The organism is Streptomyces sp. ME19-01-6, assembly GCF_033793745.1.
Classification (GTDB): Bacteria; Actinomycetota; Actinomycetes; order Streptomycetales; family Streptomycetaceae; genus Streptomyces.
In genome coordinates this window covers 53,109-166,968 of the sequence record NZ_JARAXF010000017.1, presented here as the reverse complement: position 1 = coordinate 166,968, position 113,860 = coordinate 53,109, and the positions used below count along the sequence as shown (strand labels likewise).

The 113,860-nt window shown below is 71.0% G+C and carries 99 protein-coding genes and 7 pseudogenes; 62 read left to right on the top strand and 44 right to left on the bottom strand.

The window, feature by feature from the left end; translation table 11 throughout:
• Nucleotides 1–68: 68 nt before the first annotated feature.
• Complete coding sequence (locus PV419_RS31580; protein WP_319694763.1) at nucleotides 69–1,850, bottom strand: PucR family transcriptional regulator; 1,782 nt, start codon at nucleotides 1,848–1,850, stop codon at nucleotides 69–71.
• Nucleotides 1,851–2,097: 247 nt separating this feature from the next.
• On the opposite strand from PV419_RS31580, the gene PV419_RS31575 reads away from it, so the two are divergent.
• From PV419_RS31575 to PV419_RS53435, 5 genes are all read left to right on the top strand, one after another.
• Complete coding sequence (locus PV419_RS31575; RefSeq protein WP_319694762.1) at nucleotides 2,098–3,012, top strand: xanthine dehydrogenase family protein subunit M; 915 nt, start codon at nucleotides 2,098–2,100, stop codon at nucleotides 3,010–3,012.
• Nucleotides 3,003–3,536, top strand: a complete 534-nt coding sequence (locus PV419_RS31570) for a (2Fe-2S)-binding protein (protein WP_319694760.1) — start codon at nucleotides 3,003–3,005, stop codon at nucleotides 3,534–3,536. Before PV419_RS31575 ends, PV419_RS31570 begins: the two co-directional genes overlap by 10 nt.
• Nucleotides 3,537–3,539: 3 nt before the next feature.
• Nucleotides 3,540–5,936, top strand: a complete 2,397-nt coding sequence (gene pucD / locus PV419_RS31565) for a xanthine dehydrogenase subunit D (protein WP_319694758.1) — start codon at nucleotides 3,540–3,542, stop codon at nucleotides 5,934–5,936.
• 19 nt (nucleotides 5,937–5,955) lie between these two features.
• The gene (locus tag PV419_RS31560; RefSeq protein WP_319694756.1) at nucleotides 5,956–7,128 is read left to right on the top strand and encodes an XdhC/CoxI family protein; all 1,173 of its coding nucleotides are present in this window, start codon (nucleotides 5,956–5,958) and stop codon (nucleotides 7,126–7,128) included.
• Between the two features lie 123 nt (nucleotides 7,129–7,251).
• A complete protein-coding gene (locus tag PV419_RS53435; protein WP_415925412.1) occupies nucleotides 7,252–8,952 on the top strand; it encodes a glycoside hydrolase family 6 protein in 1,701 nt (566 codons plus the stop codon).
• A 169-nt stretch (nucleotides 8,953–9,121) separates the two neighbouring features.
• Here the strand turns inward: PV419_RS53435 and PV419_RS31545 are convergent, their stop codons facing one another.
• From PV419_RS31545 to PV419_RS31525, 5 genes are all read right to left on the bottom strand, one after another.
• Nucleotides 9,122–11,212, bottom strand: a complete 2,091-nt coding sequence (locus PV419_RS31545) for a glycogen debranching N-terminal domain-containing protein (RefSeq protein WP_319694755.1) — start codon at nucleotides 11,210–11,212, stop codon at nucleotides 9,122–9,124.
• A gap of 179 nt (nucleotides 11,213–11,391) precedes the next feature.
• Nucleotides 11,392–13,008: a glycoside hydrolase family 13 protein gene (locus PV419_RS31540; RefSeq protein ID WP_319694754.1), complete on the bottom strand. Its 1,617-nt coding sequence runs from the start codon at nucleotides 13,006–13,008 to the stop codon at nucleotides 11,392–11,394.
• A 52-nt stretch (nucleotides 13,009–13,060) separates the two neighbouring features.
• Nucleotides 13,061–13,894, bottom strand: coding sequence for a carbohydrate ABC transporter permease (locus tag PV419_RS31535; protein WP_319694752.1), 834 nt, complete (start codon nucleotides 13,892–13,894; stop codon nucleotides 13,061–13,063).
• A complete protein-coding gene (locus tag PV419_RS31530) occupies nucleotides 13,891–14,946 on the bottom strand; it encodes a sugar ABC transporter permease (RefSeq protein WP_319694750.1) in 1,056 nt (351 codons plus the stop codon). The genes PV419_RS31535 and PV419_RS31530 overlap by 4 nt, the downstream gene beginning before the upstream one ends.
• A 14-nt stretch (nucleotides 14,947–14,960) precedes the next feature.
• Nucleotides 14,961–16,259, bottom strand: coding sequence for an ABC transporter substrate-binding protein (locus tag PV419_RS31525; RefSeq protein ID WP_319694748.1), 1,299 nt, complete (start codon nucleotides 16,257–16,259; stop codon nucleotides 14,961–14,963).
• A 377-nt stretch (nucleotides 16,260–16,636) separates the two neighbouring features.
• Between PV419_RS31525 and PV419_RS31520 the strand changes: the two genes are divergently transcribed.
• On the top strand, nucleotides 16,637–17,719 hold the full coding sequence (locus PV419_RS31520) for a LacI family DNA-binding transcriptional regulator (protein ID WP_319694746.1): 1,083 nt from the start codon (nucleotides 16,637–16,639) through the stop codon (nucleotides 17,717–17,719).
• A gap of 63 nt (nucleotides 17,720–17,782) precedes the next feature.
• Here PV419_RS31520 and PV419_RS31515 read toward each other — a convergent pair whose 3' ends face one another.
• Nucleotides 17,783–17,914, bottom strand: coding sequence for a hypothetical protein (locus PV419_RS31515; RefSeq protein WP_319694744.1), 132 nt, complete (start codon nucleotides 17,912–17,914; stop codon nucleotides 17,783–17,785).
• A gap of 184 nt (nucleotides 17,915–18,098) precedes the next feature.
• On the bottom strand, nucleotides 18,099–18,944 hold the full coding sequence (locus tag PV419_RS31510; RefSeq protein WP_319694741.1) for an SDR family oxidoreductase: 846 nt from the start codon (nucleotides 18,942–18,944) through the stop codon (nucleotides 18,099–18,101).
• A 64-nt stretch (nucleotides 18,945–19,008) separates the two neighbouring features.
• On the opposite strand from PV419_RS31510, the gene PV419_RS31505 reads away from it, so the two are divergent.
• Nucleotides 19,009–19,344 carry a winged helix-turn-helix transcriptional regulator gene (locus tag PV419_RS31505; RefSeq protein ID WP_175436770.1) on the top strand — a complete coding sequence of 112 codons (336 nt, stop codon included), beginning with the start codon at nucleotides 19,009–19,011 and terminating at the stop codon, nucleotides 19,342–19,344.
• Between the two features lie 55 nt (nucleotides 19,345–19,399).
• On the opposite strand, the gene PV419_RS31500 is transcribed toward PV419_RS31505, so the two are convergent.
• On the bottom strand, nucleotides 19,400–20,281 hold the full coding sequence (locus PV419_RS31500; protein WP_319694737.1) for an SPL family radical SAM protein: 882 nt from the start codon (nucleotides 20,279–20,281) through the stop codon (nucleotides 19,400–19,402).
• 286 nt (nucleotides 20,282–20,567) lie between these two features.
• On the opposite strand from PV419_RS31500, the gene PV419_RS31495 reads away from it, so the two are divergent.
• The 4 genes from PV419_RS31495 to PV419_RS31480 all read left to right on the top strand — a co-directional run bounded on the left by PV419_RS31495 (nucleotide 20,568) and on the right by PV419_RS31480 (nucleotide 22,746).
• Nucleotides 20,568–20,948 carry a VOC family protein gene (locus tag PV419_RS31495; RefSeq protein ID WP_319694735.1) on the top strand — a complete coding sequence of 127 codons (381 nt, stop codon included), beginning with the start codon at nucleotides 20,568–20,570 and terminating at the stop codon, nucleotides 20,946–20,948.
• Nucleotides 20,949–21,031: 83 nt separating this feature from the next.
• The gene (locus tag PV419_RS31490; RefSeq protein ID WP_319694733.1) at nucleotides 21,032–21,814 is read left to right on the top strand and encodes an MBL fold metallo-hydrolase; all 783 of its coding nucleotides are present in this window, start codon (nucleotides 21,032–21,034) and stop codon (nucleotides 21,812–21,814) included.
• A 37-nt stretch (nucleotides 21,815–21,851) separates the two neighbouring features.
• Nucleotides 21,852–22,247, top strand: coding sequence for a nuclear transport factor 2 family protein (locus PV419_RS31485; RefSeq protein ID WP_319694731.1), 396 nt, complete (start codon nucleotides 21,852–21,854; stop codon nucleotides 22,245–22,247).
• Between the two features lie 73 nt (nucleotides 22,248–22,320).
• Nucleotides 22,321–22,746: a PPOX class F420-dependent oxidoreductase gene (locus tag PV419_RS31480; protein ID WP_319694729.1), complete on the top strand. Its 426-nt coding sequence runs from the start codon at nucleotides 22,321–22,323 to the stop codon at nucleotides 22,744–22,746.
• Between the two features lie 88 nt (nucleotides 22,747–22,834).
• On the opposite strand, the gene PV419_RS31475 is transcribed toward PV419_RS31480, so the two are convergent.
• Complete coding sequence (locus PV419_RS31475; RefSeq protein ID WP_319694727.1) at nucleotides 22,835–23,350, bottom strand: MarR family transcriptional regulator; 516 nt, start codon at nucleotides 23,348–23,350, stop codon at nucleotides 22,835–22,837.
• A gap of 176 nt (nucleotides 23,351–23,526) precedes the next feature.
• Between PV419_RS31475 and PV419_RS31470 the strand changes: the two genes are divergently transcribed.
• Nucleotides 23,527–24,051, top strand: a complete 525-nt coding sequence (locus PV419_RS31470) for a CGNR zinc finger domain-containing protein (protein ID WP_319694726.1) — start codon at nucleotides 23,527–23,529, stop codon at nucleotides 24,049–24,051.
• A gap of 30 nt (nucleotides 24,052–24,081) precedes the next feature.
• Here the strand turns inward: PV419_RS31470 and PV419_RS31465 are convergent, their stop codons facing one another.
• From PV419_RS31465 to PV419_RS31420, 10 genes are all read right to left on the bottom strand, one after another.
• Nucleotides 24,082–24,999, bottom strand: a complete 918-nt coding sequence (locus tag PV419_RS31465; protein WP_319694724.1) for an AEC family transporter — start codon at nucleotides 24,997–24,999, stop codon at nucleotides 24,082–24,084.
• A complete protein-coding gene (locus PV419_RS31460; RefSeq protein ID WP_319694723.1) occupies nucleotides 24,996–26,150 on the bottom strand; it encodes a pyridoxal phosphate-dependent aminotransferase in 1,155 nt (384 codons plus the stop codon). Before PV419_RS31460 ends, PV419_RS31465 begins: the two co-directional genes overlap by 4 nt.
• A gap of 478 nt (nucleotides 26,151–26,628) precedes the next feature.
• A complete protein-coding gene (locus PV419_RS31455) occupies nucleotides 26,629–27,471 on the bottom strand; it encodes an ATP-dependent DNA ligase (protein ID WP_319694721.1) in 843 nt (280 codons plus the stop codon).
• A gap of 62 nt (nucleotides 27,472–27,533) precedes the next feature.
• Nucleotides 27,534–27,941: a hypothetical protein gene (locus PV419_RS31450; RefSeq protein WP_067426434.1), complete on the bottom strand. Its 408-nt coding sequence runs from the start codon at nucleotides 27,939–27,941 to the stop codon at nucleotides 27,534–27,536.
• Nucleotides 27,938–30,022 carry a hypothetical protein gene (locus tag PV419_RS31445; protein WP_319694716.1) on the bottom strand — a complete coding sequence of 695 codons (2,085 nt, stop codon included), beginning with the start codon at nucleotides 30,020–30,022 and terminating at the stop codon, nucleotides 27,938–27,940. Before PV419_RS31445 ends, PV419_RS31450 begins: the two co-directional genes overlap by 4 nt.
• The gene (locus tag PV419_RS31440; RefSeq protein ID WP_319694715.1) at nucleotides 30,019–30,585 is read right to left on the bottom strand and encodes a hypothetical protein; all 567 of its coding nucleotides are present in this window, start codon (nucleotides 30,583–30,585) and stop codon (nucleotides 30,019–30,021) included. The genes PV419_RS31445 and PV419_RS31440 overlap by 4 nt, the downstream gene beginning before the upstream one ends.
• A complete protein-coding gene (locus tag PV419_RS31435; protein ID WP_319694713.1) occupies nucleotides 30,537–31,832 on the bottom strand; it encodes a hypothetical protein in 1,296 nt (431 codons plus the stop codon). The genes PV419_RS31440 and PV419_RS31435 overlap by 49 nt, the downstream gene beginning before the upstream one ends.
• Nucleotides 31,829–33,271 carry a site-specific integrase gene (locus tag PV419_RS31430; RefSeq protein WP_319694711.1) on the bottom strand — a complete coding sequence of 481 codons (1,443 nt, stop codon included), beginning with the start codon at nucleotides 33,269–33,271 and terminating at the stop codon, nucleotides 31,829–31,831. Before PV419_RS31430 ends, PV419_RS31435 begins: the two co-directional genes overlap by 4 nt.
• The gene (locus tag PV419_RS31425) at nucleotides 33,268–34,140 is read right to left on the bottom strand and encodes an ABC transporter permease (RefSeq protein WP_319694709.1); all 873 of its coding nucleotides are present in this window, start codon (nucleotides 34,138–34,140) and stop codon (nucleotides 33,268–33,270) included. Before PV419_RS31425 ends, PV419_RS31430 begins: the two co-directional genes overlap by 4 nt.
• Nucleotides 34,137–35,090, bottom strand: coding sequence for an ABC transporter ATP-binding protein (locus PV419_RS31420; protein ID WP_319694707.1), 954 nt, complete (start codon nucleotides 35,088–35,090; stop codon nucleotides 34,137–34,139). Before PV419_RS31420 ends, PV419_RS31425 begins: the two co-directional genes overlap by 4 nt.
• A 178-nt stretch (nucleotides 35,091–35,268) precedes the next feature.
• On the opposite strand from PV419_RS31420, the gene PV419_RS31415 reads away from it, so the two are divergent.
• From PV419_RS31415 to PV419_RS31400, 4 genes and pseudogenes are all read left to right on the top strand, one after another.
• The gene (locus PV419_RS31415) at nucleotides 35,269–36,474 is read left to right on the top strand and encodes a sensor histidine kinase (protein WP_319694706.1); all 1,206 of its coding nucleotides are present in this window, start codon (nucleotides 35,269–35,271) and stop codon (nucleotides 36,472–36,474) included.
• A gap of 5 nt (nucleotides 36,475–36,479) precedes the next feature.
• Nucleotides 36,480–37,130: a response regulator transcription factor gene (locus PV419_RS31410; RefSeq protein WP_319694864.1), complete on the top strand. Its 651-nt coding sequence runs from the start codon at nucleotides 36,480–36,482 to the stop codon at nucleotides 37,128–37,130.
• 116 nt (nucleotides 37,131–37,246) lie between these two features.
• Nucleotides 37,247–37,819, top strand: coding sequence for a hypothetical protein (locus PV419_RS31405; RefSeq protein WP_319694705.1), 573 nt, complete (start codon nucleotides 37,247–37,249; stop codon nucleotides 37,817–37,819).
• 43 nt (nucleotides 37,820–37,862) lie between these two features.
• Nucleotides 37,863–38,300: pseudogene (locus PV419_RS31400) on the top strand (dipeptidase); the annotation flags it as partial.
• 94 nt (nucleotides 38,301–38,394) lie between these two features.
• On the opposite strand, the gene PV419_RS31395 reads toward PV419_RS31400, so the two are convergent.
• Both PV419_RS31395 and PV419_RS31390 read right to left on the bottom strand, forming a co-directional pair.
• Entirely contained in the window at nucleotides 38,395–39,282 is an 888-nt protein-coding gene (locus PV419_RS31395) for a phosphatidylinositol-specific phospholipase C (protein ID WP_319694703.1), read from the bottom strand.
• Nucleotides 39,283–39,474: 192 nt separating this feature from the next.
• On the bottom strand, nucleotides 39,475–40,389 hold the full coding sequence (locus PV419_RS31390) for an SGNH/GDSL hydrolase family protein (protein WP_319694701.1): 915 nt from the start codon (nucleotides 40,387–40,389) through the stop codon (nucleotides 39,475–39,477).
• A 151-nt stretch (nucleotides 40,390–40,540) separates the two neighbouring features.
• Here PV419_RS31390 and PV419_RS31385 point away from each other — a divergent pair, with 151 nt between their 5' ends.
• Complete coding sequence (locus PV419_RS31385; RefSeq protein WP_319694699.1) at nucleotides 40,541–41,656, top strand: winged helix DNA-binding domain-containing protein; 1,116 nt, start codon at nucleotides 40,541–40,543, stop codon at nucleotides 41,654–41,656.
• Between the two features lie 537 nt (nucleotides 41,657–42,193).
• Here the strand turns inward: PV419_RS31385 and PV419_RS31380 are convergent.
• Both PV419_RS31380 and PV419_RS31375 read right to left on the bottom strand, forming a co-directional pair.
• A complete protein-coding gene (locus tag PV419_RS31380; RefSeq protein ID WP_319694698.1) occupies nucleotides 42,194–43,387 on the bottom strand; it encodes a magnesium and cobalt transport protein CorA in 1,194 nt (397 codons plus the stop codon).
• Between the two features lie 278 nt (nucleotides 43,388–43,665).
• Nucleotides 43,666–44,508 carry a response regulator transcription factor gene (locus PV419_RS31375; RefSeq protein WP_415925411.1) on the bottom strand — a complete coding sequence of 281 codons (843 nt, stop codon included), beginning with the start codon at nucleotides 44,506–44,508 and terminating at the stop codon, nucleotides 43,666–43,668.
• Between the two features lie 100 nt (nucleotides 44,509–44,608).
• Between PV419_RS31375 and PV419_RS31370 the strand changes: the two genes are divergently transcribed.
• The 3 genes from PV419_RS31370 to PV419_RS31360 all read left to right on the top strand — a co-directional run bounded on the left by PV419_RS31370 (nucleotide 44,609) and on the right by PV419_RS31360 (nucleotide 50,131).
• Nucleotides 44,609–46,315, top strand: coding sequence for an AMP-binding protein (locus PV419_RS31370; protein ID WP_319694696.1), 1,707 nt, complete (start codon nucleotides 44,609–44,611; stop codon nucleotides 46,313–46,315).
• Between the two features lie 37 nt (nucleotides 46,316–46,352).
• Nucleotides 46,353–48,101, top strand: coding sequence for an AMP-binding protein (locus tag PV419_RS31365; RefSeq protein WP_319694695.1), 1,749 nt, complete (start codon nucleotides 46,353–46,355; stop codon nucleotides 48,099–48,101).
• Nucleotides 48,102–48,265: 164 nt separating this feature from the next.
• Entirely contained in the window at nucleotides 48,266–50,131 is a 1,866-nt protein-coding gene (locus PV419_RS31360) for a hypothetical protein (protein ID WP_319694693.1), read from the top strand.
• A 3-nt stretch (nucleotides 50,132–50,134) separates the two neighbouring features.
• Here PV419_RS31360 and PV419_RS31355 read toward each other — a convergent pair whose 3' ends face one another.
• The gene (locus PV419_RS31355) at nucleotides 50,135–51,097 is read right to left on the bottom strand and encodes an alpha/beta hydrolase (RefSeq protein ID WP_319694691.1); all 963 of its coding nucleotides are present in this window, start codon (nucleotides 51,095–51,097) and stop codon (nucleotides 50,135–50,137) included.
• A 161-nt stretch (nucleotides 51,098–51,258) separates the two neighbouring features.
• On the bottom strand, nucleotides 51,259–51,996 hold the full coding sequence (locus PV419_RS31350) for a hypothetical protein (protein ID WP_319694690.1): 738 nt from the start codon (nucleotides 51,994–51,996) through the stop codon (nucleotides 51,259–51,261).
• A gap of 213 nt (nucleotides 51,997–52,209) precedes the next feature.
• Here PV419_RS31350 and PV419_RS31345 point away from each other — a divergent pair, with 213 nt between their 5' ends.
• On the top strand, nucleotides 52,210–52,491 hold the full coding sequence (locus tag PV419_RS31345; RefSeq protein ID WP_319694688.1) for a hypothetical protein: 282 nt from the start codon (nucleotides 52,210–52,212) through the stop codon (nucleotides 52,489–52,491).
• Nucleotides 52,488–52,886 (top strand): helix-turn-helix domain-containing protein, encoded by a 399-nt coding sequence (locus PV419_RS31340; protein ID WP_319694686.1) that lies wholly within the window; start codon nucleotides 52,488–52,490, stop codon nucleotides 52,884–52,886. Before PV419_RS31345 ends, PV419_RS31340 begins: the two co-directional genes overlap by 4 nt.
• A gap of 28 nt (nucleotides 52,887–52,914) precedes the next feature.
• Here PV419_RS31340 and PV419_RS31335 read toward each other — a convergent pair whose 3' ends face one another.
• A complete protein-coding gene (locus tag PV419_RS31335) occupies nucleotides 52,915–53,712 on the bottom strand; it encodes an SDR family oxidoreductase (RefSeq protein ID WP_319694684.1) in 798 nt (265 codons plus the stop codon).
• A 149-nt stretch (nucleotides 53,713–53,861) separates the two neighbouring features.
• Here PV419_RS31335 and uraD point away from each other — a divergent pair, with 149 nt between their 5' ends.
• Genes uraD through PV419_RS31315 form a run of 4 tightly spaced genes read left to right on the top strand, consistent with a single transcriptional unit; the run spans nucleotide 53,862 to nucleotide 57,085 of the window.
• Nucleotides 53,862–54,398, top strand: a complete 537-nt coding sequence (uraD, locus tag PV419_RS31330; RefSeq protein ID WP_319694683.1) for a 2-oxo-4-hydroxy-4-carboxy-5-ureidoimidazoline decarboxylase — start codon at nucleotides 53,862–53,864, stop codon at nucleotides 54,396–54,398.
• A complete protein-coding gene (gene uraH, locus PV419_RS31325; protein WP_319694681.1) occupies nucleotides 54,398–54,805 on the top strand; it encodes a hydroxyisourate hydrolase in 408 nt (135 codons plus the stop codon). The genes uraD and uraH overlap by 1 nt, the downstream gene beginning before the upstream one ends.
• Nucleotides 54,806–54,810: 5 nt before the next feature.
• Nucleotides 54,811–55,698 carry a factor-independent urate hydroxylase gene (pucL, locus tag PV419_RS31320; RefSeq protein ID WP_319694680.1) on the top strand — a complete coding sequence of 296 codons (888 nt, stop codon included), beginning with the start codon at nucleotides 54,811–54,813 and terminating at the stop codon, nucleotides 55,696–55,698.
• Between the two features lie 16 nt (nucleotides 55,699–55,714).
• On the top strand, nucleotides 55,715–57,085 hold the full coding sequence (locus PV419_RS31315; protein ID WP_319694679.1) for an 8-oxoguanine deaminase: 1,371 nt from the start codon (nucleotides 55,715–55,717) through the stop codon (nucleotides 57,083–57,085).
• Nucleotides 57,086–57,111: 26 nt separating this feature from the next.
• On the opposite strand, the gene PV419_RS31310 is transcribed toward PV419_RS31315, so the two are convergent.
• Nucleotides 57,112–58,305: a L,D-transpeptidase gene (locus PV419_RS31310; RefSeq protein WP_319694677.1), complete on the bottom strand. Its 1,194-nt coding sequence runs from the start codon at nucleotides 58,303–58,305 to the stop codon at nucleotides 57,112–57,114.
• A gap of 204 nt (nucleotides 58,306–58,509) precedes the next feature.
• Between PV419_RS31310 and PV419_RS31305 the strand changes: the two genes are divergently transcribed.
• The 6 genes from PV419_RS31305 to PV419_RS31280 all read left to right on the top strand — a co-directional run bounded on the left by PV419_RS31305 (nucleotide 58,510) and on the right by PV419_RS31280 (nucleotide 65,789).
• Entirely contained in the window at nucleotides 58,510–59,646 is a 1,137-nt protein-coding gene (locus PV419_RS31305; protein WP_319694676.1) for a hypothetical protein, read from the top strand.
• A 240-nt stretch (nucleotides 59,647–59,886) separates the two neighbouring features.
• Nucleotides 59,887–61,071, top strand: a complete 1,185-nt coding sequence (locus PV419_RS31300) for a lipid II:glycine glycyltransferase FemX (protein ID WP_319694674.1) — start codon at nucleotides 59,887–59,889, stop codon at nucleotides 61,069–61,071.
• Complete coding sequence (gene murJ, locus PV419_RS31295) at nucleotides 61,068–63,005, top strand: murein biosynthesis integral membrane protein MurJ (protein ID WP_319694672.1); 1,938 nt, start codon at nucleotides 61,068–61,070, stop codon at nucleotides 63,003–63,005. The genes PV419_RS31300 and murJ overlap by 4 nt, the downstream gene beginning before the upstream one ends.
• 75 nt (nucleotides 63,006–63,080) lie before the next feature.
• Nucleotides 63,081–63,761, top strand: coding sequence for a response regulator transcription factor (locus tag PV419_RS31290; RefSeq protein ID WP_319694670.1), 681 nt, complete (start codon nucleotides 63,081–63,083; stop codon nucleotides 63,759–63,761).
• A 7-nt stretch (nucleotides 63,762–63,768) separates the two neighbouring features.
• Entirely contained in the window at nucleotides 63,769–65,274 is a 1,506-nt protein-coding gene (locus PV419_RS31285; RefSeq protein WP_319694668.1) for a HAMP domain-containing sensor histidine kinase, read from the top strand.
• Nucleotides 65,271–65,789, top strand: coding sequence for a hypothetical protein (locus tag PV419_RS31280; RefSeq protein ID WP_319694666.1), 519 nt, complete (start codon nucleotides 65,271–65,273; stop codon nucleotides 65,787–65,789). The genes PV419_RS31285 and PV419_RS31280 overlap by 4 nt, the downstream gene beginning before the upstream one ends.
• 64 nt (nucleotides 65,790–65,853) lie before the next feature.
• Here PV419_RS31280 and aceB read toward each other — a convergent pair whose 3' ends face one another.
• A complete protein-coding gene (gene aceB / locus PV419_RS31275; protein ID WP_319694664.1) occupies nucleotides 65,854–67,470 on the bottom strand; it encodes a malate synthase A in 1,617 nt (538 codons plus the stop codon).
• A gap of 121 nt (nucleotides 67,471–67,591) precedes the next feature.
• Entirely contained in the window at nucleotides 67,592–68,206 is a 615-nt protein-coding gene (locus PV419_RS31270) for a nucleotidyltransferase family protein (RefSeq protein WP_319694662.1), read from the bottom strand.
• A gap of 201 nt (nucleotides 68,207–68,407) precedes the next feature.
• Here PV419_RS31270 and PV419_RS31265 point away from each other — a divergent pair, with 201 nt between their 5' ends.
• Nucleotides 68,408–68,788 (top strand): DUF5955 family protein, encoded by a 381-nt coding sequence (locus tag PV419_RS31265; protein ID WP_415925410.1) that lies wholly within the window; start codon nucleotides 68,408–68,410, stop codon nucleotides 68,786–68,788.
• 173 nt (nucleotides 68,789–68,961) lie between these two features.
• Here PV419_RS31265 and PV419_RS31260 read toward each other — a convergent pair whose 3' ends face one another.
• Nucleotides 68,962–69,747 carry an IclR family transcriptional regulator gene (locus PV419_RS31260; protein ID WP_319694659.1) on the bottom strand — a complete coding sequence of 262 codons (786 nt, stop codon included), beginning with the start codon at nucleotides 69,745–69,747 and terminating at the stop codon, nucleotides 68,962–68,964.
• Nucleotides 69,748–70,106: 359 nt separating this feature from the next.
• On the opposite strand from PV419_RS31260, the gene allB reads away from it, so the two are divergent.
• Both allB and alc read left to right on the top strand, forming a co-directional pair.
• Nucleotides 70,107–71,429 (top strand): allantoinase AllB, encoded by a 1,323-nt coding sequence (gene allB / locus PV419_RS31255; RefSeq protein ID WP_415925415.1) that lies wholly within the window; start codon nucleotides 70,107–70,109, stop codon nucleotides 71,427–71,429.
• Nucleotides 71,426–72,580: an allantoicase gene (alc, locus tag PV419_RS31250; protein ID WP_319694656.1), complete on the top strand. Its 1,155-nt coding sequence runs from the start codon at nucleotides 71,426–71,428 to the stop codon at nucleotides 72,578–72,580. The genes allB and alc overlap by 4 nt, the downstream gene beginning before the upstream one ends.
• On the opposite strand, the gene PV419_RS31245 is transcribed toward alc, so the two are convergent.
• Entirely contained in the window at nucleotides 72,571–74,676 is a 2,106-nt protein-coding gene (locus PV419_RS31245) for an NACHT domain-containing protein (RefSeq protein WP_319694654.1), read from the bottom strand. The two genes, alc and PV419_RS31245, sit on opposite strands and share 10 nt — an antisense overlap.
• Nucleotides 74,677–74,833: 157 nt before the next feature.
• Nucleotides 74,834–75,508, bottom strand: a complete 675-nt coding sequence (locus PV419_RS31240) for a hypothetical protein (RefSeq protein WP_319694653.1) — start codon at nucleotides 75,506–75,508, stop codon at nucleotides 74,834–74,836.
• Nucleotides 75,509–75,985: 477 nt separating this feature from the next.
• Here PV419_RS31240 and PV419_RS31235 point away from each other — a divergent pair, with 477 nt between their 5' ends.
• Entirely contained in the window at nucleotides 75,986–77,191 is a 1,206-nt protein-coding gene (locus tag PV419_RS31235) for an NAD(P)/FAD-dependent oxidoreductase (RefSeq protein ID WP_319694652.1), read from the top strand.
• A 26-nt stretch (nucleotides 77,192–77,217) separates the two neighbouring features.
• Nucleotides 77,218–78,105 carry an RNA polymerase sigma-70 factor gene (locus tag PV419_RS31230; protein WP_319694860.1) on the top strand — a complete coding sequence of 296 codons (888 nt, stop codon included), beginning with the start codon at nucleotides 77,218–77,220 and terminating at the stop codon, nucleotides 78,103–78,105.
• Here the strand turns inward: PV419_RS31230 and PV419_RS31225 are convergent.
• The gene (locus tag PV419_RS31225; protein WP_319694651.1) at nucleotides 78,084–78,992 is read right to left on the bottom strand and encodes a maleylpyruvate isomerase family mycothiol-dependent enzyme; all 909 of its coding nucleotides are present in this window, start codon (nucleotides 78,990–78,992) and stop codon (nucleotides 78,084–78,086) included. The two genes, PV419_RS31230 and PV419_RS31225, sit on opposite strands and share 22 nt — an antisense overlap.
• A 112-nt stretch (nucleotides 78,993–79,104) precedes the next feature.
• On the opposite strand from PV419_RS31225, the pseudogene PV419_RS31220 reads away from it, so the two are divergent.
• The 3 genes and pseudogenes from PV419_RS31220 to PV419_RS31210 form a co-directional block, all read left to right on the top strand.
• Nucleotides 79,105–79,596: pseudogene (locus PV419_RS31220) on the top strand (AIM24 family protein); the annotation flags it as partial.
• 182 nt (nucleotides 79,597–79,778) lie between these two features.
• Nucleotides 79,779–81,407 carry an IS200/IS605 family accessory protein TnpB-related protein gene (locus PV419_RS31215; RefSeq protein WP_319694858.1) on the top strand — a complete coding sequence of 543 codons (1,629 nt, stop codon included), beginning with the start codon at nucleotides 79,779–79,781 and terminating at the stop codon, nucleotides 81,405–81,407.
• Nucleotides 81,408–81,767: pseudogene (locus PV419_RS31210) on the top strand (AIM24 family protein); the annotation flags it as partial. It lies immediately after the preceding gene.
• Between the two features lie 20 nt (nucleotides 81,768–81,787).
• On the opposite strand, the gene PV419_RS31205 reads toward PV419_RS31210, so the two are convergent.
• On the bottom strand, nucleotides 81,788–82,009 hold the full coding sequence (locus PV419_RS31205) for a DUF6126 family protein (protein ID WP_319694650.1): 222 nt from the start codon (nucleotides 82,007–82,009) through the stop codon (nucleotides 81,788–81,790).
• On the bottom strand, nucleotides 82,006–82,647 hold the full coding sequence (locus PV419_RS31200; protein ID WP_319694649.1) for an XRE family transcriptional regulator: 642 nt from the start codon (nucleotides 82,645–82,647) through the stop codon (nucleotides 82,006–82,008). Before PV419_RS31200 ends, PV419_RS31205 begins: the two co-directional genes overlap by 4 nt.
• 187 nt (nucleotides 82,648–82,834) lie before the next feature.
• On the opposite strand from PV419_RS31200, the gene PV419_RS31195 reads away from it, so the two are divergent.
• The 4 genes from PV419_RS31195 (at nucleotide 82,835) to PV419_RS31180 (ending at nucleotide 86,298) form a co-directional block, all read left to right on the top strand.
• Nucleotides 82,835–83,263 (top strand): ribonuclease, encoded by a 429-nt coding sequence (locus PV419_RS31195; RefSeq protein WP_319694648.1) that lies wholly within the window; start codon nucleotides 82,835–82,837, stop codon nucleotides 83,261–83,263.
• A gap of 219 nt (nucleotides 83,264–83,482) precedes the next feature.
• Nucleotides 83,483–84,448 carry a sugar kinase gene (locus tag PV419_RS31190; protein ID WP_319694647.1) on the top strand — a complete coding sequence of 322 codons (966 nt, stop codon included), beginning with the start codon at nucleotides 83,483–83,485 and terminating at the stop codon, nucleotides 84,446–84,448.
• Nucleotides 84,449–84,658: 210 nt separating this feature from the next.
• Complete coding sequence (locus tag PV419_RS31185; protein ID WP_319694646.1) at nucleotides 84,659–85,297, top strand: bifunctional 4-hydroxy-2-oxoglutarate aldolase/2-dehydro-3-deoxy-phosphogluconate aldolase; 639 nt, start codon at nucleotides 84,659–84,661, stop codon at nucleotides 85,295–85,297.
• A 170-nt stretch (nucleotides 85,298–85,467) separates the two neighbouring features.
• The gene (locus PV419_RS31180; protein ID WP_319694645.1) at nucleotides 85,468–86,298 is read left to right on the top strand and encodes a transporter substrate-binding domain-containing protein; all 831 of its coding nucleotides are present in this window, start codon (nucleotides 85,468–85,470) and stop codon (nucleotides 86,296–86,298) included.
• A gap of 61 nt (nucleotides 86,299–86,359) precedes the next feature.
• Here PV419_RS31180 and PV419_RS31175 read toward each other — a convergent pair.
• Both PV419_RS31175 and PV419_RS31170 read right to left on the bottom strand, forming a co-directional pair.
• Nucleotides 86,360–86,470, bottom strand: a pseudogene (locus PV419_RS31175) (RNA-guided endonuclease TnpB family protein); the annotation flags it as partial.
• A 344-nt stretch (nucleotides 86,471–86,814) separates the two neighbouring features.
• Complete coding sequence (locus tag PV419_RS31170) at nucleotides 86,815–88,767, bottom strand: cellulase family glycosylhydrolase (protein ID WP_319694644.1); 1,953 nt, start codon at nucleotides 88,765–88,767, stop codon at nucleotides 86,815–86,817.
• A gap of 398 nt (nucleotides 88,768–89,165) precedes the next feature.
• Between PV419_RS31170 and PV419_RS31165 the strand changes: the two genes are divergently transcribed.
• The 13 genes from PV419_RS31165 (at nucleotide 89,166) to PV419_RS31105 (ending at nucleotide 103,402) form a co-directional block, all read left to right on the top strand.
• Nucleotides 89,166–90,851 (top strand): ABC transporter substrate-binding protein, encoded by a 1,686-nt coding sequence (locus PV419_RS31165; RefSeq protein WP_319694643.1) that lies wholly within the window; start codon nucleotides 89,166–89,168, stop codon nucleotides 90,849–90,851.
• Nucleotides 90,852–90,863: 12 nt separating this feature from the next.
• Complete coding sequence (locus PV419_RS31160) at nucleotides 90,864–91,847, top strand: ABC transporter permease (protein WP_319694641.1); 984 nt, start codon at nucleotides 90,864–90,866, stop codon at nucleotides 91,845–91,847.
• Nucleotides 91,844–92,758, top strand: coding sequence for an ABC transporter permease (locus PV419_RS31155; RefSeq protein WP_319694640.1), 915 nt, complete (start codon nucleotides 91,844–91,846; stop codon nucleotides 92,756–92,758). Before PV419_RS31160 ends, PV419_RS31155 begins: the two co-directional genes overlap by 4 nt.
• Entirely contained in the window at nucleotides 92,755–93,822 is a 1,068-nt protein-coding gene (locus tag PV419_RS31150) for an ABC transporter ATP-binding protein (protein ID WP_319694638.1), read from the top strand. Before PV419_RS31155 ends, PV419_RS31150 begins: the two co-directional genes overlap by 4 nt.
• On the top strand, nucleotides 93,819–94,853 hold the full coding sequence (locus PV419_RS31145; RefSeq protein WP_319694637.1) for an ABC transporter ATP-binding protein: 1,035 nt from the start codon (nucleotides 93,819–93,821) through the stop codon (nucleotides 94,851–94,853). The genes PV419_RS31150 and PV419_RS31145 overlap by 4 nt, the downstream gene beginning before the upstream one ends.
• Nucleotides 94,854–94,932: 79 nt before the next feature.
• Nucleotides 94,933–95,700, top strand: a complete 768-nt coding sequence (locus tag PV419_RS31140) for a GntR family transcriptional regulator (RefSeq protein ID WP_319694856.1) — start codon at nucleotides 94,933–94,935, stop codon at nucleotides 95,698–95,700.
• Nucleotides 95,701–95,893: 193 nt separating this feature from the next.
• Nucleotides 95,894–96,883, top strand: coding sequence for a sugar ABC transporter substrate-binding protein (locus PV419_RS31135; protein ID WP_319694635.1), 990 nt, complete (start codon nucleotides 95,894–95,896; stop codon nucleotides 96,881–96,883).
• Complete coding sequence (locus tag PV419_RS31130) at nucleotides 96,880–97,923, top strand: ABC transporter permease (protein WP_319694634.1); 1,044 nt, start codon at nucleotides 96,880–96,882, stop codon at nucleotides 97,921–97,923. The genes PV419_RS31135 and PV419_RS31130 overlap by 4 nt, the downstream gene beginning before the upstream one ends.
• Nucleotides 97,920–98,759 (top strand): ATP-binding cassette domain-containing protein, encoded by an 840-nt coding sequence (locus PV419_RS31125; RefSeq protein WP_319694632.1) that lies wholly within the window; start codon nucleotides 97,920–97,922, stop codon nucleotides 98,757–98,759. The genes PV419_RS31130 and PV419_RS31125 overlap by 4 nt, the downstream gene beginning before the upstream one ends.
• Before the next feature lie 249 nt (nucleotides 98,760–99,008).
• Nucleotides 99,009–100,157, top strand: coding sequence for an ROK family glucokinase (locus PV419_RS31120; RefSeq protein ID WP_319694630.1), 1,149 nt, complete (start codon nucleotides 99,009–99,011; stop codon nucleotides 100,155–100,157).
• Nucleotides 100,154–100,813 carry a hypothetical protein gene (locus tag PV419_RS31115; RefSeq protein ID WP_319694629.1) on the top strand — a complete coding sequence of 220 codons (660 nt, stop codon included), beginning with the start codon at nucleotides 100,154–100,156 and terminating at the stop codon, nucleotides 100,811–100,813. Before PV419_RS31120 ends, PV419_RS31115 begins: the two co-directional genes overlap by 4 nt.
• A 1,805-nt stretch (nucleotides 100,814–102,618) precedes the next feature.
• A complete protein-coding gene (locus tag PV419_RS31110; RefSeq protein ID WP_319694627.1) occupies nucleotides 102,619–102,957 on the top strand; it encodes a MerR family transcriptional regulator in 339 nt (112 codons plus the stop codon).
• A gap of 241 nt (nucleotides 102,958–103,198) precedes the next feature.
• Entirely contained in the window at nucleotides 103,199–103,402 is a 204-nt protein-coding gene (locus tag PV419_RS31105; RefSeq protein WP_054230424.1) for a cold-shock protein, read from the top strand.
• A gap of 272 nt (nucleotides 103,403–103,674) precedes the next feature.
• Here PV419_RS31105 and PV419_RS31100 read toward each other — a convergent pair whose 3' ends face one another.
• Nucleotides 103,675–104,295 (bottom strand): hypothetical protein, encoded by a 621-nt coding sequence (locus PV419_RS31100; RefSeq protein ID WP_319694626.1) that lies wholly within the window; start codon nucleotides 104,293–104,295, stop codon nucleotides 103,675–103,677.
• Between the two features lie 352 nt (nucleotides 104,296–104,647).
• Here PV419_RS31100 and trhA point away from each other — a divergent pair, with 352 nt between their 5' ends.
• Nucleotides 104,648–105,301 carry a PAQR family membrane homeostasis protein TrhA gene (trhA, locus tag PV419_RS31095; protein ID WP_319694625.1) on the top strand — a complete coding sequence of 218 codons (654 nt, stop codon included), beginning with the start codon at nucleotides 104,648–104,650 and terminating at the stop codon, nucleotides 105,299–105,301.
• A gap of 378 nt (nucleotides 105,302–105,679) precedes the next feature.
• Here trhA and PV419_RS31085 read toward each other — a convergent pair whose 3' ends face one another.
• Nucleotides 105,680–106,522, bottom strand: a complete 843-nt coding sequence (locus tag PV419_RS31085; RefSeq protein WP_319694623.1) for an SDR family oxidoreductase — start codon at nucleotides 106,520–106,522, stop codon at nucleotides 105,680–105,682.
• Nucleotides 106,523–106,585: 63 nt separating this feature from the next.
• Here PV419_RS31085 and PV419_RS31080 point away from each other — a divergent pair, with 63 nt between their 5' ends.
• Nucleotides 106,586–106,939 carry a helix-turn-helix domain-containing protein gene (locus tag PV419_RS31080; protein WP_319694621.1) on the top strand — a complete coding sequence of 118 codons (354 nt, stop codon included), beginning with the start codon at nucleotides 106,586–106,588 and terminating at the stop codon, nucleotides 106,937–106,939.
• Nucleotides 106,940–106,991: 52 nt separating this feature from the next.
• Here the strand turns inward: PV419_RS31080 and PV419_RS31075 are convergent, their stop codons facing one another.
• Both PV419_RS31075 and PV419_RS31070 read right to left on the bottom strand, forming a co-directional pair.
• Nucleotides 106,992–108,449 carry a polysaccharide deacetylase family protein gene (locus PV419_RS31075; RefSeq protein WP_319694619.1) on the bottom strand — a complete coding sequence of 486 codons (1,458 nt, stop codon included), beginning with the start codon at nucleotides 108,447–108,449 and terminating at the stop codon, nucleotides 106,992–106,994.
• Nucleotides 108,450–108,828: 379 nt separating this feature from the next.
• Nucleotides 108,829–110,094 (bottom strand): annotated as a pseudogene (locus tag PV419_RS31070) (RICIN domain-containing protein); the annotation flags it as partial.
• Nucleotides 110,095–110,302: 208 nt separating this feature from the next.
• Between PV419_RS31070 and PV419_RS31065 the strand changes: the two are divergent.
• Nucleotides 110,303–110,698 carry a nuclear transport factor 2 family protein gene (locus tag PV419_RS31065; RefSeq protein WP_319694618.1) on the top strand — a complete coding sequence of 132 codons (396 nt, stop codon included), beginning with the start codon at nucleotides 110,303–110,305 and terminating at the stop codon, nucleotides 110,696–110,698.
• Between the two features lie 255 nt (nucleotides 110,699–110,953).
• Here the strand turns inward: PV419_RS31065 and PV419_RS31060 are convergent, their stop codons facing one another.
• Nucleotides 110,954–111,400 (bottom strand): helix-turn-helix domain-containing protein, encoded by a 447-nt coding sequence (locus tag PV419_RS31060; protein WP_319694616.1) that lies wholly within the window; start codon nucleotides 111,398–111,400, stop codon nucleotides 110,954–110,956.
• A gap of 152 nt (nucleotides 111,401–111,552) precedes the next feature.
• Here PV419_RS31060 and PV419_RS31055 point away from each other — a divergent pair.
• Nucleotides 111,553–112,445 (top strand): annotated as a pseudogene (locus PV419_RS31055) (TerC family protein); the annotation flags it as partial.
• Between the two features lie 179 nt (nucleotides 112,446–112,624).
• On the top strand, nucleotides 112,625–112,906 hold the full coding sequence (locus tag PV419_RS31050) for a MarR family winged helix-turn-helix transcriptional regulator (RefSeq protein WP_319694614.1): 282 nt from the start codon (nucleotides 112,625–112,627) through the stop codon (nucleotides 112,904–112,906).
• A gap of 416 nt (nucleotides 112,907–113,322) precedes the next feature.
• On the opposite strand, the pseudogene PV419_RS31045 reads toward PV419_RS31050, so the two are convergent.
• Nucleotides 113,323–113,752 (bottom strand): annotated as a pseudogene (locus PV419_RS31045) (PPOX class F420-dependent oxidoreductase).
• Between the last annotated feature and the right edge of the window lie 108 nt (nucleotides 113,753–113,860).

The following is a 113,860-nucleotide window of genomic DNA, read 5'->3' as shown; positions in this document are numbered from 1 at the left end:
CCGGCGGAGACGATGCCGGCAACCGTCGAACGGGCGAACGACAGGGACACCGGCAGACCGGCGCCCGGTCAGCTCATCCGCAGCGCCAGGAAGAAGTCCAGCTTGTCCTCCAGGCGCGCCAGATCGCGCCCCGTCAGCTGCTCGATCCGCCCCACCCGGTACCGCAGCGTGTTGACGTGCAGATGCAGCCGGGTCGCGCAGCGCGTCCAGGAGCCGTCGCAGTCCAAGAAGGCCTCCAGCGTGGGGACCAGCTCGGCGCGGTGGCGGCGGTCGTAGTCGTACAGGGGGTCGAGCAGCCGGGCGGTGAAGGCGCGGCGGACGTCGTCGGGGACGAAGGGGAGCAGCAGGACGTGCGAGGCGAGCTCCTGGTGGCCCGCCGCGCACACCCGGCCGGGCCGGGCGGCGGCGACCCGCCGGGCGTGCCGCGCCTCCTCCAGGGCGCCGCGCAGCCCATCGGCGGAGTGGACGACGGCGCTGACGCCGAGCGTCAGCCGCCCGTCGCCGTCGAGCCCGCGGGAGAGCGGTTCACGGACGGCGTCGAGCAGCGCGTCGGCCTGCAGCCCCGCCTCGAAGCCGTACGCCCCGCCGCTGCTGCTGCCGCTGCCGCTGCCCTCGCCGCTGCCGCTGCCCTCGCCGCTGCCGCCGTCCCCGCCGCCGGCCGCCGGGGCGTCGGGCAGCGCGGGCAGCGGGATCAGCGCGACCGCCTCGTCGCCGGTGTGCGCCACCGCGATCCGGTCCGAGGGCCCGGGGCCGGCGGTCTCCGGGTCGACCAGCACCTCTTCCAGCAGCGCCTGGGCCACCGGACCGCCCGGCACCCCCTCGCCCTCCCACTCCACCCGGGCCACCACCACCTGCCAGCGCGGGGCCGCGCCCAGGCCCGGCAGCAGTACGGGGGCGGCGACCCGCAGCCGGGCGGCGACCTCGGCGGGCGGCGCGCCCGACTGGACCAGCTCCAGCACCTCCTGGGCCAGCCGGCGCCGCACGGTGCGGGCGGCGTCCCTGCGGTCCCGCTCCACCGCGATCAGCTGGGTGACGCCCTGCAGCAGATCCAGCCGCTCCTCCGGCCAGTCGCCCGCGTCCGCCCCGACCACCAGCAGCCAGTCGGACAGCACGGTCTCGCGTACGTCCCCGGCGCCGGGCGGCGTGCGGCCGCCGCTGTGGATCGGGAAGAGGGAGTACGCGACGCCGTCGTCGGCGGTCACCCGGTGCGGGCCGCGGCGGCCGGAGCGCTGGGCGGCCAGATGTTCGCCCGCGAGCCGCGCGCGCACCGCGGACGGCAGCTCGGGCTTGCTTCCGGAGCCGGCGCCCGCGGCCACGCTCGGCACCGCGATCCGGCGGCCGGTGGGGGAGAGCACCCAGGCGGGCAGGTCGAGATCGGAGCCGAGCAGATCCAGCACGACCTCCGGGCCACCGCCCGCGGGCCCCGAGGTCATCAGCCGGCGGTGCCGGTCGACGACGGCCGCCAGGTCCCCGGCCCGCTCGCCGGAGACCCGGCGCACCACATACTCCGTGATCGACGCGAACGACACGTCCTCCACCACCGAGAACAGCGGCAGCCGGTGCCCCACGCAGGCCCGTACCAGGTCCTCGGGCACGGAGCCGAGCTCCGCCTCGCCCGCCGCGAGCCCGGCGACCTGGGCCGCCACCAGGATCCGTACGAACCGCTCGGAGTCCTCCGGCTCCCGCCGCCAGGCCAGGCCGGTCAGGACCAGCTCGCCGCCGGAGAGATAGCGGCTCGGGTCGCGCAGATCGGTGGTCATCACGCCGCGCACGGTGCGGTCCAGCTCGTCCTCGCCGCCGAGCAGGCGCAGGCCCAGGGCGTCGGTCTCCAGCAGTGCGCGCAGCCGCATGTCGTCGCCAGCCGATCCTCATGTGTTGCCGGTGGAAGTCCCCGCTGTTTCCGGTGATTACCGCTGAGGTTTCCACTCCCCGTCTTTCGTTCGAATCTACAAGACCAGGCCGCTGGCCAGCCAACTGCTTCATGGCTTCGGTGACTGCACCAGGTGGCCCACAGCTCGGTCTACTGGCGGCAAGCTGTGTGCAGAGTTGTCGGGGGAGACCTCGGAGACCTTGATGGAAGAGGACGAGAGAGCGCCTATGGAATTCCTGCGCCCCGCCAGTTGGGAGGAAGCGCTCGCCGCGAAGGCCGAGCACCCCACGGCCGTGCCCATCGCGGGCGGCACCGACGTCATGGTCGAGATCAACTTCGACCGCCGCCGCCCCGACCACCTGCTCGACCTGGGCAGGATCGCCGAGCTGCACACCTGGGAGACCGGCGCGCGGACCGTACGGCTGGGCGCCTCCGTACCGTACGCGCGGATCATCGAGCGGCTGCGGGCGGAACTTCCGGGGCTGGCGCTCGCCGCGCACACCGTCGGCTCGCCGCAGATCCGCAACCGCGGCAGCGTCGGCGGCAACCTCGGCGCCGCCTCCCCCGCCGGTGACGCCCACCCCGCGCTGCTCGCCGCCGGGGCCGAGGTGGAGGTCGCCTCGGTGCGCGGCAGCCGCCTCATCCCGGTCGAGGAGTTCTACACCGGCGTCAAGCGCAACGCGCTGGCGGACGACGAGCTGATCAGGGCCGTCCACATCCGCAAGGCCGCGGGGCCGCAGCAGTTCTCCAAGGTCGGCACGCGCAACGCCATGGTCATCGCCGTGTGCGCCTTCGCGATCGCGCTGCATCCGGACACCCGCACGGTGCGGACCGGCATCGGATCGGCCGCGCCCACCCCGGTACGGGCGCGCGCGGCCGAGGACTTTCTGAACGCCGCGCTCGCCGAGGGCGGCTTCTGGGACGGCGGCCGGACCATGACCCCGTCGATCGCCCGCCGCTTCGCCGAGCTGTGCGCCGCCGCCTGTGACCCGATCGACGATGTGCGCGGCAGCGCGGCGTACCGCCGCCACGCGGTGTCCGTCATGGCCCGCCGCACGCTCGGCTGGACCTGGGAGGCGCTGCGCGCGGGCGGCGACACGACCGGCGGCGACACGACCGAAGGAGGCGCACGGTGCGCGTGACGTTCACGGTCAATGGGCGGCCGCTTCAGGCCGACGACGTGTGGGAGGGCGAGTCCCTGCTGTACGTGCTGCGCGAGCGGCTGGGGCTCCCGGGCTCCAAAAACGCCTGTGAGCAGGGCGAATGCGGATCCTGCACGGTCCGGCTCGACGGGGTGCCGGTGTGCGCCTGCCTGGTGGCGGCCGGTCAGGCCGAAGGCCGCGAGGTGGTCACGGTCGAGGGGCTCGCGCAGTACGCCGAGGCCCGCGGCCGACGGGCCGCACAGGACGCGACGACCGCGGCCACGCGGCAGCCGCCCCCGCTGGCCCCCGTCCAGCAGGCGTTCATCGACGCCGGCGCCATCCAGTGCGGCTTCTGCACCCCCGGTCTGCTGGTCGCCGCCGACGAACTGCTGGAGCGCACCCCCGACCCCTCCGACGCCGACATCCGCGAGGCCCTCTCCGGCAACCTGTGCCGCTGCACCGGCTACGAGAAGATCCTCGACGCGGTCCGCCTGGCGGCCGCGCGCACCACGGAGGCGAAGTAGCCCATGGGCCCCGGCCGCACCCCCGCCACCACCCGCACCCCCACTCGGCTGAGCCAGGGCGCCACGACCCAGGGCACCATCGGCGAGTCCACGCCGCGCCCCGACGGCACCCTCAAGGCGACCGGCGAGTTCGCGTACTCCTCCGACCTGTGGCACGAGGACATGCTGTGGGGCTGCACCCTCCGCAGCCCGCACGCGCACGCCGAGATCCGCTCCATCGACGTCGGCGAGGCGCTGGCCATGCCCGGCGTGCACACCGTCATGACGTACGCCGACCTCCCCGCCGAGACCCACTACGGCCTGGAGATCCGCGACCAGCCCGTGCTCGCCGCCGGCCGGGTCCGCTACCACGGCGAGGCCGTCGCGATCGTCGCCGCCGACCACCCCGAGACCGCGCGCCGCGCCGCCGCCCGGATCAAGGTCGAGTACGCCGAGCTGCCACTGGTCACCGATGAGGCCACCGCCACCGAGCCCGGCGCGCCCGTGCTCCACCCCGGCCGTACGGACCACCACGCCGGAGGTGCCCCGCACCCCAACATCGTCCACCGACAGCCCATCAGGCGCGGTGACGTCGCCGCCGCCAAGGCCCGCGCCGATGTGGTGGTGCGCCGGGACTACCAGGTCGGCATGCAGGACCAGGCCTTCCTCGGCCCGGAGTCCGGCCTCGCCGTGCCCGCCGAGGACGGCGGCGTCGACCTCTACATCGCCACCCAGTGGCTGCATGTGGACCGGGACCAGCTCGCCCCGGTCCTCGGCCTGCCCGCCGACAAGATCCGGCTGACCCTGTCCGGCGTCGGCGGGGCCTTCGGCGCCCGCGAGGACCTGTCCATGCAGGCGCACGCGTGCCTGCTGGCGCTGCGCACCGGCCGGCCCGTCAAGATCGTCTACAACCGGTACGAGTCGTTCTTCGGCCATGTCCACCGCCACCCCGCCAAGCTCAGCTACGAGCACGGCGCGACCCGCGACGGCAGGCTGCTCTACGTCCAGTGCCGCATCGTCCTCGACGGCGGCGCGTACGCCTCCTCCTCCCCAGCCGTCGTCGGCAACGCCGCCTCGCTGTCCATCGGCCCCTACGCCGTGGACAACGTCGACATCGAGGCGCTCGCCCTGTACTCCAACAACCCGCCCTGCGGCGCGATGCGCGGGTTCGGCGCCGTGCAGGCCTGCTTCGCCTACGAGGCGCAGATGGACGCGGTGGCGGCGGAGCTGGGCCTGGACCCGGTGGAGTTCCGGCAGCGCAACGCCATGGAGCAGGGCACGGCGCTGCCCACGGGCCAGCGCGTCGACTCCCCGGCGCCGGTCGCCGAGCTGCTGCGCCGGGTCAAGGAACGCCCGCTGCCGCCCCAGCGCCCCTGGGCGGCTTCGGACGGCTCCGTGGACGTACGGGCGCTGCCCGGCGGGCTGTCCAACACCAGCCACGGCGAGGGCGTGGCACGCGGCGTCGGCTACGCGGTCGGCATCAAGAACGTCGGCTTCTCCGAAGGCTTCGACGACTACTCCACCGCCCGGGTGCGGCTCGAAGTGCTGGGCGGGGAGCCGGTCGCCTGGGTGCACACCGCCATGGCCGAGGTCGGCCAGGGCGGCGTGACCGTACACACCCAGATCGCCCGCACCGAGCTCGGCGTGGCCCAGGTCGTGCTCCATCCGGCCGACACCCAGGTCGGCTCGGCGGGCTCCACCTCCGCCTCCCGCCAGACGTATATGACCGGCGGCGCGATCAAGCACACCTGCGAGGCGGTACGCGAGGAGGTCTTCCGGCGCGGCCGCGAGCGCTTCGGCGCCGACCACCCCGGCTGGTCGGGCGCGGAGCTGCTGCTGGCGGGCGGCAAGGTGGTGACCGGGGCGGGCGAGGTCATCGGCGACCTCGCCGAGATCCTGGGCGAGGACGCGATCGACATCGAGAAGGAGTTCCGGCACCGCCCGACCGAGCCCTTCCACCCGCAGACCGGGCAGGGCTTCGGCCACGTCCAGTACTCCTTCTGCGCCCACCGGGCCGTCGTCGATGTCGACACCGAACTCGGCCTGGTCAAGGTCGTCGAACTCGCGGCGGCCCAGGACGTCGGCAAGGCGCTCAACCCGCTGTCCGTGGTCGGCCAGATCCAGGGCGGTACGACGCAGGGGCTGGGGCTCGCGGTCATGGAGGAGATCCTGGTCTCGGACGGTGCGCGGGTCCGCAACCCGTCCTTCACCGACTATCTGATCCCCACCATCCTCGACACGCCGAGCATCCCGGTGGAGGTGCTCGAACTGGCCGACGACCACGCGCCGTACGGGCTGCGCGGCGTCGGCGAGGCCCCCACCCTGTCCTCCACCCCGGCCGTCGTCGCCGCCATCCGGGCGGCGACCGGGCTACGGCTGGGACGCGTCCCCGTCCGCCCGGAACATCTGACGGAAACGTGACGGCAAGGAGCTGAGCACCATGCTGGACATCGCTGCCGAGCTGCACCGCTGGTGCCAGGAGGGACGAGACTTCGCCGTCGCCACCGTCGTGGCCGTCGGCGGCAGCGCGCCCCGGCAGCCGGGCGCGGCGCTGGCCGTGGACGCCGGGGGCACGGCGGTCGGCAGCGTGTCCGGCGGGTGTGTGGAGGGCGCGGTCTACGACCTGTGCCGGGACGCGCTGCGCACCGGCCGGGCCGTCCGGGAGAGCTTCGGCTACTCCGACGAGGACGCCTTCGCCGTGGGCCTGACCTGCGGCGGGACCATCGACATCCTGGTCACCCCGGTGCCCGCGGGCGACACCCGGCTGCGCCCGGTCCTCGCCGCCACGCTGTCCGCGGCCACCCTGACCGGCGCCGCCGACGACGGCGGTCGTCCGGTGGCGCTCGTACGGGTCGCCGACGGGCCGCCGGAGCTGCTGGGCCGCGCGCTGCTGGTGCGCCCCGACGGCGCGCATGAGGGGAGCCTCGGCCCGGCCCTGGACCGTACGGCCGTGGGCGAGGCCCGCGCGCTGCTGGAGGCCGGGCGCACCGCCACCGTCGAGGTCGGCGCCGACGGCAGCCGCTGCGGCGAGCCGGTCACCCTCCTCGTCGAGTCGGCCGTGACCGCACCCCGGATGATCGTCTTCGGCGCGATCGACTTCGCGGGCGCGCTGGCGCGGATCGGGAAGTTCCTCGGCTACCACGTGACGGTGTGCGACGCCCGGCCCGTCTTCGCGACCGCCCGCCGCTTCCCGGACGCGGACGAGGTGGTCGTCGACTGGCCGCACCGCTATCTGGACGCCACCGAGGTCGACGCCCGTACGGTCCTGTGCGTGCTCACCCACGACCACAAGTTCGACGTCCCGCTGCTGGAGCGGGCGCTGCGGCTGCCCGTCGCGTACGTCGGCGCGATGGGCTCGCGCCGTACCCACGAGGACCGGCTGCGGCGGCTGCGCGAGGCGGGGCTCGGCGAGCCGGCGCTGGCGCGGCTGCGCTCCCCGATCGGCCTGGACCTCGGCGCCCGGACGCCCGAGGAGACGGCCCTGTCCATCGCGAGCGAGATCGTCGCCGCCCGGCGTGGCGGCAGCGGCGTGCCCCTGACGGGTGCGCACATCCCCATCCACCACGAGCTTTCGGCGCCCGTGGGCCGGGGGCGGATCGGCTCGGTCGCCTGACGGGGCGCCACCCATAGGTGGGGGAGCGGTACGGCCACCCGGCGTACGTACGCGTTGCGAGGTCCCGGTTTCTGATTGAGCCTCAGAAATCGACCGCGAAACCGCCGCTCGAGGAGTGCGCACGTGCGTAGAAGACGGACGATCCCCACCAAGCCGATGGCCGTTCTGGCCGCGATCGCGCTGCCCCTGTCCACCGCCGCCGCCGGGTACGCGGCGGCGCCGGGGGAGCCCTCCCCGACCAGGGCCCTGCACCGCCTGTACACCCCGCCGACCGGGACGGGCCCCTACCATCAGGTGACCCGGCTGGTCAGGCACGGCGACCGTGGCGCGGCCGCCGGGTTGCTCGCGATGGTCCACACGCCGCACGCGGTCTGGTTCGGGGACGAGAGCCCGGAAGAGGTCGAGGAGCTGATCCGTCAGACCACCCGGCGCGCCGTGCGGCGGGGCCGGGTGCCCGTCCTCGCGCTCTACAACACGCCCGGCCGTGACTGCGGCAGTTACTCGGCAGGCGGCGCGGAGGGCACCGCCGAGTACCGGGAGTGGATCGACGCCGTCGCCCGGGGCATCGGCCGCCGCCGGGCCCTCATCGTCCTGGAACCCGACTCGCTCGCCCTGTTGCCCTCCGACTGCGGCCGGGCGGGCGGGGCGGGCGCCGGGCGCGAGGAGGTCTTCGCCGGTGAATTCGAGGGGAAGCCGGACGGCGCCTCGGACGGCGGTGACGCAGGGGAGGGCGATGCCTTCGACAGCCGCCTGTTCGGCGCCGGGGCCGGGGTGCTCGGTGGCGCGCTCGCGCGAGCCGAGGCACAGGCCGAGGCGCAGGTCGCGAGGGAGAGCGGCACCCGGGCCGCGGCGCCCGCCGACATCGACCCGGTCACGGACCTGCCCGAGGAGGCGCACGCCGATACGCCGGGCGACGCGCCGGGCGACGCGCACACCGACGCGCCCGCCGAGCCCGGCACGCCCGCGTACACGCCCGCCAGGAGACCCACGGCGTACCCCGCCGGGAAACCCTTCGGCGACCCCACCGACAGACCGACCGGCAACGCCACCGACGAACCCGTCAGCAAACCCACGGACGCGACCACGGCCACCACCCCCCACCTCCAGGGCCCCTCCACCGACGCCCCCGGGAAGGCACCCGCCCTCGCCCCCATGGAGCGGAGGGCCCGCAACGCCGCCCGCTACGCCGAGCTCAACTACGCGGTCGACACCCTGGAACCGCTGCCCGGCACCAAGGTCTACCTGGACGCCGGCCACGCGGGCTGGCACTCCGTCAACAACATCGTGCGCCGGCTGCTCCAGGCCGGTGTCGACCACGCCACCGGCTTCGCCATCAACGTCTCCCACTACCAGACCGACGAGGACAACTCCTGGTACGGCCGGCTCATTTCCTCCTGCCTGGCCTATGTGGCCGACGGCGGCGACCCGGTGGAGTGCCCCGACCAGCGGTGGCCGCGGCTGCGCGCCGAGCGGTGGCTGGAGATCAACGTGCTCAACGAGCCCGAGGAGATGAAGCACTTCGTCACCGACACCAGCCGCAACGGCCGCGGCCCGTGGATCCCCCGGGCCGGCAGCCACGCCGACCCCCAGTCCTGGTGCAACCCTCCCAGCCGCGGCCTGGGCATCCGTCCCACCACCCAGACCGGCGACCCGCTTCAGGACGCCGCGCTGTGGGTGAAGACCCCCGGCGAGTCGGACGGCCAGTGCCTGCGCGGCACGGCGGGGCCCCATGACCCGGAGCGCGGGACGGTCGACCCGGAGGCGGGCGAGTGGTTCCCCGAGCAGGCCCTTGAGCTGGTCCGCTTCGCCCACCCCTCCCTGTGACGGTATGCCAGTCAGCTGTTGGCACCCCGGTACGGTCACTCCGGCCGGGGCGCCCAGCGGAACCGGCGTTATGGACAGGGTTTGTTCTTGTCCGCTGTCCACGGCTTCCGCTGTCATTCGCGATCTCGCAGCGTGGTTGGGCGCTGAGTGATGGCCTGGCGGCGCGGCATCAGGGTGTGATCACTGTCAGCTTTTCCCGAGCGTTGATGTCTACCGTTCCGTCCGCTGTGACCGTGACGTTCACCTGGCCTCCGCCGACGTGGAGTCCTTTCACCGTGAGCGGTGCGTACGTCGAGGCGAAGTTGGGTGCGATGGAAACCGTGCCGCCGGGGACGTCTGCGTTCAGGCCCAGGGCTGCTTGGAGTACCAGGATCGCTGAGGCGGCCGCCCATGCCTGTGGTCGGCAGGACGCCGGGTAGGGGGCGGGGTATGGGCTCTTCTGGCTGCCGTGGCCGGCGAAGAGTTCGGGGAGGCGGGCGTCGAAGGCCGTTGACGCGGTCAGCAGGCCGGCTGCCAGTGAGGCGGCGGCGTCTGGGAATCCGGCCTTGACCAGGCCGTGTACGGCGATCGCCGTGTCGTGCGGCCAGATCGAGCCGACGTGGTAGCCGTAGGGGTTGAAGCCCACCGCGTTGCTGCTCAGGGTGCGCAGGCCGTGGCCTGCGTCGAGGTCGGGTTCGGCGATGCGGGCCGCGAGCAGTGCGCTTTCCTCGGCGTTGAGCAGTCCGGTGCCGAGGAGGTGGCCGAAGCCGGAGGTGACCGATTCGACCGGCCGGCCGTCGCCGTCGAGCGCGACGGCCGGGTAGGGGCCGTGTTCGTCTGTCACCCAGAAGCGGTCGCGGAAGCGGTCCGCGAGCCGCTCGGCCCATGTCTCCCACTCATCGGCCCCCGGGCGGCCGAACGCGCGCAGCAGAGCCGCTCCGCCGAGTGCGGCCTCGTAGGCGTACGCCTGGACCTCGCTCAGCGCGATCGGCGCTGTGGCGGGGTGTCCGTCGCGGTGGCGGATGGCGTCGTCGGAGTCCTTCCAGCCCTGGTTGGCCAGGCCCCGGCCGGTGTGGTCGACGTACGTGAGGAAGCCGTTGGTGTCGGCTTGCGTCTGGTCGCGCATCCAGGCGAGTGCCGATTCCGCGTGCGGCAGGAGTTGCTCTACTTCCTGGGCGTCCAGGCCCCAGCGCCAGGCGTCGTGGAGGAGGGTGATCCACAGGGGGGTGGCGTCGACCGTGCCGTAGTAGATGGGTGGGAGTGTGAGCCGGTCCGCGATCTGCAGGGCGCCGCGGCGCACTTCGTGAAGAATCTTCCCTGGTTGTTCCTCCGTGGTCGAGTCGGTGACGGTGCCCTGGCGGCGGGCGAGGGTGCGCAAGGTGCCGGCGGCGAGATCGGTGCCGAGCGGGAGGAGCATGCGGGCGGCCCAGATCGCGTCGCGGCCGAAAAGGGTCAGGTACCAGGGGGCGCCGGCTGCCAGGAACTGGTCCGGCCGGCCCGTCTGGGGCGACTGCGGGTCCGTCAGGCGCAGCCGCTCCAGGTCGGCGACCGACTGCGCCAGCCAGCGGTCGAAGCGCCGGTCCGCGCTGCGCAGTGCGGGAGTGCTCCAGGGCACTTGGTTCGCGGGCGCGGCCGGGAAATGGTCTCCGTCGTCGTGCGTGGCCGTGGCGGACAGGCGCGCGCTCCACGACTGGCCGGGTGCAAGGTGGATCTCGTACGACAGCTGCCCGGCCGGCGCGTCCAGCTCATCCGGTGCCGGGGTGCTGAGCAGGCGGACCGCGAGCCCGCCGTGAGACCAGAACAGCGCGCCTGTATCGGCCTGCGCTTCGGCCGGTACGTCGGCCAGGAGGCGGCCGGACTTCACTTGCTCGATCGGGGCGAGGTCGGTGGATGCTCGCACGGTGAGCCGGAAGCCGACGTGCTGGGTGCTGTGGTTGGTGACTTCGAAGGTCTCCTCCAGGCGGCCGGAGGAGACGGTACGGCGCCGGTGCAGGGCGACCACCGGGTCCGCCGTGACCTCGCCCAGGCCCCGCACGACCGCCCGGAAGCCCGCCTGGTCCGCCCCCTCCAACCCGCCCGAGACCGGAGCGAGGGTGCTTGGCTCCACGGCCACGGTCAGCCGGGCCAGCGCCCTGGTGTCACCGTGGTAGAAGCCGTCCGCCCCGCCGTCGAGCTGCCCGTCCGAGTGTGAGACCACGAGGCTCGGTGCGCACACAGAGACGACAGCGTCGTGCACGAAGGGCTGCAGGCCCTGCACCACAGGGCCGGGTCCTACAGCCACGGGATCGGAGGTCTGGGACGTGGTGGTGATGTCCAAAGGAGCGGAGCCTCTCGTGGTGGTATTGGCGCGACGGCGCCCCGCCGTGCCGAGGGTGGGGGCCAGGGCCTGTCCGGTCAGCGGGGAGTGACACCGGACAGGCCCTGGCGATTCGGAGGGGCCGTGGCCCCCATTGCGGGCCGCTATACGGCGAGCCAGACCGCGTGTTCGTGTTCCACCCGTCCGTCCGCGACCGGGCCGCTGGCCAGCAGGATCGCGGTGTGGTCGGGCAGCGGGTACGCCTCATCTGAGAGGTTGACGACGCAGAGGAAGCCGGGTTCGCGGCGGAAGGCCAGGACGCCTGCGGGGGCGTCCTGCCAGGTCATGGTGCCGTCGCCGAGGGCAGGGTGGTCGCGGCGGAGGCGGAGGGCGCTGCGGTACAGCTCCAGCATCGAGGTTTCGTCGCCGGTCTGTGCCTCCACGCTGCGCTCACCCCAGCTGGTGGGCTGGGGCAGCCAGGGGCCAGCGTAGGCGTCGTCGGGGCTGAAGCCGAACGGCTCCGCCTGCCCGGACCAGGGGATCGGGACGCGGCAGCCGTCGCGGCCGCGGTCGGTGTGGCCGGAGCGTTCCCAGATGGGGTCCTCAAGGACGTCCACGGGAAGGTCCTCGACCTCGGGCAGGCCGAGTTCGTCGCCCTGGTAGATGTAGGCGCCGCCGGGCAGAGCGAGCATCAGCAGAGCGGCGGCGCGGGCCCGACGGGTGCCCAATTCGAGGTCGACGGGACCCTCCGGCTGGTAACGCTCGTTGGGCACCCAGCGTGCGACGGTCCGGCGGGCGTAGCGGCTGGTGTGGCGCATGACGTCGTGGTTGGAGAGCACCCAGGTGGCCGGGGCGCCGACGCCGCTGAGCATGGCGAGGGAGTCGTCGATGACCGTACGGAGGTCCTTGGGGTCCCAGCTGGCCATGAGGAAGTCGAAGTTGAAGGCGGTGTGCAGGCCGCCCGGGCGGACGTAGGCGGCCAGGCGTTCGGGGGTGTCCGCCCAGGCTTCGGCAACGAAGGCCCGCTCGCCGTCGAACTCGTCGGCGACCTGGCGCCAGGTGCGGTAGATGTCGTGGACCTCGTCGCGGTCCCAGTGCGGGTGCACGATCTGTTCGCGTGTCAGGTCGGGCAGTTCGGGGTCCTTGGCGAGCCCGTGGGCGACGTCGATACGGAAACCGTCGACGCCCCGGTCGAACCAGAACCGCAGGATCGACTCGAACTCGGCGTGCACGTCGGAGTGCTGCCAGTTCAGGTCGGGCTGCTCGGGTGCGTACAGGTGGAGGTACCACTCGCCGTCGGGAATGCGGGTCCAGGCCGGTCCGCCGAAGCAGGAGACCCAGTTGTTGGGCGGCTGGGTGCCGTCGGGGCCGCGGCCGGGCCGGAAAATGTAACGCTCGCGCTCCGGGCTGCCGGGGCCGGCGTCCAGCGCGGCCCGGAACCAGGCGTGATCGTCGGAGGTGTGGTTGGGCACGATGTCGGGGATGATGCGGATCCCGTGCTCGTGGGCTTCGGCGATGAGCTGTTCGGCGTCGGCGACCGTGCCGAACAGCGGGTCGATGGCGCGGAAGTCGGCCACGTCGTAGCCGCCGTCCGCCATCGGGGACTTGTACCAGGGGTTGATCCACAGGGCGTCCACGCCGAGCGACTTCAGGTACGGCAGGCGGGAGCGCAGGCCAGCGATGTCGCCGACGCCGTCGCCGTCGCCGTCGGCGAAGCTGCGGATGTAGACCTGGTAGATGACGGCACTGCGCCACCAGGGCGAGGGCGTGGTGGAGGACATGGTGCTGAGGGTCCTTCGATAGTGGGGGAAGGTGCGATGCAGCGGCCGGGGGTTACTTGGCCGCGCCCGCGGTGAGTCCGGCGACGATGCGGCGCTGGAAGAGCAGCACCATGATCACCAGTGGGATGGTGACCAGGACGCCTGCTGCCATCTGGCTGCCGAACGGGGTGTCGAACTGGCTGGCGCCGACGAACTTGGAGATGGCGACCGGCGCGGTCTGGATGCTGGGCCGGTTCGTCATCGACAGGGCGATGAGGAACTCGTTCCAGGCGGCGATGAAGATGATGATCGCGGTGGTGAAGATGCCCGGTGCGGCGAGCGGGATGATGATCTTGCGGAACGCCTGGCCGCGGGTGCAGCCGTCGATCATCGCCGCCTGCTCGAGTTCGTCGGGCATCTGCCGGAAGAACGTGGTCAGGTTCCACACCGCGAGCGGCAGCACGAACGACATGCTGGGCACGATCATCGCCTGGTAGGTGTTGATCCAGCCGATGTCGGTGAACAGCTTCAGCAGCGGGACCAGGATCGACACGACCGGGAACATCGAGGTCGCGATGATCAGGGTGAGGATCAGCCGCTTGAAGCGGAACTCCAGCCGCGCCATCGCGTAGGCGGTGAACGTGGCCAGCAGCAGCGCCAGGACGGTGGTCGTGCCGGCGACGATCAGGCTGTTGAGCAGGGCGCGGCCGAAGCCCTGGGAGGGGCTGAAGACCGCCCGGTAGTTCTCGAACGACACCGGGGCGGGCAGCAGTGAGGTGTCGAAGATGTCCGAGGTGCGGCGCAGGCTGGAGACCAGCATCCAGTAGAAGGGGGCCAGGCAGTAGGCCACCACTGCGGCAACTCCCAGGTAGAGCAGCCAGGTTCGCCATTTCACCGTCGCGGTCATGCCGGCACCTCCACACGGTTCCGCTTCGAGGCCCATCGGCGCTTCTTCCTGCCCGGACCGCCCGCGTCGCCCACGACGTCCGCGCCCAGCAGCCGAACGAAGCCCAGCGCGATGAGAAGGACGTAGACGAAGAGCACCACCGCATAGGCAGCGGCCGGCCCGAAGCGGACGTTGGACGCCTCGTTCTGCGCGAGCATCGACAGGGTCTCCACCGAACTCTTCTGCGCGCCGACGAGGAGGTAGGGCAGGTCGAACATCCGCAGCGCGTCCAGACAGCGGAACAGCACAGCCACCAGCAGAGCGGGCTTCACCAGCGGCAACGTGATGTGCCAGAACTGGCGCAGCGGGCTCGCCCCGTCCATGCGGGCCGCCTCGTAAACTTCCCTCGGGATGACCTGCAGGCCGGCCAGGACCAGCAGCCCGATGAAGGGGGCGGTCTTCCACACCTCGGCGATGATGACGGCAACCTTGGCGTGGAAGCCCTCGGTGGTCCACAGGACCTGGTGCCCGATCAGGGCGTTGGCGATACCGTCACTGTTGAAGATCCACCGCCACAGCAGGCCGGAGATGGCCGTGGGCACGGCCCAGGGAATCAGAATGCTCGCACGGATCAGGGCCCGTCCGCTGAACGCCTTGTGCATGATCAGCGCCATCGCGACACCGATCACCGTCTCCAGCCCCACGGTGACGACGGTGAAGAAGGTGGTGTTCCAAAAGGCGTTCCAGAATCGCTCTCCGGCCTCGCCGAAGATGTCGGTGTAGTTCTGCAGCCCGACGAACGGCTCGCTGTCGCTGATGAAGCCGGTCTTCGGGTCCAGGCCCTTGGTCCCGTACAGCGATTCCCGCAGCGCCATGATCGTCGGGTAAAGCACGACAACGGTCAGCACCAGCAGGGTCGGGGACACCAGCAGGGCCGCCATCCGGCCGGTACCCGCTGTGGCCGACTTCCGGCCGCGCCGGGCTTTCTCCGGCGCGGGGAGCCGCCCGGCCCGGCCTGCTGCCGGTCCGGGCGGCCGGTCCGCGGCCGTCTCAGGTGGGGTCCGAGTGGCCACCACGAGCCTCCTTCTCACTGCGCCGAGAGCTTCTGCAGGGCTTCCTGCAGGTCCTTCAGCGCCTGTGTGCTGGACTTGTCGCCGTTCAGGGCCGCGTACGCCTCCTGCTGGATCGCCGAGGACACGTCGCCGTACTGGACCACCCTCGGGCGCGGCACCGCGTTGAGGATCGACTTCTTCAGCACCGGCAGATACGGGTACTGCTTGGCCAGCGCCTGGTCGTCGTACAGGTCCGCGTACGGCGGAGCGGCCGAGCCCTCCTTGAGGAACGTGGTCGCGCTGTCGTGGTTGGTGAAGTACTTGATGAAGTCCAGCGCCGTGGCCTTGTTCTTGGCGAAGGAGGATACGGCGACGTTGTGGCCGCCCAAGGTGGAGGAGCCGGCTCCGGTCAGGCCGGGCAGCGGCGCGACCGCGAACTTGCCCGCGACCTTGCTCTTCTCAGCCAGCGAGTACACGTACGGCCAGTTACGCAGGAAGACCAGCTTGCCGGACTGGAACGCCTGGCGGCCTTCCTCCTCCTGGTAGGTGATGGCCTCCTTCGGGATGGTGCCGTCCTTGAAGGAGTCGACCAGGAAGTCCAGGCCCTTCTTCGCCGCGGGTGTGTCGACGTCCGGCTTGCCGCCCGCGTCGGTGACGACGCCGCCGGCGGAATTCACGGCCTCGGAGAAGTTGACGGTGAGGCCCTCGTACTTCTGGAACTGGCCGGCGTAGCAGGACATGCCCTTGGCCTCGGGCAGCTTCTCGACCTTGGCGCAGGCCGCCCGCATTTCCGCCCACGTGGTCGGCGCGGCGCTGACGCCGGCCTTCTTCAGCAGGTCGGAGCGGTAGTACAGCATGCCTCCGTCGGAGGACTGCGGGACCGCGTACAGGTTGTCGCGGTACTTGGTCGTCTCCACCACCGGCTTGAGCATCTTGTCCAGCGGAAACTGCCCGGCGGGCAGCTGGTCGATCCACTGGTGGGCGGCGAACTCCGAGGTCCACACCGCATCCAGGGAGAGCACCGTGTAGGCGTCGGACTTCGTCTCGGCGTTCTGGATCATCTGCTGACGCTGCTGGTTCACATCCGACGGCAGCTGCACGAAGGTGACCTTCTCCTTCGGGTGCTGCGTGTTCCAGCCGTCGATCACCTTCTGGACGACGCCGGAGCTGTCCTTGGCAGCGGCGAACGTGATCGGGCCGCGGCCGGTGAACGACGGGCTCTTCGACTGGCCCGAAGAGCTGCTGCTGTCGGAGGAGCCGCAGGCGGTGAGGACGAGCCCGGCGGCGACGAGCACGGCCGAGCACTGAAGGACTCTGGTGGTTCTGGCGTTCACTGTCTCTCCTGGACGTGCGGAACCGAAGTCTCGGCGAGGGCGCCCTGTAGGGAGTAGCTACCGAGATGACTCTGGGATGCCTCTGTTACGAGACTGTGCTGTCACGGCATTCTGTAGATCAAAAGCGCAGGTCAAAGCACCGAAAGATGACTTCACGGTGTCGGCTCTGCCTCCGCTGAGACAACGCTTGCACCGTAGGAGCGCATCTGGCGGAAGTCAATGCGTAACGTCGCAGTAGCACGGATGGGTTAGGGGCAAATTCCGTGCCTATATGTGATGCAACCGGTCACCACACCCTGCTGAACCCTGCTGAAAGGGCGAGACAGCGCTGTCACGGAGACTCCCGCTGAAGGCTCGAGCTGTGCTAACTTCCGCTCATGTCACCAGCTCAGCGGCACCCGACCCTGGCCGACGTCGCCGAACGGGCGGGGGTTTCCCCGTCGACCGTCTCGCGCACGATGCGCGGCCTGACCTCGGTCTCGCCCGACGTCCGGGCCCGAGTCGAGCAGGCCGCCCGAGAGCTGAACTTCGCCGTCTCCCGTCAGGCATCCAGCCTGGTCACCGGCCGCACGGGCGTCATGGCGGTGCTCGTGCCCACACTCGACTCCTGGTTCATGGGGGCGGCACTGTCCAGCCTGGGCCCGCTGCTGCGGGAGGCGGGCATGGAGATGACCGTCTACGTGGTCCCTGACCTGGCCGAGCGGGCCGAGTTCTTCGACCGCCTGCCCGCCCGGCGCAACGCCGACGCCCTCCTGGTGTTCTGCTTCGACCTCACCAAGGAGGAGACCGCTCGCCTCGACGACCTCGCCATGCCGGTCATCTACATCAGCCAGCACGTCGAAGGACGGCCCAGCGTCTACGTCGACGACGTCGCCGCCGCCTGCAAGGCCACCCGCCACCTGATCAACCTCGGCCACCGCCGCATCGCCTTCGCCCACACCGTCAACGCCCGCGGCTTCAGCTTCAGCTCACGCGAGCGCCTCGTCGGCTACCGGCAGGCGCTCACCGAGGCGGGCATACCGCTGGACGACGACCTCGTCGTCACCACCCCGCCCCGCGACAAACGCGGCACTACTCAGGCCGTCGGCACCCTGCTCAGCCTGCGCGAACCACCCACAGCGATCTTCGCCGAACAGGACGAACTCGCCGCCTCCGTCATCTCCACCCTGCGCACCGTCCAGATCGACGTCCCCCAGCGCATCTCCGTCCTCGGCTTCGACGACCAGCTGATGGCCGAATGGCTCGACCTGTCCACCGTCGCCCAGTCGCCGTCCGACCTGGGCCGCGCTGCCGCCGAACTGGCCCTGGAACTCATCAACGACCCGGAGTCCGACCACGTCCGGCACATCGTCCTGCCCACCCACCTCATCCCCCGAGGAACCACAGCCCCGCCTCCCGCTCCCCCCAGCGAACAGGAAGGCACCGACCGGCTTTCGGAGGGCACAGCCCGCACGCGCTGACTTCCCGGGTCTGCCCCCCAGTCACGGGCGGCACTGGCATCCGAGCCACTCGGCCCCCGCCCATCAGGGGGTGAAGGGCAGTACCTGGCCCGGCGCTAGGTCGTCGCGCAACCGCAGGAACCGGACGGGGTGACGGTAGAGCCCCGCGTCGATGGCGGTGTCGGCCTGGAACTCCGCCACCAGGTCAGGCCGCACGGGGCGGTATTCCAGTTCGCCGGCGTCCCAGCCAGCGGATTCCCTGTCAAGTTCAGCGTGTTGAAGTCGGAGCGGGTCCTGGCCCGGGCGGTCGGCAGTACTTGAAGGCTTGGCAGGGCCGCCCGCCGAATGCGGCGGGCGGCCAAGCCTTGGCGAAGTCGGCCGGAGCTGACAGAGGTTGTGGTCAGAGGCCGATGTCGGCCAGCCACTGGCTTGTGGTCCGGGGGGTGACTCCCAGCAGCTTCTGGGCGGAGGTCTCCGGCGCGATCGAGCGGCCAGGCATGGAGCTCATCGCCTGGTATGCCCCTGCGATATCAGCGGCCGGGCCGTCCCCGATCAGGGGAGCCATCGAGGTGCGGAACTCCTCGGCGGTGATCTGGTCGAAGACCACGTCCCGTCCGAGCCTGGCGCCGAATGCTTCGGCCAGGTCCGGCCCGGTGATCGCCGGGTACTGGCCGACGGAGACCACGCCGGTGACGTCCGTGCGGTCGAGCAGGGCGACGGCGGCGTCGGCGATGTCCAGGTGGGAGGCCCAGGAGACGGGGAAGTCGGCCCGGATCGGGTAAGGCAGAACACCGCGCTCGCGGACCGAGCCGATGACGTGCGGCATGAGCAGGTTCTCGAGGTAGAGCTCGGGCGCGATGACCGCGTGGGATACACCGCTGTCGGCCAGGCCGGCGGCCAGGGTCGCGGCGGCACCGCCGATGGCGGGATCGATGGGGAAGCCGCTGGTGGAAAACACGACGCGGTCCGGCGAGGCCTCGCGGACAGCGGTGAGGATGTTGTGCGCGTAGGTCTTGCGGTCCTCCTCCGAAGCCACCGGCAGGTGGACAAAGACCCCCTCGGCACCTCGGTAGGCCTCGGTCAGGTCGGCGGCGGAGGAGTAGCCGGCGGCCAGCACGCGCTGCGCGCCGGGAACGACGGCGTCGGGGTTGCGGGTCAGAGCGGTCACGGATTTGCCCGTAGCGGCGAGAGCGGCGACGACGGGGGCACCCTGGGCGCCGGTGGCGCCGTGAATCACGTAGGTCATGACGTCATTAGTGCATGAGGTGCACCAGTTACATCAACTGCACTAATGGGGTACGGTCAAAACTGTGACTGATCCCTGTCTGCCCGAGTGCGGTGTTGCCCGGTTCCTCACGCTGCTCAACGGGCCGTGGGCCACTCTGATCGTGCGCGAACTGCTGCATGGCCCCCACCGCTTCAACCAGCTGCGCGAGGCCCTGCCGGGCATCAGCCCGCACACCCTGACCAGCCGGCTGCGCCAGTTCGAGCGGCACGGCATCGTCACTCGCACGACGTATGCGGAGATTCCGCCGCGTGTCGAGTACGCGCTGACCCCTCTCGGTGAGGGGCTGCGCGAGGTCCTGGAGGCCATGGGGGCGTGGGCCATGGCGGTGCCGGATCCCGAGTCCGGCGTCACCGCCTGAGGTACGTCTGGCCCGGCCCCCGGCCCCCGGCCCCCGGACACGTTCATGGCCATGGTCACGCCGAGGATGCGAGCCTCTGCCGCAGGGTGTCGTTGTCGTCGTGGTGGACGACCTCCTCGAAGCGCAGCCGCAGCCGGTGTTTGTCCAGCAGCTCCGCCACGATCGCGTCGAGCTGATCGCGGTGCTCCTTGGTCCGCGCCTGGAGGTATGCCTCGCGGACGTCTTCGGGCTCGTCGGCGAGAACCTGGTCCATGCGTTCGCGGATGTACCGCTTGAGGTTGATGTGCTCCATGAACACCTCACTGACTCCCGCATCGACGAGCCGGCCGAAGAGGTCGTCCAGAAGCTCGGGCTGGGTGGCGAAGTGGGGCAGGAGCGGGCCGACGAAGGCGTAGGTGGCGATGCCCGCCTCGTTGAGTTCGGCCAGGGTGCGCAGGCGGCGGGAGGCGAGCGGGGCGCGGACCTCCAGCCAGCGGCTGACCTTGTCGTCGGAGGTGGTCACAGTCATGCCGACCTCCGCGCGGGGCAGGCTGGTGAGCAGGTCGATGTCGCGGGTGACCACAGGTGACTTGGTGAGGATGCGGACCAGGCCCGGATACTCAACCCTCTCCAGTTCGCGCAGGATGCCGCGGGTGAGCCGGTACTTCGTCTCGTGGCCCTGGTAGGGGTCGGTGACCGAGCTGAGCAGCATGGTGCCCCGCCGCTTGTCCTGCGGCATCTTCGCCAGCTCCTTGCGGGCGAGCTCGACCGCGTTCTTCTTCACGTACAGGTAGTCGCCCCACTCCTTGACCGACCGGCCGAACTGGCGCCCGGCGAAGCTGGCGAAGCAGTAGGCGCAGCCGATCACGCAGCCGGTGTAGGGGTTGATGACGTAGTCGTTCGAGGGGGTCTTCGACTTCTGGATCAGGGTCTTCGCCTCAATCTCGACCGGCTCCATGACGTGCTTCCTTCCTGAGGCCCGGCCGTCCGTGTCCGACGCGCCGGGGTCCTGTGCTGTCCAAGGGCCGGTGGACCGCAGGCCACCGAACCCATACACAGGAACAATAATCTTCGGAAGTTGATTCCATGGAATGCAAATGGTTTGCTGGACCCCGGGCCGGTCCGGAGCCCGCCATCCCCGCCGGACTCCCGCGAGCCCCGCGCGGAGCGATGGTCACCATCTGTATTTAGCCCGGCCCAGAGAGTCACAGCCGTCCCCTTGTGGGGCGTAAGGAGTGCGTGTCATGACTGTTCCCGCCTTCAACTCGGTCGCCTGGTTCGAGTTCGGCACCGACCAGCCCGAGAAGGTCAAGGAGTTCTACGGCGAGCTCTTCGACTGGCAGTACGTCCTCAACACCAACACCCCCGGCGTGACCTACCACTCGGTGATGACGCCGGGCGCCGGGCAGCCGACCGGAGGCGTGTGGGATTCGGAGGGCAACTTCCCCAACTACGCGATCTTCTACGTCCTGGTCCAGGACGTCGCAGCGACTGTCGAGCGCGGCCGGGAACTCGGCGCCGAGGTCCTCATGGAGCCGGTCTCCGACGCTGCGGGCTTCACCTTCGCCCGGCTGGAGGACACCGCCGGCAACCACTTCGGCGTCTTCTCCGTACCCGCCCCGTAACCCCTGCCCCTTCCGCCCTGCCTCCTGCCGGAGCACGCCGCAGGGCCACGTACCACTGTTCCCCCGACCGAGAGGTGCCCCGGATGCCTGGCGCCAGCGCCACCAGCGAAAAGATCTCCGTCCGCGTCTACGGCGGCCCCACCGCCCTCGTCGAGTACGGCGGGCTCAGGTTCGTCACCGACCCGACCCTCGACCCGCCCGGCGAGTACCCCATGCCCCTCCCGGGTGACCACAAGCTGGTCAAGACCGCCCCCTCGCCGGTCACCGCCGCCGACCTCGGCCGCGTCGCTGCCGTCCTGCTCTCCCACGACACGCACGAAGACAACCTCGACAACGCCGGGCGTGCCCTCCTGGCCGAGGTGCCGGTCGTCTTCACCACCGAGAGCGGCGCCGGCCGCCTGGGCGGCAGCGCCCGCGGTCTCGCCTTCTGGCAGACCGCCGAGCTCAAGCGGCCCGACGGCGGGACCGTGACCGTCACCGGCGTGCCCGCCCGGCACGGCCCCGTGGGCTGCGAGCCGATCTCCGGTGACGTCATCGGCTTCATGCTCACCTCCGACGACCTGCCCTCGGTCTACGTCAGCGGCGACAACGCCGCCCTGGAGCACGTCAAGGAGATCGCCGAGAGGTTCGCCCCGGTGGACACCGCGATCCTCTTCCTCGGCGGCGCCCGCATGCCCTTCGCCTTCGACGGCGCCCTGCTCACCCTCGACAGCGCCCTGGGCGCCGAGGCCGCCAAGACGCTCGGCGCCCGCCGCGTCGTCCCCGCGCACTACGACAGCTGGGCCCACTTCCAGGAAGGCCGCGCCGAGATCGAGGCCGCCTTCACCGAGGCCGGCCTGGCCGACCGCCTCGACTTCGCCCGATGACCCCGACCGAACCCGCACGAGAACCATGGAGAGCGCGATGACCACTGCGAACCTCGACCTGGCCCGCGCTTACTTCCAGGCCGTGCAGACCGGAGACATGGCCGCCCTCGGCGGCCTCCTCGACGAGCAGATCGTCTGGCACCAGCCCGGCGCCAACCAGTTCTCCGGCGACCACAAGGGCCAGGGCGCCGTCTTCCAGATGCTCGGCAGCATGATGGAGGCCAGCCAGGGCACCTTCGCCATCGACACGGTCCACTCTCTCATGGGCAACGGTGACCTGGTCGCCGCCACCATCCACTTCACCGGCCGCCGCGGCGACACGTCCATGGCCATGGATGGCGTGGATCTCCTGAGGATCCAGAACGGCAAGATCACCGAGATGTGGCTCTTCTCCGGCGACCAGAACGCCGAAGACGCCTTCTGGGGCCGCTGAAACCCACTGCGTGCCCCGAGGCCGGCCTGGCCTCGGGGCCGGCGAACGGCCCCACCAGAGTGAAAGGCACCGTATGCGGAAGATGACCGACGAGCAGTGGCGGGAGTTCGTCACGCACAGCACCCGCACCGGCAAGCTGTCAACCGTCAAAGCCGACGGCAGCCCGCACGTCACACCGGTCTGGTTCCTTCTCGACGGTGACGACATCGTGCTCACCACCGAGAAGGACGGCGTCAAGGGCCGCAACCTCGCCCGCGATGGACGCTTCGCCCTCTGCGTCGACGACGACCACCCCCCATACGCGTTCGTCATCCTCCAAGGACGCGCCGAGACCTCCGAGAAGCCCGACGAGCTGCTGCACTGGGGCGGCCTCCTCGGCGCCCGCTACATGGGCGAGGACCGCGCCCAGGAGTACGCCGCACGCAACGGCGGCCCCGGCAACCTCCTCGTCCGCGCCCACATCGACAAAGTCATCGCCTTCGACGGCATCGCCGACTGAACGACAACGGGCGGCTGATGCGGGGCGGGTGAACCATCGTCACCCGCCCCGCATCAGCCGCCCGTTGTCGCACCCAAGGCACCCTGGCTCACGAGGCCGACCGACCGGACTGCTTCGGCGCCCGCAAGGCCGGAACCGGCGTCCGACCCCCGGCCTTCCGCTCCGCGTCCAGAGCACGTCCGGCTGCCCGCAGCGTACTGAGGACCGCCGTCACCTCGCGTACCGACTCCTCGGGAATCACCGACCCGATCCGCAGTTCCAGCTCCTCCTCGAAGACCTTCAGCGCCCCCTCCACCAGCTTCCGCCCCTCCGGGGTGAGCTCGACGATCGAGGAACGGCGGTCGTTCGGATTGGCCCTCCGCCCGCACAGGCCCGCCGCCTCCAGACGGTCGACGACCTTGCTCGTGCCGCCCACCGTGATCGAGAACTCCTCCGCGATGTCCTGGATCCGCCGCCCAGGCCGCCGCAACAGCAGGTACAGCACCTCGAACGAGGTCAGCGCCAGGTCATACTCCGCCCGCAACCGCCCCTCGATACCGTCCCACAACTCGATCTCCAGCGAGACCAGCTCCCGGTACAGCAGCTTCAGGTCAGTGTCAGCCATCACTCATCTTCCAAAGAATTATCTTCCATAGACAGTTAATTGTAGGTCACCAGTATCGGGACCCTCAGGCGCCATCCGCTTTCCGAACGTGATCGTTTGGTTCGGGTGTGTCAGTGGTGTCGGCTGCCCAGTGCAGGCGATCACGGCGGATACAACGGATGTGCTGCAATGGGTGAGTGAAGTTTGAGCATGACAACATGGTCGGGGTCCGCCTGGCTGTGTCGCTGGTGAACCTTGAGGCTGGTGGTTCGTGGCGGGCTGAGGCGTTGGAGCAGGTGCTTGAGCGTCACGCGGTTCGGCGTGCTCGTGTGACTGGTTCGGCTTGCGAGGAGATCAGGGTGTGGTCGCGGCGCTTGCGGCCCGTTTTCGAGGCTGTCTCGCAGGACGAACGGTGCGAGATGGTCAATGCCTTGCTCGCCGACGGTGCCGGAAGGGTCTATCTGACTACGCACGACGGGTTGCGGCCGCATCTGCATTTCGCGCCGGACGGCAAGGACGTACAGAGCCGTGTGCGGGCCGTGACCGCGGGAGGGCTGGCCATCTTCGCCATGGAGGCGGAGGGCCGGCGGCTGGGGGTGTGTGCGTTGGATTCGTGCCGGACGGCTTTCGCCGACACCAGCCGCAATGGTCGCCGCGCCTACTGCAGTGCTCGCTGCGCCAACACTGATGCGGTCCGCCGTCACCGTATGAAGCGGGGCTGACAGCGGCCGCGGACCCGAAAGCCCCGGTGGTCAGGTGGGGACGAGGGCCGCGATGAGCGGGACGGCGGCGATGCCCATGAGGGTCTGTGTTGCGGTGATGCCGGCCATCATGGGTGCGTCCCCGCCGAGCTGTCGGGCCATGATGTACGACGACGATGCCGTGGGCAGGGCCTGGAAGAGCACGGCGACGAGCAGTGCCGACGCCCCGAGGCCAAGCGGCTGGGCCAGCAGGAAGGTCACGGCCGGCATCAGGACGAACTTCATGGTCGAGGACGTGAGGATCGGGCCTGTCCATGCGCGTGCCTGGCCAAAGCGCAGCGCAGCGCCGATGCACAGCAGCCCCAGCGGCATCGAAGCGGCTCCCAGCGACTGCAGTGCCGGCTCGATGCCCGGTGGCAGACCCCGGTCCAGGGCCTGGATGAGGCCGCCTGCCACGCAGGCGAGGATGAGCGGGTTGGTCACCAGTTGCCGGGCGATGCCCGTCAGGCTCAGGCGGGCGCCGCCGAACCAGGCGAAGACGAGCACGCACAGCACGTTGACCGTGGGCACGATCGCCGCGTTGCATACCGCGGCCATGGCCACGCCCTGCGTGCCGTACAGGCCGGAGGCGATGGTCACGCCGATGTAGTTGTTGAATCGGATGCTGCCCTGGAAGACCGAGGTGAAGCCGTCGCCGGGCAACCGCATCAGGGGCCTCAGGGCGATGACCAGCGCGGCGACCACCACAGTAGAAGCGACCAGGACGATTGTCAGGGTTCTCACCGGAAGGTCATGGGTGTCGGCCGTCGCGAGGCCGTGCAGGAACAGTGCCGGCAACAGCACCCGGTATCCGAGGCTCTCGGCCCCGGACCAGAAGCTCTCGCCCTGGATCATCCACCGCTTGACGACAAAGCCGAGCCCGATCAGCAGGACGACCGGTACCAGGGCCGTGAGTGTCAGTGCGATCACGAGGCGACCTCGTCAAGGACGTGGACGACGGTGCGGCAGCCCGCTTCCAGCGTGGTGATGTCGGTGGCGAAGGAGAGCCGCAGATGGCCCGGCGCGCCGAAGGCGCTGCCCGGCACCGTCGCGCGTCCCGCCTCCAGGAGGGCCTCCGCCACCGCGAGATCGTCACCGGCCGCAAGGCGCGGGAACAGGTAGAACGCGCCGTCCGGCGCCACCGTGTCCAGGTTCGGGCTCTGGCGCAGGATCGCCAGCGCGGCATCCCGGCGGCGGTGGTAGATCGCCCGCCGCTCCGCCAGGACTCCCTGAGGCCCCTCCAGCGCGGCGACGGCCGCCAGCTGGCTCACGGCCGCCGTCTGCGTGCAGTTCTGCGTCTGTACGGCGGTGATGGCGCGCACGAGGTCGGACGGGCCCAGTCCCCAGCCGATGCGCCAGCCGGTCATCGCGTACGCCTTGGAGACGCCGTCGACGAGCAGGATCCGCTCCCGCAGATCCGGTGCGACCTGCGCGAGGCCGACGTACTCCCGATCGTCGTAGCGGATGTGGGCGTAGATCTCGTCGGACAGGACCGTGACGGTGGGGTGCCGTCGCAACACCTCGGCGAGGGCTGCCAGTTCATCATGGCTGTAGGTGGCGCCGGAGGGATTACCGGGGGCGTTCAGCACGACCCAGCGCGTCCGTTCGGTGATGGCCGCCCGCAGCGCTCGCGGCGTGAGGCGGAAGCCAGACTCGGCCGGGCAGTCAACGGCCACCGGCAGCCCGCCGCACAGGCGGATCATGGCGGGGTAGCTCGCCCAGTACGGCGCCGGGACGATCACCTCGTCCCCCGGGCACAGGGTGGCGAAGAACGCGTTGAAGATGACTTGCTTCGCGCCGCACCCCACCGCCACCTGGGCGTCCGCGTACTCCAGTCCGCGATCCCGCTCCACCGCGTGCCGCACGGCCCGGCGTAGTTCGGGCAGGCCGTTGGCGGGGCTGTAGCCCAGCACACGGCCGGCCGCCTCTTGGGCCGCGGCGATGACATGGCCGGGCGGGGCGAAATCTGGTTCACCGAGCGTGAGATCGACGATGTGTCGGCCCTGCGCGCGATGCTCGGCCGCGCGGCGGGCCATCTCCAGGATGGGCGATCCAGCAGGCGTCGCCAGGCGGCCGGTCACCGCGCATCCCTCCCGCAGGGGAACGACAGCTGCGCACGGCCGGGGGGCACTTTGTGCCGCAGGGACAGACGCCCCGGGGCACCGAGTATCGAAGCAGGCATGCAGACACACTGATGTAACTGTGCGGGGCGCTACAACCATTACATGGCAGGCTCGGGAGCCCTACGAAAGGGCTGGTCACCGCCGCCTTCGAGCCGGCTCGGGCGGCGCCCGGCGCGCCCTCGGAGATCCGTACCGCCCGAGCATCGACTCAGTTGCTCCGGCCCGGGTGCGGCTGGGGCGGCAGCGCCCGGATCGGGGGGTTGGGATGGGACAGCGAATGGAGCAGTTTGCCGGCGTCGCCGGCGGCAGGTAGTCGTCCACCCCCTCGGTCTCCCACGGCGGGCAGCCAATGCCGCTGGGCCGGGCACTGAGCTGGTCGAAGACCCACAGCCGGGTCAGCGACGACAGCACGCTGCCCGCCCCTCTTGCATCGGCTTCAACACGCCAATTCAACAGGGAATGCCGAGAAGCGTCGTCCGTGCCAGGGGTGGTCGGGGCCGGCCGCGTGCAGTCGCCGGGCGAGGTCGCGCCGTTGGGCGGTGGACAGGGGTGTGGTGCGGGCGAGCAACCGCAGGTCTCCGACGGCGTCATAGCGGGCCAGCAGCAGCGTGGCAGGCGAGGAGAGCGTCCCGGTGATCCCACCGACCAGTGCTTCGGCGGTGGTACGGGAGCGGACCTTGATCCAGGCACGCCTGCCCGGCAGGTACGGCTGCCCGCCGCCCTTGATCACGACGCCCTCGATGCCGACCGTGCCCCAGGCCGGGTCCAGCCAATCCAGCGCGGTCGCCCGGTCGCCGGTGGCAGGGCACAGCGTGAACGGTGCGGCGAGCACCTCGCGGGCGAAGAGGTCCTCCAGGATCGCGCGCCGCTCGCGATATGGCCGGGCGAGCAACTCGGTGCCCCCGGCCTCCAGGACGTCGAAAACGATCAGGTAGGCGGGGCGCTCGGCCGCCGCCTGGACGGCGCCGCGGCCTCGGCGTCGAGCACGGCGCTGCAACTCTTCGAAGTGCAGCCGCCCCTCGTGTGGCACCACGAGCTCGCCGTCCAGCACGAGCGCCTCACCCGGCTCGGTGGCCGCAGCGGCAATGTCAGGGAAGGCGCCGGTAAGGTCCGCGCCCTGGCGGGACTGGAGCATGACGAATCCGGGGCGTGCGAAGAGGATGGCCCGGAAGCCGTCCGGCTTCTGTTCCGCGACCCAGTCCTGTGGCAGTGCCTCGTCCGGGGGCAGCTGCCGCCGGGCTTCGGCGAGCATCGGCTCGATCGGGGGTGTCAGGGTCACGCCGCCACATCTACGCGGTGACGCCGGTCCTCGCGCGCTGGGCGACCCGGACGGGGCCCAGGTCAGGGCTGTGATGGTGCGGAGGTTCGGCTGCGGGTGGGCAGGGGGATGACGCTGCTGCCGCCGCGCAGGGCGTGGTTTTCGAGGGTGAGTTGCCGGATGGCCTCCTCGTACAGGGCGAGGGTGCGGCGCAGGTCGGTGTTTTCCTGCCGCAGCCGGCGGAGATTCTCCTCCTTGGGCTCGTCGGTCATCGGCCGGTCCGTGCGCGTCTGGTTGCGGGCCGCGGGGATCCGGGGCCGGAAGTGGGTGTCGATCAGGTCGGCGTAGTGGCGGTGGAAGGTGGCGTGGGGGATGCCGAGGCGGCGCTCGATGGCGGTGACGGTCGGCCTGCGTCCGCTGGCGGACGCCTCGTCGAAGACGGTGTCGATGGCGGCCTTGACGGTGTCGGCGTCGGGCAGGGCTCGTTTCACTCGGCGGGCTCCGGATCGTGGCGGGCAAGGAACGCGGCCGTGGCACGGTGCTGTTCCTGAAGACGGTGTCGGACGTAAGGGGCGAGGCGGGCGCCGTCGTCCAGGGCGTTCTCCAGCTGAGCAAGGTGGCTGGAGAGGGCTTGGTGGTTGGCGGGGGTGAGGGCGGTGTTGCGGCAGGCCAGGGGCTGGCAATCGGCCAAGGCCGGCTGGTGGCCGGGGTCGGCGGGCGCGCGGCACAGGGCGCGGTCCGGGTTGTAGACGCAGGTGACGAAGGTCCCCGGGTACATGTGGGTGTCGTGACGGGCCAGGATGCGCCGCAGGCGGGCTTCGTCGGTGACAGCCTGGCCGTCGAAGACGGTGCGGCGGGCGAGCTCGGCAAGTCGGGCTTCGGCTTCCGGGCCTGCGGGACCGGTCAGAGTCGGCCGGTCGTCGTCGGTGCCCAGCTCGGCGAGGAACTGGCCGCGGGCGAAGGCTTCTTCGGCCTCGACCTCGTCACGGAAGCCGGAGTCGCTGGTGCCGGCGTAGCCCTCGAACATTTGGATGCGCTGGTGGCGGTACTGCAGGGCGCCGGCGATGGTGCCGCCCGGGCGGCGGGCGATGAACCAGGCGAGCGTGCGTCGGAACTGCCGGGGCGTCAGGTGTGGCAGGCGCCCCTTGTCCTCGGGGATCGCATCCACGCGTGAGTGCGCCGCGCAGTAGGCGTTGATCCACTTGGCCAGTGCGGTGATGTCCCTGATGGTGGTGGCGCCGGTCCGCACGCGCCCAGCCACGTGGTGGCTCTGGTAGTTGGCCGACTTGAACGGGTGCGCGAACAGGTAGGGCTCGTCGGCCGGCTGGCAGCGTTCCAGGACGACGACGGCCCGTGCGACGGGAGCGGTGACGATCCAGCTGGCGGCCGCGCCATGGACGCCTTCGCCCTTGAAGGCCAGTCCGTGAAGCCGGTAGCGGTAGATACGGCCGTCGGCGTCGCGCTGGGCGCTCACGCAACCGCGCCGCAAGTGTTTGATCTCGGAGTCGCGAAGGCCGGAGAGGTAGGCGATGACGATCCAGCAGGACACCTGCAGCAGCCGCTCGAACTGGCCGACCTCGTAGTAGGAGATCTGCTCCAGCCACCGCTGACCTTCCACCCGCGCCTGCGGGACGTGCCGCAGGGGGGAGTCTGTGTCCACACCAAGATCGCGGACCGCCTCCTCGATCAGCCGCCGGGAACGGGCCTTTCTGAACGGGTAGGACGGATGGCCCGCGAGACGGGCCAGATAAGCGAAGTTCGGGGACCCCCCTCTGCCCCGCCATCCCGTGGCCAGCCGGACAGATGCAGCCGGCAGCGGCTGTCCGCGCCGGCGGAAGCCGGCCAGCACAGCCCGCAGGGCCACGAGCGGATCGGGGTGGGCAGGCGGGCGCGCGTCGATGCCGTCGCGCTCGGCGCGGGCGGCGAGCACGTCGTCGGCGAGGTCGTCCACCCAGCGCAGCGCCCAGGTCAGCAAGGGTCCCATGACGTGCTCGGGGATGCGGTCGGTGAGGTTCTCGTCGTACCGCCGGGGGTTGGCGCGCGCCCATGCCTGCCACAGCGCCCGCCGCAGCGGATCCTGCCCGAGGTGGTCGGCCAAGCGGGAACGGTAGGCCCACAGCAGGCGCACGGCACGGCGTTGGCGATAGATTCCGCTGACCGACATCCGCAGCGACGTCAGCTCGGCGTGGTAGGCGTCCAGGTCCTCGCCCGTCAATTGCGCCAGGGGGAGCTGGCGGTTCTGTGCCCACACCAGGAAATGGCGTACGCAGGTGAAATAGGCGCGGATGCTGGAGATCGTGATCGGCTCTTCGCCAGGCGGGGTGTCCTCGATCAAGAGGGTGTAGAACAGGAGCTTGGCGGTGTCCCGGTGCGCGTGCGGGACCTGCGTGAAGTCGAGCCGGTGGGGCTTGCGGTCTGCACGCAGCGACGCCGGCGTCAGTGTCCACAGGTCGTCGCCGTAGCGGGAAGTTTCTTCCAGATGGGCCTCGGGCCGCAGCGGACGCGTGGCCAGGACCAGGGCGTTCTCGGGCACGGCGAAGCGGTGTATGGGCGCTTCGGCAGCGTGTGTCATGACCACTCCTTCGGCCCGTGCAGAAGGTCGAGCATCAGGTGGGGCTGTGTCTCCTGGGCGGCGGCACGCTGGGCGGGGCTGAAGCGGGGCAGGATGTCGCGGGTGAGGATCTGCCAGGTTGTCCCGTACCGGGCCGTCCACTGCCCGACGTCCTGGCGCTGAAGGTCCTCGCGCAGAGCCTCGGCCAGGGAGAGCAGAGCCGGGAGATGGCGCTCCATCACCAGGGCGTTGGGGCAGCCGAAGCAGGTCAGGAACGACTGCTGGCATCGTCCGCCGCCGGGTGCGTTCTCGATGTCCGTGCACGCACTGGCCAGCGTGTCGAGTTCGCCCGCGGCCGCCTGCTCGCGCACCCGCTCCGGCACGGCAGCCACCTCCCCGGCGCCGAGGCGGACGACGACGGCGCGGGCGCTCTCCTCCGCGTCGGTGATCGCCTCAGTGAGTACGTCGGCCGCCCACTCGGTGACAAACGGGTCCGTGCGCAGGTAGTGGGTGAAGGAGGTGTTGGCCGTGTTCGTCACCCGCGCGGACGGCAGATGCCCTCCGACCTGCTTCGCCGTGCGCACCTCCACGGTCTTCTTGATGCGCGCATCATCTGCAGCGGCTTTCCGTCATCGCCCACCAGGCCGTGACGCCCGGCCCACGCCCCGAGCTTCAGCTTGCGGGCCAGCTCCGCATCGAAGGGACCGATGTGCCCGCCAGTGGCGGCATTGAGGACACTACCGCGGCCGTTGCCCGCCCAGATCGACCACACCGACCCGGTCCCGGACAACGCCCGGCTGCGGCCCATCATCCGGTGCAGCAGCAGGTAGAAGCCACCCATCGTCCGCAGCTCCCGCTCCCCGTCCACGCTCCAGTGCACTGTCGTACGGGAGTTGGCCTTGCCTCGGCGGCGCTTGGTCAGCGTGACCGCTACCGCGCGCTCCTCCAGCAGCCGGTGCTCGGCGGGCAGTTCCTTGAGCGTCTCCGGGTTGCGGCCGCTCAGCCCGGCCGCATAGATCAGCAGCGGGGCAAGGTCCGGGTCGATCACGAACAACTGCCGCGCCTGCGCGTAGCAGGCCGCCGGATACTCGCCCACCGTCAGCCCGCGGTAGTCGACTTGGACCCGGCCCGTGGCCGCCATCGCCTCCAGCCGCGCCCCCTGCTCCCGCTCAGCCACCGACATGGTTTCGTCGCCGGCGAGGAAGCGCCCCAGCAGCTTCTCGCCTGCCATGATCCGGTCGCGGATGGCTGCCACGTCGGAGCGGGCGGCGGCCATGATGGCCTGGAACTCGCGATCGGAGTACCCCGGACGCGCAGCCTGCTGCGCATCCACGCCGTGCCCAGGCTGCCCGGCATAGTCCGCCACCGCCCCGTCCAGCCGGTCCTGACCGGGCAGGACGCGCACGATCCGAAGCAGGTCCTGAAGGTTCCGGCGGGCGGAAATCTCCCCACACGTCTGGCGCCTCGACATCAGGTACCGCTCCAGGTGACGCACCCGCAGCTCCTGAACCCGGCGCGGCGGTTCCGCGAGCCCGTCCAAGAGCAGCAAGAACCGCTTGACCGTCTGCCACTGGCTGCTCGCCGCCCGCTGCGTGCGGCGCCCGCCGCCGGGCCCGATCCGCACCCCCAGTGCGTGCGCGAAGTCCCGGTGCAGCCCCGGCAGCGGCAACTCTTCGAACCGGAACACGCGCTTGCGGCCGTCCTCACCCGTGAACCGCACCACCGGCGCACCGCCGTCCTCGGGCAACTCCACCACTGGGGGCGGCTCGTAGAAGCCGTCGGGCACAGCCGCCGCACGGCCGCGGCCCGCGCGGGGCACATCCTTGCTCACGCGACCACCTCCGACCGCTCCAGCCAGCCCTCCTCGCTGAAGCCCGCCGGCTCCCACGCCCCCTCCGGCACCAGCTCCAACCGGGTACGCATCTCCAGCTCCTGCAAGGTGTGCAAGTACAGCGCCGTGGTCGTCGCCGAGCGGTGACCGAGCCTGATTCGCACCCAGTTCAGAGGATCACCGAATACCCGCTGATACGTCAGCCGCTGCCGCTCGTTCATCTCGCCCAGCGCCTGCAGATGCCCCCGCCACAGCAACTCCAGCGTGATCACCGCGTACGAATGCCGCAGCATGTGCGGTGTCGCTCCCACATCTACACCCTGGGCACGACACCGTGCGTTGGCGTCGGCGAACACCTGCTTCCACCCCGACATCGCCATCGGCAGACCCCACTGGTTCAGCCACACCATCGCCGGCTCCCACCCGCCGTCAGCCGTCGCCACCAGCAGCCGGCGCCGCTCGCCGTCATCCAGACGGGCCACCGGCACCCATCGACCCCCCATCCGCACCCGCGGCACGGCCGGGTCCTCCACCAGCAGCGACCGGCGTGTTGGAATGTAGAAGCCGCGCGAGCGGCCGTAGTCGAGCATCTCGGCCCGGTCCCACTCCATGTAGTCGCGCACATCCCGCAGCACCGACACCGGCCAGTACACCGCCCGCCCCGACCTCCCCTTAGAGATCGCGTGCGGCAGAACCGCCCGCGCGTTGACGACCCCCGACACCGCAGGTGGCAGCTCTGGCAGGTCGAACACCGTCAGGGCCGAGTGCTCGCACAACCGCAGGCCCGTACGGACCATCGAGTCCGCGTACGCCGCGTTCCGTGCCGCCCACCTTCCGCGGAACCCCCGCCGGGGCATCTCCTGCGCGTCATAGCCGCACAGTCCGACATTGCGCCACAGCCGGTACGACCGAGGTGGCAGCCACTTCACCTCCCGCCTAGACCCCGTGTGCGACATCTCCGCCGGCACCTGCCGCACCATGCCCGCGCCGGTCCCGACCCGCCAGGGCGACCACATTGCGGCCGCGCGCTGGCGGATGGGATTGGCCCTCACGAGGTCCTGCTCGATCGCCCACAGGTAGAACTGGTTGACCGTGGACACCTCCCGGTCCCAGCTGGTGTCTTCCAGGCGAGGTCCACGCTCATCACGACGACGCCACCACTCGTACGCCGCCCGGTCATCCATGGACGCGTCACGCCAGTCATGCCGGCCTCGCGCGAACCACAGGAAGTCGAAGTACGTGCGCAAGTCCCGGGCATGGGCGGCCTGGGTGTTCCACGGTGACGACGCCAGCCACACCGAGAAGTACCGGTTCAGCGCCACGTCGTAACCGCCCGCCGGACTGATCAGGAACGGCTGCCCCTCAGGGACTCCCCGATCGTCCAAGACCTCGTTGAGACCGGCGAACAGGGCGCTGAACTCCCGCATGAATGCGGTCACTTCGCACGGCCTCGCCAGGTCTCGGCGAGTGAAGTGCACCCGCCAACCGGTGATCGACATGACGGTGGACGATAGCCCGAGGACAGCTCAACAGCGCATAACATCTGGACCGCGACGACCGCCCCCGCGGCGCCCCAGATGAGCAGCACGCCGAGGCTTCGCCACGCGAAACCGGAGTCGGAGTGCTGGGCCAGAGCACCGAGCAGGGCCTCGTTGAACGGCCGCACCGGCAGCGCGTCGGCCACCTGGTTCACCGTCCCGGAGTGGATCGGCAGATAGGTGCCGGAGATGAACACCAGCGGGAACAGGACGAGTTGTACCACCGCCGGCGCGGCCTCGGCATTGCGGATCAGGGAGGCCACCGCGACCCCGAGGGCGCAGAAGCAGGCCGCGCCCAGCACGAGCGTCAGCACGATCGCGGGCCACCGCGCGAGACCGGGGAGCGGCACGCCGTACAGCCGCCCGACGCCGACGATCAGCAGCACGTCCACCACGCTCAGCATGACGCAGTGCGCCAGCAGGCCGAGGAAGTACGCCCAGGCCGGCAGCGGTGTGGCCCGCACCCGTTTGAGGATCCCGTTCTGCCGCCGCGTGGCGAGGACGATGGCCAGCTGGCTGTAGCAGGAGCCCAGGACGGAGACCGCGGCGATCGTGGACACGTAGTACCCCAGCGCCGAGAGTCCGTAGAAGTACGGGTCGGTGCCGCCGCCGCCGAACATGGCGCCGAAGACCGCGATCACCACGACCGGGAAGACGAAGGTGAAGAAGGCGCTCTGCGGGTTGCGCCAGAAGGACAGCTGCTCGAAGAGGATCTGGTGCCACAGCAGGCCCAGGCCGCGGCGCGGGGGCCGGTGGTCGGTGGCGCTCATCGCTTGCTCGCCTCCCTCACGTACTCCGGTGCGCCCCGGCCGGTCAGCCGGAGGTAGACGTCCTCCAGGCTCGGCCGCTCGACGGTGATCCCGTCGAGCGATACGCCGCGCTCAAGCGCCCAGCCCGTCAGCCGGTGCAGCGCCTCGGTCGGCTCCCCGGTCTCCACGGTGACCAGCCCGTCGTCGCCCGGTCCGCCGCCGGCGACCGGCAGATCGGCCGCCGCGCACTCCTCCGGAAGGGCGAAGCGGATCCGAGCGCGGGCGGTGTCGCGGCCGCCGAGGGACGACGGAGTGCCCTCGGCCACCACCCGGCCGTCGGCGATCACCGCCACCCGGTCGGCCAGCTCCTGCGCCTCTTCCATGGAGTGCGTGGTGAGCAGGACGGTGGTCCCGGCGTCGCGCAGGTCGCGTACGAGCCGCCAGGCGCTCCGGCGCGCGTTCGGGTCGAACCCGGTCGTGGGCTCGTCGAGGAACAGCAGGCTCGGGTCGCCGATCAGGCCCAGGGCCAGATCCAGGCGCCGCTTCTGCCCGCCCGAGAGCGTCCTGACCTTCCGCCGCTCCTGCCCGGCGAGGCCGACCAGGCCGATCACCTCGTCGACGTCCCTCGGCGCCGGGTAGTACCCCGCGTCCCGGGCGATCGTCTCGCGGACGGTCAGATACGGCTCAACCGCGATGTCCTGCAGCACCAGCCCGATCCGCTCGCGCAGCCGGCGCCCGACGGCGGGGTCCGAGGGGTCGAGGCCGAGCACGCCGACCCGCCCCGCGTCCCGGGCGCGGAAGCCTTCGAGGATCTCCAGCGTGGTGGTCTTGCCGGCGCCGTTCGGCCCGAGCAGCGCGAAGATCTCCCCGTGCGCGACGGTGAAGCTCACCCCGCGCACGGCCTCCACCGCTCCGTAACTCTTCCGCAGGTCCGCCACCACCACGGCGCCGGCCTGCCCTTGTGTATGCATGTGTCCATTGCACGGCGGTCGGGGCGGCGGGCGGCAGGGCGAGTGGTCGACGGCGGGGGCGACGAAGGCATGGCCGTCCCGGGCGACATACGACTTTCGTAGGGTCCGCCCCCGACGGACGTCCGGCCTGGGACACCGTCCGCGTTCCGCGCGCGGACGGTGTCCTACCGTAGGCCGCATGATTGCCGGACCGTGGCACCGTAGGCATCCGGTCGCCGTGGATGTGGCGATCGCGGTGGCTTTCGCGCTGCTCGACACCGGGACGACGCTGCTGGGCGCGACCTGGTGGCCGGCCCACCCGGGCCCGCCGGCCTGGGCCATGCTGGGCGTGCAGGCCCTCGCCTGCCTCTCGTTGGCAGCCCGCCGCCACGCGCCCCTGACGGTCATGGCCGTCCTCGGCGGGTTCACGCTCGCGGTGTCCTTGCTGATCTCGCCGGTGGGCGCGCTGACTCCGGCGCACTCGGGCAATGTGTGGGCCCCCTTCGCGACAGCGCTCGCGGCGTACGGGCCCCCCTTCTACGGGCGGAAGCGGTGGTCCCGGCTGACGGCGCTCGTCGCGCTCGGCGTCTTCACGGCGATCGTGGCGCGCGTGTGGCAGCCGTCGGTCACGGTCGTCACCATCGGGGTGCTGCGCACGGCTCTCGGGCCGCTGCTGACGCTGTACTTCGAGGCCCGCAGGCGGCTGGTGCTGGCGCTGACCGAACGCGCCGAGCGGGCCGAGCGGGAGCGTCATCTGCTCGCCGAGCAGGCCCGTGCCGAGGAGCGGGCGAGGCTGGCGGGGGAGATGCACGACGTGGTGACCCATCGGGTGAGCCTGATGGTGCTCCAGGCCGGGGCGCTGCGGATCACGGCGCCCGACGAGGCGACCCGGCAGGCTGCGGAGGAGCTGCGGGCGGCGGGCTGCCAGGCCCTGGACGAGCTGCGGGACCTGGTCGGCATCCTGCGCACCACCCCTGAAGGGGACCCGACGCCCTCGGTGGCCGGTTTCCCCGCGCTGGTCGCCGAGTCGACCGCGGTGGGCACCCCGGCCGCACTGATCGAGGAGGGCGACCGGGCGCTCGCCTCGCCGGTGGTCGGGCGTACCGCGTACCGCATCGTGCGCGAGGCGCTGACCAACGTGCGCAAGCACGCCCCGGGCGCGCGGGTGACCGTACGGGTCGAGTACGGCGCGGCGCACCTGCGGCTCACGGTCCGCAACACGCCGCCGGCCGCCGGACCCCACCGCGCCCTGGCGGACACCGGCTCGGGCCTGGGACTCGCGGGCCTGCGGCAGCGCGTGGAGCTGGTGGGCGGCACGCTGCGCGCCGGGCCCGAGCCGGACGGCGGATTCGGCGTCGAGGCCACGCTGCCCTCGTATGTGCCGACCGCGGAAACGGTGGGGTGAGGCCGGTGGTCCGGGTGGTGGTCGTCGACGACGAGCCGATGGTGTGCGTGTTCCTGCGCACGATCCTCGGCTCGGCCGAGGACATCGAGGTCGTGGCCGAGGCACACGACGGCGCGGCCGGCGCCGAGGCGGTCGAGCGCCACCGGCCGGACGTGGTGCTCATGGACCTGCGCATGCCGGGCGTGGACGGGCTCACCGCGATCGAGCGCATCAGGGAGCTCGCCGACCCGCCGGTCATCGTGGTCCTGACGACCTTCGACGCCGACCAGTACGTACTGCGCGCGCTGCGGGCGGGCGCGACGGGCTTCCTGGTCAAGACCACGCCACCGGAGGACCTCATCGGCCTGGTGCGCGTGGCCGCCGAGGGCCACACCGTGCTCTCCCCGGCCGCCGCCCGCCGACTGATCGCGGCCTCCTCCGACGGCCACTCGGCGCGCGACCGCGCGCGGCGGCTGGTCGGATCGCTGACCGAGCGGGAGGCCGAGGTGCTGGCCGGGCTCGGCGAGGGGCTGTCGAACGCGCAGATCGGGGCGCGGCTGTACCTCTCGGAGGCCACGATCAAGGGCTATGTGTCGCGGCTGCTGGACAAGCTGGGCTGTGTGAACCGCACCCAGGCGGGGCTGATCGCCCACGACGCGGGCGTCGTGGGCTCCTGAGCTGTCTCCATCGGCCTCAGGGCTATGCCGGAGTCCGGGTGTCCTCCCCGAGAGGTACGGCGGACGGGACCGTGAGGGGACGTGCGACGGCCTGCCTCTCGGCCAGTCTGATGCACATGCTCACCACCCGTGCACTGCCGAATGTTCCGCGCTGGGCCCGACTCGCCGCGACGGGCGCCGCGCTGACCAACGTGCCCTCCGCGTTATGGCGCGCCGCCATCGCCGTCGGCATCCCCGTAGGGCTGGCCCAGTCCGAGTACGACCAGTTGGACGCCCCTGGCCAGGGGTCGTTCTTCCTCATCGGCCTCAGCGTGGTCTCCGAGGTCTTCGCCCTCCTCGCATTGGGGCTCGTACGCGGCTGGGGGGAGATATGGCCGCGCTGGGTCCCGTTCCTGCGCGGACGCCGGGTCCCGGTCCTGCTGGCCACCGCCCTGGCCGGGTTCGGCACACTGGCCACCACGGTCTACGGCGTGCTGTTCGTCTACACGACTTTCAACGCGGACATGGCGGCCACCACGTGGGGCACCTGGCTGCTCAACATCGCCTACGCCCCGCTGCTCCTGTGGGGACCGCTGCTGGGAATGGCCACGGTCCACTACTACCGGCGCCGGACGGCCCCCGGAGCGCGTCAGCCGACGGGTCGCTCTTCCATCCACACCAATCGTGCGGAAACGCTGACAGCGCTGTGACCGGCAGGGTTCACCGGGGCTCGCCTCGCGGGGTGATCGCGTCATGAGTGAGATCGTCTTGATGTCGGATCCGAAGGTTGCCGCCATCCCCGTTGCGGAGTGCGGTGAACGTCTCGTGGACGTCCGCAGCAGCGGCTCGGTACTGGTCGATGCCCGCAAGCAGGACCCGGCAGCTGCCTTCGCGTATCTGCGGGAAGGCGTGCTGGAGCGGCTGCTCGAGGCCCAGGCGACGCTTCCGCGGGGCTTGCGGTTGCTGTTCGTCGAGGGGTACCGGCCGCCCTCACTTCAGCGGGAGTACTTCGAGGAGTACGCCGATCAGCTGCGGGCTCTCCACCCGGAACGGTCCGCCGGCCACATCCACTCGGCGGCGAGCCGGTATGTGTCACCGCCCGACATCGCTCCGCACAGCGCCGGCGCGGCCGTCGACCTCACCCTGGCCGAGGCCGGTGGGCGTGAGCTGGACATGGGCACGCGGATGAACGGGGGAGAGGCCGCGGCCCTCTACGGTCCGAAGGAGATCGGCCCGCGCGGCTGACCGGCTTTTGAGAAGCGGGGGAGGACGTCGTCGGAGGCTTTCAGGCCGCCGGGTTGTGCCGGATGAGGGTGTCGACGAGGCCGGAGACAGTGTTCGGGAAGTCCATCGGCACCACCCCGAGCCCGGTCCAGCCGGTGGCCTCGGAGCTCTCCAGGAAGCTCTTGACCTGCGGGTTCAGTCGGTCCGCGTTGGAGCGGGGCGGGAGCAGGGCGGCGGTGGAGACGTAGTTGACGAAGAGCTTGCCCGGCTGGGCCGCGGCCTTGCGGAACTGGGCCTGGATCTTGGGGTACTTGCCGAACGGCTCCGCCATGTAGTCGTCCTGGATGTCGAAGAGCTGCGCGTCGGCGTACCGCACCCCCGGCATGTTGTCGGAGTCGGCGAGCAGAACGACACTCCCGCGGGCCTGGCCCAGGGTCGGAAGCTTGGCGTCCAGGCGGAACAGCGACCGCCAGCCCTTCCCGTCGAGGTAGGTGTCGAAGATGCGGCGGAACTCCGCGGCGCTCTCCTCGGAGTACTCCTGTTTGACGCGCATCAGCACGGTCTCCGACGGATGCGCGGTCAGGAAGGAGCGGCACGCGGTGAGGACGTCGTCGAAGTTGAGGTGCTGGTAGAAGGCACCGTGGTGGATGGGGAAGGCGCCTTCGAAGGCGCGGCAGCGGATGTCGAGGAAGCGTATGCCGCTGTTCAGCTGGTCGCCGATGGTGGTGTTCTGGCACTCCGTCCAGGGGCCACCGTAGCGGGCGCCGGAGTCGTGGGTGCCCGGCAGCGTCAGCCGCTGGACGGGGGTGGCGTCGGCGATGCCGGACAGCCAGTCCGAGGCCGCCAGGGGCCTCGGTGCGGCGGTCGCCGTGGCCGTACCGCCCGCAGCCGAGATCAGCCCGGCGGCGGACACCGCGGCCGCACCCCTGAGGAACCCTCGCCGGTCCATGCGCAATCTCCCGTCGCCGTCGCTCGCCTGTTCGTGCCGGACTGCATCGAACCACAAGTCGACTGGAGAAACCGCCAGTTGTGTTCCCGTGCGATCAAAATAGTGTGCCAAGCAGTCAACTTTTGATCGGTTCTCTCGAACTCTCACGCCACGGTGGGGCCCCGGTCTGCCGCCGTGGCCCCACCTGAAGCGTCAGATACGGTGAACGACCCCGCACCGGAGCAGCGCACGGTTCACGGCCGCCGCCATGGCCCGCTCGCCCTGTGCGTTCGGGTGGGCCGGTGCCGCCGGGGTCTCGGGAGCGAGGCTCTCGATCCAGCGCTCGCCGACGGGTTGGCACATGTCGTGGCCGATGGTGGGCTTGTACGTGTCGACGTAGGCGGCTCCACCCAGCTTGGCGCGGTGAGCGATCATGGAGTTGAGGGACTTCGTCTTGTCCCGCAGATAGGCGAAGTCGCCCGCGGCGAAGGGGACGCTGGGGCTCGTGCAGCCGACTCCGCTGTCGGGGAAGAGCGACGGGTAGCCGACCATCACCACCTTGGCGTCCGGTGCCCGGCGGTGAACTTCCGCGATCACCTGGGAGATCTTCGGCGCCGTAGCGGCGATGCTCTGCTCCACCTGGTCACCGCCGCCCTGGGTGAGATCGTCGCGGCAGGGACTTCCGGACGGGTTTCCCGCGCCCAGCGCGGCGCAGCGTCCCAGTACGGTGGAGAAGCCGATGTCGTTGCCGCCGATGCTCACGGTCACCAGGTCGGTGTCGCGGTTGAGGGCGTCGTACTGGGCGGGGGCCGTGTCCGTGGCGAGGGGCAGGTCCGCTGTGGTCGCCCCCGAGCACGTGACGTCCGTCAGTCGTGCTTTGTTCCGCTCGGCCGCGAGATGCGGGTAGTTGCTGTTGGAGCGGGCGCACGCGGTGTCGATCTGCTCGGGGACGCCGGGCGCCGAGGCGTAGGAGTCCCCCAGGGCGACGTAGTCGAGCGATCCGGTGTGCCGGGGCGTGGCGCTCGCCGGCGCGGAGGAGGTCATCGCGAAGGCCAGTGCGCCGGCGGCGGCTATGGCGCCGAGGGCGGCCGTGCGTTGACGCGGGCTATGCGGGGAATGTGGTTTCACTTGCTTCCTTGTTCTTCGGACTTGGCATCACGGCATCGAAGCACAACGTGGACCGTGAGACTGTCAGTTGTGCCCTCTGAAAGGAGAACGAGGCTGGAAGAGCAGCAGACGAGGACAGAAGCTGACCGCAAGGGCTCGTAGCGTGGAGCGCATGACGAACGACGTACTCGGCCCCCGAGCACTCAACAGGGCGCTGCTCCAGCGCCAGCTGCTGCTGGACCGGTCGGGGTCCCTCACCGCCCTCGAAGTGATCGAGCGGCTGGTCGGCATGCAGTCCCAGGCACCCGGCGCCCCGTACATCGGCCTGTGGACGCGCCTGGACGGCTTCGCGTTCGAGGAGCTGGCGCGGCTGATGCGGGAGCGGGAGGTGGTGCGGATGGTGCTGATGCGCGGCACCGTGCACCTCGTCACCGCGGCCGACGCGCTGCGGCTGCGGCCGCTCATCCAACCCATGCTCGACCAGCAGTTCCGCGGCACGCCCTTCGTGCGCCGGCTGCCCGGAGTGGCGCAGGAGGAGCTGGTGGCGGCCGGGCGGAAGCTGCTCGAGCGGGGTGCCCTGAGCCCGGCTGAGCTGCGCGCCGAGCTCGGCCCCCAGTGGCCGGACGCGGACCCGGGTGCGCTGGTCAACGCGGTGCGGCTGTGGGCGCCGCTGGTGCAGGTGCCGCCGCGCGGGCTGTGGGGGAAGAGCGGCGGGCCGCGGTACGCGACCGTCGAGGACTGGCTGGGGCGGCCGATGGAGACCGGGCCCTCCCTGGACGCGATGGTGCTGCGCTATCTCGCGGCCTTCGGGCCCGCGACCGTCGCGGACATCCAGAAGTGGTGCGGGCTGACCGGGCTGCGCGAGGTGGTCGAGCGACTGGGGCCCGACCTGCGGAGGTACCGGGACGAGAGCGGGCGCGAGCTCTATGACCGCGCGGGCGCGTCGCTCCCGGACCCTGACACGCCCGTATCCGCCCGCTTCGTCGCCGAGTTCGACAACCTGCTGCTCTCGCACGCCGATCGTGCCCGCATCCTCGCCGACGAGTACCGGTGGCGGGTGATGGGCGACAACGCCGTCGTGCGCGGCACGATTCTGGTGGACGGCTTCGTCGCCGGGATCTGGAAGATCGAGCGCGCCCGTGGCGCGGCGGCACTGCGCGTGACCCCGTTCGTGAGGCTCGGCGCCGCCGACCGGGAGGCCCTGGAGGCCGAGGGCGCGCGGCTGCTGGCGACGACGGACCCGGCGGCGGGGGAGCGGGACGTACGGTTCGAGCCAGTGGCCGAGTGATCAGTACTGACCGCTCGGCCACCGACTTGGGGTCTCTCGAGTACGGCGCGGCTCGGCGCGGTCCGGGTGGGATCGCAGCCTGGCTGCCGGGGTCCTCGAGGTACACCTCGGCGGGCCCGCCGGAGGTGTTGCGCAGATCGAACACCTGCAGCCCGGCAACGGGCCTGCGCCAGCCGCGTCCGCACCCGCCGGGCGAGATCTCGACGGTCGTGCGCGGCAGCCCGTCACCGGCGGCTCGTGCCCTGTGCGACGCGCTCGGGAGGAGCAGGACCCCCACCACGGCGAGCACGAGGACGACGGCAAGGGCTCCCCACAGGCGGAGCGACCTCGCTCCAAGGCCGGGCGACTGCATTCCGGGCCTCCCGGGTCGTGCCGGGCGTGATCACCCGAGCTAGGCACGGGGATGTGCTCGAACAGTCGCCCAAAGGAATCCATGGCCGGTGCGGCGTCGAGTATCCAGGTCTGGAAGCAGGACCGCCGGCACGATACGGCGGTCGAGGCCTCGGAAGAGTCGAAGATGCGGCGGAACTCGGCGGCTCAGAGCCAGTCACGCCGCTTGAACACCACGTACAGGCTCACGCAGACCACCGCCATCAGCAGGATCGCGAACGGGTATCCCAAGACCCAGTGCAGCTCCGGCATATGCGTGAAGTTCATGCCGTAGATGGTTCCGACGAGAGTGGGGGCGAAGAGGATGGCCGCCCAGGCGGAGATCTTTTTGACCTCCTCGTTCTGCTCGAAGCCCGCCTCGGCCAGCGCCCGCATCTCCGCGTTCTGCTGCTGGGTGACCAAGGTGGCGTTGACCGCGAGGATGTCGGTGAGGGCCGAGCGGAAGCCGTCCACGCGCTCGCTGGTGTGGGTGACGTGGTCGGCGACGTCGCGCAGATAGCGCTGCAGCTCCTCGTCCGTGCCGTACTTGTCGAACCCGGCCATCAGGCCGTGCAACATCCCCACCAGCGGACGGGTCGCGCGCTGGAACTCGACCATCTCGCGGGAGAGTTCATAGATGCGGCGGGAGACCTCGGGGTCGCCGCGGAAGACCTCGGTCTCGATCTCGTCGATGTCGTTCTGCACCCCCTCGACCACCGGGGCGTAGCCGTCCACGACCGAGTCCAGGATGGCGTACAGCACGGCCTCCGGCCCGAGCGCCAGCAGCTCGGGCGTGGCCTCCATGCGGCGGCGCACCGCCGACAGGTCGGGGGCGGCGCCGTGCCGCACCGTGATCACGAAATCGGGGCCGACGAAGACATGCAGCTCGCCGAAGTCGACCTCCTCGGGCGCGTCGAGGTAGCGGGCCGCCCGCAACACCACGAACAGCGTGTCGCCGTAGCGCTCCAGCTTGGGCCGCTGGTGGGCCTCCAGCGCGTCCTCGATGGCCAGCTTGTGCAGGTCGAACTCGTCCGCGAGCGAGAGCAGCTCCGTCTCGCTGGGCCGCAGCAGCCCGATCCAGGCCATGCCCCCGGGCTCCTCGCGCAGCCGCCGGTACGTGGCGGCCAGGGATTCGGGCGTGCCGACCCGGCGCCCGTCCCGGTAGACGGCGGCGTCGACCACGCTGTGGTCGTCCTCCGTCGCGGCCTGGGCACCCGGGGCCGCGGGGCGCGGCTCGGCGCCCGGCGGTGTGGCCGGCGCCGCCCCGGGCCGGGGGGTGCCGGAGCCGCCACGCCCCTGTGCGGGACGCAGCCAGGAGGGCTTCCGCGGCGAGCGGGGCGACCGGAAACGGTGCTCTGACATGGGGCTTCCTTACGGGTAGCAGGCGGCGGGGCGGGCAGCCGGGCACACCGCAGGCACCGCTGCCGGGCCGCTGGGGCCGTGCTTCAGCGCGGCCGGGCGGCAGTGATGCCTCGCGGCATGCGACTGGGAGGTTCGCTGTGCATCGCGGACCTCACCTCCTTGGTCGCGGGCGCGCGGGCACGGATCACTGGCCTCAAGGCAGGATATACGCCCCAAATGTCCCGGACCCCGCTGGGTGGCCATCCGGAGCAGCCCTTCGGCCCGGGCCGTGCCGCGGCCTACGGCAGCAGCCCCGCGCGCCGTGCCTCCACCACCGCGTGCAGCCGCGTATGCGCCCCCAACTTCCGCATCGAGGAGCGCAGATAGCTCTTCACCGTCTCCGGCCGCAGCCCCAGCCGGTCCGCCGCCGCCGAGTTCGTCGCCCCCGACGCCACACACGCCAGCACATCCACCTCACGCGGCGACAGCTCCACCCCCGGCCGGGCCGCCACGTCCCCCGCGCCGCCCGATGAGGCCCTGGCCAGCCGCCCGCAGGCGCTGAGGATCCGCTCCCGCAGCTGCGGGTCGGTCACCTGCTGGGCCAGTGCCCGCAGGTCGCCGTGCGCCTCCCGTACCTCTTCCCACAGCGCGGGATCCGCGTCGGGCTGCTGCTGCGTCACGGTCATCAGCCGCTGCGCCTCGTGCTGCACCGCCAGCGACTGCTGAAGCTCGCGCGCCGCCTCCATCGCCGCGTTCAGCGCCCGGTCGCCGAGCGCCAGCGGTTGGCGCAGCGCGCCGTACAGCACCCCGCGGACCCGGCCGCGGACCACGACCGGCACCGCCAGCATCGAGCGCAGGCCCTCGGCGCCGACCGCCGCGTCGTACTCATGGCTGATGGCCCGCGAGGTGGGGTAGTCGATCACCGAGATCGGCCGGGACATGGTGAGGACCTTGCCGCCCAGCCCGTTGCCCGGGGTGACGGCGAGCCCGCGCAGGGAGTTCGTCGTGGTGCCGGTGAGCTCGGAGATGCGGAACTGCCGCGCGCTCGAGAACAGCCCGCCGAAGGCGACCGGCAGCCCGCCGCGTCGCCGCATCCGCAGCAGGGTCGTCCGCACATCCACCGTCCGGTCCGATTCCGCCACGGCCACCTCCCCGAAATACCACCACCCCCGTCCGGGGGTGGTGAGACTCAGATCACCCGTCGCACGATGCTAGCGAGCGGTACGGCACTCAGGAGGAGATGTGACAGCAAACGGCCCGACTCTCAGTTTCCGGGCGGCACGGGACTTCCTCCTGGCCCACGGAGACGACTACGCGGCGGCGTACGAAGGTTTCAGCTGGCCGCGCCCGGCCGAGTTCAACTGGGCGCTCGACTGGTTCGACCAGATCGCTCGGGACAACGACCGTACCGCGCTGCACATCGTCGAGGAAGACGGCCTCGAGACGCGGATCAGCTTCCAGGACATGCGCCGCCGCTCCGACCGGGCCGCGAACTGGTTGCGCGCCCAGGGCGTGCGGGCGGGCGACCGCATCGTGGTCATGCTCGGCAATCAGGCCGAGCTGTGGGAGACGGCGCTGGCGGCCATGAAGCTGCGGGCCGTCGTCATCCCCGCCACCCCGCTGCTCGGCCCGCTCGACCTCACCGACCGGGTGGAGCGCGGCCGCGCCGCGCATGTGATCGTGCGGGCCGAGGACACGGCCAAGTTCGCCGAGGTGTCCGGCGACTACACCCGCATCGCGGTCGGCGGCGCCCCCGAGGGCTGGCTGCCCTACGCGGACGCGGGTACGGGCGAGGGGCCCGCCGTGGATGAGGGCGACGAACCCTTCGTGCCGGACGGCCCGACCCTGGCCACCGACCCCCTCATGCTCTACTTCACCTCGGGCACCACCGCCCGCCCCAAGCTGGTCCAGCACACCCACACCTCGTACCCCATCGGCCATCTGTCGACGATGTACTGGATCGGGCTCCGGCCCGGCGACGTCCACCTCAACATCTCCTCCCCGGGCTGGGCCAAGCACGCCTGGTCCAACCTCTTCGCCCCCTGGAACGCCGAGGCGACCGTGTTCGTGCACAACTACACGCGCTTCGACCCCACCCGCCTCATGGCCGAGATCGACCGGTGCGGGGTGACCACGTTCTGCGCCCCGCCGACCGTGTGGCGGATGCTCATCCAGGCCGATCTGACCCAGCTGCGCACCCCGCCCCGTGAGGCAGCCGCGGCCGGTGAACCGCTCAACCCCGAGGTCATCGAGCATGTCCGGCGCGCCTGGGGGGTGACCATCAGGGATGGCTTCGGCCAGACCGAGACCTCCGTCCAGGTCGCCAACACCCCTGGACAGCCGCTCAAGCTCGGCTCGATGGGCCGCCCCAGCCCCGGTTTCGCCGTCACCCTGCTCGACCCGGTCACCGGGCAGCCGGGCGACGAGGGCGAGCTCTGTCTCGATCTGTCGGGTCCCGCCGGCCGGCCCGTCGGTCTGATGACCGGCTACGAGGGTGACGAGGAGCGCACCGCCGAGGCGATGGCGGACGGCTACTACCGCACCGGCGACATCGGATCGCGTGACGCCGAGGGCTACATCACCTACATCGGCCGCGCCGACGACGTCTTCAAGGCATCCGACTACAAGATCTCGCCATTCGAGCTGGAGAGCGCCCTCCTGGAGCACGAGGCGGTCGCCGAGGCCGCCGTGGTCCCGGCCCCCGACCCGCTGCGGCTGGCGGTGCCGAAGGCGTATGTCGTGCTGGCCGAGGGGTGGGAGCCGGGGCCCGAGACCGCGAAGGTCCTGTTCGCTCACTCCAGGGCGGTTCTTGCACCGTACAAGCGTGTCCGTCGACTGGAATTCGCGGAACTTCCCAAGACCGTGTCCGGCAAAATCCGCCGTATAGAGCTACGCGAGCGCACCCTGCGCGGCGATGGTGTCGAGTTTCATGAGGAGACCACCTCATGACCGACCCGCACTCACCACGCGATCACGAGGAGTACTCATGACCGACCGCCCGGCCGACCCCTCCGCCCCCGCGACCGCGACGGCAACCAAAACCGCAACCTCAACCGCGCCCACCCCAGCGGCCGTGCTGTCGTACGCGAGCGGGGCGGGCGAGACCCCGCTGCTCGGCGACACCATCGGCGCCAACCTGGCCCATGCCATCGAGCGGTTCGCCGAGCGGGAGGCGCTCGTCGACCTCCCCAGCGGCCGCCGCTGGACCTACACCGAGTTCGGCCGGTCCGTCGAGGAGGTCGCGCTCGGGCTGATGGCCAAGGGCGTCGGCAAGGGCGACCGGGTCGGGATCTGGGCCGTCAACTGCGCCGAGTGGGTGCTGGTGCAGTACGCCACCGCCCGCATCGGCGCGATCATGGTCAATATCAACCCCGCCTCCCGTGTCCATGAGCTGAAGTTCGCGCTCCGGCAGGCCGGTATCTCCGTACTGATCTCCTCGACCGAGCACAAGACCAGCGACTACCGCCGCATGGTCGAACAAGTGCGCTCCGAGTGTCCCGCCCTGCGCGACGTCATCTACATCGGCGACCGCACCTGGGACGGGCTGCTGCGCGCGGGCGCCGATGTGTCACGCGAGCGGCTGACCGAGCGCGAGGCCCGGCTGTCCTGCGACGACCCGGTCAACATCCAGTACACCTCCGGCACGACCGGCTTCCCCAAGGGCGCCACGCTCTCCCACCACAACGTCCTCAACAACGGTTACTCGGTCGGCGAGACGCTCGGCTACACCCATGAGGACCGCGTCTGCCTGCCCGTTCCCTTCTCCCACTGCTTCGGCATGGTGACCGGCAACCTGGGCGCCACCAGCCACGGCGCCTGCATCGTCATCCCCGCCCCCACCTTCGACCCGGCCGCCACGCTCCGGGCCGTCCAGCAGGAGCGCTGCACCTCGCTGTACGGCGTCCCGACGATGTTCATCGCCGAACTGGGGCTGCCCGACTTCGACGCGTACGACCTCTCCTCCCTGCGCACCGGGATCATCGCCGGATCCACCTGCCCGGCGGAGGTCACGCGGCGCGTGGTGGACGAGATGCACATGGCCGAGGTGTCGGTCTTCTACGGCATGACCGAGACCTCGCCGGTGTCCATCCAGACCCGGCGCGACGACGACCTGCGCCGCCGCACCGGCACGGTCGGGCGGGTGATGCCGCATGTCGAGATCAAGGTCGTGGACCCGGTGACCGGCGTGACGGTGCCCCGCGGCATCCGCGGCGAGCTGTGCACCCGCGGCTACTCGGTGATGCTCGGCTACTGGGAGGAGCCGGAGCGGACCGCCGAGGCCATCGACGCGGGGCGCTGGATGCACACCGGCGACCTCGCGGTGATGGACGAGGACGGCTACGTCCGCATCGTCGGCCGGATCAAGGACGTGATCATCCGGGGCGGGGAGAAGGTGTACCCCCGGGAGATCGAGGAGTTCCTGTACACCCATCCGAAGATCGCCGATGTGCAGGTCGTCGGCGTGCCGGACGAGAAGTACGGCGAGGAGATCCTGGCCTGCGTCATCCTGCGGGAGGGCGCCAGGTCGCTCACCCGTGACGAGCTGGCCCGCTTCTGCCGGGGCCGCCTCGCCCACTACAAGGTGCCCCGCTATCTGCGGGTCATGGACGCCTTCCCGATGACCGTCAGCGGCAAGGTCCGCAAGGTCGAACTGCGCCAGGCGGGCATCGCCGACGCCGTCCGGCTGCGTGGCTCCCGCACGGAGGCCGGCGCCCAGGCGACCCCCCTGCGCTGACGCACCCGGCACCAGAAGCACGTCCGGCGGCAGCGTCACCCGCTGCCGCAGGGCATCGAGCCACCCCCGGGCGTCCCCCTCCGGTCCGGATGTGGCTGTGTCAGTGCCGCGTGGTGGACTGTCATCAGCACAGCAAGCGGTAGGGCGGCACCACGGGGGCATTGATGGCGGGACAGCGTTCGGCACTGGCCGGGATCGACACACTGCGCGGGCTTTCGCGGGGCGCCCCTCCGCTGCCCACGGACGAAGGCGTGCTGCGCCGCCTGGCGGCTACGCATGTCACCTTCTGGCCGGGCGCTCGGTTCCCGGCCTGGGCGCGCGACGCCTGGGAGGGCCGCGGGATCGCGGATCCGCTGCGGCTGGTGCCGGAGCCCGACACCCGCCGCGTGCTGAGCAGGCTCCGCGAGGACCGGATCTGGAGCGACAAGCTGGGGATCAACGAGACGCTCCGCGGCGACCTGGACACGGCCTGGCTCGCGGGCACGGTCACCGGCCCCGACCTGCTCGCCACCATCCCCGCCCGGTACACCATGCCGGTGTGGAACCGGTCCGAATCCCCGGCCATGCACGGACTGGAGCGGACCCTGGACACCTTCCTGGCCGGTGCGCTCGGCACCGACACGGACGCCTGGCTGCGGCTGATGACCGCCGTGGAAGAGGTGCGCACGCTCCCCGGCGCGGACCGCGACGCCACCTGGCCCGACCTGCTGGCGCGCGCCGCCGACACCACGCCCGACCCCCGGCGGATCGTCCCGTACGCCAAGGTCACCGGCCGCGCCCGGGAGAATCTGCTGCGCTGGCGCGAGTGGACCTGGCCGGCCGGAGAGGTGCTGCGGCGCGCACCCGACGCCAAGATCCTGGACGCCCTGATGCCGCTGCTGCCCGACCACACGGGCTGGCTCCTCGCGCTCTACGTGGTCGCTCAGCGGCAGGCCGCGCCCGAGGCGGTCGTCGAGCATCTGATAGGGCGCGGCGATCGCGAGACGCTGGTGATGCTGGCGGAGTGGGCGGATGTGGACCTGCCCACCCACCGCGCCCTGCTCGCCCACGGCGACCCCGAGGTCCACCTCGCCCTGCTCGGTCCGCATCTGTGCACCGGCCCGGAGGAGGCCAGGCGGGTGCTGGACGGCTCGGTGCCGCTCGCCCCGTACGAGTCGGCGATCCCGGGCAACGCGTATCCCGAATTGCTGCACGCGGCCGAACCGGAGCTGATCGAGGCCGCGTTCACACACGACCGCGGGCGGTTCAAGCCCCCCGAGCAGCTCGTCGGCTGCCTCAACATGCTGCGGCGCGGCGGCCCCGCGCGGCTGTCCGCGCTGCTGGCCACCGGCCGGGTCGGCCCGGCCGTCACCAAGATGTGCCAGCAGGCCCTCGCCTCCGCCGACCCCCTCGCCACGCTCGAAAAGCGGGCGCAGCGCGAGCTGACGACGAAGAAGCTGGCGACCCGGCTGCGCAAGGTCCGTTCCACCCTCGGCTTCCCCGACACCGAGCGGCTCCTCGCCCTCTTCCCGGACATCGACTGGGCGTATCTGGAGGCCGAGCACGCCCGCGAGCCATTCGGCTTCTGGTCGGCGGTGGTCGGCCACGCCACGGCCCCCTCCGCCGTCGCCGCCCGCCACGCCGACGCGATCCTGGGCGACCGGCGCCCCAGCTACCGCCGCCGTCCCGCCCGGGATCCCGAGGTCGCCCGCGGCATGGCCCGGCACGGCCTCAGGGCCTCCGACTGGCGGGCGATCACCCTGCGCGCCGACCGACTGCTGGCCGACGGCCTGCTGACGGATCGCGACCTGGTCTCCGCCGCCGCCCCCGCCGACCGCATCCTCGGTTACCTCGGCAGCGCCCTCCGCCGCCCCGACGCCCCACCCCAGGCCAGGGCCGCCACCGAGCGGATCGCCGGACTCGTCGCGACCCACCTCGACGGGAGCGACGACCCGGACGCGGCCTGGCAGCGGGCGTACGCGCGCCTGGCCGGGCAGGACCCGCAGTGGCCACGGTCCAGCAGCATCGAGGCGACCCTCACCGAGGGCTGACCGTCATGAGCGCGAGCCCAGGCCGGTGGTGAAGGAGCGGATCAGCCCGGCGACCGCGTGCGGGCGCTCCAGGAGCATCGCGTGCGACGCGTCGTCGACCGTGTGGAGGGTGATGTGGGGGTGCGCGGCGGCGAGCCGGCGCAGGTCGCGGTCAAGGCCCTTGACGTACGCGGCCATCAGCTCGTCGAACCACGCCAGCGGGCCGCCCTGCGCCACCAGCCGCCCCGCGCGGACGATCAACACCGGGCGGGTGAGGCGGCGGTAGACCGGGAAGAGGTCGAGCTCTTTCATCCGGTCGAGCATCTCCAGGCCCCGCTCCCGCTCCGGCCGCAGATAAAGCTGTCCCTCCGGGGTCTCACCGAGCGCGCGCCGGACGCCCTCGTCGAGCACCTCGGGCGCGATCCCCAGCGCCTCGGCCATCGCCGCCTGCTGGGCGAGCACGGTCGTCTCCAGCGCCTCCGGCGCAAACGTCGTGCCCATCGCGGCCTCGGAGAACTGGCGGGCGCGGGCGAGTCCCTGGAGCACGGTGTCCCGGTCGAGGCCGACGTACTGTTCGGGGCGGCCGTGGCCGACGCCGTCGAGGTTGACCGCGGCGGGGGTGTGCGGGTGGGCGTCCGCGTACAGCGCGGCGGCCATGCCACCGAGGGAGTGGCCGACCGGTATGGCCTCAGGGATGCCGCGGGCTTCCAGGACGGCCTCGATGTCGTCGAGTACGGCGGGGAACGTCCAGGGCGTGGGGCCGGGGCCGGAGCGGCCGTGGGCGCGCAGGTCCATCGAGACGACCCGGTGGTCCGTGGCGAGGTCGGCCGCCGCGACCGACCAGTCGGCGAGGGTGCGGGAGGCCCCGTGGAGCAGCAGCAGCGGGGTGCCGGTGCCGCCGTGGTCGCGTACGGCCAGCGTCACGCCGTCGCGCTCGACGGTGAACTCGGCCGGGGAGGCGGGGGAGCCAGGGGCGGATGAGGGCATGGGGTATCGCTCCGTAGCGTCGCGGAAAGGGAATCGACCACTGACATGGGGTCGACCACCACCGTAGGGCGCTCCAGAGACTTGAAGATCATCCTCGGAGCGGAGGCCCGAGGGCCCTCCGCCGGGCCATAATGAACAAGGGCCGAACGCGGGGCACGCCCTTACCGCTCTGGTGGCCCCACCCGGATCAGCGCGTCCGCGGGGTCGTTGACGGGTTGTGGGGTGCCGGTCAGGTCCATGATGAAAAGCGGCATGTGCAGCGCGTCGGCGCGCGCCCGCGCGTCCCTGGCGTAGCCCGCGAGCGAGAAGAAGACGCTGACGGCGGACTCGTTGAGCCCGTTCAGCCACAGGCATTCGATGTCGCGCAGCGCGGTGGGCCGGGTGGTCGGGTCCACTTGGGCGACCACGCCAGGACCGCACAGGTCCACTCCGGACTCCTCCTGGCCCTCCGGCCGCCGCACACCGCCGAAGCCGAGCCATGTCAGATACTGCGCCGCCGCGGTGACCGCGTCCCGCGCCGTGCGGATCGTCACCGGCCGGAACGCGGGCCGCAGCACGGCCCGGCTCGGCGGCGCGGCGGCGGGAGTCGCCGGGCCGCCGCCCCTGGCGGGGGCCGGGGCGCGCTCCGTGGGGCCGGGCGCCGACGCCACCGGGACGCGCACCAGCGCCCCGCATACGCAGCCGAACTCCGGCCGGGGCCAGTGGCCCTGCCGGCCGCACAGGGCGCAGCTGGCCGCCACCCAGGTGTCCTTCCAGGTGCGGTGCTCGATCTCCTCCGGGGTGCCTTCGCGCAGCACGGGGAGGGTGAGCGGCGCCCCGCACGAGCACGGGTAGGTGGGCGGAGTGAACGACTGCTCGCGGCGGCACGCGGGGCAGCGCACCGGCACGCTGTCTGTCATCTGCTGCTCCGGGGGTCGATGGCGGCCCGCTCGGGGGCCGTGGGAAGAGGTATTGGCCCATGCTCCCCGAAGCCGGGGAGCGCGGGCAGCGACTTGCGGGTTCCGGACCCGGCGGGCCGACCGCCGTGTTAGGGCTCGCCGGCATCGCCGCCGTCTCCGGCGTACGACAGGCGGCTGGTGACGCCTCGCGCGCGAGCGCAGTAGGTTGGCGGCGTGAGACTGAGGGTTGAGTTCACCACCGAGCCGTTCGACCTCGACGAGGTGCCGTCGCACGCCGTGGTGGCCCGCGACATCCTCCAGGGCGCCCCGCTGGACTCCGTCGACGTCGGCCCGTTCGGCAACACCGCGGAGGGCCGGGCGGAGACCGTCCTGGCCGCCATCGACGCGCTGCTCCGCAAGTCCCTGGAGGCGGGGGCCACCCGGGTCTCGCTCCAGGTCAACGTCATCCCGGAGGCGGCCGCGGCCGCGGGCGAGGCGGGGGAGGGCGGCAGGTGACCCGTCCCGCCGACGACCCCTTCGTCACGGCGGTCAAGCCGCTGGTGGACGCGATAGGCGGCGAGCTGATCGCCCCGGACCGCGCCCAGGGCGACGATGTGGTCCTCTCCTGGGAGGGCCGGGAGGTCGTGGCCGTACGCCTCCCTCACCTCTCCGACTCGCTGGACCACATCCTCGCCGAGCTCCGCCGCCGCCACGGCGTCCCGCTCGCCGACCTCGACCGCAGGACCAAGCAGTCGGTCGTCCGCCTCCTCGAACAGCGCGGCGCCTTCTCCATGCGCCACGGCGTGGAGACGGTCGCGACCGCGCTCGGCGTCAGCCGTTTCACCGTCTACAACTACCTCAACCGGGAGAACGCCGAGCGGGCGGCGGAACCCGGGGCGGACGGCGCGTAGGCGGGGCCGTCCGCCCGGGGGCGGGTCCTCAGGCCAGGCCGCCGTTGCTGTGCAGCAGCTGGCCGTTGACCCAGCCGCCCTGCTCGGAGCACAGGAACGTGACCAGATGGGCGCAGTCCTGGGGCATCCCGAGGCGGCCCAGCGGGGTCGCGCGGCTCAGGTCGGTCTTCTGCTGCTCGGTCATCCAGCCGGTGTCCGTGGGGCCGGGGTTGATGGCGTTCGCGGTCACCCCGAGGTGGGCGAGCTCGCGGGCGGCGGCCAGGGTGATGCGGTCCACCGCCCCCTTGCTCGCCCCGTAGGGCAGGTTGCCCACCGTGTGGTCGCTGGTCAGGCTGATGATCCGGCCGGCGCCCGGGGTCCCCCGGAACCTCAGGCCGTACTCCTTGATCATCAACCACGTCGCCCGCGCGTTCACCGCGAAGTGCCGGTCGAAGCTCTCGAGGGAGGTGTTCAGCAGCCCCGAGTCGACGGACTCGCAGTGGCAGAGCACCAGCGCGGTGACATTCCCCAGCTCCTTCTCCACCGTGTCGAAGAGCGCCGCCGGGGCGGACGGGTCGCTCAGATCGGCCTCGATCGCCATCGACCTCGCCCCGAGCGCGCCCAGCCGCTCGCGCAGCTCGCCGGCGGTGTCCGGCTGGGCTCCCCAGGGCATCCTCCGGTCGTACGGGGTCCAGTGGCTGAACGCCACGTCCCAGCCGGCCTCCGCCAGGCCCAGGGCGACGGACGCGGCGATGCCCTCCCGTCGGCCCGCCCCCGTGACCAGGGCCAGCGGACGCTCCGCGCCGGCCCCCTCCCGCCCGTTCACCGTGGCCGTGTCATCACTCATGGGCTCATCCTGCCCGGCCGCCCGGCCGTTCGGCGTGCGGATTTCCAAGCCGGGGCAGCCGACGGATGGGCGCTCGCCGCAATCCTCCGTAACCTGAAGTTTTCAACAAACTGTTGACGTCTCGCGGGGACGGCTCCTAGCTTGCGGGGGTGACTTCCAGTGCTCCGCCGGGGCTGGCCCGGTTCAACGCAGCGGACGGGCCGGGCGCGGCCGCGCTGCTGCACGAGGTGTGCGCCAGCCGGGCCTGGGCGGCGGCGGTGGCCGCCGGGCGGCCGTACGGCAGCGTCGGCGCGCTGCTGGCCGCCGCCGAGCGGGCCATGGCGGGGCTGACCGCCGCCGACCTCGCCGAGGCGATGGCCGGGCACCCGCCCATCGGGCGGCCGAAGCCCGGCGACGCCGCCTCGGCGCGTGAGCAGAGCGGGGTGGGGGAGGCCGAGCGCGCGGAGCTGCTGGAGCTGAACCTCGCCTACCAGGAGCGCCACGGGCATGTCTTCCTCATCTGCGCCACCGGGCGCGGCGGCGAGGAGATGCTGGCTGCTCTCAACGAGCGGATCGGCAACGACGCGGACACCGAACGCGAGATCGTCCGCACCGAGCTGGGCAAGATTAACCGCATCCGGCTGGACCGGCTGGTGAACACGGCACTGGTGAACACGGAGAACCGGGAAGAAGGAGGGCAGGGGTGATGGCCGAGGCGCCCGGCACGCACACCTCCGTATCCACGCACACCTCGGTGTCCACGCACATCCTGGACACCACCCTCGGCCGCCCGGCCGCCGGTGTGGCCGTCGAGCTGTCCGTCCGCCGCGGGAGCGGCGCGGCCTGGACGGCGCACGGCGTCTCCACGACCGACTCCGACGGCCGCTGCACGGACCTGCCCGCCCTCCCCGAGGGCACCGCGCACGCACGGCTGCGGTTCGAGGTCGAGCCGTACCTCGCGGGCGCGGCTCACACACCAGCCGACGCCGGGGCACAGCGGAACGGATCCTTCTTCCCGGAGGTGGCGGTGGTGTTCGCCGTCGAGCACGGGCAGCACTACCACGTGCCCCTGCTGCTCAACCCGTTCGGCTACTCCGTATACCGAGGGAGCTAGCACCGATGCCCACACTCGGCCAGAACCAGTACGGCAAGGCGGAGACCCGCGTGGTGCGGATCGTGCGGGACGGCGCCGTCCACCACATCAGGGACCTGAACGTGTCGGTGGCGCTCTCCGGGGACATGGACGAGGTCCACCTCTCCGGCAGCAACGCCAACGTCCTGCCGACCGACACCACCAAGAACACCGTCTACGCCTTCGCCAAGGAACACGGCATCGCCTCACCCGAGCAGTTCGGCATCCTGCTCGCCCGCCACTTCGTCACCGGCCAGGAGGCCATCCGCAGCGCCCGGATCCGGATGGAGGAGTACGGCTGGGAGCGGATCGAGACCGGCGGGGCGGCCCGCCACTCCTTCGTACGCACGGGCCAGGAGACCCGCACCGCCCAGGTCGCCTTCGACGGCGAGCGGTGGGAGGTGATCTCCGGGCTGACGGACCTGACCGTGCTGAACTCCACCGACTCGGAGTTCTGGGGCTTCGTCAAGGACGAATACACCACTTTGCCGGAGGTGCGCGACCGAATCCTCGCCACCGATGTGCGCGCCCGGTGGCGCTACGGCTGGTGTTCCGACGACGGCGGCGAGCCCGCGCCGGACTGGGAGCGCGCATACGACGGGGCCAGAAGCGACCTGCTGTCCGCCTTCGCCGAGACGTACTCGCTCTCGCTCCAGCAGACGCTGTACCAGATGGGCGCGCGCGTGATCGACAACCGCCCCGCGATCGACGAAATACGGCTCTCGCTGCCCAACAAGCACCACTTCCTGGTCGACCTGCAGCCCTTCGGGCTCAAGAACGACAACGAGGTGTACTTCGCCGCCGACCGGCCGTACGGCCTCATCGAGGCCACGGTCCTGCGGGACGGCGTCCGGCCCCGGATCCCGACCGACTGAAGGGCGCGCCACCGACATGAACCGCATCGTCATCGAGAACTGCGCCATCGCGACCGTGGACACCCACGACACCGAGTACACCGACGGCCACATCGTCGTCGCGGGCAACCGCCTGGAGTCGGTGGGCCCCGGCCGCGCGCCCGCCGGCCTCGACGGGGTGGTCCGCCGGGTCGACGGCACCGGACACCTGGCGACCCCCGGCCTGGTCAACACCCACCACCACTTCTACCAGTGGCTCACCCGCGGCCTGGCCCAGGACCACAACCTCTTCGACTGGCTGGTCGCGCTCTACCCGACCTGGGCGCGGATCGACGAGCCGATGGTGTACGAGGCGGCGCGCGGCTCGCTGGCCATGATGGTCCGCGGCGGCGTCACCTGCGCCATGGACCACCACTACGTCTTCCCGCGCGGCGCGGGCGACCTGCTGGGCGCCGAGATCCGCGCGGCGAGGGAACTGGGCGTGCGGTTCACCGCCGCGCGCGGCTCCATGGACCGCGGCGTCTCGCAGGGCGGGCTGCCGCCGGACTTCGCCGTCGAGACCACCGAGGACGCGCTGCGCGCCACCGAGGAGGCGGTCGACGCCCACCACGACCCCTCCTACGACTCCATGCTGCAGATCGCGGTCGCGCCCTGCTCGCCCTTCTCCGTCTCCACCGAACTGCTCCGCGAGGCCGCGACCCTGGCCCGCCGCAAGGGCGTACGGCTGCACACCCACGGCTCGGAGACGGTGGAGGAGGAGAAGTTCTGCCACGAGCTGTTCGGGATGGGCCCGACCGACTACTTCGAGTCGACCGGCTGGCTGGGCGAGGACGTGTGGATGGCGCACTGCGTCCATATGAACGACGCCGACATCGCCGCCTTCGCCCGCACCGGCACGGGCGTGGCGCACTGCCCCTCGTCCAACGCCCGCCTGGCCGCCGGCATCGCGCGCGTCCCCGACCTGCTGGCCGCCGGCGTGCCGGTCGGCCTGGGCGTGGACGGCACCGCCTCCAACGAGTCCGGCGAACTGCACACCGAACTGCGCAACGCCCTGCTGATCAACCGGCTGGGCAGGCACCGCGAAGCGGCGTTGAACGCCCGTCAGGCGCTGCGCCTCGGCACCTACGGCGGGGCGCGGGTGCTCGGCCGCCAGGACCAGATCGGCTCCCTCGAGCCGGGCAAGCTGGCCGACCTGGTGCTGTGGAAGCTGGACGGCCTCGGCCACTCCACGATCGCCGACCCCGTCGCGGCGCTGGTCCTCGGACCACCGGCGCCGGTGACCCTGTCGCTCGTGGACGGCCGCCCGGTGGTGGAGTCGGGGCGGCTGCTCACCGCCGACGAGGACGACATCGCCCGCCGCGCCCGCGACGAGGCCCGCCGGCTCGCCCGTATCGCAGCCGACGGCTGAACCAGGCCGGGGCGGTCGTCGCTCGGTCACCGCAGGGCGCTCTTGGCCCGCCAGTCCTCCCAGTCGACGTTCCAGTCGCCGAAGCCGTTGTTCAGTGCCACCTGCCCCTTGGTCTCCGCGCCCTTGACCTCGAACGGGTCGCCGATTCGCGCCTGGCCGTAGAGCCATGCGGCGTTGGCGTCGCTCATGCCGATGCAGCCGTGGCTCTTGTTGGCCCTGCCGAAGTAGGCGGCGTTCCAGGGCGCGGCGTGCGCGTACGTCCCCGACCAGGTCAGCCGCATCGAGTAGTCGACCTTCTGGTCGTAGGCGTCGCCGAGGCCGACGGTTTCGGAGTTCATCCGGATGGTGCCCTCCTTGGCCATCAGCACCTCCGTGCCCCGCCAGGAGCCGGTGTCGGCGCCGGGGGTGCCGCCGGAGACCGGGAAGGTCCGTACGGCCTTGCCGTCGCGCTCCAGGGTGAGCCGCTTGCTGTCGAGGTCGACCCTGACCACCTGCCGGGCGCCGATGGTGAAGCCGAGCTTGTAGTCGCGTACGAACCAGCCGCCGGCCTCGCCCGAGTCGGTGCCGTTCAGCCGGGCGTCCAGGGTGACCCGGGTGCCGGGCCGCCAGTACTCCTTGGGCCGCCAGTCCACCCGGTCCCTGCCGGACCAGTCCTTCATCCACCCCCATGAGCCCTCGGTGCTGTTCGAGGTGGTGACCTTCAGCTGCTTCTCGACCGCGGCCTTGTTCTTCACCGGGCGGTCGAAGACCAGGGAGATCGGCTGCGCCACGCCGACCGTGGTGTCGCCGCCCGGCCGCCAGTCCACCTTGTTGACCTGACCGGCGGCGGTGGTGGTGAAGGACGACTCCGCGTTGCCCGCCGCGCCGCCCTCGGTGCGGGTGGCCGCCTTGACGGTGTACGTGGTGCCGGGCGCGGCGTTGCGAGCCGAGGTCCAGGTCCGGTGGTCGTGCGACACCGCGCCGGTGAGCCTGCCACCGCGGCCGTCGGTGACGGTCACCGAGGCGAGGGTACCGCCGCTCGCGGTGACCTTGACCGGCTCGCCCGCCCGCCGGGGCGTGACGGTGACCGTCACCGCCTTGCCGCCCGAGCCCCCGCCGCCGACCTTCGCGTCCGGCTTCGCCGGGGCCGACCCGCCGGAGGAGCAGCCGGTCAGCGCGGCGGTCAGCAGGGCGGCGGCCGCCGTGGCGGTGGCGGCGGAGCGCACACGTATCTGGCGCAACGGAAACCTCCGTGAAAGACGGGGAGATGACGGGACGCTCGGGACTCTAAGCCGCGAAAAGCCCGGGAATCGGCCTGCGCGGCCATGTGACAGCAGCTGCAGAGGAATGGTCATCGTCCGGTCACATGCGCCGAGCGGCGCGGTCATGGGCGGCTGTGAGCCTGCTCGCGTTCCGCACCGAGGAACCAGCAGAAAGGGATCTCCTTGTCCGACATCACACCCCGTGGCGGCGCCGTCCGCCGACGCCGCTTCGCCGTGACCGTGGCCGCCGGAGTGGTCGCGCTGGCGATCGGCGCCGCCCCGGCGACCGCCCGGACCGCCTCCTGGCGCGCCGTCGTGCCGGAGGGCCTGAGCGAGGCCGTCCTCTACGACATCTCCAGCGCCGAGGGCGCGACGTGGACCGCCGGGATCGATGTGACCGATTGGTCGCCGCTCGCCCTGCGCTGGAACGGCAGCGGCTGGACCAGGACGCCGCAGCCCGTGCAACACGGCCGCTTCGACGACATCGCCGCGGGCTCCGGCGGCGAGGCGTGGGCGGTGGGCTCCCAGGGCGGCGGCGGCGACGGCGGCGACGCGCCGGTCGTCGAACGCTGGGACGGCAGCGCCTGGCTGCTGGAGGACGTGCCCCTGCCCCCCGACGCGCGCGGCGGCGTCCATGCGGTCGCCGTCTCCCCTCAGGGCACGGTCTGGGCCGGCGGCGGCCTCTTCAACGACGGCACGGACGGGCTCCAGAGCCCGCTGCTGATGACCAGGAGCTCCGATGGGACCTGGCGGAACGTGGAGATCCCGGCCGACGCGGCCGTCGGCTCCACGATCAACGTCCTCCCGCTGGCGGACGACGACGTATGGCTGCTCGGGGTCAAGGGGGTCGCGCACTTCGACGGCACGGCCTGGACCCGCCAGCGGCTCCCCTCCCAGCTCGACGACACGACCTTCTACCTCTACGACATCGAGGAGCGGGAGCCGGGCGAACTGTGGGCCGTAGGGCTCGCCCAGGACGACGAGCTGTGGCGGCGTCCGGTGGCGCTGCGCTTCGACCGCGGCCGCTGGAAGGAGGTGCCCACGCCGAAGGAGACCGCCGAGCTGCGCGGCATCACCTTCGACGACCACAAGCGCCCGGTGATCGTCGGCGAGACCGTGGACCCGGCGGTGGACCCGGACAGCAACTACACCCTGACCCTGGATGACGGCGGCCGCCTGGTCCGTGGGGAGCGGCCGCCCGGCGCAGGACAGCTCATCGGGGTGGACAGCGACGAACAGGGCCGGATCTGGACATCGGGGACCTTGAACCACCCGGAGAAGCCCGGTTCGTACCTGCCGTACGCCGCCGTGCGCGACTGACGGACCGCAACCGTACGTCCCGTCTCCCGAGGCCAGGTCAGACAACCCGTCTGACTTGGCCTTTCGTCATGTGTACGGCCATGCGTACGGCTATGCGCACGGACGAGTGCGCCGACCGGCGGCCGTGTGACGGCGACCGCACAGGAACGGTCATCGTCCGGTCACACTCGCCGCTCGGCGCGGTCATGGGCGGCTGTGAATCTTCCTCGCGTTCCCATCAACGGCACCCGAGGAGGCGCAGTGTCAGCGCTGCTCGTGACGGCGAGCCCTCGTCCGCAGGAAGCCCGGCTGGGGCCCATCGGCCCCGAGGCGTACCGCGCCTTCCTGGCATCCCGCACCGGCTCCGCCCTGGGCCCCGGCTTTCTGCAGTGCCCTTCCTGGGCCGCGGTGAAGGACGGCTGGCAGGCCCAACTGCTCGGCTGGGGCCCGGAGACCGGCCCCGGGGCGGGGGAGCTGAGCGGGGTCGCGCTGGTGCTGCTGCGCCAGCTCCCCGGCACCCGGAAGTACTTCGCCTATCTGCCCGAGGGGCCCGTCGCCGACTGGACCGACCCGGACATCGACGGCTGGCTCGACCCGCTGCTGCGCCATCTGCGCGCCAGTGGCGTGTTCGCCGTGCGCATCGGGCCCGCGCCCGCCTACCGCAGCTGGAACGCCACCGCGCTCAAGGCGGCCACCGGCCCCGGGCGCCGCCTGTCCGACGTCCTCACCTGCCAGGTCGACCCGCTGGGCACCGTCGTCACCGAGCGGCTGCGGGCCCGCGGCTGGCGGCGCTGCGGCGGCGGAGACGGAGACGGGGACGCGCAGCCCCGCTATGTCTTCCGGGTGCCGCTGGCCGGACGTACCCGCGAGGACCTGTGGAGCGGGCTCAACCAGGAGTGGCGGCGCAACATCCGCCGGGCCCACAAGTCGGGCGTGCGGGTGGAGGTGGGCGGCGCCGCCGAACTCCCCGAGTTCTACCGGCTGCTGCGGATCACCGAGGAGCGCGACGGCTTCCGCCTCGGCCGCTCACTGGCGTACTACGAGCGCCAGTACGCGGCCCTCAACGCCGAGGCGCCGGGGCGGATGAGGCTCTACCTCGCCCGGCACCAGGGCGAGATCCTCGCCGCCCACACCATGATCACGGTGGGACGGCGGGTCTGGTACCAGACCGGGGCCTCGGCCGACCACCGGCGCGAGGTGCGCCCCTCCAACGCCCTGCAGTGGCAGATGATCCTGGACGCCCACACCCAGGGCGCGGAGGTCTACGACATGCGCGGGGTACCCTCCACTCTCGACCCCGACGAACGGCCGTTCGGGCTGCTGCGCTGGAAGCTGGGCACCGGAGGCCAGGTCGTCGAGACGCTGGGGGAGTGGGAGACACCATTGAGCGGCACCGCCAACCACGCGTTCTACCGCGCCTTCCAGCTGTACCTGGCCCGCCGATGAGCGCCCGTGCGAACGCGCCGGGCCCACCGGGCCGGGCGGCCTCGCCGCCCCCAGCGGCCAGCGGGGCGTCGGCGGCCGACGTGGCCCCGGCGGGCGGCGTGGCTCCGGTGGCCGACGTGGCCCCGGCGGTCGGCGCGGCCTCGGTGGTGGGCCTGGCCCCGGCGGCTGACGCGCCCCCGGTGGCCGACGTGGCCCCGGTGGTCGGCGTGACCTCGGCGGCTGACGCGACCTCGACCCCCGGCGCGACGCTGCCCGTCGGCGGGGGCCGTCCGGGGGTGCCAGGTGCCGAACGCCCCGCCTCCGTGCTGCGCAGCGGGGTCGTCATGGCCGCCGGGTCGCTGGTCTCCCGCGCCACCGGATTCGTCCGCTCCGCCGTCGTCGCCGCCGCGCTCGGCGTCGGGCTGGCCGCCGACGGCTACGCGGTCGGCAACTCCGTACCCAACATCGTCTACACGCTGCTCCTCGGCGGCGCGCTCAACGCCGTCTTCGTGCCCGAGCTGGTCAAGGCCGCAAAGGAGCATACGGACGGCGGGGCCGCGTACACCGACCGGCTGCTCACCGTCTGCACGGCGGCCCTGCTGCTGATCACGGCCGGGGCGGTGTTCGCCGCGCCCGCCATCGTCGCGGCCTACACCGACTACACGGGCGCGCAGGCCACGATGACGATCGCGTTCGCCCGCTACTGCCTGCCGCAGATCTTCTTCCTCGGGCTGTTCACCCTGCTGGGGCAAGTCCTCAATGCCCGGGGCCGGTTCGGCGCGATGATGTGGACCCCCGTCCTCAACAACGTCGTCGTCATCGCCGTCTTCGGCCTGTATCTGGCGTCGGCCGGCACCGGGGCCACCCTCACCTCCGCGGAGACCTCGCTGCTCGGCTGGGGCACCACCGCGGGCATCGCCGTCCAGGCGCTGGGGCTGCTGCCGTCGCTGCGCGCGGCGCGCTTCCGCTGGCGGCCGCGGTTCGACTGGCGGGGCAGCGGGCTGTCCCGGCCGCTGCGGTCGGCCGGATGGCTGGTGCTGCTGGTGTTCACCAACCAGCTCGCGTACTGGGTGGTGACCTGGCTGGCCACGATGGCCGGGGAGCGCGCGGCGGCCGGGGGGACCGACGGCGCCGGGTTCAGCGCGTACAACAACGCGTATCTGCTGTGGGCCGTGCCGCACGGGATCGTGACCGTCTCGCTGGTCACCGCCCTGATGCCGCGGATGAGCGGGGCGGCCGTCGACGGCGACACCGCGGCCGTGCGGCGGGACGTCTCGTACGCCCTGCGCAGCAGCGCCGCCGCCGTCGTACCCGCCGCCTGTGTGCTGTTGGCGCTCGCCGAGCCGGTGATGGCGGTGGTCTTCCAGTACGGCAGGACCGGCGCGGACGACATCGCGGTGATGGCGGGGGCACTGATGGCGTTCGCCCCGGGGCTGGTGGCCTTCTCCGGGCAGTACGTCCTCTCGCGCGCCTTCTACGCGCTCTCCGACACCCGCACGCCCTTCCTGCTGAACCTGGTGATCTCCGGGCTCAACGCGGGCCTCTCCGCGGCCGCGTATCTGCTGCTGCCCGCGCGCTGGGCGGTGACCGGCATGGCCGGGGCGTATTCGGTGGCGCTGTTCGCGGGCTGGGCGGCCACCGCGTATGTGCTGAACCGCAGGCTCGCGCCGACGCCCACGCCACCGGCCGAGCGGGGGCGGGCGCGGCGACGCGCCGGGCTGTGGCGCTCGCCGTCCGTGGCCGCCCTGGCCCGGCTGCTGCTGGCCGCCGTACCGGCCGCCGCCCTCGGCCACTTCGCGGCCGTCCGCACGGCCCCGCTGGGTCCGTTCGCCGCCGCCACGGCGGGCGCGGTGGCCATCCTGCTGGCCTTCGCGGCCCTGGCCCGCCCGCTGCGGCTGACCGAACTGGACGCCGCGGTCAAGGCGGTGCCCCGCAAACTGCGCCGCCGCGCCTGACCGGCCGTCGAGCCCGACCGCCCACCACGCCTGACCGGGCCCCGTCCTCACCTGCTGAAATGGAATACTCCGCCCATGCCACGCGTCCTTCTCATCGAAGACGACCCCTCCGTCCGCGAAGGGATCGAACTCGGCCTGCGCCGCCGCGGACACGAGGTGCGCACCGCCGCCACCGGGGAGGCGGGGCTCACCGCCATCCGCGAGTTCCTGCCCGATCTGCTGCTCCTGGACCTGATGCTGCCCGGCATCAACGGAGTTCAGGTGTGCCGCCAGGTCCGCGAGTCCAGCCAGCTGCCGATCATCATGCTCACCGCGCGGGGCGACGACTTCGATGTCGTGGTCGGTCTTGAGGCCGGGGCCGACGACTACATCGTCAAACCCGCCCGCACCGAGGTCATCGAGGCCCGCATCCGGGCGGTGCTGCGCCGCATCGAGGACCCCGGCGTCCGCCCCGCCGTCGAGTTCCACGGCGACCTCGCCATCGACCGCGCCGGGCTGGCCGTGTCCAAGGCCGGGGACCGCCTCGCGCTCGCGCCTTCCGAACTGAAGCTCCTGCTGTATCTGACCGCCGCGCCCGAGCAGGTCTTCAGCCGCCAGCAACTGCTCGAACAGGTCTGGGAGCACAGCTACCACGGCGACGCCCGCCTGGTCGACGCGTGCGTACGGCGGCTGCGCCACAAGATCGAGGACGTGCCCGGCAGCCCGCGCTACATACAGACTATGCGGGGCTTCGGCTACCGCTTCGGACCGCTGTGAGCCCCCGGTGACCCGCTGGAGAGCCCGCATCGGGCTGCGCACCCGGCTCGTGCTCGCCTTCCTGCTGGTCGCCGCCGTCAGCGCCGGCACCACCGCGACCCTCACCTACCGCAAGGCACGCACCGCGATCCTCGAACAGGCCCAGGACACCGCCGTCTCCTCCTTCCGCGACCGGGTCAACGACATGAGCACCCCGCTCCCCGTCGAGCCCAAGTCCCTCCAGGAGCAGCTGCGCCAACTCGCCCGGCAGGGCAAGCCCCACCCCTGGGTGGTGTTCGCCGAGTACGGATCGGTCCGGGTCTCCTCCGGCACCAGCCCCGTCTCCACCGTCATCACCCCGCAGCTGCGCCGGGCCGCGCTCGCCAGCCCCCGCAGCGGCAGCTTCCAGCGGGTGGAGAAGCACGGCGACCCCTGGCTGACCGTTGCCGTCCCGACCGTCTTCCGGGCCGGGAAGGCCGTACGCCCCACGGGCCTTGTGCTGTACGCCGTGATGCCGCTGACCGACGAGGAGGCCAACGTCCGCGCCATGGTCACAGCGGCCCGCGACGGGGCCCTCCCGGCGCTCGCCGTGGCGCTGATCCCCGCGCTGCTGGCCGCGCGCAGCGTGCTGCGCCCGGTGCGCGACCTGCGAAAGGCCTCGCAGACATGGGGCCGGGGCCGTCTCGACACCCGGATCCAGGTCAAGGGCAGCGATGAACTCGCCGACCTCGCCCGCACCTTCAACGAGTCCGCCGTCGCGCTGGAGCGGTCTGTCGGCGAACTCCAGGACGCCGAGGCGCGCGCCCGCCGCTTCGCCTCCGACGTCTCGCACGAACTGCGCACCCCGCTCGCCGGGATGCTCGCGGTCACCGAGGTCCTGGACGAGGATGCCGCCCGCCTGGCCCCCGACACCGCGGCCGCCGTCCGGCTGATCAGCGCGGAGACCGGCAAGCTCGCGGCCCTCGTCGAGGACCTGATGGAGATCTCCCGCTTCGACGCGCGGGCCGCCGAGCTGAACACCGACGAGGTCGATGTCGCGCAGACCATCCGCAAGACCCTGACCAGCCGCCACTGGACCGACCCCGAACAGTTCGTCACCGAGCTGCCCGACGGCATCCGGGCCCGGCTCGACCCCCGCCGATTCGACGTCGTCGTCGCCAACCTCGTCGGCAACGCGCTGCGGCACGGCGGCGCGCCGGTCGTCGTACGGCTGCGGCTGGAGCCAGGAACGGGGACGGAGAAGGGGGCGGGGGCAGGATCCGGAGCGGGCGGCGAGGGGGCGCGGCTCGTCACGGAGGTGGCCGACAGCGGCCCCGGCATCCGCCCGGAGGCGCTGCCGCATATCTTCGACCGCTTCTACAAGGCGGACTCGGCCCGTACCCGGTCGGAGGGCAGCGGCCTCGGCCTCGCCATTACCCAGGAGAACGTACGGCTGCACGGCGGCACGATCCGGGCGGCGAACGGCCCACAGGGGGGAGCCGTCTTCGCCGTGGAGATCCCCCTGACGGGCACGGCCGGGGAGGTGACGGTGTGAAGCGCCTGGGCCGCTTGAGCCGCCTGGGCCTTCCCGCGGTGGCGGCCGTGTTGCTGACGGGCTGCGGGGTGCGGCAGAGCGACGTCATCGAGGCCGGCGGCCCGGCCACCGTCACGGTCTTCCCCGACGCCGAGCAGCGGCAGATCCTCTTCTTCGTCTCCTCGGAAGGCCGCCTGACTCCGGTGGCCGGTGGAGTCTTCCTGGACCGGAAGGGGGAGTACGACGGGAAGGTGCCCGGTGAGACGGCCCTCATGATGCTGTTCGCCGGCCCGAGCGCGAAGGTGCGCGCGGCCGGGCTCCACACGGAGCTGCCCCGGGCGGTGGGGCAGCTGGGGATGAAGTCGGGCACGGATCAGGTGTTGGTCCGTGTCCCGATCGCGGTGCGGCGGCTCGGAAAGACCGCCGTGCGCCAGCTGGTCTGCACGGCGGCGTTCGCGGAGGGTGGCGACGGCACCGCGGAGGTGACCATCGCGGGCGACGACGGCGAGCTCCCGCCTGCCCACTGCGACGTATGACGCCGCAGGGCGATGTGCCCCGACCCCGACGGGTGGGGCACATCGCCCGCTGCGCGGCCCCGGCTCAGCGCAGCAGTTCGTACGCCGGCAGCGTCAGGAACTCCGCGTAGTCCTCGTCCAGCGCGACCTTGAGCAGCAGATCGTGGGCCTGCTGCCAGTTGCCCGCCGCGAACGCCTCCGCCCCGGCCTCCTCGCGGATCGCCGCCAGCTCCTCCGCCGCGATGGCGCGGACCAGACCGGCCGTCGCCTTCTCGCCGTCCTCGAAGACGACACCCGCGTTGATCCACTGCCAGATCTGAGAGCGGGAGATCTCGGCCGTGGCGGCGTCCTCCATGAGGTTGAAGATGGCGACCGCGCCCAGGCCCCGCAGCCAGGCCTCGATGTAGCGGATGCCGACCTGGACCGCGTTGCGCAGGCCCGCCGAGGTGGGCTTGGCGTCCAGGGAAGCGACGTTGATCAGTTCGGCCGCCGTGACCTGGACGTCCTCGCGCAGCCGGTCCTTCTGGTGCGGCTTGTCGCCGAGCACCGCGTCGAACGAGGCGCGGGCGATCGGGACCAGGTCGGGGTGGGCGACCCAGGAGCCGTCGAAGCCGTCGTTCGCCTCGCGGTCCTTGTCGGCCCTGACCTTGTCGAACGCGACGGAGTTGACCTCGGGGTCGCGGCGGGAGGGGATGAAGGCCGCCATGCCGCCGATCGCGTGGGCGCCGCGCTTGTGGCAGGTGCGGACCAGCAGCTCGGTGTAGGCACGCATGAAGGGGGCGGTCATGGTGACGGCGTTGCGGTCGGGGAGGACGAAGCCGGGCCCGGCGTCACGGAAGTTCTTGACGATGGAGAAGAGGTAGTCCCAGCGCCCCGCGTTCAGCCCGGAGGCGTGGTCGCGCAGCTCGTAGAGGATCTCCTCCATCTCGTACGCGGCGGTGATGGTCTCGATGAGCACGGTGGCGCGGATGGTCCCCTGGGGGATGCCGAGGTAGTCCTGGGCGAAGACGAAGATGTCGTTCCAGAGGCGGGCTTCGAGGTGCGACTCGGTCTTGGGCAGGTAGAAGTACGGGCCCTTGCCCTGGTCGAGCAGGCGCTGGGCGTTGTGGAAGAAGTAGAGCCCGAAGTCGACGAGGGCGCCGGGCACGGCGCGGTCGCCGGCCCGCAGATGGCGCTCGTCCAGGTGCCAGCCGCGCGGCCGGGCGACGACGGTGGCGAGCTCTTCGGCGGGGCGCAGCGCGTACGCCTTGCCCTCGGGGGTGGCGAAGTCGATGCGCCGCTCGTAGGCGTCGCTGAGGTTGAGCTGGCCGAGGACGACGTTCTCCCAGGTCGGCGCGGAGGCGTCCTCGAAGTCGGCGAGCCAGACCCTGGCGCCCGAGTTAAGGGCGTTGATGGTCATCTTGCGGTCGGTGGGGCCGGTGATCTCCACCCGGCGGTCGTCGAGCGCGGCCGGGGCGGGCGCGACGCGCCAGTCGGGGTCCTCGCGGATGTGCGCGGTCTCCGCGAGGAAGTCAAGGGTGCCGGTTCGGGCGATCTCGGCGCGGCGCTCGGCGCGGCGGGCGAGGAGCTCGTCGCGGCGCGGGGTGAAGCGCTGGTGCAGCTCGGCCAGGAAGGCCAGGGCCGAGTCGGTCAGCACCTCTCCCTGCCGCTCGAGCGGCTCGGCGTCGACGATGGCCAGCGGGGACGGTGCTGGTGCGGACATGGGCGGTCACTCCTCGGGCGACACACGGCGAAACACGGTGGGCTTCTGACTTCTGTCAAGTGGATACTAATTTCCTCATGGCGGAACTTCAACGTTCTGTTGGGCTCACTCCGGCCGCCGCTCACTCCAGCCGCTTCAGGTCCTCCGCGGTGTCGATGTCGTCGGGCCGGGCGATGTCGGAGCAGTCGACAAGCGTGAGCCCCGGCTGATGCGCCTTCAGATAGGCGCGTGCCCCGCGATCGCCCACCGCACTCGCCGCGACATCCGCCCACCGCTCGGCGCCGAACAGCACAGGATGGCCCCGCCGCCCGCCGTACACCGCCGCGACCAGGCACGACGGCGAGTCGTACGCCGCCGCCACCCGGGCCACCGCCGCGGCCCCGATCCCCGGCTGGTCCACCAGCATCACCAGCGCCGCCCCCGCCCCCGTACCGGCCAGCGAGGCGAGGCCGGCCCGCAGTGAGGAACCCATGCCCTCGGCCCAGTCCGGGTTGTCGACCAGCGTGTACCCGGAGAGCTCGGCCCTGGCCCGTACGGTCTCGGCGGCCGCGCCCAGGACGATGTGCACCGGGCCGCAGCCGCCTTCCCGCAGCGCCCGCGCCGCGTGCTCCACCAGCGGTCTGCCCCGGTGGACCAGCAGCGCCTTCGGCCGCCCGCCCAGCCGCCTGCCCCCGCCGGCGGCCAGCAGCAACCCGGCGACCTGCGATTTATCGTGCGATGTGTGATCTGTTGGCATTGCCTACCGCTTATCCTTTCGCGATCCGCCTCTTGTTCTCCCCGTCGCACCCGGTCTGATTTTCGCTCTCCGTATGGCGTGTCGCGCACAGAGTGGCGTTAACTGATCCGCGGCCTCTCGCGTCCGATCGACGCGTCCAGGGGTCATGGGGAGAAGGGGGCAGGCTTCGTGCAAAGGGGCGCGAGGGCGAGCAAGGCAGTGATGTCCGACGATCAGGTGAGGCGCCGGGTGACACCGGGCGCCTGGTCAGTGGAGGGCGCCGCGGTCGTGGAGGACAGGCGAGTGGCCGGCACCGAGGAGGATCCCAGAGCGACCGAGCTGCGCCGGGCCGTCGCCCGGCTGCGGCGCGAACTCGCCGCCCACCCGGCCGACTTGCCGGACCGGGCCATAGCGGACGACGAACTCGCCGCGCTGGACGCCATGGCGCGCGAGGGAGTGCCCGAGGTGCCCCGGCTGCGCCGTGCGCTGCTGCTCATCGCGGGCGCGCTGGGCTCGGTGAGCGCACTGGCGCCGGCGCTGAGGGGGGTCCGTGCGGCGATCGACCTGTGCGGCGATGTGCCGCGGGCAGGGGGGAGGGACTGACGGACCGGGACGGAATGTGGGGACCGGATGCGGGGACGGGACGCCGGTACGGCTCGGTGCGGCACCGGCGCCCCGGCCCGTACCGTCGGGCGGGGCCCAGACGGTCAGCCGGAGCCCAGACGGTCAAGCGGATCCCAGACCGTCAAGCAGATCCCGGGCAGATCCCGGAGCGATCAAGCGGATCCCGTGCTGGCGAGCGCGGTGGACAGCTGCGCCGCGACCTCCTTGAGGATCGGCACGATGTCCTCCGTGGCCTCGTCCGTCACCCGCCCGGCCGGGCCCGAGATCGAGATGGCGGCCGCCGTGGGGGAGTCGGGCACGGCCACCGCGAGGCAGCGCACGCCCATCTCCTGCTCGTTGTCGTCCACCGCGTAACCCAGCTCGCGCACCCGCCCCAGGGCCTCCAGGAAGACGTCCGGCGAGGTGATCGTCTTCTGGGTGGCGGCCGGCATGCCGGTCCGGCCCAGCAGCGCGCGCACCTCGTCGGCGGGCGTGTCCGCGAGCAGCGCCTTGCCCACGCCGGTCGTATGGGGCAGCACCCGCCGCCCGACCTCGGTGAACATCCGCATCGAGTGGCGCGAGGGCACCTGCGCGACGTAGACCACCTCGTCGCCGTCCAGCAGCGCCATGTTCGCGGTCTCGCCGGTCTCCTCCACCAACCGCGCCAGGTATGGCCGGGCCCAGGTGCCCAGCAGCCGGGAGGCGCTCTCGCCGAGCCGGATCAGCCGGGGGCCCAGCGCGTAGCGGCGGTTCGGCTGCTGGCGTACGTAGCCGCAGGCGACCAGGGTGCGCATCAGGCGGTGGATGGTGGGCAGCGGAAGCCCGCTGCTGCCGGAGAGCTCGCTCAGCCCGACCTCGCCCCCGGCATCCGCCATCCGCTCGAGCAGATCGAAGGCGCGCTCGAGGGACTGGACGCCGCCAGAGTTGGCAGCGGCGGTCTTGGGCTCGGCGGACGGCACGTCGACAGTTCCTTTCGCGGCGGGTGAGGCCGGCCCTCGCGCGGCTGATTCGCCCCGGCCGACCGGCCAACGGGCAGCCTACCCGCCCCCGGCCGGCCAGGTTCTGCGCTCCGAAAATCGCCTTCCATTCTATGGACGATCGTCTTGTGCCGGAGCCACGGTCGGTGGGTCTTGACCCGGCAGGCGGCGCAGTGAAGACTCCTGCAACAGAAATATGTTTCCGCTTCGCGGAAGAATCGTTCTGCTCTGGAAGAGCTGGACGAGTCTGCCGAGAATCTGCCGAGAAACGGAGGGCGCGGGTGTCAGACGCGGATACGGACCTGGTGGTGCGCTCGACCCGTGTGGTGACCCCGGAGGGGATGCGCGCGGCATCGGTCGCCGTCTCCACGGCCGACGGAAGGATCTCGGCCGTCCTGCCGTACGACACGGCCGTCCCGCCCGCGGCCCGCCTGGAGGACTTCGGGGACGACGTACTCCTCCCCGGCCTCGTCGACACCCACGTCCACGTGAACGACCCGGGCCGCGCCGAGTGGGAGGGGTTCGCGTCCGCCACCCGCGCTGCCGCGGCCGGCGGGGTCACCACCCTCGTCGACATGCCGCTCAACAGCGTCCCGCCGACCACCACTGTCCCGGCGCTGGAGATCAAGCGCGCCACCGCCCGCGCCGCGGCCCATGTCGACATCGGCTTCTGGGGCGGCGCCGTCCCCGGCAACCTACGGGACCTGAAGCCGCTGCACGACGCCGGCGTCCTCGGCTTCAAATGCTTTCTGCTCCACTCAGGCGTGGACGAGTTCCCCCAGCTCGCCCCCGCCGAACTCGACGCGGCGCTCGACGAGATCGCGGGCTTCGGCGGCCTGCTCATCGTCCACGCCGAGGACCCCCAGCTGATCGACCGGGCCCCGGGCCCCAACGGCCCGCGCTACGCCGACTTCCTCGCCTCGCGCCCGCGCGAGGCCGAGAACCGGGCCATCGCGGGCCTGATCGAACTCGCGCGGATCCACGCCGCCCGCGTGCACATCCTGCATCTGTCCTCCGCCGAAGCGCTCCCGCTGATCGCCGCCGCCCGGAGCGAGGGCATCGAGGTCACGGTGGAGACCTGCCCGCACTTCCTCACCCTGACCGCCGAAGAAGTCCCCGACGGCGCCACCGAGTTCAAGTGCTGCCCGCCCATCCGCGAAGCCGCCAACCAGGACGCGCTGTGGCAGGGCCTGGCCGACGGCATCATCGACTGCGTCGTCTCCGACCACTCGCCGTGCACCGCGGACCTCAAGGTCGGCGACTTCGGGCAGGCCTGGGGCGGCATCTCCTCCCTCCAACTCGGCCTCCCAGCCGTCTGGACCGAGGCGCGGCGGCGCGGCCGCACGCTCCCGGATCTCGCGCGCTGGATGTCCACCGCCCCCGCCGCGCTGGTCGGCCTCACACACAAGGGCGCCATCGAGCCCGGCCGCGACGCCGACTTCGCCGTGCTCGCGCCCGAGGAAACCTTCACCGTCGACCCCGCCGCGCTCCACCACCGCAATCAGGTCACCGCCTACGCGGGGAAGACCCTGTACGGCGTCGTACGGTCCACCTGGCTGCGCGGCCGGAAGATCGCCGACCACGGCGCCCCAACGGAACCCACCGCACCGACCGACCCCACCGGACCCACAGGCCGACTCCTGGAAAGGCACCACACCGCATGACCGCGCCGATCCCCCGCTTCACCGGCGACGCGAGCCCGTACGGCGGCGGCGACCCGTACGCCGACTACCGCACCGCGGACCTCCCCTTCACCCACCTCGCGGACCTGGCCGACCGGCGGCTCGGCGGAAGCGTCATCGCGGCCAACGACGAGTTCTTCGCCGAGCGCGAGAACCTGCTGCGGCCCGAGGCCCCGCACTTCGACCCCGCGGCCTTCGGCCACAAGGGCAAGATCATGGACGGCTGGGAAACACGCAGGCGGCGCGGCGCCTCGGCCGAGCACCCGCACCCCGCCGACGACGACCACGACTGGGCCCTGATCCGCCTCGGCGCGCCCGGCGTCATCCACGGCCTCGTCGTCGACACCGCCCACTTCCGCGGCAACTACCCGCAGTCGGTCAGCGTCGAGGCGACGTCACTGGAGGGCACCCCGTCCCCCGAGGCCCTGCTCGCCGATGAGGTGGACTGGACGGAACTCGTCCCCCGCACCCCCGTGGGCGGCCACGCGGCCAACGGCTTCGCGGTCACGGTGACACGCCGCTTCACCCACCTCAGGCTCAAGCAGCACCCCGACGGCGGGATCGCCCGTCTCCGCGTCCACGGCGAGGTCGTCCCCGACCCCGGCTGGCTCACCGCGCTCGGCACCTTCGACCTGGCCGCCCTGGAGAACGGCGGCGCGGCCGAGGACGCCTCCGACCGCTTCTACTCCCCGCCCGCCAACTCCATCCAGCCCGGCCGCTCCCGCAAAATGGACGAGGGCTGGGAGACCCGCCGCCGCCGCGACCAGGGCCACGACTGGGTCCGCTACCGGCTCACCGAACAGGCCCGGATCCGGGCCGTCGAGATCGACACCGGCTGCTACAAGGGCAACGCGCCGGGATGGGCGGCCCTCTACATCCTCGACGCCACCTCCGGCGCCGACCCGGCCGACCACACGGCCCCCGGCTGGACCCAACTCCTGCCCCGCACCCGCCTCCAGCCCGACACCGTCCACCGCTTCCCGCTCGACACGGCCCCGCCCGCCACCCACGTCCGCATCGACGTCTTCCCGGACGGCGGCGTCGCCCGCCTGCGGCTGCACGGCACGCTGACGGAGGCGGGCGCGGAGCGGCTCGCGGCGCGGTACGGGGAGCTGCGCGGGGCTCACAGGTAGCGGAGCCGTATACCCGGCCCGAGCTGGTCGGCGCCCGTGACGACCTGCGTCCTGCCTACCTGGACGGTGAGGCGGGGATGGGCCGGGCGGCCCGCCAGCGAGGAGAGGTCCAGCGGACCGGGGTAAGGGCCGTGGCACGCGCCGAAGAACACCGTGGTGAGTGAAGGGATCGCGTTCAAGGGGCTGAGGTCGGTGGGGAGGGCGCAGTCAAAGAACATCAGGTTGTGCGTGTGGAGACCGATGGCAGGCAGGGTGTGAAGCTGCTCGGTCAGATCAAATCCGCCCAGTCGCAATTGCTCGAGGCCGGCGATGACGGCCGAGTCCATGAGACCGCGAGGGCTCCCCGAACCGTCCAGGGAGGCGTAGGTGAGCTGAGGCAGACGGTCGAGGAACCCTAGATGAGGGTTGGCCGGGAGGTCTCCCAGCCCCAGGATGGACAGCGACCGTGGCAGTGGGATCCGGTCGAGCGGGGGCAGGGACGACCAGTAAGCGAGGTACAGCTGCCGTAGACGAGTGAGTCCACCCAGCGCCTCGGCTCCCCTCAAGGGGCCGTTTCCGTTGACCAAGAGATCCTCCAGCTCGGGCTGGTCGGCCAGCGGGCTGAGATCGTTCCCGCCCCTGAACCGGCGGATCCGCAGCCAGGAGAGCCGAGGAAGTTCCTTCAGCGCCGCGAGGCCGGAGGTGAACGGATAGTTGATCGCAAATTGCCGCGCGGACCGCAGCCGTGTGGCTGCCGACCACTGGCTGGGATGGGAGAGGGCGACGGGGATGTCTTCGAGCGGAAGCTCGTGCAGCACACGCCGGGCATACTCATCAGGGTCGAAATAGTGCCAGGACTGAGCGAGTTGCTCGTGTACCCCGGCACGCCCGTCCTCGGCGTAACCGCACAGCAAGTCAAGCGCTGACCCTCCGCCGATAAGGGCCGCAGTACGTACCGCCGCTCTCGCCGCAGCCTCCGTCAGACCGTCGAGCGAACGCGGCAGCCTGCCCAGCACCGGATCCCCCACGGCCGCCAATGACTCCGCGTCGCTCCGCCGCCGAGGCGGCACCAGCACGCCGAGGTTGACGTCCAGCCGTTCGGCGAGCCCGACGGGCACCGACTCCATCGTCTCCAGGCAGGAAGCAGCCAACAGCCGCAGCCCACGCGCATGACGGCGTTCGGCCGCCGCGCGGTCGAGGATGCCGGTGATCAGCTCCTCCCGCTGGCCGCGGTTGGCGTGCCCCGCGGCCATGATGATGGTCTCCCGCCAGGTGTCCAGATGAGCCCGCTCGATCAGGTTGCCGATGCGGTCCTCCTCCGCCGCCTCCTCGGCGGCCAGGTACTCCTGGAAGCTGCGGTGCAGAAAGTCGATGCGGTCGTCGGCGGGGGCGCGCAGCACTCCCGAGCGGGTCACCAGATGGTCCAGGGCCTGCCCGCCCTCGACGTCCAGATGGCGCATCGACCCCAGCTTGGCCGCTACGTGGTCGAGCGCCTTCTCCCGGGCGATCTCGCTGCGGTTGTTGTCCGACAGCCGCCAGGCCAGATCGCGCAGCAGACACAGCTTGTCCGTGAGACTCAGCCGTACGTCCAGGGCGCTCGGCACCCCGCGCTCCGCGTCGCGGCGCTGCACCAGCAGCTCCAGCGCGATGCGGTACAGCTCCATGCGGTTTCGCGGCAGCCGGCTGCGCCGCCCCAGGTGCAGCGCGCACAGCAGGGCGGCCAGGAGCGGGTTCGCGGCGAGCGCCAGCAGATGGGGGCGGTCCTGGAGGCTCGCCACGAGCGCCCGCTCGTAGTGGGGGAGCTCTTCCGGTGCGCAGGGCGCCTCGCCGGAGTGCAGCTGTACGGCCTGGTGCCACTGCTGGACGAAGGCGCGCAGGTCGGCGGGCGTCATCCGTTCAAGACCGACCGGGGCGAAGCCCTCCGACCGCAGCCAGTCGCCGCTCGCGGCGGTCGGGCGGGTGGTCACCACGGCGCGGGTGTCGGGGTAGGCGCTGAGCAGCAGCCGGAGCCAGTCGCGGACCTTGCGCCGTTCGCTCGCGACGAGTTCGTCAAGACCGTCGACCAGGAGCAGCACCCGACCCGCCTGGAACTGGCGGTCGACCCACGCGGCGGGCATATGGCCGGTCAGCGGCCCGGCAGTGACGTCGCCGTTACCGGCTCGCCGAACCGAGTCTGCTGTCCCGTCACACATGTCCGCATCGACATCTTCCCGGACTGTCCCGTGTCAGGTGTGCGAACGCACCAGGTTGTCGTTCCCTGCGGCTCATCCGGGCCTATCCGGCTGATCCTGAACAGTCAGGAATCGGTGCGTCCTTGGTCAGACCATCCATCACCGCTCCTTCGAGGGTCACCCATTGATAACCGCCAGTGTCGATTGCCCGATCAATGGCGCTTCTTGGGACTGATCGGAGGGGAACGACCTCCCAGGTCCGGCCTCCGTAGTCGTAGAAGAAGGCGCGCTGCATGCGTATTGCGGCCTCCCATCCGTCCTCAACCTTGCCCGCATACTCTAGATTGAACTCGGAATTCCATTTCTTTAGTTTCTCCAGCGGAATTTTCTTCGTTGTGCAGGGGCCCACGCTCGTGGCCTGCACCACCCACTTCCTCCCATCGGGGGTTGTCAGCAAAGTCGTCACGAAGTGAAACGAATGCCTGGAGTAGTTGGTCATGATGACGTCGGCCCCCTTCTCCTTGGAGCCGAGACGTACTTCGAAGAGAGAGGCCAGCTGCTCCCTCTCGCGTTTCCTTGCCTCTTCGCTCTGCCTGAGCTGATCTTGGGTGGCGCGATACTGCAGAATCCCGCTATACCCACCGAGAACGAGGCCTATTCCCGCCAGGGCGACTGCGGCGACTTGGGCCCAGTCAACCCAGCGAGAGCGATTCGCTGCTCGTTGTTGTTCAACCCTGCGCCTTGCGGCGATCCGACTCAGGCGCTCGCGTTGTCCCACGTTGGCTTCCCCCGGGTTGTCAAGTTAAATGGTGACCTCAATGCCTGGCCCAGTTCCTCAGCGCGAGGCCGGCCTCGCTCGCGCGGGATCCGGTCAGGCCGGCTTCCCAGCAGTCCAACTGCCCCTGGCCAGGCATATATTGGCGCGTCCTCGTCGGCGCCGACTCCTATCTGGCCGATGTCCCCCTGCTGCGTCGGGCGCAACCCTGGCTCTGATCGCCGAGCTGGACGAGGAGGAAACGCAGTGACCTCCCACGTCTGCGCCCGCTGCCAAGTGACGACCAGGGAGCCGTTGATCGTCGCGGTGGAGCACGTTTCGCGGCCATGCGCCGCGCCCGCCAGGAGGGACGTACGCCGTGACGCCCGCCGCCCCACTCGCTGTCGGCACCGTGTCGCGCGTCACATCAACCTCATGTCACGGACGGGCGGGCAGCTTGCATCTGGTGGTCGTCAGCGGCAAGTGGAGGAAGGCGGAACGATGAGCGCACAGCACGAAGCCGGTGGGGCGATCACACACCGCGTGGTGGTCCTGGGGGCAGGGTACGCGGGCATGGCCGCGGCGGTTCAGCTCGGGGCTCGGGTCAAGGGGCGCGGGGATGTGCGGGTGACCGTGGTGAATGCGCAGGAGCGGTTCACCGAGCGGCTGCGGCTGCATATGACGGCGACCGGACAGCGGCTTGCCGAGCTGAGCATCCCGGAGGTGCTGGAGGGGACGGGGGCGCGGTTCGTGCGCGGTTGGGTGACGGCGGTGGACGCCGGCGCGCAGACCGTGCGGATCGACGACGACCGGGTGCTGCACTACGACACGCTGGTGCACGGGTTGGGCAGCGTGGCGGACACGGTGGCGGTGCCGGGTGTCGAGGACCACGCCTATACCCTGAACAGCGCCCAGGACGCCGAGGTGCTGGCCGAGCGGCTGGCGCGGCTCGGCGATGGCACGGTGGTGGTCGGTGGCAGCGGGCTGACCGGTGTGGAGTCGGCCGCGGAGATCGCCGAGCGGCACCCGGAGTTGAATGTCGTGCTGCTGGGCCGGGGTGAACCCGGTGCGGCCATGAATCCGAAGGCCAAGGCGTATCTGCGGTCGGCGCTTCAGCGCCTGGGCGTCCAGGTGCGCAGCGGGGCCGAGGTCGTGAAGGTGCTGCCCCACGCGGTCGAACTGGCGGGCGGGGAGAGTGTCGCCGCCGATGTGGTGGTGTGGACGAGCGGTACGCGGGTGTCGCCGCTGGCGGCGGCCGCCGGGCTGACCGTCGACGAGTACGGCCGGATCGTCACCGATGCCACGCTGCGGTCGGTGTCGCACCCCGAGGTGTACGCCGTGGGTGACGCGGCGGCGATCCGCCAGGGCTACGGCGTGATGCACGGCACCTGTCAGGGCGGCATGCCGACCGGTGTGCACGCCGCGCTGTCGATCGTCCGTGAGTTGAAGGGCAAGCAGCCGAAACCGTTCCGCTTCGGCTACTACCACACGCCGGTGAGCCTGGGCCGCGACGATGCCGTCGTGCAGTTCACCCACCCCGACGACAGCCCCCGGCGGATGTATCTGACCGGTCGCCTGGCAGCCAGGTATAAGGAGACGGTGACTGCTTCGCCCTGGCCGACGTACGGCCGTATGAAGAAGATGCCCGCCTCGGGCGCGTTCTGGCCCCGCGGCGGCCGCTTCACCCGCGTCCGGGGGACGCGGTGACCGACCCGTCTCACCTGGATCAGCAGATGTTCAATCAGCACCGCAATCTGCTGTTCTCCGTGGCCTACCGCGTCCTCGGCACCGCGGCCGATGCCGAGGACGCGGTCCAGGACGCCTGGATCAAGTGGTCAGCCGCCGACCGCTCGCAGGTGGCCGACCCCAAGGCGTACCTGACGCGGATCGTGTCGAATGTCGCGCTGGCGCGGCTGCGCTCCACCCGGCACAAGCGTGAGACGTATGTGGGGCCGTGGCTTCCGGAGCCCATCCTCACCATCGGCGACACCGCCGAGACCGTCGCGGACGCCGAGTCGGTGTCGATGGCCATGCTGGTGGTGCTGGAGACGCTGAGCCCGCTGGAGCGCGCGGTGTTCGTGCTGCGGGAGGTCTTCGACTTCAGCCATGCCGAGATCGCGGAGGCGGTGGAGCGTTCCGAAGCCGCGGTGCGGCAGGCCGCGCACCGTGCCCGTGAGCATGTACGGGCCCGGCGGCCGCGCTTCACGGCGGACCGGGCGCGGCAGCGCGAGGTCACCGAGCGGTTCTTCGCCGCCGCGACCGGTGGTGATGTCAACGCCCTGATGGAGCTGCTGTCCCCGGATGTCACCCTGTGGACCGACGGCGGCGGCAAGGTCCGTCAGGCCCTGCGTCCGGTGGTGGGTGCCTCCACGGTGGCCGCCTGGTTCGCCGCCATCGGCTCCGTCACCTACCAGGGCATCGAGCCCGCCGACATGAACGCCGAGCTCGTCGAGATCAACGGCGGGCTGGGCGTGGTGTTCAGCGGGCCGGGCCGCGTGGTCGCCACCGTCACCTTCGATGTCGACTCCGACGGCCGTATCGCCGCCATCCACAACGTGGCCAACCCGGACAAGCTCCAGGCCGTCGCCACCGGCACCGCTCACGACGTCGGGACCCTGTGAGCGATGCGCGAGTTGGGGTCCGGGTCGGGCTCGCGGACGATCGCGACGAGGGTCAGCACGGCCCGCGCCAGCTGCTCGTCCCCGCGCACGGTGGCCCGATGCCGCGCGTCCGTCGGGGTGATCCCGCGCGTGGCCAGCCGCCACAGCACGTCCGCGTCGACCTCGACCTCGGCGGTGGCCTGGGTGGTGGGGCGGTCGTCCGGGGTGGCGGGGGTGCGGAGCGCCCAGCGGGCGCCCTCGCGTACCGCCGTCCAGGTCCCGCCGGCCGGGCCGGGCACCCGGACCCGTACCGCCGCTCCGTCCTGGGCCGGGAGGTCGCGCAGGGTGTACGGGAGGGCGCGCAGGAAGGTGTTGAGCACCGGGTGCAGCAGCTCGGGTTCGGTGGCGCCCGGCCGGTTCACGGCGTCGCGGATCTGCTGCTGATGGACCCAGAACTCGGTGTACTCGCGGGCGGTGTCCAGCCAGTTCGGGGCGGGCGTCCCGGGGGCCGCCCAGGACACGTCGAGGCCGGCGGGCGCGGCGGGGTCCAGGCCCGCCCAGAAGTCGTCGAGCTGCGGGCCGAGCGTGGCCAGCAGATCGGTCAGCAGCCGTGGGCTGAGCTGCCGGGAGGTACGGACGAAGTCCTCGTTGGACCGGGTGATGAACTGCGGCAGCGTCTCGCCGGGGCCGAACGGCGGCCCCGGGTGCCCGTCGCGGCCGCCGGACAGCCGCCGGAAGTGGTCGTGGAGGAGGTGGGCGACCACGTCGTGCACCTCCCACCCGGGGCAGGCGGTGGGGCGTCGCCAGTCGGCGACGTCCAGAGTGGTGAGCAGGTCGAGCAGGGCGCGGCGGTCGCGGGGGAAGAGGGGGCGTACGTCGAGGGGCGGCCCCAGCCAGGTCCAGTCCATAACCGGGATTGTGCCCGGCGATGGAACCCAGGGCCTCGGGTTTAACGTTGACCAGGCGATTCCCCTATTACTTTGCGATATATCCGCCATGTCCGTACCGAGGAGTCCTGCTGTGACCTTGCGCCAAGAGATCGTCGGCAACGCCATGCAGATGGCGGTCTGCAGCCTCCAGCCCGGCCAGACCGTCTACTGCGAGGCTGGAAAGTTCCTGTTCAAGACGTCGAACGTGACGATGGAGACCCGGCTGTCCGGGCCCGGGTCCGGCTCCGGGGCTGGGCCCAATAGTGGTCAGACTCCTGGGGGCGGCGGGGGCGGCGGGGGCGGCGGTATGGGCGGCATGCTGCGCCAGGCCATGGGCACCGCCATGCAGGTGGGCCAGCGGGCGCTGGCGGGGGAGTCGCTCGCCTTCCAGTACTTCACCTCGACCGGCGGTGAGGGCACCGTCGGCTTCGCGGGCGTGCTGCCCGGGGAGATGCGCGCGCTGGAGCTGGAGGGCGGTCGTGCCTGGTTCGCGGAGAAGGACGCCTTCGTGGCGGCCGAGTCGACCGTGGAGTTCGGCATCGCCTTCCAGGGCGGCAGGACGGGGCGCAGCGGCGGCGAGGGGTTGTGAGCTGCTGCCGATTGACAGCGCTTGGGTGCGTTTTGGTGTGCATGAGTGAGCGTCGACGACCGTGTGACGGGACTTGGAAATGAAGGGAATGGGAGTTCTTGTGTCGAATGCGTGACCTTTATGGGGGGCGCTCGTTGGGTGTGCTGACGGGGTCTTCGGGCCGGGCGGGGGTGGGGGTGGGCCAGCTGCGCGAGGTGGCGGCGCCGTTCGAGGTGCCCGGGCCGACCGGGGTGGCGATTCGCACCAGTCTCAAGGGCCTGACCGGGCCGGACGAGAGGGTCCTGCGCCTGGTCGGCGGGCTGCTCGGTTCCCTGGCCTCCCGGGACCTGAAGGCGCGTTGCGCGGCAGGGCTGGATCACGACAGCCACCGGTGGGCGCAGCGCAAGCGGGTGTTGACGCCAGATTCCTCCTCGCGCTGGGCGGGCAGTATGACCAAGGCCTCGCATGACCAGTGGGCGCTGGCCCGGCGTGGTCAGCTCGCGTATATCCAAAGCCTCCAGGCAGCCATTGGCGTGATCGTGTCCCGGCTGTCGTTGCCGGTGGGGTCGAGGGGTTCCAAGGGGGCGCCGGGTGGTTACCGTTCCCGGTCAGAGTGGTTTGCCAAGTCCCGGCGTCTGCGCCTGCTCGAGGACCGGCTGGAGCGGGAGCGGGCCGACCGTGCGGCCGGGCGGGTGCGGGTGGTGCGCGGTGGCAGGAAGCTGCTGCGCAACCGGCATAACCTTGAGGCCGCCCGGCTGACCGAGACGCAGTGGCGGGTGCGGTGGGAGGCCGAGCGCTGGTTCCTCCAGGCCGACGGCGAGTCGGGAAAGCGGTACGGAAACGAGACGATCCGCATCACCCCGGACGGTGAGGTGAGCATCAGGCTTCCGGCGCCACTGGCCGCGCTGGCGAACGCATCCCACGGCCGGTACGTGCTGGCCTGCCGGGTTCGCTTTGGGCACCGGGGCGAGCAGTGGGCGGACCGTGTCGCGGCGAACCGTGCCGTGGCGTACCGCATCCACTACGACGTGGACCGTGGCCGCTGGTACCTGACCGCCTCCTGGCAGACCCCACCGGTGAAGACGGTGCCGCTGGAGGCGGCCCGGGCCGGCGGCCTGGTCGGCGTGGACATGAACGCCGACCATCTGGCCGCCTGGCGCCTGGACGCCCACGGCAACCCCGTCGGCAACCCCCGCAGGTTCGACTACGACCTCACCGGGAGCGCACCGCACCGGGACGCGCAAGTGCGGCACGCCCTCATCCGCCTCCTCCACTGGGCCCGGCGCCACCACCTGGCCATCGCGATCGAAGACCTCGACTTCCAGGCGGAGACGACCCGCGAGAAACACGGGCGGCGCAAGCGCTTCCGCAAACTGATCTCCGGCATGCCCGTCAGCAGACTGCGCAGCCGACTGGTCTCCATGGCCGCCGAGCTCGGCATCACCGTCGTGGCCGTCGATCCCGCCTACACCTCCCGCTGGGGCGCCCAGCACTGGCAGAAGCCCCTGACCACCAAGACTCGCAAGACCACCCGCCACGACTCAGCCGCCGTGGCCATCGGACGGCGCGCCCTGGGGTGCCCGATTAGGCGACGGACGCAACCGCCCCCACAGCACCGGAGCGATGCTGTGGGGCATCGGAGTGTCCAGGCCGCATCAGGCGCTCCGGGGTGTGAGGAATCCCGCCCCCGCATCCCCGGACCACGGACACGATCCTCCGGCGCCGGATGCGGAGCGAAAGCGGGGGACCAGTGTGCCCACAACCGTTCGGGGCACACGGCTGAGCACGAGTCCTGGCACCAGGACTCACTCCCGCTCAGTCCCTAGGAACGGTTCATCCTGGAGAAGTTCACTGGGCGCGGCACGGTGATCATCTGCGGCGCGGGCAACTTCATCGACCTCAACCCCGCCGACTTCGGCGGCCGGATCGAGGTCGACACGGGCTGCATCGTGGCCTTCGAGGAGGGCATCCAGTACGGCGTCCAGCGCATCGGCGGGCTCAACCGCCAGGGCCTGATGAACGCCGTGTTCGGCGGTGAGGGCCTGTCCCTGGCCACGCTGGAGGGCGATGGTCGGGTGATCCTTCAGTCACTGACCATGGAGGGCTTGGCGAACGCGCTGAAGAAGGCGCAGGGCGGCGACAAGCAGGGCCCGACGGGCGGGCTGTTCTCCACCCACGCGGGGTGACGGGGGTTGCGTTGGGGCGGCTATTTCGCCCCGGCCAGATAGAACAGCAGGAAGAGGAACGCGGCGATGAAGTGGACGCCGACGAGGTAGATGAAGACGCGGATGGAGAGCCCCATCGGCGCCCGGTCCTCCTCCCGCATGGCCTCGCCGTCCGGCATGGTCCCGTGCGTTGCGCCGCTCGTCGCCGCGCCGCTTGTCGTCGTGGGGTCCAGGGTGTAATCGGCGTCTGTCGGGTCTTTCATGGTGCCCGGTGTCTCCCTCCGCGGACCGCGTCGCCGAGGCACAGCTCGGCCGTGCCGCTCTGCAGCAGTGTGTGGACGAACAGCAGATCCGTGCCGCCGGGCGAGGCGGCGGCTATGCGGTGCGGGGTCAGCGAGTCGAAGTGGGCCGCGTCGCCGACGCCGAGCACGTGGGCGGTCTCGCCCAGGGTCAGCCGCAGCCGCCCCTGGGTGACGTACAGCCACTCCTCGCCCGGATGGACCCGCACCAGGTCCTCCTGCGGGCCGGGCCCCGCCGGTACGCGCACCCGCAGCGCCTGCATGGCCCGGCCGGGGCTGCCGGCCCGCCAGTACGTCCAGCCGTCCGCCGGCGAGGCCGCCATCCGGTCGGCCCGCAGGATGGGGTCCCGCTCCGGCGAGACCTCGCCGAGGAGGTCGGATACCGTGGTGCCGTAGGTACGGGCCAAGGCCAGCAGCATGGGGAGCGACGGCTGGCGCCGGGCGGTCTCCAGGCGGGACAGATGCGCGGGTGAGAGCCCGGCCAGCCGGGCGGCGGCTTCGAGCGTCAGTCCGCTGCGGCGCCGCAGGTCGCGCAGGCGGGGGGCGACGGAGGGCAGCTCGGCGGGGGGCCCGTCGGCGGGCCCCTCGGGGGACGGGGTCATGTCTCCGGTATAGCCAGCTTTCGCCTCTCGGGCAAAAGTTTTGCCTCTGAGGCAAATGTCGAAGGTGGCGCGGGCATCACGTCTTCATCACTTCTCCCGGCGCTTCGCGCGGGTTCTGTGAAGTCCGGGGAAACTCCTGCGACTTGGCATTGACATGTCAGGGTCTACGCGCGTCATGCTGTGAGGCATGAGAATCCCCCCACGGATCGCCCGCATCGGTGTGCTCGGCGCCCTCGCGTCGAGCCTTCTCATCGGCGGTTCGGCCGTCGCGTCCGCCACGGCCACCCCCCTCGCGCCCCAGACCGCCTCGTCGGTCCTCCAGATCGCGGCCGTCGGCAACATCTGCTACTCCGACCTGCCGTCGCAGGCCCATGACACGCTCGACCTGATCGAGTCCGGCGGCCCCTTCCCGTACCCCCAGGACGGGACCGTCTTCCAGAACCGGGAGGGCATCCTTCCGGCCCAGTCCAGCGGCTACTACCACGAGTACACCGTCAAGACCCCCGGCTCGGACACCCGCGGCGCGCGCCGCATCGTCACCGGGAAGAAGACGGACGAGGACTACTACACCGCCGACCACTACGCCTCGTTCGACCTGGTGGACCACAGCTGCTGACCACCGAAGACCGCCACCCCCCGCACAGCGGCCGCTGCCTGCTCGCAGGCAGCGGCCGCCGCGTTGTGCGTCCGCTTCCGCACATCGGCCGGAACGGCATCGCGTACGAAGGGTTTTGACGGTCCAAGAACTGTCCTGAACCCCGCGGGGGTCTCTGTCGGTGCCGCCCGGTAGCGTTTCCAGGAGAAGGGGACGTGCGGGGAGCAAGGGGAGGCACCGGTGGCGAGCGGCCCTGAAGTGGTCACATGCGGTGAGGCGATGCTGTTATTGCTCGCCGAGCCCGGGGTTCCCCTGGAGCTGGCCGTGCACTTCCGCCGCTCGGTCGCCGGAGCGGAGTCCAATGTGGCCATGGGCCTGGCCCGGCTCGGCCACCGCGTCCGCTGGCTGGGCCGCGTGGGCGCGGATCCGGCCGGCCAGGCCGTGCTGCGCGAGCTGCGGGCCGACGGCGTGGATGTGGCATTCGCCGGGGTGGACGAGCACGGCCCGACCGGGCTGCTGCTGCGCGACAGCCATCCGCACCGCGCCATCGACGTGCAGTACTACCGCTCCGGCTCGGCCGGCTCCCGGCTCGCGCCCGAGCACATACCGGCCGAGGCTATCGGGGGCGCCCGGCTGCTGCATCTCTCCGGGATCACCCCGATGCTGTCGCCGACCGCGGCGGCCGCCACCGACCGGCTCGTCGAGCTGGCCCGTGCCGCCGGGGCAGAGGTCTCCTTCGATCCGAATGTGCGGCGCAAGCTGGGCGGCGCGGCGCAGTGGGCCCAGACGACCGGGCGGCTGCTGCGCGAGGCCGATCTCGTCCTCGCGGGCGAGGACGAGCTGGAGCTGCTGACCGCCAGATCCGCCGACGAGGCCGCGGCGGAGCTGCTGGACGGCCGGGCGCACACCGTCGTCATCAAGCGTGCCGATCGCTCGGCGACCGCCGTGACGGCGGACGGCCGCTGGGACCAGCCACCCTATCCGGTGCCGGTCACCGACCCCGTGGGCGCCGGAGACGCCTTCGCCGCGGGGTATCTGTCGGGGCGGCTGCGCGGGCTGGCTGGGCCCCGGGCGCTCGCCGAGGCCGCCTGCGTCGCCGCGCTGGTCGTCCAGACCGCGACCGACACGGACGGGCTGCCCACCGCGGCGGGGCGCGAGCGGGCCCTGGCCGCGTTCGCCGACGGCGTCGACTCCGTCCACCGCTGAGCCCGCGCCCTGTCCCTCCCCGCACCGACGCACCGAGAGGCCGATACCGCCCACCGCGCACCGCCATTGACCGGGCCTCACCCCCACAGCGCCCCGCACGCCATGCTCCCCCCACACCGACAAGCGCACAGCGAAAGGCCGCATATCCCGGAGGCATTACGGGGCGGCATCTCCAGGAGACCCTTCTGAGAGGAAAGGCGGCGAATTGCCGTGTACCGCTGGGAGATCACCAAGGCCGCGCTCGCACAGCGGGTCTTCGCCATCATCCGCAGCGACAGCTATGACCAAGCGACCGCGGCGGCGGACACCCTGCTCTCCGCCGGCCTCACCACCGTGGAGTTATCGCTGACCACCCCCTTCGCTCTGGAGGCCATCACCACCCTGGTCCGTGAGGTCGGTGACGAGGCGGTGATCGGCGCGGGCACGGTGCTGGACGCCGCCTCAGCCTGGATGGCGGTCGACGCGGGTGCCCGCTTCCTGGTCTCCCCGAGCCTGGACCCGGAGGTGATCCGCACCGGCCACCGCTACGGTCTGCCGGTCTTCCCCGGCGTCGCCACGCCCACCGAGATGGTGCGCGCGCTGGAGCTGGGCGCGGACGCCCTCAAGCTGTTCCCGGCCTCCGCCCACAGCCCCCGCTGGGTCAAGGACGTACGGGCCGCGCTGCCGCAGGCCGCCCTGCTGCCCACCGGCGGGGTGACCGTCGCCGACGCCCCGGACTGGATCGCCGCCGGAGCGGTCGCCTGCGGGATGGGCTCGGCGCTGTCGGAAGGCGACCGGGACGTGGTCGCCAAGCGCGCCGCCGAGCTCCTCGCCCGGCTGCAGGACGTCGCCCCGGCCGAGGCCCCCTGACGCCGCCCCGGCCGACGCCGCTGACGCGGCGTGGGCCGGGGTGGCGTTTCAGCAGGTGATCAATGGGTTCCGCCTGGCGGTCTCTTCTGCCACCCTGAGCGCGCTGTGATCACGCGCCCTGTGTGCGCCGTCCCCGTGCCGCTCGCCGCGGCCTGTGCGAAGGAGTCGCCATGCGACGTTCCGTCACGCTGTCCGCCCTGGCCGCCGTGCTGGCCGCCACCGCCGCCGGCTCCGCCCTGGCCGCCGGTCCCGCCTCCGCGCCCGCCTCCGCGGCCGCGGTCAAGCACCAGCGCGGCACCCTGCTGGACCGGGTGCCCGAGCGCGGCGTGTTGCGCGTGTGCACCACGGGCGACTATCGCCCCTTCACTTACCGCGACCCGAAGACCGGCGACTACACCGGCGTCGACATCAACATGGCCCGCGACCTGGCCAAGAGCCTGGACGCCAAGCCCGCCTTCGTGGCCACGACCTGGGCCAAGCTGGTCGACGACCTGGCCGCCGGGCGCTGTGACGTCGGTATGGGCGGGGTGTCGGTGACCCTGGCCCGGGCCCGTAAGGCGTACTTCAGCGAGCCGTATCTGACCGACGGCAAGACCCCGGTGGTGCGGTGCGAGGACGAGCAGAAGTACCAGACGCTGGAGGACATCGACCAGCCGGGCGTGCGGGTGATCGTCAACCCGGGCGGCACCAATGAGCAGTTCGCCCGGGACCACATCAAGCGGGCCACCCTCACCGTCCACCCGGACAACACCACCATCTTCGACGAGATCATCGCGGGCCGCGCCGATGTGATGATGACCGATGCCAGCGAGACCCGTTACCAGGCGAAGATCCACCCGGAGCTGTGCGCCGTCCACCCCGACAAGCCCTTCTCCTTCTCGGAGAAGGCGTATGCCCTGCCGCGCGGCGACGGGCAGTTCAAGGAGTACGTCGACCAGTGGGTGCACCTGGCCACGCACGACGGCACGTACGCCAAGTACGAGCAGGAGTGGATGAATTGACTGCTCCCCCTGACGGGGGATTTGTGGCTCAGGCTGCTTGGCCGCACTGCGTGCGGTCGAGTCTTACGCCCTCGGCACCGGCCGGGTTCAGACCTGCCCGGATGAGCATGACGCGGGCGGAGTTCTTGTCCCTGGGGGAGACGGCTCCGCACGCGGTGCAGGTATAGATGCGTGCCCTTCGGCCGCCGTGGCGACGCGCGTGATGGCAGACTGTCCGGACAGCGGAGCCTCCGGTCCTTGAACGGCTTGTCTTGGTCGACTGCCAGTTCTGCCGGGGCTCCGCTTCTCGCGTCCCGCGAACCCGCAGATCACGGCCCTCGCGACAACCACGCCCGACCCGTAACTTCACGGCCTTGGACTTTAGGGCGGCAGTTCGGAGTCGGCTTGCGGTGGCGGGGATGTTCCTCGGTGACGCCCCGGCCGGCGGGGCCGCTCGAAGCGCCGCATGTCCCGATCAGCGCGGGGCCGCGCCGCCGCCCCTCGCCGTGGCTGCGCGGCCAGGCGGCCCTGCCGGTTTCAGCTGTGCAGCCGCAGCACCCGCACCCCGTACGGCGCCAGGATCACCGTGTCCGCCGGGGAGCCGTCCAAGGTGGTGAGCCTGCCGTCGGCCACCGCCGGCTTCACGGACAGCTCCTCGCCGGCCTGGCTGACCAGCCAGACGAAGACCCGGCCGTCCTCGTGGACCAGGCGGTCCACGGCGACCCGGGGGTCGGAGGTGGTGACCGGGCGGCGGACGCCGGCGTGGGCGGCGAGGGCGTCGTACAGCGTGCTGGTGGCCTCGGGGTTGACGCGGGGGGTGACGGCCGCCATGTGTTCGATCGGGTAGGTGCAGAAGACCACGCAGCCCTCGCCGGTCTCGCGCAGCAGCAGCGCGGGGCGGCCGTGGCCGTCGACCGCGAGGACCTGCGCGCCGTCGGGTTCGACGGGGAGGAAGACGCGGCTGTTCTCCGTGCCCGCGGCGCGGAAGGTGAGCCGGGCGCCTTCGGGGAGGGTGCCGAAGGCGCGGGTGAGGGTGAAGGTCACCTCGTCGTCCTCGATCGGGTCGACCAGGCCGTACTCCAGCTGGTGGCGGACGCCGAAGAGCTCGTTGAGATGGGCGTACCAGGGGCCGCGCTGCTCGTCGTGGGCGCCGGGGGAGTACGAGACGTAGACGGTGGCGCCGTCCCGGGCCCGGCGCTCCAGCTCGTACCAGGTGGGGGAGAGGAGCTGTTTGGTGGAGGGGACCAGCCACAGCCGTACGTCTGCGGGCAGCGCGCCGCCGCTTTCGCGCACCACCGCCGCCGGGGCGTCGGCGAGTCGGGCGGCCACCCAGGCCTGGCGGCCGGTCTGCTGGACGTAGGAGCGGTCCTCGGCGCGGGTGAAGGGGTAGAGGGTGTCGAGGTAGGAGGAGACCAGCAGGGCCGTGTCGGTGTCGGCACGGTGGCAGCGGGAGAAGTCCACCGCGCTCAGCACCTCGGAGAAGGCGCGCAGTTCGCGCAGTTGCGGCTTGGGGGTGCCGGCGGTGTCGGTGAGGCCGAAGTGCATCTCGAAGGCGTGGTGGCGGTAGGGGGGCTGCTCGCTCAGGTTGTCGTAGTCGGTGTTGTTCCAGGCGACCCAGCCGGTCGCCCCGGCCAGCAGGCTGTTGTGCAGGGTCTGCCGGTAGTAGCGGGCGGCGCCGGGGCCCGAGGCGAAGTCGGAGCTGACGCCGAACTCCTCCAGTACGACCGGGCGCTGGAAGGTGCCGGTCAGCTCGCACACCCAGGCGGCGGCGTAGTGCTGCCGGACCGGGTCGTTCTCCATGCGGTAGACGTGCGGGCCGAGGAAGTCGCACAGGTCGGCGGTGTCCTGGAGCCGGAAGCCGTTGTCGTGGCCGGAGTTCTCCAGGCCCCAGGCGCCGTCGCCGAGCGAGACGGGCTGGGTGCCGCCGCCGGCCCGTACGGCGTCGACGACGATCTGGGCCCAGGCCGCGACCGCCTCGCGCTCCGCGGGCACGGCGTCGGACCGCACACCGGGCCGGCGGCCGTAGATCGGCATCTCGTTGGAGACCAGCCAGCCGGCCACCGCGGGGTGGCCGGCGAAGCGGCGCACCGTCTCGCGGGCGAACCAGGCCTGGCGGGAGACCAGCCACACATCGCTGTACAGGTCGCGGTCGCCGCGCCAGGACGGGTCCCAGTTCTCGCCGGACATATGGCCGACGAGGAAGGTGGGGACGGTGGTCATGCCGAGCGCCTGGTGGCGGTCGAGGAAGTCGGCGTAGCGCGCGCACATCTCTTCGTCGAGGCGGTCGGGGTCGGGCATGAAGTCCGGCCAGTAGAAGAACGACCGGGTCATGTTCAGCCCGTGGTCGCGCAGCACGCGCAGCTCAGCGTCGACCACATCCGGGTCGTACGAGCGCCACATCAGCGGGCCGCCGGTGCGTGACCAGTAGTTGGCGCCGAGCCAGATGACGGGGTGGTCGCCGACGGTCAGCCGTGCGGACGTGCGCTGCATCTGCGAACTCTCCCTCAGGCAGGGGGCAGTCAGGGATGCGGCCCGGTGCGGACGGGCGGTGCCGCGCAGCAAGCAGTGAACGGCTTTACCGGTTTAGTGTCAACACTTCGGACAAGGTTCGTACGCATCCCCGCCCGACGGTCTTGATCATTCAACTCCGGCTCTGTGCTGCGGTTCTGGGCCGGGACCTGGAAGTTCGACGGGTTCGACTAGCGCGGTTCAGCGAGGGTGCCGTGTCACTCCTCTTGACACCCTCCTCCGGGGCCCTTAATTTCGCGGCGCCGGGGTGCGCGGACCACGTCCGGCATTCGCCCTTTGAACCCGCATGGTTCGGCCTGCACAGTACGGCCCGCACGGCTCGACCCGCACCGCTTCGACCCGCACAGCGAGGGGAACCCATGATCTCGAGGACAACGGCCGGTCCGCGCCGCGCGCTCGCCGCCGGGGCCGCGCTCACGCTCACCGTCACACTCGCCGCCTGCGGCGGGGGCAAGAGCAACAACGCCGGCTCGGGCGGAGTGCTGACCGTTGCCACGGGATCCACGGGCAACTTCGTCCGCAACTTCAACCCGTTCGCCCCGCAGCCCCTCCAGGCGACCCACGGGATGATCTACGAGCCGCTGTTCCACATGAACGCGGCGAAGGCCGGGGAGATCGAGCCGTGGCTGGCCACCAAGTACACCTGGGCGGACGGGGGCAAGACGCTCCGGGTCACGGTGCGCACCAATGCCACCTGGAACGACGGAAAGCCGTTCACGGCCGAGGACGTCGCCTGGACCTTCCAGATGGCGAAGGAGAACAAGGCGCAGAATCAGTACGCCCTTCCCATCGTCTCGGCGAGCGCCGAGAGCAAGGACACGGCGCTGATCAAGTTCTCCAAGTCCGTTTACACCAAGGAATACTTCATCCTCGGCAAGATGAAGATGCTGCCCAAGCACATCTGGTCGAAGATCCCGGTCAAGGAGCGAGCGACCACGCTCAACACCAACCCGGTGGGCACCGGCCCGTGGAAGGTGAAATCCGTCAAGGGCATGACCATGGATCTGGTCGCCCGCGACGACTATTACTTCAAGGGGCTTCCGCACTTCAAGGTCATGCGGTACCGGTCCTTCACCGGAAACAGCGCCGTCACGGCCGCGGTCACCTCCGGGCAGATCGACTGGGGCGGCGGTTTCATCCCCGACATCAAGAAGAACTATCTCGCCAAGGACAAGAACTTCGAACTCGTCAACATCCCCCTGGCGACGACGTTCTTCATGCCCAACGCCAAGCAGGGCCCGACGGCCGACGTCAATGTGCGCAAGGCGATCAGCGCCGCCCTCGACCGCGAGTTCATGAACAGGAGCGTGTACGACGGCCAGGCGCCCGTCGCCAACCCCATGGCGCTGCTGCTCCCCAACTACGAGTCGGTGCTCGACCCGTCCCTGAAGGACGCCGTGATCGAGACCGGTCAGGGCAAGGTCGACCAGTATCTGACCGCCTCCGGGTACACCAAGTCGGGCGGCATGTGGGAGAAGAACGGCAAGAAGCTGTCCGTGACCGTCGAGCTGGTCTCCGGCTGGACCGACTACGTCAGCGTCGCCCAGCTGGCCAAGCAGCAGCTGAAGAAGGCCGGGATCGAACTCGTCGTCAAGGCCGAGTCCTACGCGCAGTGGTCCAACAACCGTGCCCGCGGCCAGTTCGAGATGCTGCTGGACAACAGCGGCTACACCCCCGACCCGCGCGCCTACTACGCCCAGCTGCTGGACAGCACCATTCCGCCGAAGATCGGTGAATCCACCAACGTCGGCAATTTCGGCCGCTACTCCAACCCCACTGTCGACAAGGCCCTGGACGAGATCGCCTCCACCAAGGACCCGAAGAAGCAGAAGCCCTGGTACTACAAGATCCAGCAGGAATTTATCAAGGACATGCCGGCCATCCCGCTCTTCTACGCCCAGAACGAGCAGGAGTTCAACGGCAACCGCGTCACCGGATATCCCACCGAGGACAACCTCTACGCGGCCGCCTCCATCTGGCTCGACCCGGACGGCGGCTGGGTGGCCGCCCGTATCAAGCCCGCCAGTGGTAAATCCGGTAAGTAAGGGCGCGGCAGCGTGCGCTACGTCCTGAGAAAGCTCGGCTTCTACGCCGTCGCCGCCTGGATGGCGGTCACCGTCAACTTCTTCCTGCCCCGGCTCATCCCCGGCGACCCGGTGCAGCTGATGCTGGCCCGGATGGCGCAGTCCGGGCCCGTACAGCCGGGCCAGGAAGAGGCCCTGGCCAGCATGCTCGGCCTGAGCCACGGCAACATCCTGACCCAGTACTGGGACTATCTGGGCTCCGTGGTCCACCTGGACTTCGGGCTCTCGGTCACCTATTTCCCCAGCCCCGTCACCGATGTCCTCAGCGACGCCCTGCCCTGGACGCTCGTCCTCGTCGGCGCCGCCACCCTGATCAGCTTCGTCCTCGGCCTCACCCTCGGCACCCTCGCCGGCTGGCGGCGCGGCAGCTGGCTGGACTCCCTCGTCCCCTCCACCACCTTCCTCTCCGCCGTCCCCTACTTCTGGCTCGCGCTGCTGCTCCTCTACCTCTTCAGCCAGGTGTGGGGCGTGCTGCCGCTGGGCGGCGGTTACGACGAGACCCTGGACATGGGGCTCAACGGCGACTTCCTCTCCTCCGCCGTCGAACACGCGGTGCTGCCCGCCGCCACCATCGTGCTCAGCTCGGTCGGCGGCTGGATGCTCGGGATGCGCAACATGATGGTCTCCACCCTCGCCGAGGACTACGTCACCGCCGCCGAGGCCAAGGGGCTGCGCCCGCGCACCGTCATGGTCGGCTACGCGGCCCGCAACGCGGTGCTGCCCTCGGTCGCCGGATTCGCCATCTCGCTCGGCTTCATCGTCAGCGGCTCGCTCGTCATGGAGATCGTCTTCTCCTACCCCGGCATGGGCTTCACCCTGCTCCAGGCCGTCGAGAACACCGACTACCCCCTGATGCAGGCGGTCTTCCTCGTCATCACCTTCGCCGTGCTGGCCGCCAACTTCCTGGTGGACCTGGTGTACGGCTTCGTCGACCCCCGGACCAGGCAGGCCCGATGACCGCCACCCTCCCCACCGCCACGATCGCCCCCGAACGCCCCGCGGCCGGACGCGGCCTGCTGCGCCTGGCGCTGCGCTCCCGCCGGCTGGCCCTCGGCCTCGGCGTCCTCGTCGTCTTCGCGCTCACCGCGCTGATCGGCCCGTGGCTCGCCGACGACCCCGAGGCGGTCAGCGTCGACCTGGGCCAGGGCCCCTCCGGGGCGCACTGGCTCGGCACCACCCAGACCGGCCAGGACGTCTTCGCCCAGCTCGTCGTCTCCGCCCGCGGCACCCTTCTGATCGGCGCCGCGGCCGCCGTCATCGCCACGGTCGTCTCCGTCGTCATCGGCATCGGCGGCGGCTTCCTCGGCGGCGTGGCCGACGAGACCATCTCCCTGATCAGCAATGTCTTCCTGGTCATCCCCGGACTGCCACTGGTCATCGTGGTCGCCGCGTACGTCAAGGGCGACGGGGTCTTCTCCACCATCCTGGTCATCGCCCTGACCAGCTGGGCCGCCTCCGCCCGGGTGCTGCGCGCCCAGACCCTCTCGCTGCGCACCCGCGACTACGTCCTGGCCGCGCGTGTCTACGGGGAGAAGCGGTGGCGGATCGTGCTCGTGGAGATCCTCCCCAACGAACTGGCGATCATCGTCTCGCAGTTCATCCACGCGGTGATCTTCGCGGTGCTCACCCAGGCCGGTCTGGCCTTCCTCGGCCTCGCCGACCCCTCCTACCTCACCTGGGGCACGATGCTCTACTTCGCCCAGAACGCGGAGGCCCTGGCCGGCGGCGCCTGGTGGTGGTTCGTCCCACCGGGGCTGTGCATCGCCCTCCTCGGCACCGCCCTGTCCCTCGTCAGCTTCGGCCTCGACGAGGTCCTGGACCCGCGGCTGCGCACCCGCCGCCCGCGCAAGCGGAAGGAAGCGCGATGAGCGACAGCGCCGTGAACGAGAGCGTTGCGAGAGACGACACCGTGCTGCGCGCCGAGCACATCGACGTCACGTACGAGGCGTACGGCGGCGCCCGCCCGACCCGGGCCGTCCGCGACGTGAGCTTCGAACTGCGCCGCGGCGAACTGCTGGGCATCGCGGGCGAGTCCGGCTGCGGCAAGTCCACCCTCGCGTACGCCGTCGCCCGCTGCCTGCAGCCGCCCGCCCGGCTCACCGCCGGCTCCGTGACCTTCCACGGCCGCGACGGCGGCGAGAGCGACCTGCTGACGCTGGAGGGCGAGGCGCTGCGCGCCTTCCGCTGGAACAAGCTGTCCATCGTCTTCCAGAGCGCGATGAACGCCCTCAACCCGGTGACCCGCATCGGCCGGCAGTTCGACGACATCTTCCGCGCGCACCGGCCCGGCATGTCCGGCCCCGAGCGCCATGAGCGCGCCCGCGCCCTCCTCGACATGGTCGGCATCGACCCCGCCCGCGTCCGCGCCTACCCGCACGAGCTGTCCGGGGGCATGCGCCAGCGCGTCGTCATCGCCATGGCGCTCGCCCTGGAACCCGAGGTCGTCATCATGGACGAGCCGACGACCGCCCTCGACGTGGTCGTGCAGCGGGAGATCCTCGACGAGGTGGAGCGGCTGCGCGAGGAGCTGGGCTTCAGCGTCGTCTTCATCACCCACGACCTGTCCCTGCTGCTGGAGATCAGCGACCGGCTGGCGGTGATGTACGCGGGCGGCATCGTCGAGTACGGGCCGAGCGACCGCATCGCGGAGGGCGCGGGCCACCCGTACACCCAGGGGCTGCTGCGCTCCTTCCCCGAGCTGACCGGCGAGCGGCGCGCGCTGCGCGGTATCCCCGGCTCGCCCCCCGACCTGCGCGAGGAGCTGACCGGGTGCCCGTTCGCGGACCGCTGCGAGCGGGCGTTCGAGCCGTGCCGCACGGTCGCCCCGCGCCCGGTGCCGCTGCCCGGCGGGGGCTACGCCGCCTGCCATCTGCACGACCCGGCCCATGCCGCTGCCACGGCAGCGGGGCTGCACGAAGGGAGCCAGCCGTGACCGCACTGGAGGTGACCGGGCTCACCGTCGACTTCCCACAGCCCGGCAGGCGGCCCTTCCGGGCGGTCGAGGGGGTCTCCTTCGCCCTTCAGTCGGGGCGCACCCTCGCGCTGGTGGGGGAGAGCGGCAGCGGCAAGTCGACCGTCGTACGCGCCCTGTCCCGGCTGGTGACGCCCACCGCCGGGGCGGTTCGGCTCGGCGGGGCGCGCCGCACCCGTGGCGCGGACTACCGGCGCGCCGTCCAGATGGTCTTCCAGGACCCGTTCGCCTCCCTCAACCCGGCCCACACCATCGGCCACCATCTGCACCGGCCGCTGCTGGTCAACGGGAAGGCGCGGCGCGGGGACGACGTACGGCAGAAGGCGGAGGAGCTGCTGCGGTCGGTGAATTTGACGCCCCCGGCCGATGTGGCCCGCAAGCGCCCGCACGAGCTCTCCGGCGGACAGCGGCAGCGGGTGGCCATCGCCCGGGCGCTCGCGCCGGGGCCCGAGGTGCTGCTGGCGGACGAGCCGGTGTCGATGCTGGACGTCTCGATCCGGCTGGAGATCCTGGGCCTGCTGGACCGGCTCAAGGACGAGCGGGGTCTCGCCCTGCTGTATGTGACGCACGACCTGGCCACCGCGCGCCACTTCTCCTCCGAGGTGATGGTGATGTACCGGGGGGAGATCGTCGAGCGCGGCCCCAGCGACGAGGTGATCCTCGCCCCCAAGCACCCCTACACCCAGCTGCTCGCCTCGGCCGCGACCGGCTCCGGAACCAACCGGGAGGAGGCGCGCGCGGCGCGGGTCGCCCGGCTCGCGGCGCGGGCGCGGCGGGACGCCGAGCGGCGGGAGATCGTGGTCGGGGACGGCTGCCGGTTCCGGCCGCGCTGCCCGCTGGCCATGGACGCCTGTGCGCGCCGGCCGCCGGAGGCCGAGGTGGGCCCCGGGCACCGCGCCCTGTGCTGGCTGCACGTCCCCGAAGGCACCGGTGGCGGTGACGGCAGCGGTGACAAGAGCGGCGCCGCCGGCGTTATCGGCGATCTCGGATGAGTTGTGCGTAATTTGTCCGGACAACAGAACTTCACGACTTCCCGTCATGTGCTCATCCGGCTACGCTCGCCCCGTGGCAATGCAGGAAGAAGACTCCTCCGGCTCAGCGGAGCCGCTGCAGTTCAGCGTGGACCGCAGCAGCCCCGTCCCGCTGTACTACCAGCTGTCCCAGCAGCTCGAGGCGGCGATCGAGCAGGGGCGGCTGGCCCCGGGCAGCCTGCTCGGAAATGAGATAGACCTGGCCGGACGGATGGGCCTGTCCCGTCCCACCGTCCGCCAGGCCATCCAGTCGCTGGTCGACAAGGGGCTGCTGGTGCGCCGCCGCGGCGTCGGCACCCAGGTGGTGCACAGCCAGGTCAAGCGCCCGCTCGAGCTGAGCAGCCTCTACGACGACCTGGAGACCGCGGGCCAGCGCCCCGCCACCCGCGTCCTGCGCAACACCACCGAGCCCGCGACCGCCGAGGTCGCCGCGGCCCTCGGGGTCGCCGAGGGCACCGACGTCGTGCTGATCGAGCGGCTGCGCCTGGCCCACGGCGAGCCCATGGCCCATCTGTGCAACCACCTCCCGGCGGGCCTGCTGAAGCTGGACAGCGCCGAGTTGGCGGAGACCGGTCTTTACCGCCTGATGCGCGCGGCCGGGATCACCCTGCACAGCGCCCGTCAGACGGTCGGCGCCCGCGCCGCCACCGCGGAGGAGGGCGAGCAGCTGGGCGAGCCGGAGGGGGCGCCGCTGCTGACCATGGAGCGGACGGCCTTCGACGACACCGGCCGGGCCGTCGAATTCGGCTCGCACACCTACCGGGCCTCGCGCTACTCCTTCGAGTTCCAGCTGCTCGTACGTCCCTGAAAGGCCGCCCGAAGAGAAACCGCCCCTGAATCCCCCGGATCCCCGCCGTACACCCCCTGGACCCCGACCGTGCACCGTGACGGATACTTGGGCGGCGCCCGGGCCGCTCAGGCATGCCCGGACGCCGCCGAAACGGGACGTCTTCGAGAAGGGCTGGGTCTTCGTGGCCAGGGTTGGGACAGGGGCACGTGCGTTGACCGCTGCCGTGCTTGCGGCGGTGCTGGGGTTCGCCTCGGCGGGATGCAGCAGTACGGGCGGCAAGCGCGCCGAGGAGCGGGCCGAAAGGGCGGCGAACGCTTCGGGGCGGGCGGCGGTGAACACCCCGAGGATGACCTTCGCCATGGTCACCCACTCCGGCGACGGCGACACCTTCTGGGACATCGTCCAGAGCGGGGCCGAGCAGGCCGCCGTCAAGGACAACGTCAAGTTCCTCTACGCCCACCACGAAGAGGGCAAGGAGCAGGCCCAGCTCGTCCAGACCTACATCGACCAGAAGGTCGACGGGCTGATCGTCACGCTCGCCAAGCCCGATGCCATGAAGACCGTCATCAAGAAGGCGGAGAAGGCGGGCATACCGGTCATCACCGTCAATTCCGGGTCGGCGGAGTCCAAGTCCTTCGGGGCGCTCAGCCACATCGGCCAGGACGAGACCATCGCGGGCGAGGCGGTCGGCGAGGAGCTCAACAAGCGGGGCCGCAAGAAGGTCCTGTGCGTGCTGCACGAGCAGGGCAACGTCGGCCATGAGCAGCGCTGCGACGGCGTCGAGAAGACCTTCGACGGCAAGGTGGACAAGATCTACCCCGAGGGCACCAACATGCCCGACGTCGAATCCTCGATCGAGGCCAGGCTCCAGTCCGACAAGGACATCGACACCGTGGTGACGCTCGGCGCGCCCTTCGCGGCCACCGCCGCCAAGGCGGCGGACCAGTCGGGCAGCGAGGTGGAGATCGACACCTTCGACCTCAACGCCAAGGTCGCCGAGTCGCTCCAGGACGGCACCCTCGGCTTCGCCGTCGACCAGCAGCCGTACCTGCAGGGCTACGAGGCCGTGGACCTGCTGTGGCTCTACCACTACAACGCCGATGTCCTCGGCGGCGGCCAACCGGTCCTCACCGGCCCCCAGATCATCACCAAGGACGACGCCGCCGAGCTGGCCAAGTACACCAAGCGGGGGACCCGATGAGCGCTGACGCGCCGCCGGTGACCAAAGACGAGCGCATGGTCCGCCGCTCGCTGCCGCGCCGCCTGGCCGGCCGCCCCGAGCTCGGCGCGATCGTCGGCGCGGTCGCGGTCTTCGTCTTCTTCTCGGTCGTCGCCGACAGCTTTCTGCAGTGGTCGAGCTTCAGCACGGTGCTGTACGCCTCCTCCACCATCGGGATCATGGCGACGCCGGTCGCGCTGCTGATGATCGGCGGCGAGTTCGACCTGTCGACCGGGGTGATGGTCACCTCCTCCGCGCTGATCTCGTCGATGTTCTCGTACCAGATGACGGCGAACGTCTGGGTCGGCATCGGGGTGTCCCTGCTGGCCACCCTCGCCATCGGGTTCTTCAACGGCTTTCTGCTGGTGCGCACCGGGCTGCCGAGCTTCATCATCACGCTCGGCACCTTCCTGATCCTCCAGGGCTGCAACCTCGGCTTCACCAAGCTGATCAGCGAGACGGTCTCCACCAAGACCATCGCCGACATGGAGGGCTTTCCCGAAGCCCAGAAGGTCTTCGCCTCGCACCTGACGATCGGGGACGTCGATCTGCAGGTCACCGTCCTGTGGTGGCTCGGCCTGGTCGCGCTCGCCACCTGGATCCTGCTGCGCACCCGCGCGGGCAACTGGATCTTCGCGGTGGGCGGCGGCAAGGAGGCGGCCCGCGCGGTCGGCGTGCCCGTGGAGCGCACCAAGATCGGGCTGTACATGGGGGTCGCCTTCGCGGCCTGGATCTCCGGGCAGCACCTGCTGTTCAACTACGACGTCGTCCAGTCCGGCGAGGGCGTCGGCAACGAGTTCCTCTACATCATCGCGGCCGTCATCGGCGGCTGTCTGCTGACCGGCGGCTACGGCTCGGCGATCGGCGCCGCCGTCGGCGCGTTCATCTTCGGCATGGCGAACAAGGGCATCGTGTACGCGCAGTGGAGCGCGGACTGGTTCAAGTTCTTCCTCGGCGCGATGCTGCTGCTCGCCACGATGCTCAACTGGTGGGTTCGCAAGCGGGCGGAGGCCAGCAAATGACCACGACAGACACCTCTACCCGGACGCCGCTGATCGAGCTGCGCGACGTCAGCAAGCGTTACGGCAACGTCAAGGCGCTGCAGGGCGTCTCCCTCGAAGTGCACGCCGGGGAGATCACCTGTGTCCTCGGCGACAACGGCGCGGGCAAGTCCACCCTCATCAAGATCATGGCGGGGCTGCACCGGCACGACGCGGGCAGCCTCACCATCGAGGGCGAAGAGGCCCGGCTCGGCTCGCCGCGCGAGGCCCTGGACCGCGGCATCGCCACGGTCTACCAGGACCTCGCCGTGGTACCGCTGATGCCGGTGTGGCGCAACTTCTTCCTCGGCTCCGAGCCCCGGAAGGGCCGCGGCCCCCTCAAGCGGCTCGACGTGGAGACGATGCGCTCCACGACGCGGGCGGCGCTGCTGCGCATGGGCATCGACCTGCGCGACGTCGACCAGCCCATCGGCACCCTCTCCGGCGGCGAGCGGCAGTGCGTGGCCATCGCCCGCGCCGTCCACTTCGGCGCCAAGGTGCTCATCCTGGACGAGCCGACGGCGGCGCTCGGCGTCAAGCAGTCCGGCGTGGTGCTCAAGTACGTCGCGGCCGCCCGCGACGCGGGCCTCGGTGTGGTTCTGATCACCCACAACCCGCACCACGCCTACCTCGTCGGCGACCGCTTCGTCCTCCTCAAGCGCGGCACGATGGCCGGCAGCCACCTCAAGCCGGAGATCGAGCTCGACGAGCTGACCCGCCAGATGGCGGGCGGCAGCGAGCTGGAACAGCTCAGCCACGAGCTGGCCCGCCCGTCTGAGCCCCGTCCCGAGAAGAGGGACGCGACGAGCGAGCTCTGAGAACGCGCGGCGTACGCCGGGCGCCCCTGGCGCGATCACCCGCCCCGGGGCGGGGCTCGCCATGCGGCGCCCGGTGCGGGTGAGGCACAATCGCACGGCGGGCCCCACCCGCCACGACCACGTACGCCGAGGCCCCGGCCTCCCGAGACCCCCGCAGGGACGACGAACTCTTGTCCGCACGCACCCGCAGCGACCGCACCCTCCACGCCTGCGCCGCCCCGTCGGGCCCGGCCTTGAAGGGGTGAGCCGATGAGTCTTTACCGCGAAAGAGTGCACCGGGGGTCCGCCCGGGCGACCGTGCTGCGCACTGTCGGCACCCGCGAGCGCCGCTCGCACCTCACCGCGCCCCGGGTGCCCACCGTCGGCATCGACATCGGCGGCACCAAGGTGATGGCCGGGGTCGTCGACGCCGACGGCAACATCCTGGAGAAGCTGCGCACCGAGACGCCCGACAAGTCCAAAAGCCCCAAGGTCGTCGAGGACACCATCACCGAGCTGGTGCTCGACCTCTCCGACCGGCACGACGTGCACGCGGTTGGCATCGGGGCCGCGGGCTGGGTCGACGCCGACCGCAACCGCGTCCTGTTCGCCCCGCACCTGTCCTGGCGCAACGAGCCGCTGCGCGACCGCCTCGCCGAGCGGCTCGCGGTCCCGGTGATGGTCGACAACGACGCCAACGCCGCCGCGTGGGCCGAGTGGCGCTTCGGCGCGGGGCGCGGCGAGGACCACCTCGTCATGATCACCCTCGGCACCGGCATCGGCGGCGCCATCCTGGAGGACGGCCAGGTCAAGCGCGGCAAGTACGGGGTGGCGGGCGAGTTCGGCCATATGCAGGTGGTGCCCGCCGGCCACCGCTGCCCCTGCGGCAACCGCGGCTGCTGGGAGCAGTACAGCTCCGGCAACGCGCTGGTCAGGGAGGCGCGCGAGCTGGCCGCGGCCGAGTCCCCGGTCGCGTACGGGATCATCGACCGGGTCGGCGGCAACATCCGCGAGATCACCGGGCCGCTGATCACCGAGCTGGCCCGCGACGGCGACGCCATGTGCATCGAGCTGCTGCAGGACATCGGCCAATGGCTCGGCGTCGGCATCGCCAATCTGGCGGCTGCCCTGGACCCCTCCTGCTTCGTCATCGGCGGCGGCGTCAGCGCGGCCGACGACCTGCTGATCGGCCCGGCCCGGGACGCCTTCCGGCGCACCCTGACCGGCCGCGGCTACCGGCCGGAGGCCCGTATCGTCAAGGCCCAGCTGGGCCCCGAGGCGGGCATGGTCGGCGCCGCCGACCTGGCCCGGCTGGTCGCCCGCCGGTTCCGCCGCGCCAACCGGCGCCGCGTGGAGCGCTACGAGCGCGCCGGGGCCACCCCGTGGCTGGCGTCGCGCGGCCAGGCAGAGCGCCAGTGACCGCCGCCGAGCAGCGCCCCGCCGCGCCCACCGCCCCCGCCAACGGCACCGCCGCCTCCGCCAACGGCACCACCTCCGCCGCCTCCGCCAACGGCGCCCCGCCGCCGGGCCGCCGGGCCGCCGGGGAGCGGCCCGGCGACGGCGGCCGCCGGTCGCGCCGCTGGCTCAAGGCGCTGGTGGTCTTCCTGCTGATCACGATCCCGGCGGGCTATATGGTCATCTCCGCCCTCCAGAGCCGCAACAGTGGCGAGGACAAGCAGGAAAACGCCTCGGCGACCGGCCTCACCGCGGGCTGGCCCAGCAAGGTCCAGCGGCGCATCTACGACATGTGGATCCCGTCCTACTCCGACGACGTGGCGTTCTACGAGACCAACTCCTGGAAGACCAGCTCGCTCTACGTGCAGTTCGTCACCTCCGTCCAGGGCCTGGACCGGTTCCTGGTCCGGCTCGGCACCGACCGTGCGGAGCTGAAGGACGGCAGGATCACCATCGACGCCGACGACGCGAGAAAGGTCGGCTGGCGGATCGGCGGCGACGAGGACTGGGCCGGGATGGTGCTCAAGCAGAAGGAACCCCAGCCTGAGTTGGACATCACCGTCGATTTCGACAACCGGCGCCACCCCAAGGTGTACGTCGTCTCCACCGTGACGCCGTAGCCGCCCACCGGCCGGGGGCACTTCCCCGCGGTAGCTGGGAGGGGCACTTCCCCGCGGTAGCTGGGAGGGGCACTTCCCCGCGGTAGCTGGGAGGGGGCACCTCCCAGCGGTAGCTGGGAGGGGGCACCTCCCAGCGGTAGCTGGGGGAAAACCAAGCCCTGGAAAAGGGGCCGTTGGGCCAGGGCCTGATCTCCGCCGGGACCGTCGGATACCGTGACCCGGTGAGCGAGACGCAGACTCTTCAATACCGGTTCGACGGCCCCGAGGACGGGCCGGTCCTCGTCTTCGGCCCGTCGCTGGCACTACATGGCACAGGTTCCTAGGGAGCGTCGACCCTGTTCGTGAGACGTGCGTGAGAGCGCCGGTGATACGGCAGAGCCCCGCCGGGATGGCCTGGCGAATCCTCTGTGCGCGGTGGGTTACGACGGCGCGCAGCGTCCAGGGTTGGCTGTGTCCGCGACGTCGGGGGCCAGGGCCGGCTGCCGCAGACCTTCGAGGACGGACCGTGCCGTATCGCGTGCGTCTGCAACGCCGCTTGTGGAACGGACGGTTGTGGCGTTGACGGTCATCGTGTTCATCGGGGTCACCCTGGTCTCTGGATCGTCCATGCCCGGCCTTCGCCTACCCAACCCGTGTGCCCCGCCCCTCCACCCGGCAACCCGGCAGACCACGGAGTTTGCCACAGGGACTGAGGACCATAGTCGACGCATGGCGGCGCGCTGCCCTGAGCCCGTGTTTCGGCGGCCCGACGGTCTGCTCGCGTCGCGGGCCGCGCCGGTCAGCCAGGCGGCCCATCCGCTGCGATGCCGTCGGCTGGGCGAGCACGAGAGAGTGGCCGCGGGACGAGGGGCACATCCCCGGCAGGGCACTGACGCGGCAGCAGGAACGTCAGCCTGCGGATCGCGGCACCTGCGCGCACGCTTCCACGAGCTGCTCGATCATCCTGGGATCGTCACGGGCGGCGCAGTCCTCGTGCCAGGCCCGTGACCGGCCGGCCTGCGGGGGAGTAACGGATGGAAACGTCCGTCCCGGCCGGTGGTCTCCGTCATGAGATGCCCATGTGGGACCCATGGACCGGTCGAGGCGGATTACCTCATCTTCGATCAGGCGGAAATCTATGCCAGCCACAGTAGACATAGGAGGGTGATGTGGTTATGGTTTCTCTCGTAGTCGAGATCGAGCGAGGCCCGGCAGAGATGAACTGCCGGGCAGTAGTACAGACAGTTGCAGTTCGCAGGACGGTGCGGTGGCGGAGTTCCGAAGCCAGAGCAGTTGCAGGACGGTGACGGGACTGGCCATCGGACCGGGCGGCCCGCGGTGATCAGGGGCCGCCGTGGACAGTAGTGCAGCAGTGCAGTAGTCAGTGGTTCCTCGGTAAAGGCGTCAGCTGCGGGCGCGCGTGCCGGGAAGTTCGGCAGCGGGGTTCCAAGCCAGGGCAGACGCAGGATGGGCGACGGGGCTGGCTGCCGAAGAGTGGCGCTGTTCGAGGCCACCAGCAGTTCGCAGTACCAGTAGTACGCAGTTTCCGTAGTGAGTAGTTGATCAAGAGGGAAGAACGGAGGAGCCGAGCGCCATCAGGATCGCCCGGGTGGAAGTCTTGAGCCCGGGTACCGCAGGACATCGATAGTGAGGTGGTCTCCGGTCAAGCAACCGCGATCCCCGCGCCCCCGACAGCATCTCGGTCGGGTCTGCGGAAACAGAGGGCCGGTGCAGTATCAGGGCCGGCAGATGGTGTAGCAGTTCCTTCGGGGCCCTGGCGCCAGTACGGTGCCAGGGCCCCTCCATGTGTTCCAGAGAGAGGTGCAATGACAGCAGACGACTCGTACGGCCGTCTCGATGACGACGACTACCCCGCCTACACCATGGGTCGGGCCGCCGAGATGCTCGGCACCACGCAGAGCTTCCTCCGTGCCATCGGCGAAGCCCGCCTCATCACCCCACTCCGCTCCGCAGGCGGCCACCGCCGCTACTCCCGCTACCAGCTGCGCATCGCCGCCCGCGCCCGGGAACTCGTCGACCACGGCACCCCTATCGAGGCCGCCTGCCGCATCATCATCCTTGAAGACCAGCTCGAGGAAGCCCAGCGCATCAACGCCGAATTCCGCCGCGCCACCGAATCAGCGAAACCGACCGCAGCAGCATGAGATAAGCGTGCCCGTCCGCGTCGGCCGGCACCGCACGCACGGTCTGCCGTGCGGTGTGATCGTTTCCTATGGTGACGTGGCGTGTGGGCGTGTAGCGTTCTGTGTCAGCTGTCGTGGTTCGGATTTTCCCTGCCCCGCGCCTTTGGTGTGGGCGTTTTGCTGTGCTGTGCCGCAGGGACCAGGGCGATCACCTCTGCCTTCCATGGAGTGGGAGGCGTTCATCGGCTGGAGGGCATAAGACATGGCAACGGGAACTGTGAAGTGGTTCAACGCGGAGAAGGGTTTCGGCTTCATCGCCCAGGACGGGGGCGGCCCGGATGTCTTCGCGCACTACTCCGCGATCAACTCCTCGGGCTTCCGTGAGCTCCAGGAGGGCCAGCTCGTGACGTTCGACGTCACCCAGGGGCAGAAGGGTCCGCAGGCCGAGAACATCAACCTGGCCTGACCTCGCAGCCCTGCCCAGGGATCGCGCACACTGCGTCCGGTGAGCGCCGCCCGTGCGGGCTTTGCCGTCCACCGGGCGAAGCGCCTGCTCTCGTGCCGGGCGTGCTCAGGATCAGGGGCCGTGCAGCCATTGCTGCGCGGCCCCTGATCCGTTGAGGCGGAGGCGGGTGCGACCTCGGCCCGAACTTCCTGACCTCAGTTGCTTCGAGCGTCGTCCGGTTCGGGTGCCGCATGCCCCGCGCCGCTGTTCGCGCAGTTTGGAGCAGCAGACGGTCAGGTGCCCGTCCAGGCGTCGAGGAAGGCTTGCCGTCCAACCGAATCGTCCCATCTGCGGTCCGCATGCAGAACGCGCCAGGCGGTGAGCTCGAGATCTCGGAGCCACAACTCGCCGATGACCTGTGTCTTGAGGTCAGGCAAATGGTCGGACTCGGCGAGGGCTTGACCGATCACCTCCCCGGCCGCTACGCGCTGGGGCGGGGTCATCTCGTCGAAGGCCGAGAGGATCTGCCTGGCCAGGGCGGTTCCCTCTCCTTCAAGAGAACGCAGCACCTGAGCCTTCATGTTGGCGGGTAGCAGGTACGCGGTGCCCGAGGACCTCCACAGGTCCGACCAGAAGCGTTCGCCTGCCTCGGTGGGGACAGGCAGCGCGGCCAGCAGTCCGAGGAGGTGGCCGGTGGCCGCATAGCCGTCGGAGTGGGCAGCTGCGACGACTGCGATGCCTGCTACGCGCTCCACATCGAGTTGATCGGCTTCGAGACGCGAAGCCAGACCCAATTGATGTTCCAACTGGTGTGCCAGGGCGGCGGACACGTGGGGGCGGACCTCAGGAAGCATCGGCGATCCTTGCGCGTAGGCGAGCGGAGATGCCCGTTCGTAAACCCTGATCTTTCCCATGGCCGGCCGATCTACTCGGCTTGGGCAGGCCCAATCGGCGGCAGGGTCAACGGGGCTGTAGTTTACGCGGTGGCGAGCCGGCCCGATGGCCCTGGGGTTCTGGACCGACCTCCCATGGTGCTGCCAAAGTGAGGTCTTTTAGCATTACTGCATTACTACATTAGTGTATCACCGTATTACTGTAAGTGACGCCCAGTCGCCGGAGGGAGAACGAGAAGCTGTGTCCCGTGACGCCGCTGGAGTCGAATACGGTCACGTCGCCTCAGCGCCCGGAGAGCGCCGTGAAGACGGGCTACCCGACGGATCGCAAGGCGGACATGCAGGGGAGAAGGCTCACTCGGTTGCCGCCCTGGTGGAGCGGGCGGCCGACCTGGCCGAACCGGTCAAGCCGAAATTGCGTGGCTGGCTCCATGCCGGAATGGTCCCCGCCGCACTGATCGCGGGCGTCGTACTCATCTGCCTGGCCCGTACTCCGCAGGCAGTCCTGGCCTGCGCCGTGTACTCGGTCACCGCCTGGCTGCTGTTCGCAACGAGCGCCGTCTACCACCGCGGCACCTGGGGGCCGCTGGGCGAGGCGCTTCTACGACGACTCGACCACGCCAACATCTTCCTGATCATCGCCGGCACCTGCACCCCCCTGGCCGTGCTCCTCCTCCGGCCGGAACAGCGGTCCATGCTGCTGTGGATCGTATGGACTGGAGCATTGGCCGGCCTAGTGTTCCGGGTCCTGTGGGTCGGAGCTCCGCGGTGGCTGTACACCCCGTGTTATCTGGCCCTGGGGTGGGCGCCGGTGCGCTACCTGCCCGACTTCCTGCACACCGGCGGAGCAGCCGTAGTCGTCCTGATCGTTGTCGGCGGTCTCCTCTACAGCGCGGGCGCGGTCGTCTACGCCCTACAGCGGCCCGACCCCTCACCCCGCTGGTTCGGCTACCACGAGGTCTTCCACGCCCTGACCGTGGCAGCCTTCACCGCGCACTACATCGCCATCTCCCTGGCCACCTACTGACCGCGACAGCGTCCGGGCTCGCGCCGCTGGTCACACACGTTGCGGCGTGCTGCACCGCGAACGGGCCGGGCGGTGGCCCAGGCATCGGTCCGTAGCTGACCCGCGACGGAGGAGCCTCGAGTTCGAGGCGGAAGGCGTCAGGGAACCGCGAGGCCAAGACACCGACCTTGCGCGGCACACGGTCGGTGTCCTGGAAGCGCTCTACGTCGGCACGACCACGGACCAGCCCGGCTTCGCGACGGTCGCGGTCGGCCTGCCGACCCGGCACCGGCTGGTGTTCGTCCACAGTGGCCCGAGCGGGCAATGCCCCGACCGGCTGATGGTCGGCCCGCGGATGTCAGATCGGTGCTTGTGCGGTGGTGGGCGCCTCCCGGCCGGTCACAGACCCATGTCCGCCAGCCATTCCGTTGTGGTCCGGGGCGTGACATCCAGCAGCTTCTGGGCGGAGTTCTCCGGCGTGATCGAGCGGCCCGGTATCGCGCTCATGGCGCGGTACGCCTCCGCGACGCCTGCGGCGGGACCTTCGCCGATCAGGGGTGCCACGGACGTGCGGAACTCATCAGGGCTGATGGTCTCGAAGACCACGTCCCGCCCGAGCCCGGCGGCGAACGCCGCGGCCAGGTCGGGCCCGGTGATCGCCGGATACTGCCCGACGGAGACCACGCCGGTGAGGCCCGGGCGGTCGAACAGGGCGAGCGTGACGTCGGCGATGTCCAGGTGGGACACCCAGGAGACGGGGAAGTCGGCCCGGATCGGGTAGGGCAGTACGCCGCGCTCACGGACCGAATCGATGACGTACGGCATGAGCAGGTTTTCGAGGTACAGCTCGGGGGCGATCACCGCATGGGACACCCCGCTGTCCGCCAGGCCGAAGGCCAGCGTGGCGGCGGCGCCGCCGGTGGCCGGGTCGATCGGGGAACCGCTGGTGGAGAACACCACGCGGCCCGGCCGGGCTTCACGGACAGCCGTGAGGATGTTGTTCGCGAAGGCCAGGCGATCCTCCTCCGCACCCACCGGCAGGTGGACGAACACCCCGTCGGCGCCGCGGTAGGCATCGGTCAGGTCGGTGACGGAGGAGTAGCTCGCGGCCACAACGCGTGCGCCGTCCACGGCGGCGTCCGGGTTGCGGGTCAGCGCGGTCACGGACCTGCCGTCGGCAGTGAGAGTGGCAGCGACAGGGGCACCCTGGGCGCCGGTGGCGCCATGGATCACGTAGGTCATGCGGCTATTAGTGCACAGGATGCACCGGTTACATCAACTGCACTAATGGGCTACTGTCGAAAAGTGACCAGTCCCTGTCTTCCCGAGTGCGGTGTGGCCCGGTTCCTCACCCTTCTCAACGGTCCCTGGGCCACCCTCATCGTGCGCGAACTGCTCAAAGGCCCTCACCGCTTCACCGAACTGCGCCAGGCCCTGCCCGGCATCAGCCCTCACACCCTGACCAGCCGACTGCGCCAGTTCGAGACCTACGGCATCGTCACCCGCACCACCTACGCGGAGATCCCCCCGCGCGTCGAGTACGAACTCACCCCCCTCGGCGCGGGGTTGCGCGACGTTCTCGACGTCATGGCGACCTGGGCCGATTCGGTCCCCGTCCCGCAGGACACGCAGGTCGTTCGCAAACTGTCCGACCTGTAAGGCAGCCTGCGGGGCACGTCGGCCGGAAACGTGAGGCTGCCTCATGGGCCGCTCAGAGGGTCGCTCGCAGGTGGCTGACGGTGACGAAGTGGTAGCCGCGGGCGGTGAGGGTGCGCAGGATCTCGGGAACGGCGGCGACCGAGGTGGGGTGGATGTCGTGGATCAGGACGACGTCGTTGGGTTCGGCTTGGGAGATGACGGTCTGGGCGACCTTGGCCGGGTCGTGGGTCTTCCAGTCGAGGGTGTCCATGTCCCACAGGACGGGGGAGAGGCTGGTGGCCGCGCGGACCTTGCCGTCGATCGCGCCGTACGGCGGGCGGAAGAGCGTCGGCTCCTTGCCCGTGGCGGACTTGATCGCCGCGCTGGTGCGCTCCAGCTGGGAGCGGATCTGGGCGGGGGTGAGGTTGGTGAGGACCGGGTGGTTCCAGGAGTGGTTGGCGACCTCGTGGCCTGACTTCATCTCGGCGCGGACGATGTCCGGGTGAGCGGCGACGTTCTGTCCGACCACGAAGAAGGTCGCCCGCGCCTTGTACTGGGCGAGGTACTTGAGCAGCGTTCCCGTCTCGGGGGCGGCGGGCCCGTCGTCGAAGGTCAGGGCGATGCACTTGGCCTTGGAGCAGTCCGTGGTGTCCGCGCCCGGGTCCGGCTGTGCGGAGGCGGACGGGGCGGGTGTGTGTGCGGCGCCGAGGTCGAGCTTGTCGTCCGGGTCGGTGGTCTGCTTCTGGGCGCGGCTGCCGAAGTCGGACAGCCACGGGGTGACCGTCGCTCTGGGGAGGGTGACGGAGATGCGGCCGGCCGGGGGGAAGCCGACCGTGCCCCGGTCGAAGTCCACCTTCAGATCGCCGTCGGCGGTGAAGGCCATGTCGTCCAGGTAGGCGTCCCGGTACTCCTGGTCGCCGAGCGCCGCCTCGACGGTGTCGGGGGTGACCCCTTCCCGCTTCTCCAGGCGCTTCTTCAGAGCCGCGACGAAGGTGTCCCGGGAGCTGTTCGCGATGAGGCCGGGGGACGGCCGGTATTTCTTGGCGGCACCGTCGTACCAGTACGCCCTGGTGTCCAGGCCGTCCGCGTTCGACGTACGGTCCACCGTCGCCAGCCGGACGCCCAGCACGTCACCGGAGGCCACAAGGAACGAGAAGCTGACGTTCAGCTCGGGCCCCTCCGACCCGTCCGCGCCACCGCAGCTCGGCGGGGCGCCGATGTCCTCGCCGAGGAAGCCCGCGAGACGTCCCGCCACTTGCTTCTTCATTGCGGCTGTCATCGCGTCGGCGCCGGGCACGTCCGGGTAACTCGTGGCCCAGGGGCAGGAGCGGTCGGTGCTGCTGTCGCTGACGATGTTCACGCCCTTGAGCTTGGTCAGGTCGACCTGGGTGCCGGTGTCGTTCCCTCCGGTCCGGGACGGGCTGTCCGGGGAGGGCGCCGAGTCCGCCGGTGGTGAGCCGGTGGAGCAGGCGGCTGTCAGGGCGAGCGAGCCGAGTAGGAGGAGGACAGGGGCGAGGGTGCGTCTGGGCATGCGGGAACCTGGGTGCGTGAGGTGCCGAGGGGGCCGGTCGAGGTGTGCGGTGCGGGAGCTGTCATGGCGCTGCGGCGTCCCGCTGCGATGCCTTGCGAAGGGCAAGGGCTTTCATATCGCCGGGTCAAGCTATGTTTTCGGCCGGTCTGCCGCAACCCCCGTCGCTCGCCGCCGTCCCAAGTGTGACCACTCTCGCTCCGGCCGCTCCGCAGGGAGCTGTCGCTGACCGTGTCGTACAAGGGCGGCTCGAGCGGGCGGGCCGGCATCAATAGGGCGCTGATGCGGCCGGCGCCGAGGGCGGGCGCCCGCACGGCTCGGGTCTGGGCAGAGTCCGGTGGGTCGCCGATCCGTGGTACGCAGGATTCCGTAGTCTTTCAGGTCAGGGCAGAACGATCTGCCATTGCTGCCGCGTTTGTGACGTGTACGGCTGCTGCTCGATGTTGGCTCCGTCGGCGGTGCTGCCCTCGTCCACGCCGAGGCAGAGCCCGCTGTAGCGGTTGATGAGGAAGTAGTACCCGCCACCGGTGGGCGTGACGGCCCAGTGCTGCTGGGGGACGCCGAAGTCCGCATAGATGGCCACATTGCCGCCGTCGTCGCGGGAGAGCCCGGCCACTTCCATGAGCTTGGCGCTGCTGACGCCCTTGATCTCGTAGTAGCCGTCGCCGGTGGAGGCGAAGATCCACTTCTGGTTGTTCCGGTTCAGCCAGGGCCACTGGAGGATGTTGGTGCCGTTGGCGGTTCCGTTCCCGCTGACGTCGGCGACGTTGCCGCTGTTGCGGTTGACCAGCCGGTACACGGTGCCGTCGCCCGGCAGGACCCTGGAGACAAGGCCAGGCTTGGCCGTTCGGCCACCGATCCGGATGCCGCCGACGTTGGCGTAGCCGCCGGTGGCCGCGTTTGCCTGGATCCGGACGAAGCCCACGTTCCGGGCGGGCCACTCGACCACCTTGGTCTTGCGATTCCCGGCCCAGGTGCCGGTGGCGACCTGGGTGAAGTTCGTGCCGTCGGTGCTGGTGTGGATGGTGTACGAGGTGATGTCGCCGTCGGTGGAGTCGTTGCGGTTCCACTGCTTGGGCAGGTACTCCAGGGTGGAGACGTTGCTCCACACACCACCCAGGTCGATCGTGAGCGCGTTGGGCAGGGGCGAGGAGAGCCCCCAGGTCGACCAGCAGGTCTCGTAGCGGACGTCGCTCAGTCCGTCGATGGCGTTGAGCGGCCCCTCGCCGGTGCGGAAGGCGGTCGCGTACGCGTTGACCGGCGTGACGGGGTGCTCGGCGCGCAGCGGCTGGGTGGGCAGCGGTGGCCTGGAGGTGTTCGGGCTCCAGGCGGCGCCCACTTCGGCGAGCCGGTTGACGATGTTGGTGTCCAGCAGGCCGTTGCGGTTGGGCGGGCAGTTCAGGATGAACGAGGTGTACTTCGGCTCCAGGTCGGCCAGGTGCGACAGGACCGCGGCTTTGCTCATGAGGCTCTCGGTCGGGGTGGAGGGGTGCCAGAACCAGCCGTTGCTGATGGTCTGTCCCTGCATTCCGGCGTAGGTGTTGCCCGCCGGGGCCGTTACCCCCAGCGGCTCCTCGAAGAAGATCGCGTCGCTGAGGAAGGGCTCCGACAGTCCGCCGATGTCGATCACGACGCAGTCCGGCTGCAGTTGCGGATCGAGAGCGCGCGTATCGCAGGGTCTGGCTCTTCTCGGCGGGACAGCAGGTCGAGGGCGAATGCTGGGGCAGTGCCCGAGGGGCAGGTCTGCCGATCCTGACCGCGCGTCATTGATCCACCCCGAGTCGCGCACGCGCCTCGCATCCAAGCCGTAACGGCAATCGCACTGCCTCCACGTCGGAGGCGTAAGGAGTGTTGTCATGACCAGCAAGAACGTCGATATCGCGGGTGAATACTTCCAGGCCGTGCAGCAGGGCGACCTGGCCAAGGTGGGGGAGTTGCTGGACGAGCAGGTCGTCTGGCATCAGCCGGGCGCCAACCGGTTTTCCGGTGAGCACAAGGGGCGCGACGCCGTCTTCGCGATGCTCGGCGGGATGATGGAGGCCAGTCAGGGTTCTTTCGCCATCGACAAGATCGACGCTCTCATGGGCAACGGCGACATGGTGGCCGCCTCGATCCACTTCGCCGGGCGGCGCGAGGACGCGTCCATGAGCATGGACGGCGTGGATGTCCTGCGCCTGAAGGACGGCAAGATCGTCGAGATGTGGCTGTTCTCCGGCGACCAGGTGGCCGAGGACGCCTTCTGGGGACAGTAGGCCGTCCGCATCCTTCCCGGACGGGAGTCGTCCTGCAAACTTCGGGCGCGCGGACCGCGGCGGCCGACACGGCCGTCGGCGAATCCGCCGCCGACGATCAGGATCCGCCCTGTTTGACCAGATCGACGATCTGCGGGGTGAACACGCTGGGGGAGCTGTCCCCCTGGACGATGCCGCGCAGGCTGCGCCTGAACACGAGTACCGCGGTGATCGTCGTGCAGCCGGCGACGAACGGACGTCATGGCGGCAGCGAGTTCAGGACGCCGTACCGTCAGGCCCACCGTCACGACGCATCGCCAATTCGTTACCTTCGGTAACTAGTGACGGTCGCTGGCGGGCGTCGTAGCTCTCGCGTGCCGCGAGTACCTCGGCGAAGTGTTCCTCGGCCCAGCGGCCCAGTGCCTGAAGCGGGGCATACAGAGTGCGCCCCAATGCGGTCAACTCGTACTCGACCCGGGGCGGGATCTCGCCGTACACGTGCCGGGTGACGAGTCCGTCGCGCTCCAGGTCCCGGAGCGTCTCGGTGAGGACCTTGGCGCTGATGCCGTCGACTCTGGTGCGCAGGTCGCGGAAGCGCATGGGGCCTGCACTGAGCGCGATGACCACCATGGCCGTCCACTTGTTGGCAATGCGGGCGAGCGAGGTACGGGACGGGCAGGTCGCCGTCATGACATCGAAGGCCGGAAATTGTGGGAGCGTCATACGCCCTCATTGGTTGCGTTGGGTCGGCTATTGCCGGCGGTAAGCATAAGGCCCGGCAGGCAGCATCTTTACCGAGGACGTCGTCTGGCGCCAGCCCGGTGTCCACCCCTTCCCCGGCGGCCACCGCGGCAGGATGATCCAGAGCACTCGGCGACTTCTTCGTCGGCCGCAAGCCGCACGACGTGTCCATCAGAGAAGCCGGAACGTGGACGCTGGTGTGGGTCGTCCTGGCCGTGCTGTTCGGGCTGGGGCTGTGGTACTTCGGTGGGAGCGGGCCCACGGGCGAGTTGTTCGCCGGGTACATCACCGAGAAGTCGCTCAGCGTCGACAACCTCTTCGTGTTCGTCCTGACATGGGGAAGTTCGCGGTGCCCTCGCAGTACCAGCAACGGGTGCTGATGGTGGGCGCCCTGATGGCTCTTGTGTTGCGGGCCGTGTTCATCGCGGCCGGCGCGGCGATCATCTCCGCTTTCTCCTGGGTGTTCTACCTCTTCGGCGCCTTCCTGATCTGGACCGCCTGGAAGCTGGTCCAGGACGCCCGCGCCCAGGACCACGAGGAGGAGTACTGGGAGAACAAGCTGCTGAAGATGGCGGAGCAGCGCTTCGGGGTTGCCGACCGCTACCACGGCACGAAGCTGTTCATCAGGGAGAACGGCAAGCGGGTCATGACGCCGATGCTGGTCGTGATGCTCGCGATCGGTTCCACCGACGTGCTGTTCGCCCTGGACTCCATTCCCGCCATCTACGGGCTGACCCAGGATCCGTACATCGTCTTCACCGCCAACGCCTTCGCCCTGATGGGCCTGCGCCAGCTGTACTTCCTCATCGGCGGCCTGCTGAAGAAGCTGGTCCACCTCTCCCACGGCCTGTCGATCATCCTCGGCTTCATCGGCGTGAAGCTGGTGCTGCACGCCCTTCACGAGTCGGGCGTCCACGTCCCCGAGATCGGCATCCCCTTCTCGCTGGGCTTCATCGTGCTCGTCCTGGCCGTCACCACGATCACCAGCCTGCGCGCCTCGAGGAAGGCGGCGGAGGAGGCCGGGTAGACCGTCTGGTGCATCACCGAGGCATCAGAGCGGTTCTCGTCCTCGAAGGTGAGCCGAGCCCTGTGCGAGCGGCGGAGCGTCCAGGTGACGGAACACGCCGTGGCGCTGATGGTGGTCACGGGGGATCCTCACGGTCGTTCCGTCCTCCGGGCGGTCTTCAGCTCACGTGGTTCGAGGTGATGCAGCTGCTCGCCAGGCGCTCGGGATGCCGGATCCAGGACGTGGCGGAGGAGTTCGGGATCACGGTCGGCGGGACGAGCAAGGTGGTCGACCGTATCGAGGCTGCCGGTTACTGCGCGCGGCGCGCCAATCCGAACGACCGTCGCTCCTCGCTCGTCGAGCTCACACCCGCCGGCCGACGAGTGGTGGAAAACGCCATGAAGGCCTTCGAGGCAGAACTCGATGCACGCAGCGGCTCCGTGCTCCCCGAGCGGGAATTGGAGAGGTTCGCCGCGACCTGAGCGCGCTCAGGGCGGCCGGGCGTGCGGTGAGCGCAGGTCAGAAGTTGGCGTAGGGGACGTACGGCTCGATCTAGACAGGGCTCGGCGGCCCTGGTGGTTGAACCGGCGGTGTTGCCCACCTGTCCATCGGCCTCCGACGACGCCGGCCGTCTGCGACAGCCTGGACACCGCCGGACGGGAAGGCCGCGCCCGTGGACTGCGGGACCAGCCTGTAAACCGGTGCAGGGCAGTTCGTCCGCCTGGGCAGGCCGCTGCCCGGCCTCGCGGTGGCCTACGAGCAGTCCATCGTGGCCCCCCTTCTGGATCTTCCCGCCGACGCCCACACCCTGACCGGGGAGGCGCTGTAGATGTGGGCGAAGGAGCAGGCCGAACGGGCTCCGGCATCGAGGTGAGCCTGCTGCTCCGCGCCGGCAGGATCAATCGGCGATGCCGGCAAAGGCGATGGCCTTCTCGATGTGGGCGAGGACGAGGAGGTTTCCCGGGCCGCCGTTGCGGGCGGCGTACTCCTCGGCACGGTCCTCACCCATGTAACGGGCGCCGAGGCGCCCGGACCACTGCAGCGTCTCGTCGGGGTCCACGGAGATCTCGGCGCGGCCCTGGAGCATGACGAAGGCGTAGGGAGGCTGGTCCTGGTCCACGCACAGAGCGAACCGGCCGTCCCGGGCCAGGATGCGGCCCTTGACCCCGTCCGTCCTTCTCCGTGTTGAACACCACATGGTCCCCGTCGAGCAGGAACCACACCGGCGTGACGTGCGGGCTGCCGTCGGCCCGGGTGGTGGACAGCTTGCCGGTGCGGGTGCCCGCGGAGACGAAGGCACGCCACTGCTGGTCGGTCATCCTGCGCATGAATCTGCCCCTTCTGATCGGGCGCCGGGGCGGGGGGGGGGGGGGGGGGGGGGGGGGCCGGCCCCCCCCCCCGCCCCCCCCGGCGCCGGGCGGTGGCCAGAGGGGGGG

Bases quoted from the DNA above. Each gene is read 5' to 3' on its own strand.
- allB (WP_415925415.1), top strand. From the start codon at position 70,107: ATGCGCGCGGCATCGGTCGCCGTCTCCACGGCCGACGGAAGGATCTCG.
- PV419_RS31110 (WP_319694627.1), top strand. From the start codon at position 102,619: ATGACAGCAGACGACTCGTACGGCCGTCTCGATGACGACGACTACCCC.
- PV419_RS31580 (WP_319694763.1), bottom strand. From the start codon at position 1,850: ATGCGGCTGCGCGCACTGCTGGAGACCGACGCCCTGGGCCTGCGCCTG.
- PV419_RS31350 (WP_319694690.1), bottom strand. From the start codon at position 51,996: ATGACAGACAGCGTGCCGGTGCGCTGCCCCGCGTGCCGCCGCGAGCAG.
- PV419_RS31205 (WP_319694650.1), bottom strand. From the start codon at position 82,009: ATGAAAGACCCGACAGACGCCGATTACACCCTGGACCCCACGACGACA.
- PV419_RS31130 (WP_319694634.1), top strand. From the start codon at position 96,880: ATGAGCGCTGACGCGCCGCCGGTGACCAAAGACGAGCGCATGGTCCGC.
- pucD (WP_319694758.1), top strand. From the start codon at position 3,540: ATGGGCCCCGGCCGCACCCCCGCCACCACCCGCACCCCCACTCGGCTG.
- PV419_RS31290 (WP_319694670.1), top strand. From the start codon at position 63,081: ATGCCACGCGTCCTTCTCATCGAAGACGACCCCTCCGTCCGCGAAGGG.
- PV419_RS31120 (WP_319694630.1), top strand. From the start codon at position 99,009: ATGAGTCTTTACCGCGAAAGAGTGCACCGGGGGTCCGCCCGGGCGACC.
- PV419_RS31380 (WP_319694698.1), bottom strand. From the start codon at position 43,387: ATGTCAGAGCACCGTTTCCGGTCGCCCCGCTCGCCGCGGAAGCCCTCC.
- PV419_RS31535 (WP_319694752.1), bottom strand. From the start codon at position 13,894: ATGACCGCGACGGTGAAATGGCGAACCTGGCTGCTCTACCTGGGAGTT.
- PV419_RS31500 (WP_319694737.1), bottom strand. From the start codon at position 20,281: ATGGAGCCGGTCGAGATTGAGGCGAAGACCCTGATCCAGAAGTCGAAG.
- PV419_RS31475 (WP_319694727.1), bottom strand. From the start codon at position 23,350: ATGGCTGACACTGACCTGAAGCTGCTGTACCGGGAGCTGGTCTCGCTG.
- PV419_RS31490 (WP_319694733.1), top strand. From the start codon at position 21,032: ATGCCTGGCGCCAGCGCCACCAGCGAAAAGATCTCCGTCCGCGTCTAC.
- PV419_RS31105 (WP_054230424.1), top strand. From the start codon at position 103,199: ATGGCAACGGGAACTGTGAAGTGGTTCAACGCGGAGAAGGGTTTCGGC.
- murJ (WP_319694672.1), top strand. From the start codon at position 61,068: ATGAGCGCCCGTGCGAACGCGCCGGGCCCACCGGGCCGGGCGGCCTCG.
- PV419_RS31245 (WP_319694654.1), bottom strand. From the start codon at position 74,676: ATGCCCGCCGCGTGGGTCGACCGCCAGTTCCAGGCGGGTCGGGTGCTG.
- PV419_RS31265 (WP_415925410.1), top strand. From the start codon at position 68,408: ATGTCCGACGATCAGGTGAGGCGCCGGGTGACACCGGGCGCCTGGTCA.
- PV419_RS31060 (WP_319694616.1), bottom strand. From the start codon at position 111,400: ATGACGCTCCCACAATTTCCGGCCTTCGATGTCATGACGGCGACCTGC.
- pucL (WP_319694680.1), top strand. From the start codon at position 54,811: ATGCCCACACTCGGCCAGAACCAGTACGGCAAGGCGGAGACCCGCGTG.
- PV419_RS31425 (WP_319694709.1), bottom strand. From the start codon at position 34,140: ATGAGCGCCACCGACCACCGGCCCCCGCGCCGCGGCCTGGGCCTGCTG.
- PV419_RS31335 (WP_319694684.1), bottom strand. From the start codon at position 53,712: ATGAGTGATGACACGGCCACGGTGAACGGGCGGGAGGGGGCCGGCGCG.
- PV419_RS31180 (WP_319694645.1), top strand. From the start codon at position 85,468: ATGCGACGTTCCGTCACGCTGTCCGCCCTGGCCGCCGTGCTGGCCGCC.
- PV419_RS31100 (WP_319694626.1), bottom strand. From the start codon at position 104,295: ATGGGAAAGATCAGGGTTTACGAACGGGCATCTCCGCTCGCCTACGCG.
- PV419_RS31520 (WP_319694746.1), top strand. From the start codon at position 16,637: ATGTCACCAGCTCAGCGGCACCCGACCCTGGCCGACGTCGCCGAACGG.
- PV419_RS31225 (WP_319694651.1), bottom strand. From the start codon at position 78,992: ATGGACTGGACCTGGCTGGGGCCGCCCCTCGACGTACGCCCCCTCTTC.
- PV419_RS31140 (WP_319694856.1), top strand. From the start codon at position 94,933: ATGCAGGAAGAAGACTCCTCCGGCTCAGCGGAGCCGCTGCAGTTCAGC.
- aceB (WP_319694664.1), bottom strand. From the start codon at position 67,470: ATGTCCGCACCAGCACCGTCCCCGCTGGCCATCGTCGACGCCGAGCCG.
- PV419_RS31415 (WP_319694706.1), top strand. From the start codon at position 35,269: ATGATTGCCGGACCGTGGCACCGTAGGCATCCGGTCGCCGTGGATGTG.
- PV419_RS31085 (WP_319694623.1), bottom strand. From the start codon at position 106,522: ATGACCTACGTGATCCATGGCGCCACCGGCGCCCAGGGTGCCCCTGTC.
- PV419_RS31540 (WP_319694754.1), bottom strand. From the start codon at position 13,008: ATGTCCTCCACCACGCCCTCGCCCTGGTGGCGCAGTGCCGTCATCTAC.
- PV419_RS31065 (WP_319694618.1), top strand. From the start codon at position 110,303: ATGACCAGCAAGAACGTCGATATCGCGGGTGAATACTTCCAGGCCGTG.
- PV419_RS31420 (WP_319694707.1), bottom strand. From the start codon at position 35,090: ATGCATACACAAGGGCAGGCCGGCGCCGTGGTGGTGGCGGACCTGCGG.
- PV419_RS31560 (WP_319694756.1), top strand. From the start codon at position 5,956: ATGCTGGACATCGCTGCCGAGCTGCACCGCTGGTGCCAGGAGGGACGA.
- PV419_RS31230 (WP_319694860.1), top strand. From the start codon at position 77,218: ATGTTCAATCAGCACCGCAATCTGCTGTTCTCCGTGGCCTACCGCGTC.
- PV419_RS31395 (WP_319694703.1), bottom strand. From the start codon at position 39,282: ATGGACCGGCGAGGGTTCCTCAGGGGTGCGGCCGCGGTGTCCGCCGCC.
- PV419_RS31075 (WP_319694619.1), bottom strand. From the start codon at position 108,449: ATGCCCAGACGCACCCTCGCCCCTGTCCTCCTCCTACTCGGCTCGCTC.
- PV419_RS31405 (WP_319694705.1), top strand. From the start codon at position 37,247: ATGCTCACCACCCGTGCACTGCCGAATGTTCCGCGCTGGGCCCGACTC.
- PV419_RS31195 (WP_319694648.1), top strand. From the start codon at position 82,835: ATGAGAATCCCCCCACGGATCGCCCGCATCGGTGTGCTCGGCGCCCTC.
- PV419_RS31355 (WP_319694691.1), bottom strand. From the start codon at position 51,097: ATGCCCTCATCCGCCCCTGGCTCCCCCGCCTCCCCGGCCGAGTTCACC.
- PV419_RS31235 (WP_319694652.1), top strand. From the start codon at position 75,986: ATGAGCGCACAGCACGAAGCCGGTGGGGCGATCACACACCGCGTGGTG.
- PV419_RS31510 (WP_319694741.1), bottom strand. From the start codon at position 18,944: ATGACCTACGTGATTCACGGCGCCACCGGCGCCCAGGGTGCCCCCGTC.
- uraH (WP_319694681.1), top strand. From the start codon at position 54,398: ATGGCCGAGGCGCCCGGCACGCACACCTCCGTATCCACGCACACCTCG.
- alc (WP_319694656.1), top strand. From the start codon at position 71,426: ATGACCGCGCCGATCCCCCGCTTCACCGGCGACGCGAGCCCGTACGGC.
- PV419_RS31575 (WP_319694762.1), top strand. From the start codon at position 2,098: ATGGAATTCCTGCGCCCCGCCAGTTGGGAGGAAGCGCTCGCCGCGAAG.
- PV419_RS31150 (WP_319694638.1), top strand. From the start codon at position 92,755: ATGAGCGACAGCGCCGTGAACGAGAGCGTTGCGAGAGACGACACCGTG.
- PV419_RS31125 (WP_319694632.1), top strand. From the start codon at position 97,920: ATGACCACGACAGACACCTCTACCCGGACGCCGCTGATCGAGCTGCGC.
- PV419_RS31165 (WP_319694643.1), top strand. From the start codon at position 89,166: ATGATCTCGAGGACAACGGCCGGTCCGCGCCGCGCGCTCGCCGCCGGG.
- PV419_RS31270 (WP_319694662.1), bottom strand. From the start codon at position 68,206: ATGCCAACAGATCACACATCGCACGATAAATCGCAGGTCGCCGGGTTG.
- PV419_RS31050 (WP_319694614.1), top strand. From the start codon at position 112,625: ATGCAGCTGCTCGCCAGGCGCTCGGGATGCCGGATCCAGGACGTGGCG.
- PV419_RS31200 (WP_319694649.1), bottom strand. From the start codon at position 82,647: ATGACCCCGTCCCCCGAGGGGCCCGCCGACGGGCCCCCCGCCGAGCTG.
- PV419_RS31155 (WP_319694640.1), top strand. From the start codon at position 91,844: ATGACCGCCACCCTCCCCACCGCCACGATCGCCCCCGAACGCCCCGCG.
- PV419_RS31360 (WP_319694693.1), top strand. From the start codon at position 48,266: ATGGCGGGACAGCGTTCGGCACTGGCCGGGATCGACACACTGCGCGGG.
- PV419_RS31445 (WP_319694716.1), bottom strand. From the start codon at position 30,022: ATGACACACGCTGCCGAAGCGCCCATACACCGCTTCGCCGTGCCCGAG.
- PV419_RS31485 (WP_319694731.1), top strand. From the start codon at position 21,852: ATGACCACTGCGAACCTCGACCTGGCCCGCGCTTACTTCCAGGCCGTG.
- PV419_RS31385 (WP_319694699.1), top strand. From the start codon at position 40,541: ATGACGAACGACGTACTCGGCCCCCGAGCACTCAACAGGGCGCTGCTC.
- PV419_RS31170 (WP_319694644.1), bottom strand. From the start codon at position 88,767: ATGCAGCGCACGTCCGCACGGCTGACCGTCGGCGACCACCCCGTCATC.
- PV419_RS31495 (WP_319694735.1), top strand. From the start codon at position 20,568: ATGACTGTTCCCGCCTTCAACTCGGTCGCCTGGTTCGAGTTCGGCACC.
- PV419_RS31365 (WP_319694695.1), top strand. From the start codon at position 46,353: ATGACCGACCGCCCGGCCGACCCCTCCGCCCCCGCGACCGCGACGGCA.
- PV419_RS31480 (WP_319694729.1), top strand. From the start codon at position 22,321: ATGCGGAAGATGACCGACGAGCAGTGGCGGGAGTTCGTCACGCACAGC.
- PV419_RS31315 (WP_319694679.1), top strand. From the start codon at position 55,715: ATGAACCGCATCGTCATCGAGAACTGCGCCATCGCGACCGTGGACACC.